Consider the following 115343-nt stretch of genomic DNA (forward strand, 5'->3'; position numbering starts at 1 on the left):
GCCTCGTCCTCCTACCCGGCGCTCCCGGCCCGCCGCCGAGCCACCGCCGTCCACACCCCGAGCACCGCCAGCAGCAAAGTCCCGCCCCCGAGCCCGGCCGCGGCGACCACGGTCATCACGGCGTCGTTCCCCGCGGCCCCGTCACCGCCCTCACCACCCCCGGCAGCTCCCCGCCCCCGTCCCGCACCCGCCTCGAAGGGCCCCGGAGGCACGAACCTCCCGTCATACCCGGGCCCCGCCTCGGCCGTGCCGTCCACCCGCACGCGCAGCGTCACCGCATACGGCCCGGAGCCGTACTCCTCGCCCATCCCCTCGGCGAGATGGAGGGCCAGGTAGTACGTGCCGGCGAACCGCGTGCCGCTCACCGAGTCGAGGGAGGCATAGCGGTTGGCGTAGTCGACGGGTGGCAGAGAGCCGAGGGAGGCCGATTTCTGGCTGCCGCTGTAGCCGAGGTTCACGTCGTCGACGGGACCACGTGCGGGGTTGTACAGCGCCAGGTTCAGGGCGCCGCCCACGTAACCGCCGCGACGCGTGCTGCCCAGTTCGGCGGTGGCACCGATCCGTTGCCCCCAGCCGACCGGTACGGCGTAGAAGAGGGTCTGCCCAGGGGAGATGTCGACGCTCCACACCCCCTGTTCCACCGCCGCGGCGGCACCGAAGCCCGAACCTCCGGAGCGGGGAACGGCGGGCCCTGCAAGAGGATCGAGGGAACCGGAATCAGAACTCCCCGAATTCCCCGAGCTTCCCGAACTCCCCGAGCCTCCCGGGCTCTCCGGCGCCGTGGTCCCGACCGCCTTCTCCAGGCGCGGCTCCAGGAACGGCGCAAGCTCCAGGTCCCAGTCGTCCGGCGTCGAGCCCGTCCCGGCGATGCGGTGGACGACCACGTAGTAGGGGCCCTCGCCCTGACACGACGTGCCTCGTGCCGCGGTCTCGCGCGACCCCCACGCCACCACCGGTCGCGGGCTGCGGCCCGGCCCGACGTAGGCACTCTCGACGGAGCAGCTACGGCTGTGGCCGTCCCGCACGGTCACCCTGATCCCGTCGGTCGCGGTCACCGTCGTACCCGCGCGCGGGACGGCGGTGACGGAGACGTACGCGTTCGAGGTCGCGTCGAGGTCGAGGCGGTAGGAGACGTCGCCGTCCGCCGGTAGGGAGCTCTTGTAGGTCCTACCGGGGACCAGGAGCTCGGCGTCGGCGGTACTCGACGCGCCGGTGACCGGTTGGTCGTCGGAGGAGAAGCCATAGCCACCTGACGTTCCGTCCGCCAGCGCGGGCTGCCCCGTCAGGGTGACGACCGCCACGACCACCCCGACGAGTGCCGGGCGCACAACGGTCCACGGCCGAGAACGCCACCGCACCGTACGCCGCCCCACCGCCACCCGCCACCCCACCTCGTCGCCGGACCGTGGCCCATCCTGCCCAGCCGCGACGAGGCTCATCCCCGTATCCCGCACGCCGTGTCCTGAAGGCAACGCAAAACCCCGACCGCAACGGCGGCCGGGGTCTGTTCAGAACCGGAAGTCTCAGACCGAACGTCTCAGAACCGGATGTCAGATACTCACGAACCCGTGGGCACGGAGTCAGTCGCCTCCGTCCACAGATCCTGCTCGGCGCGATCCGCCTGGATCTGGCGGTACACGAGGAGCCCGCCGATGGCGGCCAGTGCGACCAGGAGAAGCTTCTTCACCGTGCGACCTCGTCTTTCTTTGACGTAGGGGACCTCTGGCGCCCGACTATACACACCGACCGATACCGATCGGTGACCTGCGTCAGCCCCTCAACTTCCGCCCTCCACAGCGCAGTAGAAGCGGATGACACCGCTCCGATCGGAGGGTGATCACACCTCCACACACGGTGACTTTTGACCTCCCTCCTCCTCTCTTCTCCGGTTTTCTGGCACCTTGCGCCCATCCGGGTGGTGTTCATCTGAACATCGACGCGCCATGGGCGTCGGTCCGTGCTTTCGCGGCCCTCATACACATCATGAGGAAAGTACGCAAATCGCCCAACCCGAAAGTAGAGGGCCATGGACCGCAACAAGGCCATGAAGCTGTGGACCGCCATCGTCACCGCCTTCCTGGCGCTGTGCACGACGCTCGGACTCGTCACCACGACCGCCGCCGCGGCCGTACCCCAGACCGACACGACCCGCAGCAGCAGCGAGCGGCAGAGCACGGTCGAGGAGCCGGCGCCGTGGGCCTGGTCCCTGGCCCATGCCAGGTCCCTGCCTCCCACGATGAAGCAGCGCATCCGCGCCGAGGCCCACGGCAAGACGCCGAGCTGCCGCCACCGCGAACCGTCGGACACGGAGTCGACCGACGAGGCGACCGCCTGCGAAGAGTCGGCCCCCACCCCCTGACATAGCAGGTAGCAGGTAGCAGCTGGCAAGTGGCAAGTGGCAAGTGGCAAGTGGCAGAACGTACGACCGCCCCGAGGACCAGGAATCTCCGGTCGTTAGGGTGAAGCCGTGAACCGGCGCATCGTCATCGTCACCGCTGTGCACACCCCCTCTGCCCCCTTCCTGCCCGAGGCATACCGCTCGCTGTGCGAGCAGGAGTTGCCCGACGGCTGGGAATGGCACTGGGTGATCCAGGAGGACGGCAGAACAGACGCCGTCGCCCCCTACATACCCCGAGACAACCGTGTCACCTTCCGGCAGGGACGCCCCGGCGGCCCTGGTGTCACCCGTACGATCGCGCTCGCGCACGCCGAGGGCGAGTACGTGAAGGTCCTGGACGCCGACGACCTGCTGCCACCGGGCGCACTCGCCCGTGACCTGGCCGCACTCGAGGCCGACCCCGCCATCGGGTGGGCGACCTCACGTGTCCTCGACCTCTTCCCGGACGGCTCGACGACCGGCTTCCCCGGCGATCCGGCCCACGGCCCGATCCCGCACGGAGCGATCCTCGACCACTGGAAGGCCAACGACTTCCGCGCCCCGGTCCACCCCGCCACCCTCTGCGTACGCCGCGAGCTGTTGCTGTCGCTCGGCGGCTGGATGGCACTGCCCGCCTCCGAGGACACGGGCCTGCTGCTCGCGCTCAACTCCGTGAGCCGCGGCTGGTTCTCCCGGGAGACCGGCCTCCTGTACCGCAAGTGGGACGGCCAGATGACGGGTCAGCCCCCGCACGTGGACCCGGTCGAGCGCGAAGCCCGTATGGCCGTCATAGAGGAACGAGCGCGCGCACTCGCCGCCTTCCGATGGCGTGCGACCGCGAAAGCCCCGAGCGCCGACGAGGTCATCCACTCACGCTGATCGCCTGCGAGGGGCATCCTTCGGCCGCCGCACGCACGCGTGCCTCGTCGCCGGCCTCCGCGGCCTCCTCCCGCCCCGGTATGACGGCCCCGTACCCGCCCACCACGGTGAAGACGGACGGCAGACGGTACACACAGTCGCCGGAGCCGTAGCACCGCTCGGGGTCGACCGAGATCCTCATGCACTCTCCCTCCCAGGAGGGTCAGTGCCCTCCCTCAGGACCGGCGAACCATCGGGCCACCGTGCGCAGGGTCGTCTCGTCGAGCCGGTCGACCAGGGTCTGTACGGCGTCCAGGTCGTCCGGCGTGAGGTCGTACCGTCCCGCTTTGCTCAGCCCCGCCATCAGGACCTGATGCCGACGGTCCTGCATGCGCTCGGCGAGCCTGTCCGGCGCCCTGCCCACGGCAGCGGCAGGTTCCTCAGAAGTCTCCGAAGCGTCGGGCACATCGGGTGAAGCGGGCGAGGCGGACGCAACGGAAGCCTCGGCAGCGGCGGCGGACTGCCAGCCGCCGCCCTTCCCAGGCCCCCAGACCTCGACCGTCACCTCTTCCCCCCGCGCCCGCATCGTCTGGCTCATCTCGCCCACGGCGTACAGCACGGGGGCGCGGTAAGGCGACTCGGCGGCCATCCACCAGCCGCCCGTGGAGGGCCGGTGGAACATCGCCACCCAACGCGGTTCCCCCGCCGGCTGCGGACTGAGCGGACGTGTCCCCACTGCACTCACCCCTTCCTCAACCCCTGCTCGACCCCTGCTCGACCCTTGTTCGCCCCCGGGGGAGCGGTACGGGACGGGACCATAACTGACGCTCCGTCAGATATCCAGACCCGCCGCCCCTGACGCCCCTGCCCCCACGCTTCTGTTCTCTTCACGGCCCCCATGGCACACTGCCCGCGCCCGGCACCCGCCGACGAGGAGGGGCACATGCCAGAACTCCGCGACGAGCCGCAGGCCTCCACGGCACCCCTGACGGAGACCCTCAGAAGAAGCCACGCCGACCGCGCCCGCAGCGCCTACGCCCGTGCCGAGGCCGCCTGCCGGCACGCGGGCATCGGCCCGGACGCCGTCGAGCTCGTACCGAAGAGCCCGGCGGGCCGCGCCGCCCACTCCCTGCGCCTGTCCGCCCAGTCACTGAGCGCCCTCGCCGCCTCCACCACCGCCCCCGACCCGGCCGCGGACGCCCGCTGCGCCCGCAACGTCGCCGCCGCGGCGGCCCTGGCGGCACAAGCGGCACAGACCCACGACGACGAGAACGACAACGGCTCGGAAGCGGCCTCCCACGCGGCCACCGGCGCAGCCTCCAAAGCCGCCTCCAAACCCGCCTCCAAAGCCGCCTTCAACGCGGCCTTCCATACGGCGGTGAAGGCGTCCCAAGCCGCAGCCGCGGCCGCGGGCGGCAGCGCGGCGGGACGTGACCCCGTCCTGAACGCGGCGGCGGAACAGGCCGAGAAGGACGCCGTGGAGGCGGCGCGAGCGGCGGGCTGGATTCAGCCCCGTCCGAGTTAGCCGCGAACCCCATCGTCCGGCACCGGTCCCTCCCCTCGTGGGGACCGGTGCCGAACTGTGGGGCGGAGCGTCGGCCCACGCCAGGGCGGCGTGCGCCGGGCATGGGCCGGAACATGGCAGTCCGGATGCGGCCGGTGATTACTCCGGCGGAAGCTCAGGCAACGCACAGTCAACCGCGTTGTCGTGGCCTGATCCTGCCCCTTGGTGCCGTCGCCGGGGAGGTTCCGGACCTGAGGGATCGACTTTTCCGCAGGTCAGCCCTATAGAGTGAGTTTTCCGGTCCGGATGTCCAGCAGCGAGGGAAGTAAGGGGTGGGGGCCTTGAGTTCCGACTCAGGGGCACGCACGGCCTTCGCGGAACGCCTCGCGCTGCTGTACCGGGAGGCCGGCAACCCACCGCTCAAGAGCGTGTCCGAGGCGGTCGTACGCCTCCAGCGGGTCGACGAGCGGGGGCGTCCCGTACGCGTCTCCGCGCAGCGGATCAGCGACTGGCGCCGGGCCAGGAACGTCCCCGCACAGTTCACCGCCCTCGCGGCCGTCCTGCACATCCTCATACCCCAGGCGCGCCGCGCCCAGCCCACCCCCGCCTCCACCGGTCTCTACGACCTCACCCACTGGCAGCGCCTGTGGGAGCAGGCGCTCACCGGCTCCGGCGACGAGGAGCGCCCGCCGGCCGAGACTCCGCCCCCGCCCACGGCCGGTGTCTGCCCCTACCGGGGCCTCGCCTCGTACCGCCGTGAGGACGCCCGCTGGTTCTTCGGCCGGGAACGCAGCACCGACGCCCTCCTCACCCAGCTCCTCGCAGCCGAGCGGACCGGGGGGCTGGTCATGCTCGTGGGCGCCTCGGGAGCCGGGAAGTCCTCCCTGCTCAACGCCGGTCTGGTGCCGGCGCTGACCGAGGCGGGCCGAGAGGTGGTCCAACTCGTGCCGGGCTCCGACCCGCTCGCGGAGCTGACCCGTCGTGTCCCCGCGCTCACGGCCGTACCGGACCCCGCGGAACCCGGCTTCGCCCGGGCCGTACGGGACTCCGTGCGCGCGTGGGCCGACGGCGACGGCGGGTCCGGCGACACCCGGCCGGTCCTGATCGTCGACCAGTTCGAAGAGACGTTCACCCTCTGCGCCGACGAGACGGACCGCCGCACGTTCGTCCAGCTGCTGCACGCCGCGTCCGCACCCGGCGACGGCCCGGACCATCCGGCTCGTCCGGAAGATCCCGACGATCCGGCTCCGGTACTGGTCGTCCTCGGGATCCGCGCCGACTTCTACGAGCAGTGCCTCGCCTATCCCGAACTGGCCGACGCTCTCCAGCACCGGCACATGGTGCTCGGGCCGCTGACCAGCACGGAGCTGCGCGAGGCGGTCACCGCCCCGGCGAAGGCCGTGGGGCTTGAGCTGGAGTCGGGGCTCGCGGAGCTGATCGTGCGGGAGGTGAGCGCCGACGGGCCGCGCGGGGCGCATGACGCGGGGGTGCTGCCGCTGCTCTCCCACGCGCTGCTGGCGACCTGGCAGCGCCGCAAGTCGGGTCGGCTGACGCTGGCCGGGTATCGCGCCGCGGGCGGTATCCAGGGCGCGGTGGCGGCGACGGCGGAGCGCGCCTGGTCGGGCCTGGACCCGGCGGCCCGTACCGCCGCGCGGCTGCTTCTGCTACGGCTGGTCCGGCTCAGCGAGGACACCCAGGCCACCCGTCGGCGTGGCACGCGGCGCCAGTTGGCGGCGGAGTCGACGGATCCGGACAAGACCGAGGAGTCTCTGGAAGCGCTGGTCCGGGCCCGGCTGGTGACGCTGGACGCGGAGACCGTGGAGATCACCCACGAGGCGCTCCTGCACGCCTGGCCGCGGCTGCGCGACTGGATCGACGAGGACCGCAACGGCAATCTGCTGCGCCAGCGCCTGGAGGAGGACGGCAGGTCCTGGGAGGGCTCCGAGCGGGACTCCGCGCTCCTCTACCGCGGCTCACGCCTCGAACAGGCCCACACCTGGGCGAAGTCGGCCGGCGACACCTTCCTGACCCGCAGCGCGGTGGAGTTCCTGGCGGCCTCGGTACGGCTGCGCCGGCGCACGGTGTGGATCAGCCGGGCGGCGATCTCGGCGCTGCTGGCGCTGACCCTGGTGGCCGTGTGCGCGGCGGTGATCGCGTGGAAGCAGCGGGACGACGCCGTCTTCGAGCAGGTGGTCGCCGAGGCGGACCGCTTCGAGGACACCGACCCCTCGCTCTCCGCCCAGCTCGCCCTGGTGGCGCACCGGCTGCGCGGCGGCGACGAGGGCGCCCGCAGCCGCCTGCTGTCCACGGCGAACGCCCCGCTGGCCACCCCCCTGCTCGGCCACACCGGCGCCGTCTACCTCACCTCGTTCAGCCCGGACGGCCGCACCCTGGCCACCGCCAGCTACGACCGCACCGTCCGCCTGTGGGACGTCTCCGACCCGGCCCGCCCCAAGCCGCTCGGCCGGCCCCTGACCGGACACACGAGCTGGGTCAGCAGCGCGGTCTTCAGCCCGGACGGCCACACCCTGGCCAGCGCCTCGGACGACGGAACGATCCGTCTGTGGGACGTACGGCGGCCGAGCCACCCGCGTTCCCTGGGCACGCCCCTGACCGGCCACGACGGCACGATCTACCTGGTGACCTTCAGTCCCGACGGCCGCACGCTGGCGTCCGCCGGCGACGATCACACCGTCCGCCTGTGGGACATGACGGACCCGGCCCGTCCCACACCGCTCGGCAAGCCGCTGACCGGCTCCACCGCGGCCGTGCGTTCCGTGGCGTTCAGCCCCGACGGGCGAACCCTGGCGGCCGGGGGCGACGACGACACGATCCGGCTGTGGAACGTGACCGACCGGCGCCGTCCCGAGGCCCTCGCCGACCCGCTGACCGGGCACAACGGCCTCATCCACTCCGTGGCGTTCAGCCCGGACGGCCGCACCCTCGCCAGCGGCAGCACGGACGACACCGTACGACTGTGGGACGTGGCCGACCCGCGTCGCCCCGGTCCGCTGGGCACTCCGCTGACCGGGCACACCGGCCCCGTCTGGTCGGTGGCGTTCAGCCCCGACGGCAAGCGCCTCGCCGCCGCCAGCGCGGACAGCACGGCGAGCCTGTGGAACGTCGCCAACCCCGCCTCCCCCTCCCAGATAGGGGAGGCGCTGTCCGGCGCGAGCGGGGAGATGTACGCCCTCGGCTTCAGCCCCGACGGCCGCACCCTCGCCACCGGCAACGGCGACAACAAGGTCCGTCTGTGGTCGATCCCCACCTCGGACATGACCGGCAGGCTCGGCGCGTTCCGCCCCGACGGCCGCGTCCTCGCCACCGCGGCCCGCGACGAGAACATCCGCCTGTGGAACGTCGCCGACCCCGACCGGCCCGCGCTGCTGTCCCGGCCCTTCCGGCCGGGGGAGGGCGACGTCCGGGCGCTGGCCTTCGCCCCCGGCGGCCGCACCCTGGCGGTCCTGACGGGCAGTCACGCGGTGCAGCTGTGGAACGTCTCCGACCCCGGCCGCCCGGTCCCCTACGGCAGCCCGGTGCTCCTCCAGACCCGTTTCCCGGGCCCGGAGGCACTGGCCTTCAGCCCGGACGGCCGTCTCCTGGCGACCGCCCACGACGACCGCACGATCCAGCTGTGGGACGTCGCCGACCCCGCCCACCTCACCCGCCTCGGCGCCCCGCTCACCGGGCACAAGGGGTACGTCAACTCCCTTCTCTTCAGCCCCGACGGCCGTACGCTGGCCAGCGGCAGCGCCGACGACACCGTCCGCCTGTGGAACGTCACCGACCCGGGGCGCCCCACCCCGCTCGGCAAACCGCTCACCGGCCACTCCGGCCCCATCGACGCCCTCGCCTACAGCCCCGACGGCCGTACGCTGGCCAGCGCCGGCGACGACGACACGGTCCGCCTGTGGAACATCACCGACCCCGGCGACGCGGCCCCGCTCGGCGAACCGCTCACCGGTCACACCGAGGCGATCGTGTCCCTGACCTTCAGCCCGGACGGCGACACCCTGGCGAGCGGCGGCAACGACAACACGATCCGCGCCTGGGACGTCACCGACCCCGCCCTCACCACCCCCATCGGCCAGGCGATGAGCCCCAACGGCCGGACCGGCAGCTTCCTCGCCTTCAGCCCGCGCGGTGACATGCTCGGCGTCTCCAGCGGCGTCGACACCGTCCGCCTGTGGAACCTCGACACCGACTCGGCGGTCCATCACATCTGCGCGGCCACCCACGGCGTCCTGACCCCCGGCAAATGGCACGAGTACCTGCCTCGTCTGCCGTATGAGCCCCCATGCGACGCCTGACGTTGTTAGCCTTGGCCATAGCCCGGTCGCTGGTGCATCCCCCGTCGCCAGCGACCGGGTTCTTTCGTACCCGGATTCAGGCACACGAAAGAACCCCAGTCGTATCGACTGGGGTTCTTCGATCTGTGGGGCTAACAGGATTTGAACCTGTGGCCTCATCCTTATCAGGGATGCGCTCTAACCAACTGAGCTATAGCCCCGCCGCGCTCTGCGGTGTGTGTCCCGCGCGCTGACTCCTGAAGATTAGCGCACGACCGGGGCAGTCCCAAAATCGATAGTCGGGGCCGGTCACTCGTCCTCGGCGAGCGTCAGCTCGACGCCGCCGACGAAGCCCGCGGAGAGGTTGTAGATGAAGGCGCCGAGCGTCGCGAGGGCCGTCGCGAGGACGACGTCGATGACCGCGATGATCGACGTGAACAGCAGGACGTTCGGCAGCGACAGGAACGACTGCAGGTCGAAGCCGTTGGACTCGTTCGAGCCGGTCGCCTCGGAGATCGTGCCGCCGACGGTCGAGAAGACGCCCATCGCGTCCATGACCATCCACAGCACGGCGGCCGCGACGATCGTGCAGATGCCGAGCGCGATGGAGAGCAGGAAGCTGACCTTCATCACCGACCACGGGTCGGCCTTCGCCACCCGCAGCCGCGCCTTGCGGGTGCGCGGCGTGGTGCGCGCCCCGGTGCGCGGCCGGCGTACGGCGCCGGTGGCGGCGGCCTGCGCCGGGTAGGCCTGCGGCGGGTGATAGGGCCCCGCGGCCTGCTCCGGCCGGCGTTCACCCGGCAGCGGCGACGGCGCCTGCTGCTGGGCCGACGGCTGGGGCTGACCGCCCGGAGCGGCCGCGCCCCCGCCGGCCGCGTACTGCTGGGTCTGCGGACCGCGGTCCGTCACAGTTCCCCCCTGGGATCCATGCGAGTCGAGCGAGGGAGAGTCCTTCGCGGGCGACTTGATCGCTTTGAGCTGGGTCGTGTGCGAATCTGTCGCCCGCCCGTCCGTGGTGCGCGCGTCGGTCGTACGCGCGGCGGAGCCACGACCGCCGTCGTCCGTGTCCGTACCGGAAGGGGTACTGGACGGGCCGGCGCCCGTGGCTCCGCTCACGTGACTCACTCCTCGTGCTACTCGGCCGAGGGCGCCTCGCCCTCGTCCGTGCCGGTGGTCGCGGCACCCTCGGCGGTCTCGTCGACGGCGTCCTCGCCGTCGACCTCCTCCGCCTCGCGTCCCGCCTCGGCGTTACGTGCGATACCGACGACGGCATCGCGCTTGCCCAGGTTGATCAGTTGGACGCCCATGGTGTCACGGCCCGTCTCCCTGACCTCGTTGACTCGCGTACGAATCACACCGCCGCCCAGTGTGATGGCGAGGATCTCGTCGGTCTCCTCGACCACCAGCGCGCCGACGAGGGAACCCCGGTCCTCCACGATCTTGGCGGCCTTGATGCCGAGGCCGCCGCGACCCTGGACGCGGTACTCGTCGACGGCGGTCCGCTTCGCGTACCCACCGTCTGTGGCAGTGAACACGAACGTACCGGGTCGAACAACATTCATCGAGAGCAGCTCGTCTCCCTCACGGAAACTCATGCCCTTGACACCCGAGGTGGCGCGGCCCATGGGACGGAGTGCTTCGTCCGTGGCCGTGAACCTGATCGACTGCGCCTTCTTGCTGATCAGAAGCAGATCGTCCTCGGCCGAAACGAGCTCGGCGCCGATCAGTTCGTCGTCCGAACCGTCGTCCGTTTCCCTGAGGTTGATCGCGATGACACCTCCGGAACGCGGCGAATCGTAATCCTTCAGAGCCGTCTTCTTCACCAGACCACCCTTGGTGGCCAGGATCAGATACGGCGCAACCTCGTAGTTGCGGATGGCGAGGATCTCGGCGATCGCCTCGTCCGGCTGGAAGGCCAGCAAATTCGCGACGTGCTGTCCACGCGCGTCACGGCCGGCGTCCGGCAGCTCGTACGCCTTCGCCCGGTAGACGCGGCCCTTGTTGGTGAAGAACAGCAGCCAGTGGTGGGTCGTGGACACGAAGAAGTGGTCGACGATGTCGTCTTCCTTGAGCTTCGTGCCGCGCACGCCCTTGCCGCCGCGCTTCTGGGCGCGGTAGTCGACGGTCTTGGTGCGCTTGACGTAACCGCCGCGCGAGACCGTGACGACGATGTCCTCTTCCGCGATCAGGTCCTCGATGGACATGTCGCCGTCGTAGGGCACCAGCATGGTCTTGCGGTCGTCGCCGAACTTCTCGACGATCGCGGCGAGTTCCGCGCTGACGATGCCGCGCTGGCGGACCGGCGAGGCCAGGATCTCGTTGTACTCGGCGATCTTCGCCTGGAGTTCGTCGTGCTCCTGGATGATCTTCTGGCGCTCCAGGGCGGCCAGTCGGCGCAGCTGCATCTCCAGGATGGCGTTGGCCTGGATCTCGTCGATCTCCAGGAGCTGCATCAGGCCCGTGCGCGCGATGTCGACCGTGTCGCTCGCCCGGATCAGCGCGATGACCTCGTCGATCGCGTCCAGGGCCTTGAGCAGACCGCGCAGGATGTGCGCCCGCTCCTCGGCCTTGCGCAGCCGGAACTTCGTCCGGCGGACGATGACCTCGATCTGGTGCGTCACCCAGTGGCGGATGAACGCGTCCAGCGAGAGGGTGCGCGGCACACCGTCGACCAGGGCCAGCATGTTGGCGCTGAAGTTCGACTGAAGGTCCGTGTGCTTGTACAGGTTGTTCAGTACGACCTTCGCGACCCCGTCCCGCTTCAGGACGATGACCAGACGCTGGCCGGTACGCGAGCTGGACTCGTCGCGGACGTCCGCGATACCGCCGACCTTGCCGTCCTTCACCAGGTCGGCGATCTTCTGCGCGAGGTTGTCGGGGTTGGTCTGGTACGGCAGCTGCGTGACCACCAGGCACTGGCGGTTCTGGATCTCCTCGACCTCGACGACCGCCCGCATGGTGATCGAGCCACGGCCCGTGCGGTACGCCTCCTCGATGCCCTTGCGGCCGACGACGAGCGCGCCGGTCGGGAAGTCCGGGCCCTTGATGCGCTCGATGAGGGCGTCCAGGAGCTCCTCGTGCGAGGCCTCCGGGTTCTCCAGGTACCACTGGGCACCGGCCGCGACCTCGCGCAGGTTGTGCGGCGGGATGTTGGTCGCCATACCGACCGCGATACCGGCCGAGCCGTTGATCAGCAGGTTCGGGAAGCGGGCCGGCAGGACGGTCGGCTCCTGGGAGCGGCCGTCGTAGTTGTCCGTGAAGTCGACGGTCTCCTCGTCGATGTCACGGACCATCTCCATCGACAGCGGCGCCATCTTGCACTCGGTGTAGCGCATGGCCGCCGCCGGGTCGTTGCCCGGAGAGCCGAAGTTGCCGTTGGAGTCCACGAGCGGCATCCGCATCGACCACGGCTGGGCGAGGCGGACCAGGGCGTCGTAGATGGAGGAGTCGCCGTGGGGGTGGTAGTTGCCCATGACGTCGCCGACCACGCGCGCGCACTTGTAGAAGCCGCGCTCGGGCCGGTAGCCGCCGTCGTACATCGCGTACAGGACGCGCCGGTGGACGGGCTTGAGACCGTCCCGGACGTCCGGCAGCGCGCGGGCCACGATGACGGACATCGCGTAGTCGAGGTACGAGCGCTGCATCTCGGTCTCGAGCCCGACGGGCTCGATCCGCATGACGACGTCGCCGCCCTCTTCAGGGGTGACAGGAGTGTTCTCGTCGGCCATTGCTGGTGAAGATCCTTCCTGGTGCGGTCAGCTGAGACCGACTCAGATGTCGAGGAAGCGGACGTCCTTGGCGTTGCGCTGGATGAACGCGCGGCGGGCCTCGACGTCCTCGCCCATGAGGACCGAGAACAGGTCGTCGGCCTGGGCGGCGTCGTCGAGGGTGACCTGACCGAGGACGCGGTGCTCGACGTCCATGGTCGTCACGCGCAGCTCCTCGGCGTTCATCTCGCCGAGACCCTTGAAGCGCTGGATCGAGTCCTCACGGACCCGCTTGCCGCGCTGGCGCCCCATCTCCAGGAGCGCGTCCCGCTCGCGGTCCGAGTAGGCGTACTCGATGTCGTCCCGGCCCCACTTGATCTTGTAGAGCGGCGGACGGGAGAGGTACACGTGCCCGGCCTCGACCAGCGGCCGCATGAAGCGGAACAGGAACGTCAGCAGCAGGGTGGAGATGTGCTGACCGTCGACGTCGGCGTCCGCCATCAAGATGATCTTGTGATAGCGGAGCTTCTCGATGTCGAAGTCCTCGTGCACACCCGTGCCGAAGGCCGAGATCAGCGCCTGGATCTCCTGGTTCTGCAGGATCTTGTCGATCCGCGCCTTCTCGACGTTGAGGATCTTGCCTCGGATCGGGAGGATCGCCTGGTACTGCGGGTTGCGGCCGGACTTGGCCGAGCCGCCGGCGGAGTCACCCTCGACGATGAAGATCTCGCACTTGGTGGGGTCGTTGGACTGGCAGTCGCTCAGCTTGCCCGGCAGCGACGCCGACTCCAGCAGGCCCTTACGACGCGTCAGGTCACGGGCCTTGCGGGCCGCCACGCGCGCGGTGGCCGCCTGGATGCCCTTGCGGATGATGTCCGCGGCCTCGACCGGGTTGCGGTCCAGCCAGTCGTTGAGGTGCTCGTAGACGGCCTTCTGCACGAAGGTCTTCGCCTCCGTGTTGCCCAGCTTGGTCTTCGTCTGGCCCTCGAACTGCGGCTCGCTCAGCTTGATCGAGATGATCGCCGTCAGACCCTCGCGGATGTCGTCACCCGTGAGGTTGTCGTCCTTCTCGCGGAGCAGCTTCTTGTCGCGCGCGTACTTGTTGATCAGGTTCGTCAGCGCCGCGCGGAAGCCCTCTTCGTGCGTACCGCCCTCATGCGTGTGGATGATGTTGGCGAACGAGTACACGCCCTCGGTGTAGCCGCTGTTCCACTGCATCGCGACCTCGAGCGAGAGGTTGCGCTCCTTGTCCTCGGCCTCGAGGTCGATGATGGAGGGGTGGACCGGCTCTCCCTTGCGGGAGTTGAGGTACTTCACGAAGTCGACGATGCCGCCCTCGTAGTGGTACGAGACGGTCTTGACCTCGTGCTTCTCGTCCTCGCCCGCCTCGTCCGCACCGGCGGTGGCCTTCGCCGACTCACGCTCGTCGGTGAGGTTGATGCGCAGGCCCTTGTTGAGGAACGCCATCTCCTGGAAACGCCGCGACAGCGTCTCGAAGGAGTACACCGTGGTCTCGAAGATGTCCGGGTCGGCCCAGAAGGTGACCGTGGTACCGGTCTCCTTCGTCGCTTCGTGCTGCTCCAGGGGCGCGGTCGGGGCGCCGCCCTTGTAGTCCTGCGTCCACCGGTAGCCGTCGGTCTTGATGTCGACCGAGAGCTTGGTGGAAAGCGCGTTCACGACGGACACGCCGACGCCGTGCAGACCACCGGAGACGGCGTACCCGCCGCCGCCGAACTTGCCGCCCGCGTGCAGCACGGTGAGCACGACCTCGACGGCCGGCTTCTTCTCCACCGGGTGGATGCCCACCGGGATGCCACGGCCGTTGTCGACGACCCGCACACCGCCGTCGGCCAGGATCGTCACGTCGATGGTGTCCGCGTGACCGGCCAGCGCCTCGTCGACCGAGTTGTCGACGACCTCCTGCACCAGGTGGTGCAGGCCGCGCTCGCCCGTCGAGCCGATATACATACCGGGTCGCTTGCGAACCGCGTCCAGACCCTCGAGGACGGTGATGGCGCTGGCGTCGTACGAGGCGGTGACCTCGCCGTGCGCGCCTGCGGCGGTGGACGGGATGTTCTCGTTGGGGTTGCCGGAATCGGCCACGAAGCGCCCTTTCTGGCACAGCACGAGCCAAGCTCTTCGGCGGGTTGCCGGAGCGGCTGCGGCATGTTGCGTTGGTAAGCCTTGATCAGCGTTGCTCAGCTTGTCCCGGACGGTCCCCACGAGTGGGGCGGGATTGGCTTCCAGTCTACCGGTAGCGCCGACAGTGATGGGGGTTTGCCGGTACCTGAGTCCTCATGTGCCGCCCTGAATCCTCCTCTCCCGGGTCCCCATATACGGAGCAGGGCTCCAAGAGGCTCACAGAGGCTCCCAGCGCTTCGGACTGTCAACCCTTGGCTACTTGGGAGTCAGGTCGCAATTCGCAACCGCGTGCGGCCGTACGACACGACGGCCGCCGAGGGTCCCGGAGGACCGCCGACGGCCGTCGATGTGATGTCTGTCACCCACAGGTTTGCGGGGTCATCCGTAGGTGTCACCAGGGCCTGTGCTGCCCGGGGCACGCAGCGGACCGTAGCGCCGCGGGGGACCACCAGGGTTGAGCACTTTGATCATCCGCACACTGCCCTGACCCAGGTCCTCGTTGAGGCGGGCGACCAGAGCGGGCGCGAGGTGACGCAGCTGGGTCGCCCACGCCGTGGAGTCGCACTGCACGACCAGCACCCGCTCGTCCTCGTCGTACTTCTGCGGCACACAGTGCTTGGCGAGGTTCTCCCCGACGATCTCCGGCCAGCGCCCCATCACCCCGCCGACCGCCGCCGGCGCCTCCCAGCCCCGATCGCTGATCAGCCGGTTGATCGCCGACCCCAGCGCCATCGGGTCGCGCCCGTCGGCGCGCGCGCCGGAGCGCAGCCCGCCCCGCCGCGCCTGCTTCTTCTGCTGCGCCGCGTCCCCCCGCGCGCGTGCCTGCTCCTTGGCCGCTCTGAGCGCCACGCGCGCGAGGTCGATGCCGGAGGGCTCGGGTGTCTTCTGAGGCTCTTCAGTGCTCACGCGCGCTCCACCACCCCACCCGCCACCGAGTACCGCGCCCCGGCCAGCAGATGCGGTACGTCGTCGTCCACCGCCGCCGTCACCAGTACCTGCTCCCCGGGCGCCACCAGCTCCGCCAGCCGCTCCCGGCGCCGGGTGTCCAGCTCGGCGAACACGTCGTCGAGGATCAGCACCGGCTCATTGCCCTCCGCACGGAGCAGGTCGTACGACGCGAGCCGCAACGCCAGCGCGTACGACCAGGACTCCCCGTGCGAGGCGTACCCCTTCGCGGGCAGCTGACCGAGTTTGAGCAGCAGATCGTCTCTATGGGGACCGACCAGGGTCACACCCCGCTCGATCTCCTGCTTACGGGCCTCCGCGAGCGCCGCCATCAGCTGCTCATGGAGATCCTCGCGCGTGTGCGCCTCACCGGGCGCCGACGGCTTGTACTCCAGGGCGATCGGCCCACCGCCGGGCGCCAGCTGCTCGTACGCCTTGTCGGCCAGCGGCTGGATCGCGGCGATCAGATCGAGCCGCTGGGCGAGCAGCTCGGCACCCACGCGCGCGAGGTGCTGGTCCCACACGTCGAGGGTGGACAGATCCATGGACCGGCCACCGTGCCGACGCGCGAGCGCGGCCGACTTCAGCAGCGTGTTGCGCTGCTTGAGCACCCGTTCGTAGTCGGAACGCACACCCGCCATGCGCGGGGAGCGGGCGGTGATCAGCTCGTCGAGGAAGCGACGCCGCTCCCCGGGGTCACCCTTGACCAGGGCGAGGTCCTCGGGAGCGAAGAGGACGGTCCTGACGATCCCGAGCACATCACGCGGCCTGACCTGCGAGGACCTGTTGATACGGGCCCGGTTCGCCTTGCCCGGGTTCAGCTCCAGCTCGACCAGCTGCTGCCGCTCGCCCTGCCGCACCTGCGCCCGGACGATCGCGCGGTCGGCGCCCATACGGACCAGGGGCGCGTCGGAGGAGACGCGGTGGCTGCCGAGGGTGGCGAGATAGCCGACCGCCTCGACCAGGTTCGTCTTGCCCTGCCCGTTGGGGCCGACGAAGGCCGTGACGCCCGGGTCGAGCGGAACCTCGACCCGGGCGTACGAGCGGAAGTCGGCCAGCGACAGATGCGTGACGTGCATGGTCGGGCGCCGACCTCCCCCGGCTTGTGGGCTGTTCTCAACAGCCCTGTGGATTACTTCTTCTCGACCGCGTGGCCGCCGAACTGGTTGCGCAGCGCCGCGATCATCTTCATCTGCGGCGAGTCGTCCTGACGGGACGCGAACCGCGCGAACAGGGACGCGGTGATCGCCGGCAGCGGCACCGCGTTGTCGATGGCCGCCTCCACGGTCCACCGGCCCTCGCCGGAGTCCTGTGCGTAACCGCGCAGTTTGTCCAGGTGCTCGTCCTCGTCAAGGGCGTTGACGGCCAGGTCGAGCAGCCAGGAACGGATGACCGTGCCCTCCTGCCAGGAGCGGAAGACCTCGCGCACGTCGGTGACGGAGTCGACCTTCTCCAAGAGCTCCCAGCCCTCGGCGTAGGCCTGCATCATCGCGTACTCGATGCCGTTGTGGACCATCTTCGCGAAGTGCCCGGCACCCACCTTGCCGGCGTGCACCGCGCCAAAGTCACCCTCGGGCTTGAGGGCGTCGAAGACCGGCTGCACCTTGGCGACGTTCTCCGCGTCGCCGCCGTACATCAGCGCATAGCCGTTCTCCAGACCCCACACGCCGCCGGAGACACCGCAGTCGACGAAGCCGATGCCCTTGGCCGCCAGCTCCTCGGCGTGCTTCTCGTCGTCGGTCCAGCGGGAGTTGCCGCCGTCCACGACCACGTCACCCGGCTCCAGGAGCTCGGCCAGCTCGTCGACCGTCGACTGGGTGGCCGCACCGGCCGGGACCATCACCCACACGACCCGCGGGCCCTTCAACTTGCCCACAAGCTCTTCCAGGCTGTGGACATCGGCGAGGTCCGGGTTGCGGTCGTATCCGATGACGGTGTGGCCTGCGCGGCGGATCCGCTCGCGCATGTTGCCGCCCATCTTGCCGAGGCCGACGAGACCGAGCTCCATCAGTTGTTCCTTAGGTTGCTGTGGCGTGTGTGGCACCTTCGTACCTACGTCCGAGCCTAAACCCGGACGCTCACGCACACCTGTGGGCATACGCGCTCATACGTACGCCCCCCACCTGCGGATTTCCCCAGACCCCGAGCTCGTCGTCCACGGCCTGGGGATAACTCCGGCCGCTCGGCGGCTCAGCCGCTGAGTCGCACCGGCATGATCAGGTACTTGTAGGCCTCGTCCGCCTCCGCGTCCAGCGCCGGCTTGCCGCTGAGCAGCGCGGGCTTCGTCGACGTCGTGAAGGACAGCTGGGCGACCGGGGAGTCGATGGCGCTCAGGCCGTCGAGCAGGAAGGTCGGGTTGAAGGCGATCGAGATGTCGTCGCCCTCCAGGTTGGCGTCGACACGCTCCACAGCCTGTGCGTCGTCACTGGAACCGGCCTCCAGGATCAGCACGCCCTGCTCGAAGCTCAGCCGCACCGGGGTGTTGCGCTCGGCAACCAGGGCCACACGCTTGACGGCCTCCACGAAGGGGGCGGTCTCGATCACGGCGACGGAGTTGAACTCGGTCGGGAACAGCGTGCGGTACTTCGGCAGGTCCCCTTCGAGGAGACGCGTCGTCGTACGCCGCCCGGCGCCCTCGAAACCGATCAGGCCCTCGCCCGCGCCCGAGCCGGAGAGCGCCAGGATGACGCTGTCGCCGCTCGTGAGCGCCTTGGCGGTGTCCAGGAGCGTCTTGGCGGGCACCAGGGCCACCGCGGACGCCTCGGGGTTCTCCGGCTTCCACAGGAACTCACGGACCGCGAAACGGTAGCGGTCGGTGGAGGCCAGTGTGACGGTGTCGCCCTCGATCTCGATGCGCACACCGGTCAGCACGGGCAGCGTGTCGTCACGGCCGGCCGCGATGGCGACCTGGGAGGCCGCGGAGGCGAAGACCTCACCGGGGACGGTGCCGGTCGCGGTGGGCATCTGCGGCAGCGCCGGGTACTCCTCCACAGGCAGGGTGTGGAGGGTGAAGCGGGACGAGCCGCAGACCACGGTCGCCCGTACACCGTCTGTGGAGATCTCGACCGGGCGGTTGGGCAGGGCGCGGCAGATGTCGGCGAGCAGCCGGCCGGAGACCAGGACCGTGCCTTCCTCCTCGACCTCGGCCTCGACGCTGACCCGCGCGGAGACCTCGTAGTCGAAGCTGGACAGGCTCAGCTGGCCGTCCTCGGCCTTCAGCAGCAGGCCGGCGAGGACAGGCGCCGGCGGACGGGCCGGGAGGCTGCGTGCCGCCCAGGCCACTGCCTCCGCGAGTACGTCGCGTTCCACCCGGATCTTCACTGTTGCCGCCTCCTGCTGTTGCCGGCGCTTCGCTCTGCCTGGCCTCGTCGTCTGTCTCGGTGTCGTCGGCCCCAGTGCGGGGAAGGACACCGGGGAACAGTCTGACGCACCCCACTGACAGTAGGTGCCTCTCGGGGTCAAGTCGTGACGAGGGGCGGTCGGGGGCCGGACAGCGAGTTGTGCACAGGACCCCCTTCGAAACGGATTCCCAGCTCTCTCTAGTTGGGAGTAGTAGTAGGGGCTGTGGATACAGTGGATAACTCCGTTTTCCCAGGTCAGACAGGAAATTTTGTCCACTGACCCTGTGGGCGGAGACGGTGGACAACTCGGGGTCTCTGTGGAGAACAGAAAGTTCTGCACACTCCGTGCACAGCCTGAGGTGAGTTCTCCCCAGCTGCGTCCCCAGCTTTCCCCACGTTTCCCACACCCCGCCCCGGCACCTTCGTGTGACGGCTTTCACTCGACCCGGTGAGCTGCCGCGTCGCGTTGCCGAACAGTGGACAGGCATGTGGAGAAGCTGGGGATCGCTGGGGACAACCTGGCTCAGCCTGTGGGTTGCCGGTGGACAACTTGATGCACAGCCTGTGGATCTTTTCTTCGTCCACAGTCTGTGGAGATCGCTCGTCCACGAATCCACAACCACTTGACCTGGCCTGATGGACTTTCAACAAGCGTCCTGTGGACGGCGATCTGGACAACTTGGCAGTCCCCAGGATGTGGACGGCAGAAAGTCACCGAATCTGTGGAGAGAGGCCGTAACCCGGCAGCTAATCGAACAGTGGGCTACGAGTGCATGACGGCGGACAGGGCGGCGGACTGAGGACGGAACGGCGGCCGGCATGACGAAGGGCGCCCCGGGACCGTGTCCCCGGGCGCCCTGGACGCCGTGCGTACGGCTGTGTCAGCCGTTCTTGATGCGGTTGGTCAGCTCGGTGACCTGGTTGTAGATGGAGCGCCGCTCGGCCATCAGATTGCGGATCTTGCGGTCCGCGTGCATGACGGTCGTGTGGTCGCGGCCGCCGAACAGGGCACCGATCTTCGGCAGGGAGAGATCGGTCAGCTCGCGGCACAGGTACATGGCGATCTGCCGGGCGGTCACCAGCGCGCGCCCGCGCGAGGTGCCGCACAGGTCCTCGACGGTCAGGCCGAAGTAGTCCGCCGTCGCGCCCATGATCGCCGTCGAGGTGATCTCGGGAGCCGAGTCCTCACCGCCGGGGATCAGGTCCTTGAGGACGATCTCCGTCAGGCCCAGGTCCACCGGCTGCCGGTTGAGCGACGCGAACGCTGTCACCCGGATCAGCGCGCCCTCCAGCTCACGGATGTTCCGTGAGATCCGGGAGGCGATGAACTCCAGTACCTCCGGCGGGGCGTTGAGCTGCTCTTGGACCGCCTTCTTGCGCAGGATCGCGATCCGGGTCTCCAGCTCGGGCGGCTGGACGTCGGTGATCAGACCCCACTCGAAACGGTTCCGCAGCCGGTCCTCCAGCGTCACCAGCTGCTTGGGCGGCCGGTCGCTGGAGAGCACGATCTGCTTGTTCGCGTTGTGGAGCGTGTTGAAGGTGTGGAAGAACTCCTCCTGCGTCGACTCCTTGTCCGCGAGGAACTGGATGTCGTCGACGAGCAGGATGTCCATCTCGCGGTACCGCTTGCGGAAGCTGTCGCCCTTGCCGTCGCGGATGGAGTTGATGAACTCGTTGGTGAACTCCTCCGAGCTCACGTACCGCACGCGCGTGCCGGGGTAGAGGCTGCGCGCGTAGTGCCCGATCGCGTGCAGCAGGTGCGTCTTGCCGAGCCCCGACTCCCCGTAGATGAACAGGGGGTTGTACGCCTTCGCGGGCGCCTCGGCGACGGCCACCGCGGCCGCGTGCGCGAAGCGGTTGGAGGCGCCGATGACGAAGGTGTCGAAGAGGTACTTCGGGTTCAGGCGTGCGGTGGGCTCACCGGGGCCGCTCGCCGGCGCGGGCTTCGCGGCGAGCGGGCCGGGAGCGCCACCGGCCGAGGGCAGTGCGGAGCCACCGTGTCCCCCGCGGTGCGCGTGCCCGCCGCCGGAGGGCGACTCGGGCAGCTCGCGGCGCGGACCGGGCTGGTCGTAGTCGTCGCGCCGGGGGCCGGGCTGGTCGTAGTCGTCACGGCGCGGGCTCGGCTTGTCGTAGTCGTCGCGCCGGGGCTGGTCGTAGTCCGCGCGCTGCTGGTCGTAGGACGGGCGGTCCATCGGCTGCGGGCGGTAGTCCTGGGACGGCGAGGCGTACGCGTCCTTGGGGTACGGCTCCTGGGAGTACGGCTCCTGCGCGGACGGCGTGGCGTACGGGTCGCGCTCGGGGAAGCCGAGGCGCGGCTGCTGCCAGCTGTACTCGTCCTGCTGGGGACGGGGCCAGGCGCCGGGCTCGGGACGCTGGTACTCGCCCGGGTAGGCGGGGCGGGCCGTGGGGAGCTGGTCGCCGGGGCCGCCGGGGAGTTGCTCGGCGCGGCCCGGCTGGCGGTCGTCGGCGCGGTGGCGGCCGTAGCCCTCGTACGGATGGTCGTACTGGTTGCCGTCGTACTTGTTTCCCTGGCCGCCCTGGTTGTCGTACTGGCCGCCCTGGTTGTCGTACGGACCGTTCTGGTTGTCGTACTGGCCGGCGGGGAGCTCGGGCTCGTCGTAGCGCTGCTGGGGGCGGGGCGGCTGGGGTGCCGGTGGGGCCGGGGGTTCGCCGGCGGAGTCGTCGACGGTGATCGCGATGCGGATCGGGCGGCCGCACTCGCGGCTCAGGGTGTCGCTGACGATCGGGGCGAGGCGGCCTTCGAGCACGCCCTTCGCAAACTCGTTCGGTACCGCGAGCAGGGCGGTGTCCGCGACCAGCGCGAGGGGCTGGCAGCGGCGGATCCAGTGCTCGTCCTTGACCTCCACGCCCTGCCCGCGGCCCTCGCCGAGGAGCTGCTCCAGTACTCGTGGCCACACTGCGGCAAGATCGGCAGGTACGTCAGCCACAGGGCACGCTCTCTCACAGGTCCCACGAACGTGTGATGGTGGGACGGGTCGGGATCTACACCGCGGGGCGCGGGGGACAAAGGAACGAATCGGAGTTCAGCCACGGTAGTCAGGGCGACGGGTGCGGTTCAAGTTGTTGTCCCCAGCCTGTGGATAGTGTCTCCCGGTGACCGCTGGTTTGACCGGATGGCGTAGCCGCGCGTACCGTAACCAGGTCGAGTTGTCGATGGCTGCTGCCGCCTGCCTCCGATGGGCACAGATCGCGTCAGGTGATCGGGAAGCGGTGCACTCGGGCGTAAGCGAGAGCTACTCGTGGGCGCACGGTGACAGCCAGGACGGCACCCGCCACCACCGATTTGATTTCTGGAGCCCCCGAGTGAGCAAGCGCACCTTCCAGCCGAACAACCGTCGTCGCGCCAAGACCCACGGCTTCCGCCTGCGGATGCGTACCCGTGCCGGTCGCGCGATTCTCGCGAACCGCCGTGCCAAGGGTCGCGCCAGCCTGTCCGCCTGATTCCGGTCAGGTCATGCCGTCGTGCTGCCCACCGAGAACCGGCTGAGGCGGCGCGAGGACTTCGCGACCGCGGTACGACGAGGGCGCCGGGCAAGCCGCCCGTCCCTCGTAGTCCATCTTCGTAGCGGTGCAACGGACCCGCACGCGCCTGGGGAGAGCGCTCCCCCGACGCGTGCGGGTTTCGTCGTGAGCAAGGCCGTGGGCGGCGCGGTGGTGCGCAACAAGGTGAAGCGCAGGCTTCGCCATCTGATGCGCGACCGGGTCGACCTGCTGCCCCCCGGTAGCCTGGTAGTCGTACGAGCGCTGCCCGGTGCGGGTGACGCCGACCATGCACAGCTGGCCCGAGACCTGGATGCCGCCATCGAACGGCTACTGGGAGGGGGCGCGCGATGAAGTACCCGCTGCTGGCTCTGATCAAGCTGTACCAGTGGACGATCAGTCCACTGCTGGGGCCTGTGTGCAAGTACTACCCGTCGTGCTCCCATTACGGCTTCACGGCCATCGACCGGCACGGTGCGATCAAGGGCACGGCGCTCACCGCCTGGCGCATCCTGCGCTGCAATCCGTGGTCGCTGGGAGGCGTGGACCATGTCCCGCCCCGCAAGCGTCCGCGGTGGCACGAAATGCTGCGTGACGCCTGGCGTGCACGCAGGGGCGGGCACTCCGCCGCCGAAACGGCCACCGAGGAGAACCCCTCTTCGACCCCCGAAGAGAACCCTCCTTCGAGCCCGGCCGCAGAGACTCCGTCCCATGCCCAAGGAGCATGATTAGTGGACACGATTGCCAGCCTGTTCAGCTTCATCACGACACCCGTCTCCTGGGTCATCGTCCAGTTCCACAAGGTGTACGGCGCCATCTTCGGCCCTGACACCGGCTGGGCCTGGGGCCTGTCGATCGTGTCTCTGGTGATCCTGATCCGTATCTGCCTGATCCCGCTCTTCGTGAAGCAGATCAAGTCGACGCGGGCCATGCAGACGCTCCAGCCTGAGATGAAGAAGATCCAGGAGCGCTACAAGAACGACAAGCAGCGTCAGTCCGAAGAGATGATGAAGCTGTACAAGGAGACGGGTACCAACCCGCTCTCCTCGTGCCTTCCCATCCTGGCGCAGTCGCCCTTCTTCTTTGCCCTGTACCACGTGCTCAACGGGATCGCGACGGGCGACCAGATCGGCGTCATCAACGAGTCGCTGCTCGCCAGTGCCCGTAAGGCGCACATCTTCGGTGCCCCGCTCGCCGCGAAGTTCACCGACAGCCAGTCGACGGTGGAGGCGCTCGGCGCCACCCTCATGGATGTCCGGGTCGTCACCGCGATCATGATCGTCATGATGTCGGCGTCGCAGTTCTTCACGCAGCGCCAGCTGATGACCAAGAACGTCGACACCACGGTGAAGACGCCGTTCATGCAGCAGCAGAAGATGCTGATGTACGTCTTCCCGGTCATGTTCGCCGTCTTCGGCATCAACTTCCCGGTCGGTGTCCTCGTCTACTGGCTGACCACCAACGTGTGGACCATGGGCCAGCAGATGTACGTCATCCGCAACAACCCGACCCCGGGTTCCAAGGCTCAGGCCGCCTACCTGGAGCGTCTGACCAAGCACGTGACGCACCACGGCAAGGTCCGTCGGCGCAGCGAGAAGACCATCGTCAAGGCGATCGTCGCCAAGGGCCGCGACCGCAACGAGTTCGAGCGCAAGTTCATCAACGCCCTGAGCAAGGCGGGTCTCGCCGCCCAGGCCGACGGCGTCGTGATCAAGAGCGAGAGCCAGGCCGTCGCCCAGGCCGAGGACGGTACGCCGACCACGGGTGGCACCGGTACGCCGAAGCGCCAGCAGCCCAAGCGGCAGAGCAAGTCCCAGCGGCAGTCGGGTGGCGCGACCACCTCCGCTGCGGCGAAGTCGGCTGAGGAGCATGTCTCGCTCAGCAAGTCCGACGACGAGCCCGAAGACGCCAAGCCCGCCGCCCCCGCCAAGAAGGCCGCGCAGAAGCAGCAGCCCGGCGCCGGTACCCGCAGCAAGGCCCAGTCCGGACAGCGCAAGGGCCCGCAGCGGCCCAAGTCCCCGTCCAAGAAGTAAGAAGGAGTCCAACCCGTGACGGAAGGCACCACCTCCGCCGCTGCCGAGGGTGCAGACACCCTGACCCGCCTGGAGCAGGAGGGCGAGATCGCGGCGGACTACCTCGAGGGTCTGCTGGACATCGCCGACCTCGACGGCGACATCGACATGGACGTCGAGGCCGACCGCGCCGCTGTCTCGATCATCAGCGACGCGAGCAGCCGCGATCTGCAGAAGCTGGTCGGCCGTGAGGGCGAGGTGCTCGAGGCTCTTCAGGAGCTCACGCGCCTGGCCGTGCACCGGGAGACCGGGGACCGCAGCCGTCTGATGCTGGACATCGCCGGCTACCGCGCCAAGAAGCGTGCCGAGCTCTCCGAGCTGGGTGCCAAGGCCGCCGCCGAGGTCAAGAGCAGCGGTGAGCCCGTGAAGCTCAAGCCGATGACGCCGTTCGAGCGCAAGGTCGTCCACGACGCCGTGAAGGCGGCCGGCCTGCGCAGCGAGTCCGAGGGCGAGGAGCCGCAGCGCTTCGTCGTCGTGCTGCCCGCCTGATCGGTCCGTACGTTCCTCCGGCCCCGTCTGCCCGGCAGGCGGGGCCGAACTTTGTCAGCCTGTTAGTTCTGGTGGTTGTGGTGATCGGCGCCGGGTGCGCCCATCGCGGTACGGAAGGACGGTCCCCGTGACGGAGGCAGCGGAGCTTCCCCCTGCGCCCGAACAGGCGCGCACGGTGTTTGGTGATCGCTACGCGGATGCGGTCCGGTACGCGGAGCTGCTCGCTGAGGCGGGCGTGCAGCGCGGCCTGATCGGCCCGCGTGAGGTGCCCCGGCTGTGGGAACGGCACCTGTTGAACTGTGCGGTGCTCTCGGAGGTCGTCCCCGAGGGAGTGACCGTGTGCGACGTCGGCTCGGGTGCCGGCCTGCCGGGCATTCCCCTGGCGCTGGTGCGGCCCGACCTGAAGATCACGCTCCTGGAGCCCCTGCTGCGGCGTACGACCTTCCTGACCGAGGTGGTGGAACTGCTCGGCCTGGACCATGTGACGGTCATGCGGGGCCGTGCCGAGGAGGTCATGGGCAAGCTGCCGCCGGTGCATGTGGTGACGGCACGGGCCGTGGCCCCGCTGGACCGCCTGGCCACCTGGGGCATCCCGCTGCTGCGTCCGTACGGCGAGATGCTGGCCCTCAAGGGCGACACCGCCGAGGAGGAGCTCAAGGCATCGTCCACGGCACTCAGCAAGCTCGGTGCGGTGGGGACGTCTGTCCTCCAGGTGGGTGAGGGAGTCGTGGATCCTCTGTCCACGGTCGTCCGGGTCGAGGTCGGGGAGAGCCCCGGTGGAGTGCGCTTCGCGGCCAAGCGGGCGAAGGCGGCCCGCACGGGGCGTGCGCGTCGGCGTCGCGGATAGGCGAGGCGTCGCCTCCGCTGATCCGTCCTGACGACGAGACGTACTCCACACAAGCTGCCAAACCTATGCATGCCGGAGTGTCGCGGCAGTTCGGCTCCGACTGCTGTGCATCGTGTTTCACGTGAAACGTCGCTCACTGCTGCACGGCATCATCAGCCGTGGCCGCGCCGCGGCCGAACCTCGCGAACGCAAGCCTCTGGGTTCTCTTGGAGAAGGCCGCTCGGATGACACTCCGTCCCCATCAAGGGGCACGGAGTTGTCCACAGAGGTGGATTTCTCCACAGAACACCAGGCCTCACTGGTTCACGACCCCGAAGACATGGGAGGCTCTGTTCATTGCGAGCCTGAAGTCGAGGAGAGTGAATCCTTGCGGTCCGACGCCAACATCGCGGGACCGATGACCGATCCGGTCCCCGGTCCCCGAACCGAGTCGATGGGGGACGATGTTTCACGTGAAACACCGCCCCCGATGGACGACACTCCCATCGGTCGTGCTGCCCAACAGGCGGTAGAGGCACTGGGGCGCGCCGGTGAGGGCCTGCCACGGCCCGAGCAGACCCGCGTCATCGTCGTCGCCAACCAGAAGGGTGGCGTGGGCAAGACGACGACAACGGTCAACCTCGCCGCTTCGTTGGCTGTGCACGGAGGCCGGGTCCTGGTGATCGACCTCGACCCACAGGGCAACGCGTCCACTGCCCTGGGGATCGACCACCACGCCGAAGTGCCCTCCATCTATGACGTGTTGATCGACAGCAGGCCACTGGCCGAAGTCGTTCAGCCGGTCCCGGATGTCGAGGGACTCTTCTGTGCTCCCGCCACGATCGATCTCGCCGGTGCGGAGATCGAGCTGGTGTCCCTGGTGGCACGTGAGAGCCGGCTGCAGCGCGCGATCGAGGCGTACGAGCACCCGCTGGACTACATCCTCATCGACTGCCCGCCCTCGCTCGGCCTGCTGACGGTCAACGCCCTGGTGGCCGGCGCCGAGGTCCTCATTCCGATCCAGTGCGAGTACTACGCGCTGGAGGGGCTGGGCCAGCTGCTCCGCAACGTCGACCTGGTACGGGGGCACCTCAACCCCAACCTGCATGTCTCGACGATCCTGCTCACCATGTACGACGGCCGGACGCGGCTCGCGTCCCAGGTCGCGGACGAGGTGCGCACCCACTTCGGCGACGAGGTGCTGCGGACGAGCATTCCCCGCTCGGTCCGTATCTCCGAGGCGCCGAGCTATGGGCAGACGGTGCTGACCTACGATCCAGGATCGAGTGGTGCCCTCTCCTATCTTGAGGCGGCACGAGAAATCGCGCTGAAGGGCGTGGGCGTCGCCTACGACCCGACGCAGGTCCATATCGGCACTCAGAGCAACCCGAGCATGGTGGAGGGCATTCAGTGAGCGAGCGACGGAGGGGTTTGGGCCGTGGGCTCGGCGCACTGATCCCTGCTGCCCCGACGGAGAAGACGCCGACTCCGGCCGCGATGGGAGGCGCCGGTTCGGCGTCCCCGTCGGCCGTGCCGGTACTGACGAGCGACCGTGGGGTGGCCGCGGCGAAGGTGGCCACACTGCCGCCTGTTTCACATGAAACGGAGGAGCCGTCGCTGAACGGCGCCGTGGAGACCTTCCCGTCTCCCGTCGGTGCCCACTTCGCCGAGCTCCCCCTCGACTCCATCACGCCGAACCCGCGCCAGCCGCGCGAGGTCTTCGACGAGGACGCCCTGCAGGAACTGGTCACCTCCATCCAGGAGGTCGGCCTCCTCCAGCCGGTCGTCGTACGGCAGGTGGGCCCCGCGCGCTACGAGCTCATCATGGGCGAGCGGCGCTGGCGGGCCAGCCGTGAGGCCGGCTTGGAGGCGATCCCTGCGATCGTCCGGGCCACGGACGACGACAAGCTTCTGCTGGACGCCCTCCTGGAGAACCTGCACCGGGCACAGCTGAACCCGCTGGAAGAGGCCGCCGCCTACGACCAGTTGCTGAAGGACTTCAACTGCACCCACGACCAGCTGGCGGACCGCATCGGCCGGTCCCGCCCGCAGGTCTCCAACACTCTGCGTCTGCTGAAGCTCTCCCCGGCCGTTCAGCGCCGGGTGGCCGCCGGGGTCCTCTCCGCCGGGCACGCACGGGCGCTGCTCTCGGTGGAGGACTCCGAGGAGCAGGACCGCCTCGCTCACCGGATCGTGGCCGAGGGACTCTCGGTGCGTGCTGTCGAGGAGATCGTGACCCTGATGGGCTCGCGTCCGCAGACGGCTCAGCGCGCGAAGGGCCCGCGGGCCGGCACTCGGGTCTCCCCGGCACTGAGCGATCTGGCAGGCCGTCTCTCGGACCGCTTCGAGACGCGTGTGAAGGTCGACCTGGGCCAGAAGAAGGGCAAGATCACGGTCGAGTTCGCCTCGATGGAGGACCTTGAGCGGATCCTCGGCTCCCTCGCCCCGGGCGAGGGACCGGTCCTTCAGAAGAGCCTTCTGGACGGGGACTCCGAGGACACGGAGGACTGATCGTCCGGCTCGCGGTGCGGGCTGTGTCCGGTCTCCTCCGGACACAGCCCGCTCTTTGCTTTCATGCGGTGTCGATGCCCTCACATCGTGGATACGATGCGTTTGGTACGGCGCATCCACCCGGCAGCACCTCTCAGGGGAGGAAGGTGTCATGCGAACGGTGAGCCGCAGCGGACTGGTGAGCGCGGGTCTGGGACTGGGCGCGGTCGGCGGCTTCGTCGGCAGTCTGCTCCGCGAACGGAGCGCACTGACAGCCGCCCGCGATGCTGCGGGCGAGGGAAGCGAGGAACAGCCTTCATGGGGCGACGGCTCGTACCGCTCACGCTGGACAACCTTCAGGACATTCCCCAGCGCTGTCGCTCGTGTGTCTTCTGGGAGTTGGACCCCGTCAGCGGTGAGGCCGCGGTAAGAGCGGGAACGGCCGCCCTGGAGAAGGAGTCCTGGATCTCCGCGGTCCTGCTGGACTGGGGCTCGTGCGGCCGGGTCGTCTACGTCGACGAGGTACCGGTGGGCTATGTGCTCTACGCGCCTCCGGCCTACGTCCCCCGCTCGACGGCGTTTCCCACGAGCCCTGTCTCACCGGACGCGGTGCAGTTGATGACAGCGTTCATCATGCCTGGGTACCAGGGGCAGGGGCTGGGCCGGGTGATGGTCCAGACGGTGGCCAAGGATCTGCTCCGTCGGGGCTTCAAGGCCATCGAGGCCTTCGGGGACGCCCGTTGGAAGGAACCGGCCTGTGTGCTGCCCGCCGACCATCTCCTGGCGGTGGGCTTCAAGACGGTCCGTCCCCACCCGCTGCATCCGCGTCTGCGGCTGGAGTTGCGCACCACGCTCTCCTGGAAGGAAGACGTGGAGATGGCGTTGGACCGGCTTCTGGGCGCGGTACAGAAGGAACCCGCCCTGCGCCCCCTCTGACGGGCGCCTCCACTCAACAACAACGGGCCAGCCCTTTTCGGGCTGGCCCATCGGTGTTTCACGTGAAACATGCGCCAACGGCGTGACGGCTCAATGCGTCACTCAGCGATGAAGTCCTCGAGGTCACGCACGATCGCGGCCTTCGGCTTCGCGCCGACGATGGTCTTGGCGACCTCGCCACCTTGGTAGACGTTCAGGGTCGGGATGGACATGACGCCGTACTTGGCGGCCGTACCCGGGTTCTCGTCGATGTTGAGCTTCACGATCTCGATCTTGTCGCCGTACTCGGCGGCGATCGCCTCGAGGGACGGAGCGATCTGGCGGCACGGGCCGCACCAGGCAGCCCAGAAGTCCACCAGGACGGGCTTGTCGCTCTTGAGGACGTCCTGCTCGAAGGAGTCGTCGGTCACGTTCTTCAGGGTGCCGGCCACGGCGGGCTCCTTAACTCTTTATGCGTGGGGTGGTGGGTGGGTGGAGAGGGGGTCAGACAGAGGTCTTCTCGGGCTCGGCCTGCTCCTCGTCCGCGAGGGCGGCGAGGAAACGCTCGGCGTCGAGAGCGGAGGAGCAGCCGGTGCCGGCCGCGGTGATCGCCTGGCGGTAGGTGTGGTCGACCACGTCACCAGCGGCGAAGACGCCGGTGATGTTCGTCCGTGTCGAGGGCGCGGCGACCTTCAGGTAGCCCTCCTCGTCGAGGTCGAGCTGGCCCTTGAAGAGCTCGGTGCGCGGGTCGTGGCCGATCGCGATGAACAGGCCGGTCACCGCCAGGTCGGAGAGCTCGCCGGTCTTGAGGTTGCGCAGCTTGAGCCCGGAGAGCTTCTGGTCGCCCTGGACCTCGGCGACCTCGCTGTCCCACACGAACTTGATCTTCGGGTCGGCGAAGGCGCGCTCCTGCATGGCCTTGGAGGCGCGCAGGGTGTCGCGACGGTGGACGATCGTCACCGACTTGGCGAAGCGCGAGAGGAAGGTGGCCTCCTCCATGGCGGTGTCACCGCCACCGATCACGGCGATGTCCTGGTCCTTGAAGAAGAAGCCGTCACAGGTGGCGCACCACGAGACACCGCGACCGGAGAGGGCGTCCTCGTTCGGCAGGCCGAGCTTGCGGTGCTGCGAGCCGGTGGTGACGATGACGGCCTTCGCCTTGTGGACCGTGCCCGCCGTGTCGGTGACGGTCTTGATCTCACCCGTGAGGTCGACGCTGACGATGTCGTCCGGGATGAGCTCGGCGCCGAAACGCTCGGCCTGGCCGCGCATGTTGTCCATGAGCTCGGGGCCCATGATGCCGTCCTGGAAGCCCGGGAAGTTCTCCACCTCGGTGGTGTTCATCAGCGCACCACCCGCGGTGACGGCGCCCTCGAACACCAGCGGCTTCAGCGACGCGCGCGCGGTGTAGAGCGCCGCCGTGTAGCCGGCAGGCCCGGAGCCGATGATGATCACGTTTCGGACGTCGCTCACGGCTTGTTTCCTCGTCTCTGGACTGCGTCAGTACGACCGGTGGGAGCCCCTCTCAGAACTCTCACCCCACCCAACGGATCCTACGGGGCGCGCATTCCCGGTGTGTCCGGGCACACGGAGAGGCGGCACCGTACGGGATCCACGCAGAAGAGAGACGAAGCGTGTGCCTAACGCGCGTAGGAGTGCGTCAGGAGAACCTTCGCGGAGGAGGACGGATCCTTCTCACAGCCGGCGTCGACGACATAGGCGTCGACTCGGCTGCTGTCCTTCGCGTTGAGCATCAACACCAGGTAGGCAGCATCGCCGTCGTAGGTGCCCTTCTTCGCTGCCAGCGCTTCGTCGTCACGACCGATGCCTCGCAGCACACAGGAGGGGACCTGGGGCAGGGGCTGGTTCTTGAGGTGGTTCTCGGGAACGGTGTTCGCACCCAGGCTGCGCGGAGCACGGGATCCCTCGCCGGAACCCTGTGCCAACAGTTCGGAGACCTGGGTCCCCACTTTCTTGCCGGAGAAGGCGTCGGCCTGTGTGGTCGGGGCGGAGGGCTTTCCGTCGTTGAAGGACGACAGCAATACCGAGCCGAGCCCGAGGGCTGCGACGGTGAAGACGGTTCCCAGGACGGCGATCCTGCGACGCCCGCCACGGGAACGGCTCTTGCGACCCGGGCCCGTGGTGGCCGCACGGGCGTGGCCGGCAGGACGATCCGCAGACACCGATGTTTCACGTGAAACATGCGCATCGCCGAGTGTGGGGGCTTCGACGGGCTCGGGTGCTGTCGCGTTGAGAAGAGCCTCCGCGGCGAGAGCGGCGTCGATACGGCCCGCGATCTCGTCCGGCATACGCGGCGGCCCCGGCAGCGAGCCGAGCAGCCCCCTGATCTCCTCCAGAGAAGCGTGGACGTCCGCGCAGAGCTCGCACTCGTCCAGATGCCGACGCACATCCGCGCTGCGGGTGGGTGTGAGCAGACCTTCGGTGAGGTCGGAGATCTCCGCGACGTCCGGGTGCCCGGTCGTGTCTGTCGTGGATGTCACGCTCGCCCACCTCCGCCCTTCACAGCAGCTGAATCGCCTGGACCTGTCTCACGGGGACCTGGGTCAGGGGATCCCGCTGCCGGTGGGACGGATGTCCCGTGCACCCGGTTCCGTCCTCCGCCCGGTTCTCTGCGGTCACCGGTGTTTTCCGGCCGCAGATGGGTGAGAAGGGGGAGGAGTCTGGCCCGGCCGCGGGCGCAGCGGCTCTTCACCGTGCCGGTCGGCACGTCGAGCATGCGGGCGGCTTCGGCGACCGGATATCCCTGCATGTCCACCAGGACGAGAGCGGCCCGCTGATCGGGCGGCAGCGTGCCGAGAGCCTCCAGGAGCTGGCGGTGCAGATCGTTGCGCTCCGCCGGTGCCGAAGCTTCCTCGTGGGGCTCCAGGAGCTGTTCCAGGCGCTCGGTGTCGTCGACCGGCGACGTCTTGCGGGAGGCCGCCTTGCGGGCCCGGTCGAGGCAGGCGTTCACCGTGATGCGGTGCAGCCAGGTCGTGACGGCCGACTGGCCACGGAAGGTGTGGGCGGCACGGTAGGCGGAGACCAGGGCGTCCTGGACGGCGTCAGCGGCCTCCTCGCGGTCTCCGAGGGTGCGCAGGGCCACGGCCCAGAGCCGGTCGCGATGGCGCCGCACGAGCTCGCCGAAAGCGTCGGGATCGCCGTCCACATGACGGGCGAGGAGGTCCTGATCGCTTGCGTCGCCGTATGCGGTGCCATCTGCCATCGGACCCCCTCCCCTGGGATGTGGTGCGCTCAGCCCTTGAACGTCACGTCGGTGACCGCCTGCTTGTAGCCCGAGCCGCTGTAGCCGTCCGTCGGCGCGTACGGCACGGCCGTGATCCACAGCAGCACGTACCGCGTCTTGACCGCCTTCGACGCCTTCACCGTAAGAGACTTGCCGCTCGTGGTGGCGGTTCCGATCTCCGTCATTCCGTCGACGCCGGAGGAGGGGGAGAGGGAGTCGGTGGCGTAGAGCTTCACGGTCGTGTCATTGCCGTCGTACCGGAGCCCTATTGAGGAGGCCGAGACCTTCTGCGCCGAGCCGAGGTCGTACACGATGCCCACACCCGGCTTGTACGGGGCGAGCGTCGGGCCGTCGTTGTAGCGCTTGGTGCGCCAGTACGTGGAGCTGTCGCCGTCGTACGTCAGCTTCACGTCGCCCGGGGCCTGTGCGTCACCGCTTGCGACGTACTCCCGGGCACCGGCGATGCTGAGCGTCTTGACCGGCTTGGTCTTGTCGCCGCTCTTGTCGTTGTCGTCCGTGGTCTGCGTCTGGTTGGTGTCCTCGGACTTGTTGTGCTGCTCCATGAGGGCGTCCGCCAACTGCCAGCTGCCCAGGCCAAGAGCGGCGATGAGGAGCGCCGACACGGCCCACTTGAGGGCCTTGCCGGTGCGGCTCTGCAACGGAGGCGGAGGAGACGGCAGCGGTTGGGTGACGCCGGGATGCGGCGCTGGACGGCCGTACGTGCCCTGCTGGTACGTCGTGCGCTGGTACTCGGGCGGCGCCGTGAACGCCGGCTCGGGCGGGCGGATGCGGGGCATCTCGCCGATCGCCTTCACCAACTCCTCAGGCGTGATGCACGCCGACTCGTGGCGGGAAGCGGTCGCGCCGTCGTTGGCGAGCGCGCGCATCGACAGCTCGGACAGCCCGCGGTGGACACCCGCCCGCACCTGGTCGGGCGGGATCAACCCGATGTCCTTGGGCAGCCCGGACAGACCGTAGGCGTCGTCCTCGTACGGCCAGCGCTGGGTCAGGCCCGCGTACAGCAGCGCGCCGATGGCCTCGGTGTCCGTACGCTGCGGGGTCTCGGAAGTGATGCCACGCAGCGCGGCGTTCACAGCGAGGCCGCGGATGCGCCACTGGCCGCTGGAGGTCCGCAGGACCGCGTTCGGGTTCAGGCGCAGATGCGCGAGGCCCTCACGGTGGGCGGCGGCCATGGCGGAGGCGACCTGACTGACCATCTGGTACGCGTCGTGCGGCTCCAGCGGCCCGGGGGCCAGGAGCGCGGTCAGCTCGGTGGCGTCGGGCAGCCATTCGTGGACGACGTAGACGAGGTCGTTCTCCTCGACGGCGTCCAGGACCTGGACGAAACGCGGGTCACCGAGCAGCGCGGAGGAACGGGCCGCTGCCAGGACGGAACGGGCCCGTGAGTGGTCGGCCGGCAGGATGTGGACACCGACGGCACGACGAAGTTTCTCGTCGACCGCCCGCCAACTGCTGAAGCCGTCCAGCCGAGTGACACATTCCTCGAGCCGGTAGCGTCTGGCGAGCTTGTGGCCGCTGTGCAGCTCGGGCGGTGAGGCCTTCCCGGGACCCTCGGTCCCGCCACTCCCCTGTGCCTCTTCGTTGTCCGTGTCCCGCTCCCGGTTTGTGGCCACCCCGTCGGCCGTGGACTGGTCCGCCTGTGCGGTCAGCGGCTCGTCGCCGCTGTTGTCTGCCACGTCGACGGCAGCCGTGCTCCGTTCCGCCACCGTCGTTCCTGCCTCCCCATTCCTTGCGCGCCGACCGACATCCGTGCGCGCCGTCCGACGCCGAGACCAATTGTGCCCACAGTCCGCCGCTATGCACGACACACGGTGGCGGACGATGGTTGTGCGCGTACCCCCTTATCAGCGCCCCAGCCGTCCGCGCACCATGCCGACCAGGGAGTTCAGCTCCTCGATACGCATCTTGCGGGCTGCCACGAAGAAGATCCCGAGCAGGACCGCGCCGCCGACGATCAGGGCGGCGAAGGAGCCGATGACGCCTTGGCCGAGGGCCTGTGCGATGCCGTAGCAGGCCGCGCCGCTGAGGATCGCGGCTGGCACCGAGGCGATGCAGAGCCTGGCGTAGGTCCGCATGACACGGACACCGTCCAGGTCGCCGCCCAGCCTCTTGCGCAGCCGGCTCCAGGCGACACCGACGCCGATGGCGTAGGCCAGACCGTACGAGGCGGCCATGCCGACGACCGCCCAGCGCGCCGGGAGGACGAAGTAGCAGGCGGCTGACGCGGCGGCGTTGACGGCCGCCACGATGACCGTGTTGTAGAAGGGGGTGCGGGTGTCCTCGTAGGCGTAGAACGCGCGCAGGACGACGTACTGCACCGAGTACGGGATCAGGCCGAGGCCGAAGGCCATCAGCATGTAGCCCATGTTCGTGGCGGCGCCGGTGCCGGACGAGCCGAAGATCAGGGTGCACATCGGGATGCCGAGTGCGACGAAACCGAACGCCAGGGGCACGATCGCGACCGCGGTCGTGCGCAGCCCCTGGGAGATGTCGTCACGGACCGCGCCGGCGTCGTCCTCCGCCGCGGAACGCGAGATACGGGGAAGCAGCGCGGCCATGAGGGACACGGTGATGATCGCCTGCGGCAGACCCCAGATCAGCTGGGCGTTGGCGTAGGCGCTGAACCCGGTACCGGCGATCTTGGTGTCGGCGACCGCCGCGGTGGCCAGCTGGGTGACGACGAGGGCGCCCGCCTGGTTGGCGAGGACGAACAGGATCGTCCACTTGGCGAGCATGGCCGCCTTGCCGAGGCCGTGGCCCTTCCAGTCGAAACGCAGCCGCAGCTTGAAGCCGGTCTCGCGCAGGTACGGGATCATCGCCAAGGCCTGGACGACCAGGCCGAGCAGGATGCCGATGCCGAGAAGGCGCTGGCCCTCCGGTGGGATGGTGGCGACGTCCATGCCGGAGTGCTTGGCGGTGCCGTACACCCAGAGGAACATCCCCAACGTCACGATGATGACGACGTTGTTGAGGACCGGGGTCCACATCATCGCGCCGAACTTGCCGCGGGCGTTGAGGACCTGCCCCATCACCACGTGGATACCCATGAAGAAGATCGAGGGCAGGAAGTAGCGGCTGAAGGTGATGGCGACGTCGTTCGCGGCAGGGTTGGTCGCGACGGGGTTCGACAGAGCACGCACCAGCAGCGGCGCCGCGAACATCGCAATGGCCGTGAGCGCGGCGAGCGCGACCATGACGAGCGTCAGCAGCCGGTTGGCGAACGCCTCACCGCCGTCGTCGTCCTCCTTCATGGCGCGCACGAGCTGGGGGACGAAGACGGAGTTGAGACCGCCACCGACGGTGAGGATGTAGATCATGGTCGGCAGCTGGTACGCCACCTGGAAGGCGTCGCCCAGAAAAGCCGTGCCCAGCGCTGCCACGATCAACGCCGACCGGATGAACCCCGTGAGCCGCGACACCATCGTGCCGGCCGCCATCACCGCACTGGACTTCAGCAGTCCGCCTGCCTTTCCGCCCTTCTTCGCGGCAGCGGCCGGAGCCGGTGAGGACGGAGGCGGGACGGGAGCGGTGCCCAGATTCATGGTCCGGTCCGCGGACGGCGGCATCGGGGGCTCGGCACCCGGTACGGGGCTCGGGGCCGGGGACGGAGCCGGTACCGACGGCGGCTGGTACGGCTGCTGACCGCCCTGCTGCTGGTCGCGGAAGAGGTGGGCGAAGGCGTCCGGCTCGTGGCGCTCCTCGGCGGAGTGGGTGACGAGGTCGTCCACACCCACGTACTGCGTGCTGCGCGGGTCGTCGCCGTAGGGCAGGTACTGGGTCGCCCCGTCCGGCTCGGGCGCCGGAGTCTGCGCCCACACATGCGGGTCGGGGGCGTACGGGGACTGCTGGGGCTGGGCGTACAGCGGCTGCTGAGGCTGGTACGTGCCCGGAGGCGGCGGAGGGTGCGCGGCGCGGTCGTAGAGCGCCTCGGCGACCGGGTCCTGGGCGGAGAGGTCCTGCGCCCGGTAGGGGTCCTGGTCGTAGGCGTCCTGGAGGTACATGTCCGCGGGGGGCTGCGGCGGTACCTGGCCGTGCTCGGGCGGCGGGCCCTCGGGGTGGCCCGAGCCGCCCGCGGCCTGGCCGCGGTCACCGTCGTACGGCGCGTTCATGGTTACCCCACCTCATCGTCCCGGGCCCACCGGCCACGACATCCTCAACGGTCCACTCTCTCACCCGTGCCGGACGGGTCGGTGCTTTCCGCTGCGGTGTCCGGTGTCAGGTCACTCGGCTGCTGCGGGTCGTCTGCCCCGGCCCGGGTGCCGGACTCCTCCGGGAGACGGTCATCAGGGCCTTCCGGGTTCTCCGGGCCGTCCGTCGGCTCGTCGGCCGCGTCATGATCCCCGGATCCGCCTTCGTCGGCCTCCCGCTCGGCGGCGCGCTTGCGCTGCTTGTACATCCGGAAACCGGCCAGGACGAGGAGGAGGAAGCCGCCGCCGATGACCAGCATCACGGTGGCCGTGAACTCGGTGACCCTCACCTTGAACCGGACCGGGTCGCCGTACGCCTGGCCGTCCTCGGTGAACAGCTGGGCGACGACCTCCGCCTGGCCGTTGGCCTGGGCCGAGGTGGTGAACTTCACCGTCTGGCTGTGTCCGCCGTTGACGGTGACCTGCTGTTCCTCGTAGTCGTCGTCGCCGATCTTCAGACGGGTCGGGCTCGTGGAGGTGAGCCGCAGGACGAGGTGGTCGACGCCCTGCACCAGGTTGTTCTGCACGGTCACGGGGATCGTGGCGCTGCGCCCGGAGAGCTTGACCTCGGACTTGTCGATCAGCTTGACCTGGTTGGTCAGGTTGTCGAGGTAGTTCCGCACACCGTCGCGGTAGCTCTGCGCCTCGGCGGCACGGCCGCGCCACGACGTCGACATCTCACGGTTCATGGCCCGCCCGAAGGGGGTCACCACACGGGACTGGTCGGTGAGGATCACCTTGAACCGGTCGAGCTTGTCCTGCACGGCCGCGATCTGCTCGAAGGCGGGCTTGGACAGCTCCTGCTTGCGCAGCTTGGCGGGGTAGGCGGAGGCCGACGGGACCTTGGTGGTGGCGCTCGCGTCCGGCTTCGAGGCGGCCGCCGACGTCAGGTCCTGGGTCTGCGTCCAGTTGCCGCCCTGGAGGGCGGCCACAGCGGCGGCCATGGCCTGCGCCTGGCTCGTCGTCGGCGTGCGCTGCGGGGCGACGACGATGCTGCGCTGCTTGTCCACCTGCTGGTTCAGCGCCAGGCTCGAGGCGAGGAACTTCTGCACGGCGAGAGTGGAGGCGGAGGCCGAGGTGAGGTCACCCTGGAACGCCGTGGACAGCCGGGCGTCGGCCACCACCGCGGTCGTGCCGCCACCGATGGGGCGGGCCGCGGAGGGCGTGTACGGCAGGCCGGCGGTCTCCTCCAGGCTGTCGCTGCGCGCGATCACCTTGTCGGCACCCGCGGAGGTGGCGACCTTGACGATCGACGGGTCGACGGCGCCGTTCACGGGCCAGGCGAAGTCGGTGTCCGGTGTCACATGGAGCACGGTCTGCACCGTGGTGGCCGCGACGTCGGTGGCTTCCTTGAGGTGGCTCAGGGAGCCGGTGACGGTCGTGCCGTTGTGGGCGAGGGAGGCGAGGTCGGGGTCGGCGAAGGGAAGCGCGACGACCTCCTTGTCCGCCACCGCGTCCTGAAGCTCGGCCAGCCACTGCTTGGCGACCGCCTGGTGCGTGCCCGCCACGGTGGTGTTGCCCGACTCGACGCGATACGTGCCGGTCATGGCGTCGACGGAGGCCAGCAGGTCCGGATCGATCACCCAGGTGACGTCCAGGGACTTGCCCAGCGAGAGCATCTGCTCCAGCCGGCCGCCCGCCGAGATCTCCTTGGCCAGGTCGTCGCTGAGGAAGACCGGCGTCTGCTCTTCGTTCGACCCGGTCTCCGCCGTCATGTGGGCGGTGGAGATCAGCGGCCACAGGACCGCCGTCTTCGTCCTGGTGTCGGCGTCCTCGGGCTGCCAGGGCAGATACGTCCGCTGGATGCCGAGCACCTGCTGCCACTGCTGTGCGGAGGTCTCACCGGTCAGGGAGACCCCGAGCTGGTAGACGCCGTCCGAGCCGAGGTCCAGTTCGTCGACCGGGACGGAGATGCTGAAGGTCTGGGCGACGCCGGGTGCCAGCTTGGAGAACTTCTCGACGTACTTGCCGCCGACGATGGTGCCGTCGAGGCCTGGCTGGAAGTCGGTGCGCTGGGCGACGCCGTCGACGTCCGAGCGGGTGCTGAGCTCGGGGCCGACGCGGAGGTCCACCTGGGCGTCCGTGACTGTCTGCTTGCCGTCGTTGGTCACGGTGCCGGACACGGTCACCGTGTCCCCGTCCGTGGGGACGCTGGGGGTGAGCGTGTTGATGTCCACGGACACGGTGCTGGAGCCCGACGCGGCGTTCGCGGGCCCGGCGGCGGGCAGCTGTAGCAGTCCGGCCAGCAGAGGCGCTCCGGCGAGCAGTGCTCCCGTGCGCCGCAGCCACCGGCGGGCAGGTGAGGGACTCATCCCCTGGAAGTCTGCCGCCTCGGCCACGCGCTCGCCCGTCCCTCGTCGTCAGTGGTCGTCAGTGGTCGTCGCAATGTGCGTCCACGCATGGTAACGATGCGCGCTGAGGGGAAGTGCCGCGGACTGCTCCACAAGATCGGCGGACAGGGCCGGACCGTCCTGTATGTGTGCGTATAAAGAGGAGCGAATCCGTACGACCGGCAGGCGGCCCTTGCTCGCGGCCCGGCGGATCGGCCTGTGCAGATTTAATGGAGGCGCTCACGGTCGCCGGGGCCACGTACCCTTTTCTGTTGTGCCGAACGCCAACGAAGACAAGCCCAGCGCCCTGAGCCAGGTGCAGCATCTCGCGGTCAGTGAACTGCTGCGGGTCGCCCCTGTCGCCGACGACCTTGCCCGCCGTTTCCAGGAGGCCGGGTTCTCCCTCGCCCTGGTCGGCGGCTCGGTCCGGGACGCGCTGCTGGGCCGGCTCGGCAACGACCTGGACTTCACGACCGACGCTCGCCCTCAGGACGTACTGAAGATCGTGCGCCCGTGGGCGGACGCGGTATGGGAGGTCGGGATCGCCTTCGGCACGGTGGGCGCGCAGAAGGATGGCTATCAGATCGAGGTGACGACCTATCGGTCGGAGGCGTACGACCGGACCTCGCGCAAGCCTGAGGTGTCGTACGGCGACTCCATCGAGGAGGACCTCGTCCGGCGTGACTTCACCGTGAACGCGATGGCCGTCGCGCTCCCGGAGAAGGAGTTCATCGACCCGCACGGAGGCCGCGAAGATCTCGCGAAGCGGGTGCTGCGTACTCCTGGCACGCCCGAGGAGTCCTTCTCCGACGATCCGCTGCGGATGATGCGGGCAGCGCGGTTCGCCGCGCAGCTCGACTTCGAGGTGGCACCGGAGGTCGTCACCGCGATGAAGGAGATGTCCGAGCGGATCGAGATCGTCTCCGCCGAGCGCGTCCGGGACGAGCTGAACAAGCTGATCCTGTCCGCGAACCCGCGTAAGGGGCTGACCCTGCTGGTCGACACGGGCCTCGCGGACCACGTCCTGCCCGAGCTTCCGGCTCTGCGCCTGGAGAGCGACGAGCACCACCGCCACAAGGACGTGTACGACCACACCCTGATCGTCCTGGAGCAGGCGATGGCCCTGGAGGAGTGCGGTCCCGACCTGGTCCTCCGCCTCTCCGCCCTCCTGCACGACATCGGAAAGCCCCGCACGCGCCGCTTCGAGAAGGACGGCCGGGTCTCGTTCCACCACCACGAGGTGGTCGGCGCGAAGATGACCAAGAAGCGCATGACGGCGTTGAAGTACTCCAACGACCTGGTGAAGGACGTCTCACGCCTGGTCGAACTCCACCTGCGCTTCCACGGCTACGGCACGGGCGAGTGGACGGACTCCGCGGTCCGCCGCTACGTCCGCGACGCAGGCCCGCTCCTCGACCGCCTCCACAAGCTGACCCGCTCCGACTGCACGACCCGCAACAAGCGCAAGGCGACGGCGCTCTCCCGTGCGTACGACGGCCTGGAGGAGCGCATCGCCCAACTCCAGGAGCAGGAGGAGCTGGACGCCATCCGCCCCGACCTGGACGGCAACCAGATCATGGCGATCCTCGGCATCACGCCGGGCCCGGCCATCGGCCGCGCATACAAGCACCTCCTGGAACTGCGCCTGGAGAATGGGCCGATGGGCGAGGAGGCTGCGGCCGAGGCGCTCAAGGAGTGGTGGGCGGAGCAGAGCTGAGAGCGTGAAACGGGGTCATGTTTCACGTGAAACATGACCCCTGGAAAGCATCGAGGGGCGACGTTTCACGTGAAACGTCGCCCCTCGCCCTGTCTGCGGTACCGCAGGAGTTACTACTTGTCCTTGAGGCAGAGCAGGAAGTCGGTGCCGTCACCGGACTCGGTGTAGGTGTACTGGAAGTCCTTGGCCTCGGCCGTGCACTTGGTCTCGGCAAGGGTGCCGCTGAACGTGCCCTCGATCTTGGCCAGCACCGTGTACTGGGCCTTCGAGGAGCTGCAGTCGACGACCTCGAGGTCCGGGTCGTTGTCGTTGGTGCTGCCGCGGTGCATGCAGTCGCCGACCGCCGCGGTGTTGGCGTCGTCACGGCTGGAGATGTAGCCGCCGATGGCGATACCGGCGACGGCCACGACGATGACTATGTTCTTGATCGTCTTGAAGCTGAGCTTGCGCTTGGGCTGCTCCGGCGGGACCGGCGCGTAGGGAACGCCGCCCTGCTGCGGGAAGCCCGGCTGCTGGCCCTGGGCGTAGGGGTTGCCGTCCTGGGGCGGGTACGGGGCCTGGGCCTGGGGCTGGCCGTAGGGCTGCTGGCCCTGGGCGAACGGGTTCTGGCCCTGGGGCGGCGGAGTAGACACTTGGGGGTCCCCCTAGAACATGGGTGAGTGATGCGCAATGCGGCGCGAGTAAGACGCACGTAAGTTACCGGCACCCACTGACAGCCTTGTAGTCGAGGGGGACTCTGTGGCATTGATGTGACACTTACTGGCGCTCAAAGCGGGCCATAGCCACCGCAACTGCCCCGTAGATAACGGCCACTGTTATCACCAACACCACAGAGCGGCCGTCCGGCGGCAACATCAGTGCGGCGACGCCGGCAGCTCCCACGAAGGCGATGTTGAACAGCACGTCGTAGACGGAGAAGATCCGGCCCCGGAAGCCGTCGTCGACCGAGGACTGGACGAGCGTGTCCGTCGAGATCTTCGCGCCCTGCGTGGTCAGGCCCAGGACGAAGGACGCCACGAGCATCGGCGTGACGGAGAAAGGGAGGCCCAGCGCAGGCTCCAGGACCGCTGCGGCTGCCGCGCACACGACGATCCAGCGGCCGGGACCGAGACGCCCCGCCGCCCAGGGCGTCACCACGGCCGCCACGAAGAAGCCCGCGCCCGAGATGCCCAACGCCAGCCCCAGCAGGGCGAGTCCGTCGTCGGTGGTGGAGGAGAACTCGTACCGGCACAGCATCAGCAGCATGACCAGCAGGGCGCCGTAGCAGAAGCGCATCAGCGTCATGGCGGCGAGTGCCCAGGCGGCCTCCCGGCGGGGCGCGCCGGTGAGATGGCGGACGCCCGCCGCAAGGTCACGGGCGGTGCCGGAGAGGGCCGCCGTGAGGCCGGGGTGCGCCACCGCGCGGTCGGGACCGAGCAGTTCCTTGGAAATGCGCAATGACGCCAGCGCGGCGCACAGGTACAGAAGCGCCCCCAGGAGCACCACGGCCGCGTCGGAGTCCGCCACCAACAGCCGTACGACGAAGGCGAGGCCGCCGCCCGCGGTCGCCGCGAGCGTGCCGGCCGTCGGGGAGAGGGAGTTGGCGACGACCAGGCGTTCGTCGTCGACCACGCGGGGCAGCGCGGCGGAGAGCCCGGACAGGACGAAGCGGTTGACGGCGGTGACACACAGGGCGGAGGCGTAGAAGAGCCAGTCCGGGGCGTGGCTGACCATGAGGACGGCGGTCGCCGAGGCCATCGCCGCGCGCACCAGGTTGCCGTAGAGGAAGACCTGGCGGCGGCGCCAGCGGTCCAGCAGGACGCCGGCGAAGGGGCCCACCAGGGAGTAGGGGAGCAGGAGTACGGCCATCGCGGAGGCGATGGCGGCGGCCGAGGTCTGTTTCTCCGGGGAGAAGACGACGTACGCGGCGAGCGCGACCTGGAAGACGCCGTCGGCGCCCTGGGAGAGCAGGCGTACGGAGAGCAGACGTCTGAAGCCCTGGAAGCGCAGCAGGACGCGCAGGTCACGGACGACGGCCATGGGGCACAGCCTCACATACGGGAAGGGTCCCCGGGCGGTACAACCCGGGGACCCTCGACACAGCCCTGGCAGGAGCGTTTTGACTGAGCCTCGGCGCGTGAGCGCCGGATCGAGCTAGCGCTCGACTTCACCCTTGATGAACTTCTCGACGTTGGCGAAGGCCTCGTCGTCGAAGTACTGGACCGGCGGGGACTTCATGAAGTACGAGGACGCCGACAGGATCGGGCCGCCGATGCCGCGGTCCTTGGCGATCTTCGCGGCGCGCAGGGCGTCGATGATGACACCCGCGGAGTTCGGGGAGTCCCAGACCTCGAGCTTGTACTCCAGGTTCAGCGGGACGTCACCGAAGGCACGGCCCTCGAGGCGGACGTAGGCCCACTTGCGGTCGTCGAGCCAGGCCACGTAATCCGAGGGACCGATGTGGACGTTCTTCTCGCCCAGGTCGCGGTCGGGGATCTGCGAGGTGACGGCCTGCGTCTTCGAGATCTTCTTGGACTCCAGGCGGTCGCGCTCCAGCATGTTCTTGAAGTCCATGTTGCCGCCGACGTTGAGCTGCATGGTGCGCTCAAGACGGACACCGCGGTCCTCGAACAGCTTCGCCATCACACGGTGCGTGATGGTGGCGCCGACCTGCGACTTGATGTCGTCACCGACGATCGGGACGCCCGCCTCGGTGAACTTGTCCGCCCACTCCTTGGTGCCGGCGATGAAGACCGGGAGGGCGTTGACGAAGGCGACCTTGGCGTCGATGGCGCACTGGGCGTAGAACTTCGCCGCGTCCTCGGAGCCGACGGGCAGGTAGCAGACGAGAACGTCGACCTGCTTGTCCTTGAGGATCTGGACGACGTCGACCGGCTCCTCGGCGGACTCCTCGATGGTCAGGCGGTAGTACTTGCCGAGACCGTCGAGCGTGTGACCGCGCTGGACCGTGACGCCCTTGTTCGGGACGTCGCAGATCTTGATGGTGTTGTTCTCGCTGGCACCGATGGCGTCCGAGAGGTCGAGGCCGACCTTCTTCGCGTCGACGTCGAAGGCGGCGACGAACTCGACGTCACCGACGTGGTAGTCGCCGAACTGGACGTGCATCAGACCGGGCACCTTGGACGCCGGGTCGGCGTCCTTGTAGTACTCGACTCCCTGAACCAGCGACGCGGCGCAGTTGCCCACACCGACGATGGCTACGCGAACCGAACCCATTCCGGTTGCTCCCTGTGTGTATGAGTGAGGCCCTGACTGGGCGCTCACGTGGCGGTGTCGTCGGGCAGATCGGTCCGGGGGGTGTCCCCGGGCCGTGGCAGGTTGCCCGTCGCTCCAGTGGTGTTGTTCTGCTGAGAGGACTGAGCGGGCCCCCCGGTGGAACCACGAAGGTCCCGTCCGGCCCGCTCGCTCTCGATGAGCTCGTTCAGCCAGCGCACTTCGCGCTCCACGGACTCCATTCCGTGGCGCTGGAGCTCAAGCGTGTAGTCGTCGAGGCGCTCCCGGGTGCGCGCGAACGACACGCGCATCTTGTCCAGGCGCTCCTCCAGCCGGCTGCGGCGGCCCTCCAGCACACGCACGCGCACATCGCGCGACGTCTGCCCGAAGAAGGCGAAACGCGCGGCGAAGTGCTCGTCCTCGTACGCGTCGGGGCCGGTCTGGGAGAGCAGTTCCTCGAAGTGCTCCTTACCTTCCGCCGTCAACCGATAGACGATCTTGGCGCGACGCCCCGCGAGTGATGCGGCGAGGGCGTCCTCAGGAGCGTTCCCCGGCTCCTCGATCAACCAGCCGTTGGCGACCAGCGTCTTGAGGCAGGGGTAGAGCGTGCCGTAGCTGAACGCACGGAACACACCCAGTGACGTATTGAGTCGTTTGCGCAGCTCGTAGCCGTGCATCGGGGACTCGCGCAGCAGACCGAGTACGGCGAACTCAAGGATCCCGGAACGCCGGCTCATGGTCGCCTCCTCTCGGTCTTCGGCTCGCTTATGTCGCTCTGATGTATCGACTCGATACATCACGACGATAGAACGGCCTTCCGCATGCGACAAGTGCAGAGATGGTGAACGGGATCACATCACTGATTCGTTGCAGGCAAGTTGCCTGATTTGGGGTGAACTTCGGGGCTAGGCGGGTTTTGACGGTGCGTAGTCTGTGCGGCATGCACACCACCGGGAACCGAGTGACGCCTGGGGGCGTCGTCGTCCTCGGTGCAGTACGGGTGAATGCGAAAGCGACCACATCCGTACTTCGGGGGGACCGGAAACCAGCAGCCGCCGTTTCCAGGCGCGCAAAGGTGCGCCTGCCCGAGGAGTAGTCGTTCGATGAGCGAGCACCGTCGCAAACCGCCGCAGCCGCAGGGAGGCGGACGTGCCGCGGCCCGACGCGGCCAGTCCGGCTCGTCCTCCGGCCGCCGTGCGGCACCGCGTGGCGCCACCGGATCTCCTTCCGACGCGTACGGGTCGGGTTCACACGAGTCGGAGGCAGAGGAGCGGCCGTACGGCGGCCGCGCCGACGCCCGCCGTGCGGCACAGAGAAACGGGGGCAGTCGGCGCAGAGCCCCCGAACCCACGGGCCGCGGCGCGCGCCGCGGCTCCACCGGCCCTGGACGCGGCCGAGCCACCGCCTCCACCAAGAACCGGTTCATCGACTACCCGCGCGCCGGCAAGTACGGCTGGCAGCGCTGGGTGCCCTCCTGGAGACTCGTCTCCGGGCTCAGCCTCGCCTTCTTCGGCAGCCTGGTCGCCATCGCGGGCATCGGCTACGCCATGGTGAGCATCCCCAGTGAGAACGCTGCGGCGAAGTCCGAGAACAACGTCTATTACTGGGAAGACGGCAGCCAGATGGTTGCCACGGGCAGCGGCGCCAACCGGCAGAACGTCGACATCTCCAAGATCCCCAAGGCCATGCAGTGGGCCGTGATCTCGGCTGAGAACAAGAGCTTCTACACCGACTCCGGCGTCGACCCCATGGGTATCGCGCGGGCGCTCGCCAACATGGCGCGCGGTGGTGACACACAGGGTGGTTCGACCATCACCCAGCAGTACGTGAAGAACACCTACCTGAGCCAGGAACAGACGGTCTCCCGGAAGTTCAAGGAGATGTTCATCTCCATAAAGGTGGGGACGAAGCTCACGAAGGACGAGATCCTCCAGGGCTACTTGAACACCTCGTACTACGGTCGCGGCGCCTACGGCATCCAGGCAGCCGCGCAGACCTACTACGGAGAGGACGCCGAGGACCTCACCGATTCCCAGTGCGCCTTCCTCGCCGCGCTGCTCAAGGGCCCGACGTACTACGACCCCATCGACAACACGAGCATCGACCCCTCGGCGACCAAGGACGCCAACCTCAAGCGCTCCCAGGAACGCTGGGGCTGGATCCTGGAGCAGATGCACGACGACAAGCATCTGACGGACGCCAAGTACCAGACGGCCATCAAGAAGTACCCCACGCCCCAGGGCCTCAAGGCGACCAAGGGCATGACCGGCCAGATCAGCTACCTCGTCGACACGGCCAAGAAGTACGTGCTGTCCCACTCGAAGATCTCGCGGGCCGACTTCGACAAGGGCGGGTACCAGATCTACACGACGTTCGAGAAGAGCAAGGTCAACGCGCTCTCGGCGGCCGTCAAGAAGATCGAGAAGGAGAACATCGACCCGGACAAGCGTGAGAAAGACAAGCACGTCCAGTTCGGCGCGGCGTCGGTGCGGCCCAAGGACGGTGCGATCGTCGCGCTGTACGGCGGTGCGGGCTACGAGAACGACCACTTCAACAACAACGCGGACACCTCGGGTGTGCCCGTCGGTTCGACGTGGAAGCCGTTCGTCCTCGCGGCGGCCATGGAGTACGGGACGTACAAGGATCCGGACGTCGGAGTCTCGCCGCTGAGCAAGTACAACGGCAACGACCATCTGAAGGTCCGGAAGCCGGACGGCTCCTACTACCTGCGCAAGGACAACTCGACGTTCTACCAGGAGAACGAGAGCGACTATCCCTGGGGCTACATCAGTCTGCGCAAGGCGATGGAGCAGTCCATCAACACGCCGTTCGTGCAGCTCGGTGTGGATGTGGGGCTGAGCAACGTCGCGAGCGTGGCTGAGAAGTCCGGCATCCTGAAGAGCACCTTCGCCGACATCAACCCCTCCTTCGCCCTCGGTACGTCCACCCCCAGCGCCATCCGCATGGCGGATGCCTACGCGACGTTCGCCGCCTCCGGTAAGCACGCCGACCCGTATTCGGTGACCGGCGTCAAGCAGAACGGCCAGGACGTCCCAGGCTTCAGCAAGCCCAAGGTCACCCTGGCGATGCCCGAGAACGTGGCGAACAACGTCACGGACACCCTCGAGAACGTCATCAAGAACGGTACGGGTAAGAACGCGCTGGCCCTGGGCCGTACGGCGGCCGGCAAGACCGGTACCACCGACAGCAACAAGTCGGCCTGGTTCGTCGGTTACACCCAGCAGCTCTCGACGTCGGTCGCGATGTTCCGAGAGGACCCGAAGAAGGGCAAGCTGCTGTCCATGAACGGCACGGCGGGTGTGGAGTCCATCCACGGTGGTGACATCCCGACGTCGATCTGGACCGAGTACATGAAGGCCGCTCTCAAGAACGACAGCGACACCCCCTTCCCGGACGCCGAGAAGATCGGTGAGATCCAGGACGAGGTGGGGGCACCGTCTCCGACGCCGTCCGTCACCGCGACGCCGAGCGAGACGGCCAGCCCGACGCCGAGCCCCACGCCTACGCCGACCCTGACCTCCCCCTCGCCCTCGCCGAGCGAGTCCTGCAAGTTCAGCTGGCAGTGCTCGGAGACGGGCGGTACGGACACCGGCGGCACGGACGGAGGCGTGACCTCCACACCTACAGCCACTGAGACAGACACCACCAGAGGCAACGGCAATGGAGGCATCTTCGGCGGATCGTCCGGTTAGCCGCACTATCGCCCGCCGAGGGTGTTTCACGTGAAACATGGGCCGTCGTACCTACCAGGTGCGGCGGCCCTCGGCGTATTCCTAGGCAGGTACGGCAGGATGTGCCCCATGCCCAGTGCAGAATCCACGCAAGCGAGCGTGCACGAGCAGGACCCGGTGCAGCCGACCAGGGACGACGAGATCGCCGCGAGTGGCAGTGAGCTGATCGGTGGTCCCATCGGGCGGCGTGCCCTGCTCGGGACGTCCTGGTGGACTCCCGTGCGCGTCATCGCGCTGGTGGCGATCGGTATGTTCGCCCTCGGTCTGATCCAGAAGGCGCCCTGCTACAACGGCGGCTGGTTCTTCGGCGCCAGCTCGCAGTACACGCACGCCTGTTACTCGGACATCCCGCACCTCTACGCGGGGCGCGGCTTCGCCGACGGGCTCGTGCCGTACTTCGACAAGCTCAACGGCGACATGGAGTACCTCGAATACCCGGTGCTGACCGGTGTGTTCATGGAAGTGGCGGCCTGGCTCACACCGGGCAGCGGCAGCATCCAGGACCAGGAACAGTGGTACTGGATGGTCAACGCGGGGATGCTGATGGCCTGCGCGGCCGTCATCGCCGTCTGCGTGACCCGTACGCACGCCCGGCGCCCCTGGGACGGTCTGCTGGTCGCCCTGGCCCCCGCGTTCGCGCTGACGGCCACCATCAACTGGGACCTCCTGGCGGTCTCCCTGACGGCCGCCGCGATGCTGATGTGGTCCCGGGGCCGTTCGCTCGCGTTCGGCGTCCTGCTGGGCCTCGCCACGGCCGCCAAGCTCTATCCCGTCTTCCTGCTCGGCCCGCTGTTCGTGCTGTGCTGGCGCGCCGGCAAGTGGCGGGACTTCGGGAAGGCGTTGGGCGGCGCAGCGGTCTCCTGGCTCGTCGTGAACCTGCCCGTGATGCTGCTCGCCTGGGACGGCTGGGCGAAGTTCTACGAGTTCAGCCAGGAACGAGGCGTCGACTTCGGTTCCTTCTGGCTGATCCTGGCGCAGAACTCGTCCGACCCGCTGAGCACCGACACGGTCAACACACTCGCCACCCTGCTGGTCCTGCTGAGCTGCGTCGGCATCGCCGCGCTCACCCTGACCGCCCCGCGCCGGCCGCGCTTCGCCCAGCTGGCCTTCCTGATCGTCGCGGCGTTCATCCTCACCAACAAGGTCTACTCACCGCAGTACGTCCTGTGGCTGGTCCCGCTGGCCGTGCTGGCTCGGCCCAAGTGGCGGGACTTCCTCATCTGGCAGGCGTGCGAGGTGGCGTACTTCCTGGGCATCTGGATGTACCTCGCCTACACGACCAGCGCGGAGGCCCACAAAGGCCTGCCCCAGGAGGGCTACCACTGGGCCATCGGCCTGCATCTGCTCGGGACGCTGTACCTGTGTGCCGTGGTCGTCCGTGACATCTGGATGCCGGAGCGGGACGTGGTCCGTCGGGCCGGCGACGACGATCCCTCGGGAGGCGTGCTCGACGGCGCGGAGGACGTGTTCGTCCTGGGCCCTGCGGCCCATCCCCCGCGCCACGCCGCCCACTTCGGCGGGCCGCAGGTGGAGTGGGGCGACCCGGCCGCTCCCTCGGACCGTTGGGGCGATTCATCCGCCCCTTCGGACCGTTCGCTCTGAGCGAACAAGGCGGAGGCAGTCACGCGAAAGGCCGTACACGGGAGGCCCGTGTACGGCCTTTCGGCTGTCTGTGTACGGCTCTTCAGCCGGTCCGGACGACCTTCAGCGGTCGACGATCCGGTCGAACTGCGTGGTGGTGTGCCGGAGATGGGCCACCAGCTCCTCGCCGACCTTCGGCTCGGGGGCGTCGGAGGGCACGAACAGGATCGACACCTGCATGTGCGGCGGCTCCGCGAACCAGCGCTGCTTGCCGCCCCAGACGAACGGAGAAAGGTTCCGGTTCACCGTGGCGAGGCCCGCGCGGGCTACGCCCTTGGCGCGCGGCATGACGCCGTGCAGCGCCTTGGGGGCCTCCAGGCCCACCCCGTGCGACGTACCGCCCGCCACGACGACCAGGAAGCCGTCCGAGGCCGCCTTCTGCTGCCGGTAGCCGAAGCGGTCGCCCTTGGCCACACGAGTGACGTCCAGGACGGCCCCGCGGTACTCGGTGGCCTCATGGTCCCCCAGCCACAGCCGCGTGCCGATCCGCGCGCGGAAACGGGTCTGCGGGAACTGCTGCTGGAGCCGGGCCAGATCCTCGGCCTTGAGGTGGCTGACGAACATCGTGTGCAGCGGCAGGCGCGCCGCGCGCAGCCGGTCCATCCAGCCGATGACCTCCTCGACGGCGTCCGAGCCGTCGGTGCGGTCGAGCGGCAGATGGATGGCGAAGCCCTCCAGGCGGACGTTCTCTATGGCGGCGTGCAGCTGCGGCAGATCCTGCTCGCTGATGCCGTGCCGCTTCATCGAGGACATCACCTCGATGACCACCCGGGCGCCCACGAGGCCGTAGACCCCGTCGATCGACGACACCGAGCGGATGACGCGGTCGGGCAGCGGCACGGGCTCCTCACCGCGCCGGTACGGCGTCAGCACCAGCAGGTCGCCGCCGAACCAGTCCTTGATGCGCGCGGCCTCGTACGTCGTGCCGACGGCGAGGACGTCCGAGCCGAGCCGGGTGGCCTCCTCGGCCAGCCGCTCGTGCCCGAACCCGTAGCCGTTGCCCTTGCAGACCGGGACGAGCCCTGGGAACTGGTCCTGCACGTGCTTGTGGTGCGCACGCCAGCGCGCGGTGTCGACGTAGAGCGTGAGCGCCATGGCCGGACCTGGAACCTTTCTCGTGGCTGCGGTGTATCAGAGGTGTGAAAGCAAATTGTGGTGTCTCAGCGGCGCGACATGTAGATGTCGAGCGCCTTGTGGAGCAGCTTGTTGAGCGGGAAGTCCCACTCGCCGAGGTACTCGGCGGCCTGACCGCCGGTGCCGACCTTGAACTGGATCAGGCCGAAGAGGTGGTCGGTCTCGTCCAGCGAGTCGGAGATGCCACGCAGGTCGTAGACGGTCGCGCCGAGGGCGTAGGCGTCGCGCAGCATGCGCCACTGCATCGCGTTCGAGGGCCGGACCTCACGGCCGATGTTGTCGGAGGCTCCGTAGGAGTACCAGACATGCCCACCGACGATCAGCATCGTCGCCGCCGACAGGTTCACGCCGTTGTGGCGGGCGAAGTACAGCCGCATGCGGTTGGGGTCCTCGGTGTTGAGGGCCGTCCACATGCGCTGGAAGTACGAGAGCGGGCGGGGCCGGAAGTGGTCGCGCACGGCCGTGATCTCGTACAGCCGCTGCCACTCCTCAAGGTCGTGGTAGCCGCCCTGGACGACCTCGACACCGGCCTTCTCGGCCTTCTTGATGTTGCGGCGCCACAGCTGGTTGAAGTTCTTGTGGACCTCTTCCAGGGAGCGGTTCGCCAGCGGCACCTGGTAGACGTAACGCGGCTGGACGTCACCGAAGCCCGCGCCTCCGTCCTCGCCCTGCTGCCAGCCCATACGACGGAGCTTGTCGGCGACCTCGAAGGCACGCGGCTCGATGAAGTCGGCCTCGATGTCCCGCAGTCGCTTCACGTCGGGGTTCTGGATGCCCGCCTTGATGGAGGTGGCCTCCCAGCGCCGGATGATCACCGGCGGGCCCATCTTCACGGAGAAGGCGCCCTGGTGCTTGAGGTGGGCGAGCATCGGTTCCAGCCAGTCGGTCAGATTCGGCGCGAACCAGTTGATGACCGGGCCCTCGGGCAGATAGGCCAGGTAGCGCTTGATCTTGGGCAGCTGACGGTAGAGGACCAAGCCCGCGCCGACCATGTCGCCGGTCTTGTCGTCGAACCAGCCGAGGCTCTCCGAGCGCCACTCCGCCTTGACGTCTGCCCAGGCCGGAACCTGCATGTGGCTAGCCGCCGGCAGGCTCTGGATGTATGCCAGATGCTGCTCGCGGCTGATCGTCCTCAGGGTCAGGCTCATTCGGGGCGCTCCTCGGGCTGGTGTGTCCCCATGGGTACAGGGGCTCCGGCTCTCGCGCCGAAGCCTACTGCGCCCAGCGAGCGCCCCGACTGGGCGTACGGAACCTGCGCCCCGGCGCGAGGGCCGCCGAGGTGTTCCGCGGTGCTTGTGGGTGATGTGAAGAGGACGGTGTCCCTGGCGTCAGCTGATCCAGCCGCCGAAGAGGCCGCCGTGGGCCATGCCGAGGAAGAAGCCGACTGCCGAGGCGCCGAGACCGAGGATCAGTCCGAAGCGCTCACGGGTCGTCTCCGAGATCCACTGGCCGTACGCGCCGGTGCAGATCCCTACCAGGCCGGCCCAGGAGCTGAGCAGGTGGAGGTTGTGGAACATCGCCGTGACGAAAGCCAAGACCCCCAGCACCAGGGTCACCGCGAGCAGCGAGTCCTGGAGAGGGTGGGGTTTTCCGTCCGTGGCGAAAAGGCCTCCGACGGCGGTGTTGGGTCGCATTGCCTGTGCCATAGGGCACCTCCTGCGGAAGGCGGCGCATCGTAGCGCCATACACACCCGATGTGTACAGATTGTCGGTCCTGGCGGCCGGATTTCAACCGGAAGCCGGTGTGCGGGTAGTCTGTACCGTCTGCACTGGTGTCTGCCCATGTCACGACCGGGACTACCGCGAGGAAGCCCCGATTGTCAGTGGCGGCCGATACCGTTGCGTACGCATCACGACCCTCCTGCCACGGAACGACCGTGGCCGCTGAGTCCAAAGGAGGTGGGTTCCACATGCGTCACTACGAGGTGATGGTCATCCTCGACCCCGATCTGGAGGAGCGCGCTGTCGCCCCCCTGATCGAGAACTTCCTCTCCGTCGTCCGTGAGGGCAACGGAAAGGTCGAGAAGGTCGACACCTGGGGCCGTCGTCGTCTCTCGTACGAGATCAAGAAGAAGCCCGAGGGCATCTACTCGGTCATCGACCTGCAGGCCGAGCCTGCGGTCGTCAAGGAGCTCGACCGCCAGCTGAACCTGAACGAGTCGGTCCTCCGGACCAAGGTCCTCCGCCCCGAGACCCACTGAGCTCTCCCGCTCAGCTGATCTCGGGATTCGAGTAGCAGCAACCAAGCAGCCAGAGCAGCAAACCCGCCGAGAGGTACCCCCATGGCAGGCGAGACCGTCATCACGGTCGTCGGCAATCTTGTCGACGACCCCGAGCTGCGCTTCACCCCCTCCGGTGCGGCGGTCGCGAAGTTCCGTGTCGCGTCCACCCCCCGCACCTTCGACCGTCAGACGAACGAGTGGAAGGACGGCGAGAGCCTGTTCCTGACCTGCTCGGTCTGGCGTCAGGCGGCGGAGAACGTCGCGGAGTCGCTCCAGCGAGGCATGCGCGTCATCGTGCAGGGCCGGCTGAAGCAGCGGTCCTACGAGGACCGTGAGGGCGTCAAGCGCACGGTCTACGAGCTGGACGTCGAGGAAGTCGGCGCCAGCCTGAAGAACGCCACGGCCAAGGTCACCAAGACCGCCGGCGGTGCCGGCCGAGGTGGCCAGGGTGGTTACGGCGGCGGTGGCGGCCAGGGTGGCGGCGGCTGGGGTGGAAACTCCGGCGGCGGCCAGCAGGGCGGCGGCGGTGCTCCCGCCGACGACCCGTGGGCTACCGGCGCTCCCGCCGGTGGTAACCAGGGCGGCGGCGGTGGCGGCGGCTGGGGTGGAAACTCCGGCGGCGGCCAGCAGGGCGGCGGCTACTCGGACGAGCCCCCCTTCTAAGGGCTCGTATCCCCACTTCTTGATCACACAGGAGAAACACCATGGCGAAGCCGCCTGTGCGCAAGCCTAAGAAAAAGGTCTGCGCTTTCTGCAAGGACAAGGTCACGTACGTGGACTACAAGGACACGAACATGCTGCGGAAGTTCATTTCCGACCGCGGCAAGATCCGTGCCCGCCGCGTGACCGGCAACTGCACGCAGCACCAGCGTGACGTCGCCACGGCCGTCAAGAACAGCCGTGAGATGGCGCTGCTGCCCTACACGTCCACCGCGCGATAAGGGAAGGGTGACCGACTCATGAAGATCATCCTCACCCACGAGGTCTCTGGCCTCGGTGCCGCTGGCGACGTCGTCGACGTCAAGGACGGTTACGCTCGCAACTACCTGATCCCGCGGAAGTTCGCTATCCGCTGGACCAAGGGTGGCGAGAAGGACGTCGAGCAGATCCGTCGTGCTCGCAAGATCCACGAGATCCAGACCATCGAGCAGGCCAACCAGGTCAAGGGCCAGCTCGAGGCCGTCAAGGTCCGTCTGGCCGTGCGCTCCGGCGACGCCGGTCGTCTCTTCGGTTCCGTCACCCCGGCCGACATCGCCTCGGCGATCAAGGCGTCCGGTGGCCCCGAGGTCGACAAGCGCCGCATCGAGCTCGGTTCGCCGATCAAGACCCTGGGCGCCCACGAGACGTCCGTGCGTCTGCACCCCGAGGTTGCCGCCAAGGTCAGCATCGAGGTCGTCGCGGCCTGACCGCTGCGCTCGGCTTGAGCAGTTGTGAGAGGGGCCGTACCCACTGGGGTACGGCCCCTCTTGCTTGCCCGAGTCGAGCGGCTTGGCGTCTCTCGGTGTTTCACGTGAAACGTCCCGGACCGGCATGCTTCATGTGAAGCGGAACATCGCGGGCTGACATCGCGGGGTGGCGTGTTTCACGTGAAACGAGCCAACATCGAGCGACGTTTCATGGGAAACATCAGCGGGTCGCGCCCGTGACGATCCAGCGTCCCGACCGAGCGCGCAGCCACAGGGTCAGCATGCGAACCGCCATCATCAGCGTCATGGCTCCCCAGAGGGCTGTCAGGCCGCCACCGAGCACCGGTACCAGCAGAGCCACGGGCGTGAAGACCGCCAGCGTGAGCACCATCGCCCATGCCAGGTACGGCCCGTCTCCCGCACCCATCAGTACGCCGTCCAGGACGAACACGATTCCGCAGATCGGCTGGGAGAGTGCCACGACGAGCAACGCGGGCAGCGCGGCATCCTTCACCACGGGGTCACTGGTGAACAGGGGCAGGAACGCGGGCCGGGACACGACCACCAGCAGGCCGAGTATCACGCCGACCGCGATCCCCCACTGCACCATGCGGCGGCATGCCTCGCGTGCGCCCTGGGCGTCGCCCGCACCGAGATAGCGGCCGATGATGGCCTGCCCCGCGATGGCGATGGCGTCCAGGGCGAAGGCGAGGAGGCTCCACAGGGACAGGATGATCTGATGCGCCGCGATGTCCGCGTCGCCGAGTCGGGCCGCGACCGCGGTGGCGATCATCAGGATGGCCCGGAGCGAGAGCGTACGGACGAGCAGGGGGACGCCGGCCTGGGCCGAGGCTCGGATGCCCGCCGCGTCGGGACGCAGAGAGGCACCGTGGGCTCGGGCTCCGCGGACGACCACCGCGAGGTAGACGGTCGCCATGCCGCACTGGGCGATGACGGTGCCCCAGGCGGAGCCGGCGATACCGAGGTCGGCGCCGTAGACGAGGACCACGTTCAGGACCGCGTTGGCGACGAAGCCACCGATGGCCACGTAGAGGGGGGTCTTCGTGTCCTGCAGGCCCCGGAGGACTCCGGTCGCGGCGAGAACGATGAGCATGGCCGGGATGCCAAGGGAGGAGATCCGAAGATACGTGGTCGCGTAGGGAGCGGCCGTGTCCGAGGCGCCGAAGAGCTCCACCAGGGCGGGCGCCATGGGCAGGACTACGGCGACGACCGCGGCGCCGATCAGGAGTGCCAGCCAGATACCGTCCATGCCCTGCCGGATGGCGGACTGGAGGTCACCGGCGCCGACCCGCCGGGCGACGGCCGCTGTGGTGGCGTAGGCGAGGAAGACGAAGACGCTGACGGCGGTCACGAGGAGGGCCGAGGCGACGCCCAGACCCGCGAGTTGTGCGGTGCCGAGATGGCCCACGATCGCGCTGTCCGCCAGGACGAAGAGGGGCTCGGCGACGAGCGCGCCGAAGGCCGGGACGGCCAGTGCGACGATCTCTCGGTCGTGCTGGCGCCGGGCGGCGCGCGAGGTCGCGGGAGCGTGTGTCATGAGCACCAATCTAATCGTCCACAGGTAATGGATGCAATTGATTAGTGACCCTTACTTGGTGTCTGGTGTGGCACGCTTGCGCGGCTCGTTCGATCTGATCTTGGTCCGGACGGGAAAGTTTTTCTTCTGCACAGCCGGTGGATGGGAAGTATGCAGGTCAGCGCGGGTCTCTCGGAAGAAGGGCGAGCTTGTTCACAGGGCTGTCCACCGGGTCGTGCACAGGTTTTGCGGAGTTCTCCACAGCATCCGGCCCGTCGTCCACATGGCCTGTGGATAACCAGATTGGCTGACGGTGCCGACGGGCCTACGGTGGTCCGGCGCCCGCTCCGTCCGTCGGCTGGGAAACCATCACAAAACCGACGCGCCACAAACGGAGTTGGGCCTCCTATTTGTCAGTGCCGTGCCGTAGAAAGAGAGGCACGGCGAGGTCCGCTCGGCGGACGGGAGGAGGTGGCTCGGTGAGTATTTCCGAGCCCTTGGACGATCCGTGGGCCGACAGCGGTCCCAGTGATCGTCTGCCTGCCTCGCGCCGACGCGGCGACGGGGGCAGGGGCCGCGACGAACAGCACGACCGCGGCCGGGAGAACGGCGAATGGGACGGCGGAGGCACCTCGTTCGAGCGGGTGCCGCCGCAGGACCTCGACGCGGAGCAGTCCGTGCTCGGCGGCATGCTGCTGTCCAAGGACGCCATCGCCGACGTCGTCGAGGTCATCAAGGGCCATGACTTCTACAAGCCGGCCCACGAGACGATCTTCCAGGCCATCCTCGACGTCTACGCCAAGGGTGAGCCGGCCGACCCCATCACGATCGCCGCCGAACTGACCAAGCGCGGCGAGATCAACAAGGTCGGCGGCGCATCGTATCTGCACACCCTCGTCCAGACGGTTCCGACGGCGGCGAACGCCGAGTACTACGCGGAGATCGTCCACGAGCGGGCCGTGCTGCGGCGGCTGGTCGAAGCCGGCACCCGCATCACGCAGATGGGATACGCGGCCGACGACGACGTCGACGAGATCGTCAACCGCGCCCAGGCCGAGATCTACGCGGTGACCGAACAGCGCACCAGCGAGGACTACCTCCCGCTCGGCGACATCATGGAGGGCGCGCTCGACGAGATCGAGGCGATCGGCTCCCGCACCGGCGAGATGACCGGTGTACCCACCGGCTTCACCGACCTCGACTCGCTCACCAACGGTCTGCACCCGGGCCAGATGATCGTCATCGCGGCCCGACCCGCCATGGGTAAGTCCACGCTGGCGCTGGACTTCGCGCGGGCTGCGTCGATCAAGAACAACCTGCCGAGCGTCATCTTCTCCCTCGAAATGGGGCGCAACGAGATCGCGATGCGTCTGCTGTCGGCCGAGGCGCGCGTGGCCCTGCACCACATGCGGTCCGGCACCATGACGGACGAGGACTGGACCCGCCTGGCCCGTCGGATGCCGGAGGTCTCGGCCGCTCCGCTCTACATCGACGACTCCCCGAACCTGTCGATGATGGAGATCCGCGCGAAGTGCCGTCGGCTCAAGCAGCGCAACGACATCAAGCTCGTGATCATCGACTATCTCCAGCTGATGCAGTCCGGCAAGCGGTCCGAGAGCCGTCAGCAGGAGGTCTCGGACATGTCCCGTAACCTCAAGCTCCTCGCCAAGGAGCTCGAAGTCCCGGTGATCGCGCTGTCGCAGCTCAACCGTGGCCCCGAGCAGCGCACGGACAAGAAGCCTCAGGTGTCCGACCTGCGTGAGTCCGGCTCGATCGAGCAGGATGCCGACATGGTGATCCTGCTCCACCGCGAGGACGCCTACGAGAAGGAGTCACCGCGCGCCGGCGAGGCGGACATCATCGTCGGCAAGCACCGTAACGGCCCGACAGCGACGATCACGGTCGCCTTCCAGGGCCACTACTCCCGTTTCGTGGACATGGCCCAGACCTGAGCCGTCCCTCCCGCACCAAATCAGCTCGACGCCCCGGCACTCGCCGGGGTGGACTGGGTTCATGACGACATCCCAGGAAGAGCTGCTCCCCGGCACGCGCCGTGCACTGCTGCACCGCATCGCCGTGGCCCAGGCCGAAGGGCGGACACCGTCGCTGGTCGCGACGGTCGTGCGGGGCGGTCGGGCAGTCTGGCACGGCTCACGGACCTCGGTGGACGGACACGGCCCGGACGAGAACGTGCAGTACCGGATCGGCTCGATCACCAAGACCTTCACCGCCGTTCTCGTACTGCGGCTGCGCGACGAGGGCGTGCTGGACCTCGGTGACCCGCTGGAGAAGCACGTGCCGGGGACCGGCGCGGGGGAGGCGACCATCGCCGAACTGCTCGCGCACACAGCCGGGTTGGCGGCCGAGTCACCGGGGCCGTGGTGGGAGCGGACCCCGGGCGCCCTGCGCCCGGAGCTGTCGGACGTCCTGGGCGAGCGGCCCTTCCTCCATCCGGTCGGCCGCCGCCATCACTATTCGAACCCCGGTTACACCCTGCTGGGCGCCGTGGTGGAGAAGCTGCGCGGGGCACCGTGGGAAGAGGTGCTACGGCGTGAGGTGCTCGAACCCCTGGGTCTGGACCGTACGAGCGCTCAGCCCCGGGCGCCGCACGCGGGCGGCTGGGCCGTGCACCCCTGGGCCGACGTGATGTTGCCGGAGCCCACCGAGGACCTGGGGAGGATGGCTGCGGCGGGCCAACTCTGGTCCACGACCGGCGACTTGGCGAAGTTCGCGGCTTTCCTGGCGAACGGGGACGATCGGGTGCTGAGCGCGGAGACGGTAAGGGAGATGCGCACGCCTGCCGCACCGGCCGAGGTCGCCGATGTGGTGGACGGCGCCTCCTACGGCCTCGGGTTGCAGATCCAGCACCGGGACGGCCGACTGCTGGTGGGGCACTCCGGTTCCCTGCCGGGGTTCCTGGCCAACCTCACGATCAGCGTGGCGGACGATGTCGCGGCAGTGGTGCTGGCCAACTGCACCTCCGGACCGATGCTGTCCTCCGTGGGCGCCGACCTCGTCCGGATCGTCGCCGAGGCCGAGCCGCGCATTCCCGACCCGTGGCGCCCGCTGCCCGAAGTCGACGCCGGTGTAATGGAGTTGGCGGGGCAGTGGTACTGGGGCACGCACGCCTTCGCCCTGCGACTCACCTCCGAGGGAGGAGTCTCCATGGGGCCGTTGTCCGGCGGTGGCCGTCGCTCACGCTTCCATGCCAACGGTGACGGCACCTGGACGGGGCTGGAGGGCTACTACGCCGGAGAGCTTCTACGGGCCGTACGGCGGCCGGACGGCAGCGTGAGCCACCTGGACCTGGGGTCGTTCGTGTTCACGCGTGAGCCGTACGACGAGGGGGCTCCTGTGCCGGGTGGGGTGGACCCGGAGGGGTGGCGCGGCATCGGTTGAGCGATGCGGGGGCTTGTTTCACGTGAAACAAGCCCCCGCGATGCACGGAACATCAGAGCGGCAGTTTGAAGCCCACGTGCGAGGCCTCGAAGCCGAGCCGTTCGTAGAAGCGGTGGGCGTCGGTGCGGGTGACGTCGGAGGTCAGCTGGACCAACTGGCAGTTCTGGCGCCGGGATTCGTCGATCGCCCACTCGATGAGCTGGGTGCCCAGACCGCTGCCGCGCTCGTCGGCGTGCACACGGACGCCTTCGATGATCGATCTGGTGGAGCCGCGCCGGGACAGGCCGGGGATGACCGTGAGCTGGAGGGTGCCGACGACGCGGCCCTGGCGCACGGCGACCATCAGGTGCTGGTTGGGGTCGGAGCTGAGCCGCTCCAGTGCCGTCAGATATGGGGCGAGGTCGTCGGGTGACTCGCGCTGGGCGCCCAGCGGATCGTCGGCGAGCATCGCGACGATCGCGGTGACGTCGTCGGAGCCGGCGGCACGTATTTCAAGATCTCCCATGCCCTCAGCCTATGCGGGCACCTTCAGCGACTCGACGACCTTGACCAGGGGCGCCAGCTCGGGGTTCCTGGCCGCTTCGTCCAGCGCCTCGCGCAGCGCGGAGTCGTTGGTCGGCCGTGCCTCCTCCAGCAGGGCAAGGCCTGCCGGCGTGACGTTGGTGTAGATGCCGCGGCGGTCAGTGGGGCACAGGTAGCGGGTCAGCAGGCCGCGGTCCTCCAGTCGCGTGACGAGTCGCGTGGTGGCGCTCTGGCTCAGGACGACCGCGTCGGCGACCTGCTTCATCTGGAGGTGACCGCCGTCGCCGTCGTGCTGGCGGCTGAGGACGTCGAGCAGGGAGTACTCGCGCACGCTGAGGTCGTGCCTGGCCTGGAGGGCCCGCTCGATATGGGCCTCGATCCTCCCGTGCAGCAGGGAGAGGGCGCACCAGCCCTGGGCGAGGGCGGTGAGTGCGGGGTCCGTCGCTGTCATTGGCGCTTCCTTCGTCCCGGAACGACTGAAACCAGGATAGGGCAGACCCGCAATAGCCTGCGCTTGCAATTAACAAGCGTCTGCAAGTATTGTCATCAACCGTAAAGCGCTCATGCAATCAACTGGGAAGGTGCAGACCTCCATGCCTCTCGCGCTTCTTGCCCTCGCGATCGGGGCCTTCGGCATTGGAACCACCGAGTTCGTGATCATGGGCTTGCTGCCCGAGGTCGCGGGGGACTTCGGTGTCTCCATCCCCACGGCCGGCTTCCTGGTGACGGGCTACGCGCTCGGCGTCATGTTCGGCGCCCCGCTCATGACCGTGCTCGGCACCAAGGTCCCCCGCAAGCGCATGCTGATGGCGCTCATGGGCCTGTTCATCGTCGGCAACCTGCTCTCCGCCCTCGCCCCCGCGTTCGGCGTCATGCTGATCGGCCGGATCGTCGCCTCGCTCGCCCACGGTGCCTTCTTCGGCATCGGATCCGTCGTCGCGGCCGAACTGGTCGCCCCGGACAAGAAGGCCGGCGCCATCGCGATGATGTTCACCGGCCTGACGGTCGCCAACGTCGTCGGCGTGCCGCTCGGCACCCTCGTCGGACAGACCGCCGGCTGGCGGGTCACCTTCGCCGTCGTCGCCGCGCTCGGCGTCGTCGGCCTGATCGGCATCGCCAAGCTGGTACCCGACCTGCCCAAGCCCGAAGGCGTGCACCTGCGCCACGAACTGGCCGCCTTCAAGAACACCCAGGTCCTGCTTGCCATGGCGATGACCGTGCTCGGCTTCGGCGGTGTCTTCGCTGCGATCACCTACATCGCGCCGATGATGACCCATGTCACCGGCTTCGCCGATGGCTCCGTCACCTGGCTGCTCGTCCTCTTCGGCCTCGGCATGGTGGGCGGCAACCTGGTCGGCGGCAAGTACGCGGACCGCGCCCTGATGCCCATGCTGTACGTCTCCCTGGGCGCCCTCGCGATCGTCCTCGCGCTCTTCACGTTCACCGCCCACAACAAGGTGCTCGCTGCCGTCACGATCGCGCTCATCGGCGCCCTCGGCTTCGCCACCGTCCCGCCGCTCCAGAAGCGCGTCCTCGACCAGGCGCACGGCGCCCCGACGCTCGCCTCGGCCGTGAACATCGGCGCCTTCAACCTCGGCAACGCACTCTCCGCCTGGCTCGGCGGCCTCGTGATCAGCGCCGGCCTCGGCTACACCGCCCCCAACTGGGTGGGCGCGGCCCTCGCCGCGGGCGCCCTGGGACTCGCCGTCCTGTCGGCGGCTCTGGAACGCCGGGACAGCGGGCCCAGCGTGATAGTCGCCGGAGCCGGAGCCGCTGCCGTTTCCCCCGAGCAGCGGTCCGTCGCCCATCACTGAGGCTGAGCCGACCGCCGACCGCCGACCGGCGGTGCGGACACCGCGCCGGTCCCCGTAACTCCTCGGGGACCGGCGCAGCCGTATGTCGGCGCTCCTCAGTTCGTCGTGGCGGTCGCGGTCACCCCGCCGCCACCGTCACCGGCGCGAACCGACGGCTCCAGTCGCCCGGCAGTTCCGGGATGCCGTACGTCATGACCGCGTTGAAGGAGACGGACGCCAGGCCGTGCTCCTTCGCCCAGGCCAGCAGTTCTTCGTGCCGTACGTCGATGTCGGTGCGCAGCGGGCGGTCCGTGTGGGCGGCGAGGGAAGCGATGAGCGCCTTGGCCGTCTCCGTGTCCCGGGCCACGAGCGGGCCCACGACATGGGTGTCCATGTTGGGCCACGCGGCCGCGTATCCGATGATCCGGCCGTTCTCCTCGGCGACCCGCAGCTGGTCGGCGAAGGCGGGCAGGCGCGTGACGATGTGTGTGCGGTCGGCGCCGAACACCGTCTCGTCGAGCCGAAGGATGGCGGAGAGATCCCCACCCGTGGCCGCCCGTGTCGTGACGGTGGCCCGGTAGCCGTCGGCATTGAAGTGGCCTCGCACCATCTCCGCCCGGCCGGTGGCCTTGAAGCCCAGTTCCTCGTAGAGGGGGCGGCCGTTCGGTGTCGCGTGCAGGGTGAGCGGTGTGGTGCCCATCGTCGCGAGCACATGGCGCATCAAGCGGCGGCCAATGCCCTTCCGGGCGTGCCGTTCGGCGACCAGGACCATACCGATGGCTCCCAGCTCCGGGCGCTCCTGTGGCCCGTACGTGGTGACGACGCAGGCACTGACGAGTCCGCCCTCGGGATCGTCGATGCCGTATCCCGTTCCGGAGGCGAGGAGGTAGCCCCACTTGTGCTCCTCGCGCGGCCACCCCCGGTCCTCGGACAAGTCGGCGCAGGCGACGAGATCGCGGTGCGTCAGACGGCGGATGGGCAGAGAAGCGGGGGAAGGTGTCGACACGCAGGTCAGGCTGTCTGAAGGGCACCCCTGGCGTCCACCTGTTTCCGCGGAGAAGTACGAGCTTTTGGCCATGCCGTAGCCGTCCGCACAGCCCGACGACAGCTGGTTGTTGTTTCACGTGAAACATGGGCGAGCCGTAGGAATCCGGCATCCGCGTCGATCCACCGAAAGCCGGCCCGGCTAGCCTCGGGCTCCATGGCCAGACTTCATCTCTTCGATCTCGACGGCACGTTGTTGCACGGAACCTCCGCGCCCGTCGAGATATCCCGGCAACTCGGCCTGGAAGCCGAGGCCGTGGCCCTCGACCAGGCGATCTCGTCGGGTCTCATCGAGCCGCCCGAGTATGCGACGCGGGTGCACACCCTGTGGGCGGATCTCACGGACGCCCATGTGACGGCCGCATTCGAGGGGGCGCCTTGGTTGGCCCGTATTCGTGAGGTCTGGGGGGAGATCCGAAGCAACGGCGACTACTGCGCCGTGGTGTCGCTCTCGCCGTCCTTCTTCGTGGAGAGACTCATCGACTGGGGTGCGCATGCGGCGCACGGGTCGCGCTTTCCCGCCGTGCCGTTCACCGAGCCCGTGGATCCGGCCGGGGCGCTCAATGCGGCGGCCAAGGTCGTGATTGCCGATCGGTTGTGCAAGGAGTTCGGGGTCACTCGGGCCGATTGTGTCGCTTACGGAGACTCGTCGTCCGACAGGGACCTCTTCGGTGTGGTTCCGGTCTCCGTGGCGGTCAATGCCGACAGTCATCTGGCCGGTCTCGCGACCCACTCCTATGCGGGGAAGGATCTGTGGGGAGCCTATGAATTGGCGTGTCGCTCCTGGTAATTGAGCGAATTCGTGGTGCCCGTCCTTGGCTCATTCATGGCGGACCGAGGGGGGACTTGTGTGCGGAGCGGTGCCCGGTAGGGTCGACTCCGGTTCTCGTCCGGCGAGGAGCGTGTTCTGTGAGCACCTCCTCGTGTCGGGCCGCGAACGAGGCAACGCAGCCTAATGGGACGGAGAGATCGAAGACCCGCATTTTCGGTTATGCGGCCGGGTATCCGTGCGCGATGGGATGCTGCGGTGAGAGCGCTGCGGCCAATGTCGCACTGTCTCCTTACTTGTCCGTATGGGGCGTTAATACGGGTCGAATAAGGCCGCATCGGCCGTGGCCATCGACGGAGAAAGCAAGCCGTCTGCGGGGGCAGCAGGCACATTCCGACCGGGGAAGTGCGCAGACCGACCGAAAGATGTTCGAGGCGAGGCACACCATGGACGCTCCGACCACTACGTCGGCCGACAACGGCACTTCCGGCGGCGGGGGCGGCTGGTTCACGCCGCACCAGCAGCCGGTGACGGCGCCGGGCGGTGAGCAGGAAGCCGCCGAGGGCAACCGACTGGCGGCACTGCGCCCGGTCGGCAGGACCACGACCGAACACGACGAGCACACGGCGGCACCAGAGACGGGGCAGCGCCACCAGCCCGCCCCACCTGTCCCACAGCAGCCGATACCCCCCGTCCCGCAGTCACTCGCCCCTCATCAGCCCGCGCCATCCGTCCGGCAGTCACTCGCCCCCCACCAGCCCGCACCCCCCACCCCGCCGTCACCCGTACCGACCCCACCGGCGCCCCCGATATCGGCCCATGCGGCACCCGCGGCACCCCCTCCCGCCGAACAGCGTGTGCCGCCTCAGCGGGCCGCCCCCGCGAGGGCTCAGCAAGCCTCCCCGGACGCGGTTCTCATCCGCCGGACCATGTCGGAGGTCGGCCCCGTGGCCGACAAGGTCACCTCGTACTTCTACGCCCTGCTCTTCGTCCGCCACCCCGAATTGCGCTCGCTCTTCCCCGCGGCGATGGACACCCAGCGGGACCGGCTGCTCAAGGCGCTGCTCACCGCCGCGGAACACATCGACAACACCCCCGTCCTAGTGGACTACCTCCAGAACCTCGGCCGCGGTCACCGCAAGTACGGCACCCGTCCCGAGCACTATCCGGCCGTCGGCGAGTGCCTCATCGGCGCGCTGAGCAAGTACGCCGAGCACGTCTGGGGGCCGGAGTTCGAGGCGGCGTGGGTGCGGGCGTACACGACGATCTCGCAGGTGATGATCGACGCGGCGGCCGCGGACGAACTGCGGGCGCCCGCCTGGTGGCACGCGGAGGTCGTCGCGCACGACCTGAGGACGCGGGACGTCGCCGTCGTGACCGTCCGCCCGGACCAGCCCTATCCCTTCCTCGCCGGGCAGTACACGAGCCTGGAGACGCCCTGGTGGCCGCGGATCTGGCGGCACTACTCCTTCGCTTCGGCACCCCGTTCCGACGGCCTGCTGTCGTTCCATGTGAAGGCCGTTCCCGCGGGCTGGGTCTCAGGCGCCCTGGTGCATCGCGCCCGGCCCGGCGACATCCTCCGCCTCGGCCCGCCGGCCGGCTCGATGACCGTGGACCACACCACCGACAGCGGCCTGCTCTGCCTGGGTGGCGGTACCGGCATAGCGCCCATCAAGGCACTGGTCGAGGACGTGGCCGAACGCGGCGAGCGCCGCCCGGTCGAGGTCTTCTACGGCGCCCGCACCGACATCGACCTGTACGACATCGACACGATGCTCCGTCTCCAGCAGTCCCATCCCTGGCTCTCGGTCCGCGCGGTCATCGACCAGCAGGCGCGTCTCCAGCTCCCCGACGCGATCCGCAGGTACGGCCCCTGGAACGAGTACGACGCCTATGTCTCGGGCCCACCCGGGATGATCCGCAGGGGCGTGGACGCGCTGAGGGACAGCGGCATCCCTTCCGAGCGCATCCGCCACGACTCGGTGGAGGAGCTCGTCGTCATCGGCGACTGAGCACCCAGCTCCGCCTCATCCCAGGTCGGGCGCGTGCATGGCACGTACGCCCTCGATGTTGCCGTCCAGGTAGTGGCGCAGCGACAGCGGTACGAGGTGGACGGAGGCGATCCCGACCCGGGTGAACGGCACCCGCACGATCTCGTACTCGCCGATGGGCTCGTCCACCTCGGGCCCGTGCCGCAGGGAGGCGTCCATGGACTCCAGGCGGCAGACGAAGAAGTGCTGGACCTTCACCCCGGTCGCGCCGCCGTCCTCGCCGATGTGCTCGACGGTGTCGACGAAGCAGGGCACCACGTCGGTGATCTTGGCGCCGAGCTCCTCGTACACCTCGCGGTGCAGGGCGTCGACGACGGTCGTGTCACTCGGCTCGACCCCGCCACCGGGGGTGAGCCAGTAGGGATCCACACCAGGCTTGGTGCGCTTGATCAGGATCAGATCGTCGCCGTCCAGGAGAACGGCACGTGCGGTGCGCTTGACCACGGGTCGGACGGTCATGGGTGAAATGTGGCCCGCTTGGTTCCACGTGAAACATCGCCTGCGGTCATTGCCCGAGAACATCGGGCGCCTGGTCGAGAATCGCAGGTCAGCCCCAGTCGTCTGCCGCCCGCAGCAGCCACTCGTGCGCCCGTGCCACATGCGGCATCGCCAGCGTGCCGGTGCGGACCACCAGGAAGTACGTCCGCAACGGCGGCACCGCGGGATGGTGCAGCGCGACCACGTCCCCTCGCTCCAGCGCCTCGGCGCACAGATAGCGGGGCAGGACCGCCAGCCCGGCTCCCGCCGCGGCGCAGGCCAGTACGGCGCGCAGGTCGGGGACGATGACGGTACCCGGAGCGGCTGGTCGGGAGTCGAAGACGGAAGCCCAGTAACGGGAGACGAACGGCAGCGACTCGTGCACCTCGACCACCGGAACGTTCTCCAGGGCGTGCGCGCCCTTGTGGCGCAGTGTTCCCGCACCGATCTGCTCGGCCCGGAGCGGGGAGGCGACCAGGACGTGGACTTCGTCGCAGAGCGGAGTCGCGGTGAGCAGGGCACCGCGCGGACGGGCCGTGCAGATGGCCAGATCATGATGTCCGGCGGCCAGCCCCTCCAGGGTCTCCTCGGCGTTCCCGAAGGAGGCGCGCAGCGCGAAGCCCTGGCCGTCCTCGCCGGTCAGCTCGGTGAGCGCGGGCAGGGCCCGTTCGGCGGTGAACTCGGGTGGCCCGGCGAGGTGCAGGGTGCGTAAGGACGACTCGTCGTCGAGCCCCGTCTCGGCTATTTCCACGAGGGCGTCAAGATGCGGCGCCGCCTTGTGGGCGAGTTCGTCGCCGATGGTCGTCGGGGTCACGCCACGCGCCTGCCGTAGGAACAGGGGGCGGCCCAACTGCCGCTCCAGAGTGCGGATCTGCGAGGTCACGGCGGGCTGCGAGAGGCCCAACAGCGCGGCGGCGCGGGTGAAGGAGCCGGCCCGGTGCACGGTCACGAAGGTCCGCAACAAGGCCAGATCCATGCTGCGCCCTCCCCTTCCGTGCCTGTTCCAGCCCCCGGCCGGGCCCCAACTATAAATATGTCGATAGGTCTCTGTCGCTACTGTGATTGGACACTGACACAGAGTCAACTAGCCTTGTTCGCGCGGTTCTTCGCGCGCGGAACCGAGGACGGTCCGAGCCACGAGGGGGGAGGCTCGGACCGTCCGTTGTGCGTAGCCCGACACCGACCGATGGGTACGTGTAGCGGTCATTCGACCGACTCCCGCAGCGCACGCAGCACATCCGTCACCAGGTCCTCGGTGTCCTCGGCGCCGGCCGAGAAGCGGATGAAGCCTTCCGGCACCGCGTCCCCGCCCCAGCGCCCTCGCCGCTCGGCCGTCGAGCGCACCCCGCCGAAGCTGGTGGCGTCGTCCACGAGCCGCAGCGCCTGAAGGAAACGCTCGGCACGCGCGCGCGTGGGCAACGAGAAGGAGACCACGCACCCGAAGCGGCGCATCTGCCGCGAGGCGATCTCGTACGACGGGTCGTCCGGCAGCCCCGGATAGCGCACCCCGAGCTCCTCCGGCCCGTCCCGCAGCGCCTCGGCGACCGCCAGCGCGTTGGCGCTCTGCCGCTCGACACGCAACTGGAGCGTGGCGATCGACCGGTGAGCGAGCCAGGTCTCCATGGGGCCGGGGATCGCTCCGACGAGCTTGCGCCAGCGTCGTACCGCCGTCATCGCCTCGGCGTCGTGGGCGCTGACGTAGCCCAGGAGGACGTCTCCGTGCCCCGTGAGCTGCTTGGTGCCGCTCGCCACCGAGAAGTCGGCGCCGAGCTCCAGGGGGCGCTGTCCGAGCGGTGTGGCGAGCGTGTTGTCGACCGCGACGAGGGCACCACGCGCGTGGGCCGCGTCCACGAGCCGCCGGATGTCGCAGACGTCGAGGCCGGGGTTGGACGGCGTCTCGAGCCACAGCAGCCGCGCGCCCTCCAGCACGGCCAGCTGGGCGTCCGCGCCGGTCGGAGCGGTGCGGACCTGGATGCCGTACGCCCGCAGCTGTTCGTGGACCAGGGGCAGCGCCTGATAGCCGTCGTCAGGCATGACGACCGTGTCCCCGGCGCGCAGTTGGGAGAAGAGCACCGCTGAAATGGCGGCCATCCCGGAGGCGAACACGAGCGTCTGGACGTCGTCCCGCCCGGGTGCCTCCAGCTCACCGACGGCCCGCTCCAGCAGGGTCCAGGTGGGGTTCTCGTCGCGGCCGTAGGTGTACGGCCCCTCGACGTCGCCCGGCAGATGGAAGTGGGCGGCGAAGACCGGGCCGGGAAGGGTGGGCTCGTTCTTGACGGGCTCGGGGAGCCCGGCCCGCACCGCGCGCGTGCCCTCCCCGGTGCCCCCGGTCGATTCGCTCATGCGGCCTGTCCCTCCACGTGTTCACGGACGGCGGCGAGCAGCCCCTCGCTCGCCGCCTCCACCATCTCCAGACACTCCTCGAAGCCGTCCATGCCGCCGTAGTACGGGTCCGGTACGTCGAGATCGTCGCCCGCCGACCTGTCGTACGAGCGCAGCAGACGTACCTTCGCCGCGTCCTCCGGGGTGGGCGCGAGGCGGCGCAGGGCCTTGAGGTGGCCGTGGTCGAGGGCGATCACGAGGTCGAGGCGGGCGAACCACGACGGCCGGAACTGACGGGCCGTGTGGGCGCTGTCGTACCCGTGTTCCTCGAGGACGGACACGGTGCGCGGATCGGCGCCGTCGCCCTCGTGCCAGCCGCCCGTGCCGGCGCTGTCGACCTCGACCCGGTCGTCGAGCCCGGCCTCCGCAGTGCGGGTGCGGAAGACGGACTCGGCCATCGGCGAGCGGCAGATGTTGCCGGTGCAGACGAAGCAGACGCGGTAGGTCATCCCCGGGCTCAGTCCCCGTCGGGGAGGATGACGTTGAGCGCCCAGGACACGATCGAGATGATCAGGCCACCGAGGACGGCGGTCCAGAAGCCGTCGACGTGGAAGCTCAGGTCGAGCTTGTCCGCCAGCCACGACGTCAGCAGCAGCATCAGCGCGTTGACGACCAGGGTGAACAGGCCGAGCGTCAGGATCAGCAGCGGGAGGCTGAGCAGCTTCACGATCGGCTTGACCAGGAAGTTGACCACGCCGAAGATCAGCGCGACGAGGATCAGGGTCCCGATCTTCTTACCAGTGCTGTCACCGGTCAGGGTGATCTTGTCGAGCAGCCACACGGCGACCGCCAGGGCGCCCGCGTTGGCGATCGTCTTGACTACAAAATTCTTCATGTGTCTGATCGTGGCAGAAGAGATCGGTTACCAGCAGTGGGACAGGGGCGGACAACGGCGATGAAGGCATTCCGGCTGGACGAACTGGAGGCGGAGCGCGCCGCCAACGACGGCGCCTACCTGCAGTTTCTGCGGGAACGGAACATGTCGGCGGGCCTGTACGCCCTGGACGCCGGTGAGCATGATCCACAGAAGCCGCACAACCAGGACGAGGTCTACTTCGTTGTGAGCGGCCGTGCCGCGATCACGGTGGGGATGGAGACGACCCAGGTGGCCCGCGGCAGCGTGGTGTACGTGCCGGCCGGTGTCGCCCACAAGTTCCACCACATCAGCGAGGACCTGAGGGTCCTGGTGGTGTTCTCTCCGCCGGAAAGCTGAGCCGCGACCTCGGGGTTCCCTAGGGGTTCGATCAGGGGAGGACGGGGGGTGCGAAGCCCCCGCCCGGGCCCTTGCCCGTCCTAGCATCGAAGCAGGACATCGGAGTGATCCGGCGACAAGAGAAGCCGGGACGAGAGAGGGTAAGGGCGATGCGTGAGATCTTCGCGGGACTGCCGTGGTGGGTGAAGTGGATCGCGGTGCCCGTCATCGCCCTGGTCGTGTTCGGCGGGCTGATAGCCAGTGTGCTGCACTTCGTCGTCTGGCTGCTGTTCAAGGCACTGGTCTTCGTGGCCCTGGTCGGCGGGCTCATCTATGTCGTACGGAAGTTCACGTCGAGCTCCTCGTCGCGCAGCGACTGGTGAGGAGCGCGTGGGGCGCCGGTGATCGGTAACAGGAATCACTGGTTCCCTCGGGCGAGGGAAGTTTCCGGCACAGGCCGTCTGTGAGCGGTGGCAGGCGGTTAAAGTCCGGAATTCGACGCGGGGACGATCCCCCGCGAGCGGCGTACACCCCCTCCCGTGTCCCCCCGCACGGGCAGCCCCCTCGTGCTTCGGGAGTGACCCTTGGCCACGGTTGACACCGCCCCCGCAGAACTTCACGTACCCCTACAGACGGCGCCCCCGGCACGACCGGAGAGTTCCGTACGACGGGACGGGACGACGACCCCGGACCAGCCGGATCCGCCCGAGCAAGCACCCTCCGGAACCCTCATCGGCTCCGTGCAGCGTGCGATGCGCCTGCTGGAGTCCGTCGCCGGACATGAGCACGGCGCCCCGGCCAAGCAACTGGCCCGGGAGACCGGCCTGGCCCTGCCGACGGCTTACCATCTGCTGCGCACGCTCGTCCACGAGGGCTATCTGCGCCGCGACAAGGGCCTGTTCTTCCTCGGCGCGGCGGCCGAGCGACTGAGCAGCAGCGGAGCCCAGGAGAAACGTCGCAGCACCGTCGTCGAGGCCCTCGCGCACTGGCGGGACGTGATCGGCGTACCCGTGTACTACGCCATGTACCGCGACGGCGAGATCGAGGTCATGTGCGTCTCCGACACCCCGGGCAATCCCGCGGTCGAGGAGTGGGCCGACTTCCGTGAGACCGGACACGCGCACGCCATCGGTCAGTGCCTGCTCTCCCAACTCGACGAGAGCGCCCGCCGCGACCACCTCGAGCGCTACCCCGTACAGGCCATCACCCCCTACACCGTGCGCGACAGCCATGTGCTGCTCCGGCGGCTGGACCGGATGGGGCGGATGGACCCGGTCTTCGAAGAGCAGGAGTACGCGCTCGGGACGGTGTGCGCGGCGATTCCGATCACCATCGGGCCGACCGCCGCGACGATGGCCATTTCTCTCCCTTCCCACCAGGCCGATCGACTGCTAGTCGCCACCCGTCGGCTACAGAGCGAGATCGGACAGCTCCTGGGGTCGCTCGCGATCTCTATCAGTATCTGAAAACTCACTCCTTGTGATCTCCCGTATACGTTCAGCAAGATTCCTACAGTGTCAAAGGGATCATTCCCGGCCAGTCAACGCAGATGACGGGGTAGGCGATGGACGAGTCCGTGCAGGCAGAGGTCATGATGAGCTTTCTCGTCTCCGAGGAGCTGTCTTTCCGTATCCCGGTGGAGCTGCGCTACGAGACCTGTGATCCCTATGCCGTGCGACTGACCTTCCATCTGCCCGGGGACGCGCCGGTGACCTGGGCCTTCGGGCGTGAGTTGCTGATCGACGGCGTGGGACGGCCGAGCGGTGACGGAGATGTGCGGATCGCGCCGGCCGAGGCGGACACGCTCGGTGAGGTTCTGATCCGGCTTCAGGTCGGTGCCGACCAGGCGCTGTTCCGTTCGTCGACGGCGCCGCTCATCGCCTTCCTCGATCGCACCGACAAGCTGGTGCCGCTGGGACAGGAAGGGGCGCTCGCGGACTTCGACGCCCATCTCGACGAGGCCCTGGACCGCATCCTGGCGGAGGAGCAGAGCGCGGGCTGAAGCGCCCGGCCGGGAGAGAGGCGGAACGCTTCAGCGGATGGCTTGGAGCTGTGCAGGAACGCTTCTTCTGAAGGTCTCCGCTGGCCAGATCCTCTGTGGAGGCGGGTCCCTGGGTGCCGCGGTTCCCACAGACCTCGGGCTTCGGCGGCGCACCGCCGGACCGGCGTCAGCGCTTGCGCCGGCGGCCACGGCCGCCCCGTGCCGCGGCAGCCTGCGGAACTTGGGTGCCCTGCGGACCGTACGCTCCCGCCTGGACCCTCGCGCCCGCCCCGGCCGGAGTCGGCTCGCCGCCCGTGAGAACCGTCGCGGAGCCCGGCCGGTCGGCCGCGACGACCAGCGCCGCGAGAGCGGTGGTGACCGGTACGGACGCCACCAGACCGATCGAGCCGACCAGCGTGCGCACGATCTCCTCCGCGACCAACTCGCTGTTGGCGACCGTTCCCACGCTGCTCTGCGCGATCGAGAAGAGCAGCAGCAGGGGGAGCGCGGCGCCCGCGTAGGCCAGGACGAGGGTGTTGACGACCGAGGCGATGTGGTCGCGGCCGATGCGGATGCCCGCGCGGTACAGCCCGCGCCAGCCCATCGAGGGGTTGGCCTCGTGCAGCTCCCAGACCGCCGAGGTCTGTGTCACGGTCACGTCGTCGAGGACACCGAGCGAGCCGATGATGACGCCGGCGAGCAGCAGACCGCTCATGTCGATCGACGGAAAAAGCCCGTGAATAAGACCGGTGTTGTCGTCCGTGTTGCCGGTCAGCGCCGCCCAGCCGATGAACAGCGAGCCGAGAACGCCGATCAGCACCAGCGAGATCAGCGTGCCGAGCACCGCCACGGAGGTTCTCGCCGACAGCCCGTGACACAGATACAGCGCGATCAGCATGATGGCACTCGCCCCGACCACGGCCACGACCAGCGGGTTCGAGCCTTGCAGGATCGCGGGCAGGATGAAGAAGTTGAGGATCAGGAAGCTGATGGCCAGCGCGACCAGCGCCATGACGCCCCGCAGCCGTCCGACGACCACGACGGCGAGCGCGAAGATCCCGGCGAGCAGCGCCATGGGGAGCCTGCGGTTGACGTCGGTGACCGAGTACTGAAGATCCTTGGGGGCGGAGGGCTCGTAAGCGACCACGACCTTCTCGCCCTCGTCCAGCTGACGTGACTGGTCCGGTTGCACGATCTCGGTGAACGTACGGCCCTTGTCCTTGCCGGTGTCGACCCGGATCGTGGCCTTCTTGCAGGTGCCGTCGGCCTCCTGCTGGGCGGAGGAGCCCTCGGCGGTGGAGGTGTCGCCGGTCGGGGTCCCGCCCGAGGCGTTCACGGACTTGCAGCTCACCTTGTCGACCTTGGTGACCGTGGCCTGCTGGGTCTGCCGGTCGAATCCGACGCCGGTGCGCTCGTGCGCGGGCGCGCCCCCGGGCCACAGCACGGCGAGACCGACCAGGACGGCGGCGCCGAACGGGATGAGGATCGCCGCGATGACCTTGCGCAGGTGCTGGGAGACGGGGGCAGCCGGGCCGTGGCTGTGACTGTGGCCGTGCGAGTGTCCGTTCCCGCCGTTCCCGGCGTTCCCTCCGGCGCTCCCACCTCCACCCCCACCGTCACCGCCGCCGGGGCCTGGGGCTGGGCCGGTGCCGTGCCGGTGTACGACATCGCCGTCGTGGCCGTGATCGCGGTCGTGAGCGTGCTGCTGGCCGTGCTGGCCGTGCTGGCCGTGCTGGCCGTGAGAGTCGTGAGGGTCGTCGTGGCCGCCGCCAGGCCCAGGTCCGAGGTGACCCGGGCCACCGATGCCGGGACCACGCTGCCCCGGGCCACCGACCCTGGGACCGCGCTGATCCGGGCCACCGACGCCGGGAGCGCCTCCGACCGGGCCGCCCGTGCCGGGACCCTGCCTGCTCCAGTCACCCGGTCCAGGCGTGTTCCAGCTGCCCGTTGCGGGCCCGCTCCAGTCGTCCGGCCCGCGACGGGGGCCGTGCCCGGAACCGTGCCCAGCACCCTGCCCGGAACCGTGCCCAGCACCCTGCCCGGCCCTGGTGCCAGGGGCTTCGCCTCTGCTGCCGGGGCCACGGGGCGGCTCGGGCGGGTACGGGGGCTGAGGTGTCGTGGTCACCGACCGATCATCGCAAGAACGGCAGGGGCCCTCTGTTCACCGCGCCCGAATTGACGCTAGCGTGGAGGCACCTTTGTACACGCGGGAGCTCGGAGCACCGGGCTGAGAGGGCGCTGACCTCCGTCCCAGCGATGTTTCACGTGGAACGTCGTCACCAGAGAGTGACGTTCCCCACGAAACGTCGGCGGACGGAAGCCGCTGCGTCGACCGCCGAACCTGTTACCGGGTAATGCCGGCGTAGGGAGTAGGTCTCATGACCATCAAGGACGCACGCACGCCTGCCTCCAGCCAGGACGAACAGCCCATTCAGGGCGAAGAGTCCACGGAGAGCGGGAAGTCCATCGGCTGGCACAAGGCGTACGTCGAGGGTTCGCGCCCCGACCTGCGGGTGCCGGTCCGACAGGTGCACCTCACCAACGGGCAGTCGGTCACGCTGTACGACACCTCGGGCCCGTACACCGATCCAGCGGCCGAGACCGATGTCCGCCGCGGCCTGGCCCCGCTGCGAGAGAACTGGATCATCGGCCGCGGTGACACCGAGGAGTACGCGGGCCGCCCCGTCCGTCCCGAGGACGACGGCATCAAGCACACCTCGCCGCGCGGCGGCAATCTGCGCAACCTCGACGCCGTCTTCCCGGGGCGCCCCCGACTGCCGCGCCGGAGCCGTGACGGCCAGGCGGTGACGCAGCTGGCGTATGCGCGCCGTGGCGAGATCACGCCCGAGATGGAGTACGTGGCCATCCGGGAGAACGTGGCGCCCGAGATCGTGCGCGAGGAGATCGCTGCGGGGCGCGCGGTGCTCCCGGCCAACGTCAACCACCCGGAGATCGAGCCGATGATCATCGGCAAGCGGTTCCTGGTGAAGGTCAACGCCAACATCGGCAACTCGGCGGTCACCTCCTCCATCGAGGAGGAGGTGGAGAAGATGACCTGGGCGACCCGCTGGGGAGCCGACACGGTCATGGACCTGTCCACCGGCCGCAACATCCACACCACGCGCGAGTGGGTGCTGCGCAACTCCCCCGTCCCCATCGGCACGGTGCCGCTCTATCAGGCGCTGGAGAAGGTCGACGGCCGTGCCGAGGAGCTGACCTGGGAGATCTACAAGGACACGGTCATCGAGCAGGCCGAGCAGGGCGTGGACTACATGACGGTCCACGCGGGTGTGCGGCTGCCCTACGTCCCGCTGACCGCCAACCGCAAGACGGGCATCGTCTCGCGTGGCGGCTCGATCATGGCGGCGTGGTGCCTGGCCCACCACAAGGAGAGCTTCCTCTACGAGAACTTCGAGGAACTGTGCGAGATCCTCGCCGCGTACGACGTGACGTACTCGCTCGGTGACGGCCTGCGGCCCGGTTCGATCGCGGACGCCAACGACGAGGCGCAGTTCGCGGAGTTGAGGACGCTCGGGGAACTCAACACGATCGCCAAGCGTTTCAACGTTCAGACCATGATCGAGGGCCCGGGACATGTCCCGATGCACAAGATCAAGGAGAACATCGACCTTCAGCAGGAGATCTGCGAGGAGGCTCCGTTCTATACGCTCGGCCCGCTGACCACGGACGTCGCCCCGGCGTACGACCACATCACCTCGGGCATAGGCGCCGCGATGATCGCGTGGTGGGGCACTGCGATGCTCTGCTACGTCACGCCCAAGGAGCACTTGGGCCTGCCCAACCGTGATGACGTGAAGACCGGCGTCATCACCTACAAGATCGCGGCCCATGCGGCGGACCTCGCCAAGGGCCACCCTGGCGCACAGGAGTGGGACGACGCGTTGTCGGACGCCCGCTTCGAGTTCCGCTGGGAGGACCAGTTCAACCTGGCCCTCGACCCCGACACGGCCCGGGAGTTCCACGACGAGACCCTCCCGGCGGAGCCGGCCAAGACGGCCCACTTCTGCTCGATGTGCGGCCCGAAGTTCTGCTCGATGAAGATCAGCCAGAGCATCACCGAGCGGTTCGGTGGAGCGGCGGCCGAGGGGGCGTCGCAGGAGGAGATCGCTGAGGGGATGTTGCAGAAGTCGAAGGAGTTCGCGGCGAGCGGGAGCCGGGTGTACCTGCCGCTGGCGGACTGACGTCCGTTCATCGGCGCTGCTCCGGAGGGGGCTCGGTGTCTTCGGGGCAGCGCCGTCGTGCGTTCAGGGATGAGGGGTGGGTGGAGTCTTGATCGTTCTCAAGGTGACGGAAGAGGCGCAGTCGCTGGTGTGGGACGGCGATGATCTGGTCGATTTGGTGGGTGGGGGCCGCCGATGGGGTCCTGACGGCGTGGAGCAGCCTGCCTCGTTCATCCTTGGGTTTCCCTTCGACCGGAGCGTCGTCTCCCCGTCCGGTCGCTACTCCGTCGTCTATGTCGAGCGTGGGACCAAGGCACTGCTGTTCGATGGCGATCAGCTCGTCCGTGAGCTGAACCGGAGCTACTACCAGGCCGATGTCTTCGACTATCCGGTGGCGCTCGGCGCGTTGCAGGACGGCCGCGAGGTTCTGGTCCACTGCCCGGATGAATACAACGTTCTGGAGATCGAGGACGCGGAGTCGGGAGAATGGCTCACCGATGGCGAACGTCATCCCAAGGACGTCTTCCACTCGCGGCTGGCGGTGAGCCCGGGAGGGACTCATCTGCTGTCGGCGGGCTGGGTGTGGCATCCGTGCGGCGTGGTCGAAGTCTTCGATCTGACCAGAGCGTTGACCGACCCCGCACTGCTCGACGGCCGGGGTGTGCTGCCCGTGGAACCGGGCATCGCTGCGGAGGTCGCCTCGGCCTGCTGGCTTGACGATGATCGCCTGGCTGTGGCGACCGGAGGGGAGCCTCGCGACGGTGAGGAGACCCCTGACCTGGGCCCAGGGGAGTTGGGCGTGTGGTCGCTCTCCGCAGGGGGGTGGATCCATCGCAGCAAGGTCGATTTCTGCATCGGCACCCTGATCGCGCGGGGCGACACGGTCGTCTCGCTGTACGGCCACCCGCGGCTGATCGATGTCACGTCCGGGGCGGTGGTGGCGGAATGGCCCACCGTGAAGGTGCCCCAGAGAGACGGCAGCTACGGGGTCACCCACATTCCGACGCCCGTCGCTGCCCTGCATCCGGACGGCACCCGCCTGGCCGTGGCCCAGCCGGACACCATCGCCGTCATCACCCTTCCGGAGTTCACGGCGGCCGGAAAGCGGGTGTGTCCGCCGATGGCGGAGTGATCGTCGGGCGGCGAGGACAGGCGTGTCCCCTACTCCTGTCCATGCCGCCGGCCGGGCATCCGACCTGCGCTCCCCCGTAGGCGGCTCGCCGCGGCGAGGGGCGCAGGCCGGGGTCACTCCGGCTGGTGTTCCGGGCCGCCGAAGTCCGGGCTGGTGTAGTCCGGGCTGGTGAAGCTGGGGCGGGAGCCCGTGGAGCCGTCGTCCGGGCTGCTGAAGCCCGGGCGGCCGTAGCCGAGGTTCGGCATCCGGCTGGGTGCCGGCGGTGTCGTGCGGTGCAGGGCGGCCGCGGTGCCGGGGTCGGCCAGGGCGTCCCGCAGGAAGGGCAGCACGCCCCGCTCCAGCAGGGCGTCGTGCCAGGCCTCCCTGGCACGGGCGACCTCCCCGGTCAGCTCGGCGTACGGCCCGGTGTCGACGAGCGAGGGGCGGTTGCGCAGGGCGGTGATAAGAAGCCCCACCGCGGCGACCAGGATGGCCACCGCGGTCATCGCGCCGAAGACCCAGCCCGTCGTCAGCATCGTTCTGGCGAACGCCTGTTCGGGATTGAGCATCTTCAGGATGTAGCCGACGAGCAGGAATATCGCCGCGGCGGTCCCGGCGAGAACGGGAGCGAGCACCGCGACGACGGCGACGGCACCCGCGCCTGCCGTCTCGGCGACCTCTCCCATGGTGGCGGCGAGCCCCGCCGCGCCCGAGCCGGACTCCGCGGAGCCGGTCTCGCGCACGGACGTCGGGGTGGACGGCGCCGGCTGGCGCAGTTCCTCGCGGACCTTCACATAGTGCTGGTACTCGGTCGCCGCGGCCGCCGTGATGATCGCGGTGGCGTTCAGCGCCATGGTGCGCAGCTGTTCGGGATTCAGCCGCTGCCCCACAGCGGCCAGTTCCGGGCGGTGTGGGGCGGAGCGCAGCGCCTCATCGAGGATCCGCTCGTATTCCTGGCGGTCCTCGCTCAGCAGGTGCTGCGGAACGCTGTTCATGTGCATCCCCCGATGCTCCGTAGGGCTTGGGGCTCGCATGACTGTGAGCCGTCGGGCAGAAACGGAGGGGAGCCTGCTACGGATAAGCCGATGGTAGAGCGGTGACGGCACAGGGTGACAGGGGGTTTCCAGAAATTGGGCCCTGGCCTGCGCCGTCTCGGCTCAGTCCGTCATGGGGGATCGTCTGCCCTGTGAACGTTCAGATATCCAGCGGAAGTTGCTGGACCAGCAGCTTTCCGGCCATGGTCACTCCGCCGTCCATCGCGATGGCCAGCCCGTCGGCGTAGACGTGCGGTCCCTCGACCACCGGGCCGCCCCCGTCCTCGCCGTCCTCGGAGCCGACCTCGCCCAGCAGATAGGGAATCGGGCTGTGACCGTGAACGATGCGGGTGCCGCCGTACGTATCCAGCAGCGAACGGACGGCGTCTGCACCTCCCTCGTCGCGGAAGGAGAAGCGCTTGGTGAACTTGCGGAACAGGTCCCACACCTCGTCCGCGTCGTTGCGCGTGAGGGTCTCACGGACGGTGTCGTTGACCGCCTCGATCGAGTCGCCGTAGTCGAGATAGGCGGTGGTGTCCGAGTGGACCAGCAGATGACCGTCGACGGACTCCATGGCGTCGAGGCGGGCCATCCACTGCAGATGGTGGTCCTGGAGACGGTCCATGTCGGTCTTCTGGCCGCCGTTGAGCAGCCAGGCCGCCTGGAAGGTGGCGGTACCCGCCCCGGAGTTGACCGGGGTGTCGGCGAACCGCTTCGCGCCGAGCAGCAGTAGCTCGTGGTTGCCCATGAGGGCCTTGCAGTAGCCGCCGGCCGCGGCGGCCTCGGCGGACAGCCGCATCACGAGGTCGATGACGCCGATGCCGTCCGGGCCGCGGTCGGTGAAGTCACCGAGGAACCAGAGCCGGGCGGTGCCGGCGCACCAGTTGCCCGCGGAGTCCAGGAGGCCCTTCTCCTGGAGGGCGGCCACCAGCTCGTCGAGATAGCCGTGGACATCGCCCACGACGTACAGCGCGCCCGACCCGTCCACGGGCTGCGGGAGCACGGCCGGGTCGACGGTCACCTGGAGGGTGTCACCGCGGTTGACGACCGGCAGGTTCCGCTCGGTCGGGGTGTACCCCTCCGGGTAGCCCTCGGGATACGCCTCCTCGTGGGGCGGCGCGACATCGCCGGGGTGTGTGCTCTGGCCGTACGGACCGGTCTCGTGGACGTACGCGGGCACCCGGAAGTCGCGCAACGTCGCCGTCCGCTCCGCTTCGGGTCCCTGACCGGCCCCCTGAGTCATCAGACCCCTCCACCATCACGCCGCATCTGCACCGCTTCGGACTGCCTGGTCGCAGCGGCCCGCGGTGTCGTGGGCCCATCATAGGAATGCGGATCGCGCCATGTGATGACCCAGGGGTGGTGAATCGGCGCAAGAGTCCAGTTCACCGCGGCTTTCGCCCCGATTGGGCAGGGCTTCGGCCACCTGCTGACGGCACTCCCGTCGCCCCTTTCCGTGGACCCGGCGCCCCCTTCCGTTCGGAGGAGCCTCCGTGCGTCGCCCCGCAGCCGCTTCCCGGACGGACGCCTCTCGGTGCGCCGCTCCCGTCACCCCTCCCGCGCCGACCGCTCCCGGTCCGCCGCCTCTCCCGGCCGGGTTCTGTCACTCCCGGCCGGGCTTCGGCTGCTCGTGGCCGGAGTGCTACTTCTCCTCCGGCGACCGGGGCGGGCTGACGGTCGTCCGGGGCGGGCGCCGCTGGGACGAGGTGCGCACGATCAGTTCGGTCGGTATCACCTGCTCGACCGGCTGGTCCGACTCCACCCCCTCGATGGCGTCGATGAGGAGCTGGACGACCGCTGTGCCGATCCGTCGGGGCTTCAGCGAGAGCGTCGTGATGGGCGGTTCGGTGCTGGCGTACACGGTCGACTCGCTGCAGCAGACCAGAAGCAGGTCCTCCGGTACGCGCAGTCCGTAGCGGCGGGCGGCGGCCAGCAGGTCGGTGCCGTTCGGGTCGAACAGCCCGTAGACGGCGTCGGGCCGGTCGGGCCGGGCCAGCAGCCGGTCGGCGGCCACGGCGCCCGCACAGGGGTCGTGGGCCGGGTAGGCCTCGTACACCGGGTCCTGGCCGACGCGTTCGCACCAGCGCAGGTACGCCGTCGTCGACAGATGGGTGTACGTGTCCGTCGTCGTCCCGGTCAGCAGGCCGATGCGGCGGGCGCCGGCGTCGGCCAGATGGTCGAGGATGCCGAGGACGGCGGCCTCGTGGTCGTTGTCGACCCACGCGGTCACCGGCAGCTCGCCGGCCGGGCGGCCGTCGGAGACGACCGGGAGGCCTTGCCGGACGAGTTCGCTGACGACGGGGTCCTGGTCGGAGGGGTCGATGACGACCGTGCCGTCCAGGGCGACGTTCGACCACACGTCGTGACGTGAGGTCGCCGGGAGGATGACGAGCGCGTAGCCACGGGCGAGCGCGGCCGAGGTGGCGGCCCGGGCCATCTCGGCGAAGTACGCGAACTCGGTGAAGGTGAAAGGTTCATCCCCGTACGTCGTCACGGTCAGGCCGATGAGTCCGGACTTGCCGGTACGGAGGGTTCGGGCCGCTGCCGACGGGCGATAGCCCAGCCGGTCGGCGACTTCACGGACATGGCGTCGGGTGGCGTCCGGGAGCCGGCCCTTGCCGTTGAGGGCATCGGAGACGGTCGTGATGGAGACTCCGGCGGCGGCGGCCACGTCTCTGATGCCCGCCCGGCCCGGTCGGCTGCCTCGACGTGAGGTTTCCGCGCGGCTCACCTGGTGCTTCCCTGCTGCTGTCATGGCGAGCCGATAGTAGGGCTCATGCGGTGGGGTAGTGCGGACGCATATGCACGCGTTGACAGGCACGTTTCTGCATGGTCATAACCCATCAATTCCCTTCGAATGAAAGGGAGTTGAACGATCCAATGGCACTACGTGACTTGTCGGCACGCATGAGCCTGCCAAGTCCTCGATGTTTCGAAGAGGTCTCAACTCACCTTCACGAGGGATGCGCGCCACGGCGCGCACTACCGGCGCATAGATATATGTGAGAGCGCCCTGTGATTCGTCTGCCTTAGGCCGGTGATGCCCCTGATGCCTGTGGGGCTGATGGGGTTCGCGGTCTCCTACGTCTCACCTGTACGCACCGAGGCCGAATCCTCATAAGGTGTGGAGTATTGGAAGCCGGCGGCGTGGACGGGCCGCCGGTGGTCGCGAGGAGGACTGCGGTGAGCGAGACGAGCCCCAAGCTGCGCGCCGAGCTGGAGGGTATCCCCACCTACAAGCCGGGCAAGCCCGCCGCGGCCGACGGCCCGGTCGCCTACAAGCTGTCCTCCAACGAGAACCCCTATCCGCCGCTGCCCGGTGTGATGGAGAGCGTCACGGCCGCGGCCTCGTCCTTCAACCGCTACCCCGACATGGCCTGCACAGGGCTGATGAACGAGCTGTCGGAGCGCTTCGGCGTCCCGCTCGCCCACCTGGCCACCGGCACCGGTTCCGTCGGCGTGGCCCAGCAGCTCATCCAGGCGACCTCGGGCCCGGGCGACGAGGTCATGTACGCCTGGCGGTCCTTCGAGGCGTACCCGATCATCACGCAGATCAGCGGGGCGACCTCGGTGAAGGTGCCGCTGACGCCGGGTGATGTGCACGACCTGGACGCGATGGCCGGCGCCATCACCGAGCGGACGCGGCTGATCTTCGTCTGCAACCCCAACAACCCGACCGGCACGGTGGTGAAGCGGGCCGAGCTGGAGCGGTTCCTCGACCGGGTGCCGAGCGATGTCCTCGTCGTCCTCGACGAGGCGTACCGCGAGTTCATCCGCGACCCGGAGGTGCCCGACGGCGTGGAGCTGTACCGCGACCGGCCCAACGTGTGCGTCCTGCGGACCTTCTCCAAGGCGTACGGCCTCGCCGGCCTCCGCATCGGATTCGCCATCGCCCATGAGCCGGTGGCGGCGGCGCTGCGCAAGACCGCGGTGCCCTTCGGCGTCAGTCAGCTCGCGCAGGACGCGGCGATCGCCTCGCTGCGTGCGGAGGACGAACTGCTCGGCCGGGTGGGCTCGCTGGTGTGTGAGCGCAACCGTGTCGTCGAGGGGCTGCGCGCTCAGGGCTGGACGGTGCCCGAGACCCAGGCCAACTTCGTGTGGCTGCGGCTGGGGGAGCGCACGGTCGACTTCGCGGCGGCGTGCGACCGGCATGGTGTGGTGGTCCGGCCGTTCCCCGGCGAGGGTGTGCGGGTGACGGTCGGAGAGGCCGAGGCGAACGACATCTTCCTGAAGGTGGCGGAAGGGTTCCGTAAGGAGCTCTAGTCGTCGGCCAGTTCCAGGCGGACCGGGTCTCCGTCCCGCACGGAGGCCAGCAGGCCCGGGTCGCCGTTCAGGCAGCCCAGGACGTTGCACGGACTCGCGAAGCGGCACTCGTCGCCCCGCGAGATCGGCGTGGGCCCGTAGGGGAGAGCGAGGGCGTCGCCGTCGGTCCAGAAGGCCACGGTGCCCGGTTCCACGACCTCTCGGGCGTTGGTTTCACGTGGAACCGAGACGCCGGTGTCGAAGTAGACCTCCTGTCCCCAGGTGTGGGCGGTGGAGGTGAGCGGCAGTGCCTGGGTGAGGGCCTGTGCCGTCGGGGTGTCGTCGAGGGATGCGGTGAGGTGGCCCGAGGGCCACGAGAGTCGTATCTGCACGACATGGAATTCAACAAGATGTTGAAGTTGCTGCCAAGAGGTCGGGGTGTGGCGGCCGGGGGTGACGCAGGAGACACGACCCCCCTGCCGTCCGTCGAAATTCAGTACGTCATACTGGGCTTGTGAATGTGAACGCGTTCACAAGCGTGTCCCGGTTGCTCCCTTGATGTGTGTTGCATAAGGGGCAAACTGCCGCTTTACCACGGCACGTAAGGAGACTGACGACGTGGACCTGGCTCTGGCGCCGGAGACACTGGCGCGATGGCAGTTCGGCATCACCACCGTCTACCACTTCCTCTTCGTCCCCCTGACGATCTCGCTCGCCGCCCTCACGGCGGGTCTGCAGACGGCCTGGGTGCGCACGGAGAAGGAGAAGTACCTCAGGGCCACGAAGTTCTGGGGCAAGCTCTTCCTGATCAACATCGCGATGGGCGTCGTCACCGGCATCGTGCAGGAGTTCCAGTTCGGCATGAACTGGTCCGACTACTCGCGCTTCGTCGGTGACATCTTCGGTGCCCCGCTCGCTTTCGAGGCTCTGATCGCCTTCTTCTTCGAGTCGACGTTCATCGGTCTGTGGATCTTCGGCTGGGACAAGCTGCCGAAGAAGATCCACCTGGCCTGCATCTGGATGGTCTCGATCGGCACCATCCTGTCGGCGTACTTCATCCTCGCGGCCAACTCGTGGATGCAGCACCCGGTCGGCTACAAGATCAACGAAGCGAAGGGGAGGGCCGAGCTCACCGACTTCTGGTTGGTGCTGACCCAGAACACCGCTCTCGCCCAGGCCTTCCACACCCTGTCCGCCGCGTTCCTGACCGGTGGCGCGTTCATGGTCGGCATCTCCGCCTTCCATCTGCTGCGCAAGAAGCACATCAGCGACATGAAGACCTCGCTGCGGCTCGGCCTGGTCACCGTCATCATCGGCGGCATGCTCACCGCGATCAGCGGTGACACCCTCGGCAAGATCATGTACGAGCAGCAGCCGATGAAGATGGCCGCGGCCGAGGCGCTGTGGGACGGCGAGAAGCCGGCTCCCTTCTCGATCTTCGCCGTCGGCGACGTCGACAAGGGTCACAACAGGGTCGCCATAGAGGTCCCGGGCCTGCTGTCCTTCCTGGCCAAGGACGACTTCACCTCGTACGTCCCCGGCATCAACGACATCAACAAGGCCGAACAGGAGAAGTACGGGCCCGGCGACTACCGGCCCAACATCCCCGTCGCCTACTGGGGCTTCCGCTGGATGATCGGCTTCGGCATGACGTCCTTCGCGATCGGTCTGCTCGGACTCTGGCTGACCCGCAAGAAGTTCATGCTGCCGCAGCACCTGCGGGTGGCCGACGACGAGGTGCCGCATCTCGTAGTGCTGCCCCGAGGCAAGAAGGCCCTCGGCCCGAAGCTCACCCGGTGGTACTGGCGCATCGCCGTGCTCACCATGGGCTTCCCGCTGATCGCCAACTCGTGGGGTTGGATCTTCACCGAGATGGGCCGTCAGCCGTGGGTCGTCTACGGCGTCCTGCAGACCCGCGACGCGGTCTCCCCCGGTGTCTCCCAGGGCGAGATCCTCACCTCGATGATCGTCTTCACCACGCTGTACGCCATCCTCGCCGTCGTCGAGGTCAAGCTGCTCGTGAAGTACGTCAAGGCCGGTCCCCCCGAGCTCACCGAGGCCGACCTCAACCCGCCCACGAAGATCGGCGGCGACACCCGTGACGCCGACAAGCCGATGGCCTTCTCGTACTAGGCCCAGGGAGATCGAGTCATGGAACTTCACGACGTCTGGTTCGTACTCATCGCCGTCCTGTGGACCGGCTACTTCTTCCTGGAGGGCTTCGACTTCGGGGTCGGCATCCTCACCAGGCTGCTGGCCCGCGACCGGCCCGAGAAGCGGGTGCTGATCAACACCATCGGCCCTGTCTGGGACGGCAACGAGGTCTGGCTGCTCTCGGCGGGCGGCGCGACCTTCGCCGCCTTCCCCGAGTGGTACGCCACGCTCTTCTCCGGCTTCTATCTGCCGCTGCTGGTCATCCTGGTCTGCCTGATCGTCCGCGGTGTCGCCTTCGAGTACCGGGCGAAGCGGCCCGAGGAGAACTGGCAGCGCAACTGGGAGACCGCGATCTTCTGGACCTCGCTCCTCCCCGCGTTCCTGTGGGGCGTCGCCTTCGGCAACATCGTGCGGGGCGTGAAGATCGACAAGAACTTCGAGTACGTCGGCACCCTCTGGGACCTGCTCAACCCGTACGCCCTCCTCGGCGGACTGGTGACGCTCACGCTCTTCACCTTCCACGGGGCGGTGTTCACGGCGCTCAAGACCGTCGGCGACATCCGGGAGCGGGCACGGAAGCTGGCGCTCCAAGTCGGCCTCGTCACGGCCGTGTGCGCGCTGATCTTCCTGGTGTGGACGCAGGTCGACGGCGGTGACGGCAAGAGCCTGGTCGCTCTCGTGGTCGCGGTGGCCGCGCTGGTCGCGGCGTTGGTGGCGAATCAGGCGGGGCGTGAGGGCTGGTCGTTCGCCCTCTCCGGGGTGACGATCGTGGCCGCCGTGGCCATGCTCTTCCTGACGCTCTTCCCGAACGTCATGCCCTCCAGCCTCAATGGGGAGTGGAGCCTGACGGTCACCAACGCATCGTCGAGCCCGTACACCCTGAAGATCATGACCTGGTGTGCCGGTATCGCCACGCCGATCGTCCTGCTCTACCAGAGTTGGACCTACTGGGTGTTCCGCAAGCGCATCGGAACGCAGCACATCGCCGAAGCCACGCACTGAGGTGTGTTTCACGTGAAACCAATCGATCCGCGTCTGCTCCGCTACGCCCGTGCCACGCGCCTGTTCATGGTGGCGGTCGTCGGGCTGGGCATGGTCGGAGCAGCGCTGGTCATCGCGCAGGCGATGCTCATCGCCGAAGTGGTGGTCGGCGCGTTCCAGCATGGCCTCACGGCCGGCGAACTCCGCACTCCCCTGCTGCTCTTGGTGGCCGTCGCTTGCGGGCGTTCCCTGGTCTCCTGGCTCACCGAACTCGCCGCCCACCGGGCGAGCGCGGCGGTGAAGTCCGAGCTTCGGGGGCGGTTGCTGGAGCGGGCCGCGGCGCTCGGTCCGGGGTGGCTGAGCGGACAACGGACGGGATCGCTGGTCGCGCTCGCCACGCGGGGAATCGACGCCCTGGACGACTACTTCTCGCGCTATCTCCCGCAGTTGGGGCTGGCGGTGGTCGTGCCGGTGGCGGTGCTGGCGCGGGTCGTCACCGAGGACTGGGTCTCGGCCGCCATCATCGTGGGCACCCTCCCCCTCATCCCGATCTTCATGATGCTGATCGGCTGGGCCACGCAGTCCCGGATGGACCGTCAGTGGCAGCTGCTGTCCCGGCTGTCGGGGCACTTCCTCGACGTCGTCGCCGGGCTGCCCACCCTGAAGGTGTTCGGCCGGGCCAAGGCGCAGGCCGAGTCGATCAAGCGCATCACCGGCGAGTACCGGCAGGCGACCATGCGGACGCTGCGGATCGCCTTCATCTCCTCCTTCGCCCTGGAACTGCTCGCCACCCTGTCGGTGGCCCTGGTCGCCGTGACGATCGGCATGCGGCTCGTGCACGGCGAGATGGACCTGTACGTCGGCCTGGTCATCCTGGTGCTGGCGCCCGAGGCGTATCTGCCGTTGCGGCAGGTGGGGGCGCAGTACCACGCGGCGGCGGAGGGGCTGGCCGCCGCCGAGGAGATCTTCGAGGTGCTGGAGACGCCGGTGCCGGGGGCGGGTACGGCCGCGGTGCGGGTCGGCGCATCGGCTGGTGCCCTGGCCTTCGAGGGCGTCACCGTTCGCTACCCGGGGCGTTCCGGCGACGCCGTCCATGACGTGTCGTTCGCCGTAGAGCCCGGGGAGGCGGTCGCGCTCGTCGGGCCGAGCGGGGCGGGCAAGTCGACGCTGCTGAACGTCCTGCTGGGATTCGTGGCGCCCGCCGAGGGACGGGCGCTGGTCGGGGGCGTCGATCTCGCCGAGGCGGATCTCGGCCGATGGCGGTCGCAGGTGGCGTGGGTGCCGCAGCGGCCGCACCTGTTCGCCGGGACGATCGCGGAGAACGTCCGGCTGGCGCGGTCCGAGGCCGACGACGCCGCCGTACGGCAGGCGATGGCGGACGCGGGAGCCCTGGAGTTCGTCGACGCCCTGCCGCAGGGCGCCGGCACCGTGCTCGGCGAGGACGGCGCCGGTCTGTCCGCCGGCCAGCGGCAGCGGCTGGCGCTCGCCCGGGCGTTCCTCGCGGACCGGCCCGTGCTCCTGCTGGACGAGCCGACGGCCGCGCTCGACGGGGCCACCGAGGCCGAGGTCGTGGCGGCGGTGCGCAGGCTCGCGGTGGGGCGGACGGTGCTGCTCGTCGTGCACCGGCCGGCCCTGTTGGGAGTGGCGGACCGGGTGGTGCGGCTGGAGGAGCCCGCGGTGTCCACGTCCGCGGCGCCCGAGTCCTCTGTCCTCGCCGCGGCCGGAACGGTGCAGGACCCTCGCCGGGCGGGGAGCCGTCAGGTCGAGGCGGAAGCCTCTCCGGCTGGCGACTCCCCGGCCGACTCCCCGGCCGACACCGTGGCCTGCGAGGCGGCACCGGCAGCGGGAAACCGCGGTCTCCTCGCCCGCGTCCGTGCCATGTCCGGCCCCAGGCGCGGTCGGCTGGCGCTCGCCCTGCTGCTCGGCAGCCTCGCGCTCGGCAGTGCCGTCGGGCTCATGGCGACCTCCGGGTGGCTGATCTCGCGGGCCTCGCAGCAGCCGCCCGTGCTCTATCTGATGGTGGCCGTGACGGCGACCCGGGCCTTCGGGATCGGACGGGCCGTCTTCCGGTACGCCGAACGCCTCGTGTCGCACGACGCCGTGCTGCGGATGCTGGCCGACACCCGGGTCGCCGTGTACCGGCGCCTGGAGCGGCTGGCGCCCGCCGGGCTGCGCCGGACCCGCCGAGGTGACCTCCTCTCACGGCTCGTCGCCGACGTCGACACCCTCCAGGACTACTGGCTGCGCTGGCTGCTGCCCGCGGGCGCGGCGCTCACGGTGTCCGCCGCGACCGTCGGCTTCACCGCCTGGCTGCTGCCCGAGGCCGCCGCGGTGCTCGCCGTGGGTCTGCTGGCGGCCGGGGCCGGGGTGCCGCTGGTCACCGGCGCGGTGGCCCGGCGGGCGGAGCGGCGGCTGGCACCGGCGCGCGGTGTACTGGCGACGCGGGTGACCGACCTGCTGACCGGGACCGCCGAACTGGCCGTCGCCGGCGCCCTGCCGGCCCGTACCGCCGAGGCCCGGGAGGCCGACGGAGTGCTCGCGCGGATCACCTCGCGCGCCGCCACGGCCACCGCTCTCGGTGACGGGCTCACCGCGCTCTTCTCCGGCCTCACCGTCGCCGCCACGGCCCTCGTGGGCGCCCGGGCGGTCGCCGACGGGCGGCTGAGCGGGGTGGCCATGGCCGTCGTCGTGCTCACCCCGCTGGCCGCCTTCGAGGCCGTCCTAGGCCTCCCGCTCGCCGTCCAGTACCGCCAGCGGGTGCGCAAGAGCGCGGAGCGGGTGTACGAGGTACTGGACGCCCCGGAACCCGTACGGGAGCCGGAGCAGCCGGGCGAGGCGCCCGACTCCCCGTTCCCGGTCGTCCTGAAGGGTCTGTCCGCACGGTACGCCGGACAGGACCGGGACGCCCTCGCCGCGCTCGACCTCACCGTCACGGAAGGCCGCCGGATCGCCGTCGTGGGCCCGTCCGGGTCCGGCAAGACGACCCTCGCGCAGGTGCTGCTGCGGTTCCTGGACGCGGGGAACGGCTCGTACACGCTGGGTGGGGTGGACGCGTACGCGCTGGACGGGGACGACGTTCGGCGCCTCGTCGGGCTGTGCGCGCAGGACGCGCACCTCTTCGACAGCTCGCTGCGCGAGAACCTGCTGCTCGCCAGGAAGGACGCCACTGAGGCCGAACTGCGCGACGCCCTGCGGCGGGCCCGGCTGCTCGACTGGGCCGACGGGCTGCCCGACGGGGTGGACACGCTGGTCGGCGAGCACGGGGCGCGGCTGTCCGGGGGCCAGCGGCAGCGGCTGGCGCTGGCCCGCGCGCTGCTCGCCGACTTCCCGGTCCTCGTCCTCGACGAGCCGGCCGAACACCTCGACCTGCCCACCGCCGACGCGCTCACGGCCGATCTGCTGGCCGCCACCGAGGGCCGTACGACGCTGCTGATCACCCACCGGCTGGCCGGGCTGGACGCGGTGGACGAGATCGTCGTCCTGGACGAGGGACGGGTCGTGCAGCGAGGTACCTACGCAGAGTTGGCCGCCGTCGAGGGGCCGCTGCGGCGGATGGTGGAGCGGGAGGCGGAGTCGGAGGCGCTGGCGCTCACGGCATGAACCGTCGCCGAGGCACCCGCGACGGCGTGAGCCGTTGTCCAGCCATCGGCCCCCAAGATGTCGACTTTCCGTATCAAATGGGCCTCATTACGCTCGGCTCATGTCCGACACCACGCGTCCACGCACCGGCCCGCTGCCGTCCACGCTGTCGGCCGAGCTGACCGCGCGAGTGCCGCAATTGCTGGAGGCCATGCGGTCCGTCGGCAGTGGACTCGAACTGCACTCCACGCTGGACCGGATCTGCGAGACCGCGGCCGAGCTGACGGACGCCCGCTATGCGGCCATCGGCGTCGTCGACGAGGACGGGCGCGGTTTGGCCGACTTCGTCCACCACGGCGTCGACGAGGCGGCCGCCCGCCGTATCGGACGCCAGCCGGACGGGCACCGGGGCCTGCTCGGCGCACTCATCCGGGACCCGGAGCCGGTACGCCTGGCGGATCTCACGACCGACCCGCGCTCCTGCGGGTTTCCGGAGCACCACCCGCCGATGCGTGGCTTCCTGGGCCTGCCGATCCGGGTGCAGGGGGAGATCTTCGGGAACCTGTATCTGACGGAGAAGCGCGGCGGCGAGCCGTTCAACGACCACGACCTCGACATGGTCCGGGTGCTGGCCACGGAGGCCGGGATCGCCATCGGCAACGCCCGGCTGTACGAGGCGGCCAAGCAGCGCGAGCGCTGGATCGACGGGTCGGTCGCCGTCACCACCGCCCTGTTGTCGGGCGGCGACACCGACGACGCCCTCCAGGTCGTCGCCGAGCAGGCCCGTGGGCTGTCGGGGGCGACGGCCGGGATCGTGCTGCTGCCCGCGGACGAGGGCGGCCTGGAGATCGCCGCCGTGGCCGGGGACGAGCCGTCGGCGATGCTGGGCACCGTCGTCCCGCCGGAGAGCGGCATCGTCGCCGAACTTCTCGACGGACAGGCGGTGTTTCTGGAGGACGCGGCCGGTGACCCCCGCGTGATCACCACGCTGGCGCACGGCTACGGGCCCACCATGATGGTGCCCCTGCACAGCGACGGCCGGATCCTGGGCGCCCTCGTCACACCCCGGGCGCGGGGGGAGCGGCCGTTCACGGAGACCGAGCGCACCCTGGCGGTCCAGTTCGCCGCGCAGGCCGCGCTCGCGCTGATGATGGCGGATGCGCAGCGCGACCGGGAACGGCTCGCGGTCTACGAGGACCGCGACCGCATCGCCCGTGACCTGCACGATCTCGTCATCCAACGGCTGTTCGCCACCGGGATGATGCTGGAGGGCGCGCAGCGCGGAGCGGTCGAGCCCGAGGTGCGCGACGGCGTCGGCAACGCCGTCGACGAACTCGACGTCACCATCCAGGAGATCCGTACCGCGATCTTCGCGCTCCAGCAGGGGCCCGCCGAAGCGCCCGCGGGACTGCGCACGCGGGTGCTACGAGAGATCAACACGGCCACCGTGCCGCTCGGCTTCAAGCCCACGCACCGCTTCGTCGGTCCGGTCGACGCCCGGGTCGGCGACCTCATCGGCAAGAACCTCATCGCGGCCCTGCGCGAGACCCTCTCCAACGCCTTCCGGCACGCCCACGCGGCACGCATCGATGTCGTCGTCGACGCCACCGTGACCCTGCCGGACGGGCGCGAGGGCGTCCGCCTGACCGTCGCGGACGACGGTGTCGGCATCCCGGAGGGCGGCCGGCGCAGCGGCCTGAAGAACCTCAGGCGGCGTGCGGAGTCCCTCGGCGGCGCCAGCCGGCACGGGCCGGGCATCGGGGAGGACGGGGGCGGCACGACGGTGGTGTGGGAGGCCCCGCTGGAGCAGTGAGAGCAGTGGGACGGCATGACGTCCCGTCTTCCCGCATCCCCACGGCGTCCGTTCAGTCGTACGACCGACCCGTCCGAGCTCCACTGTCCCCCGGCCGTACGACTTCAACAGGACCGCCCGCGCGGGGCCGGGTCAGGATCGCTGGCATGCGACCGTCCCGCCGTCATCCCCTGCTCGTTCCGGCGCTGCTGTGCGCGCTCGCCGTGCTGGCAGCCCGTCCGACCGACGCCACGGAGAAGAAGGCGAGCGACGGCGGCGGCGCGGACCCGGGGCTCAACGCGCAGGTGGTGCGGCTGTACGAGGACGCGGCGCGGGCGACCCAGCAGTACGAGGCGGGGCGGCTGGAGGCGGAGACGCAGCGGGCGACGGCACAGCGGTTGGAGGGGCTGCTCGACCGGGAACGCAGGGACATCTCGGTCCTGCACGAGGACCTGGGCCGGATCGCGCGCGCCCAGTACCGCAACGGCGGCGACCTCCCGCTCACCGCGCAGATCATCCTCGCCCGCAGTCCCGATCAGCTGATGCGCGGTCAGCAGGTGTTCTCCCAGACGAACCTGGCCGTGAACAACGCCATCGAGAAGAGCCGGCGGGCCGAGGCGAAGCTCGCGGGGGACGAGGCGAAGGCCGCGGCGGCGTGGCGGACGCTGGAGAAGCGGAACGTCGAACTCGCCGGGCTGAAGCGGGGCATCGAGCAGCAGCTCGAAGAGGCGCGCGGGCAGTTGCAGGGCCAGGCGGACGCGTCGGTCGCGGCGGGTGCGTGTCGGGGTGCCGTCCGGCTGGACCAGCCGGCGGTGCAGGTCACGGGCGCGTGGGTCGCGCCGGTGGAGACGTACGAGCTGTCCGCGGGCTTCGGCAGCGGCGGTTCGCGGTGGGCCAACCGGCACACCGGGCAGGACTTCGCGGTGCCGATCGGCACGCCCGTGCGGGCGGTCGGCGCGGGGCGCGTGGTGCAGGTGTCCTGCGGGGGAGCCTTCGGCATCGAGATCGTGATCGAGCACGCGGGCGGCTACTACACGCAGTACGCCCATCTCGCCGCCGTCACCGTCGACCAGGGCGACCGGGTGACGCCGGGGCAGTGGATCGGCCAGTCCGGCACCACCGGCAACTCCACCGGCCCGCACCTGCACTTCGAGGTGCGGGTCACCCCGGAACTGGGCTCGGGCGTGGACCCGGTGCCGTGGCTGGCGGCACGCGGCGTGCTCCTCGGCTAGGAGAGGCTCTCGCGCTGGGCCACCAGCTGCTCGATGACGACCGCCACGCCGTCCTCGTTGTTGTCGACCGTCCGACCGGAGGCCGCGGCGAGCACGTCGGGGTGCGCGTTGCCCATCGCGTACGACCGGCCCGCCCAGGTCAGCATCTCGACGTCGTTGGGCATGTCACCGAAGGCGACGACCTCCTCGTGCGAGATGCCGCGCTCGGCACAGCACAGGGCGAGGGTGCTGGCCTTGGAGACGCCCGGTCCGCTGATCTCCAGCAGGGCGCTGGGGCTGGAGCGGGTGACGTTGGCGATGTCACCGATAGCGAGACGGGCCAGGGTGAGGAAGGCGTCCGGGTCGAGCGTGGGATGGAACGCGAGGATCTTCAGGACCGGCTCACCGGCGCCGGGCCCGCCCGCCGCCAGCAGCTTCTCGGCCGGCTGGAGCTCGTCCGGGATCTCCATGTGCAGCTTCGGATAGTCCGGCTCCTGGTGGAAGCCGTACGTCTGCTCCACCGCGTACACCGTGCCGGGCGCCGCGTCCCGCAGCAGGCGTACGGCGTCCAGCGCGTTCTCCCTGGCCAGCTCGCGCACCTTCACGAACCGGTGGGCGTCGGTGCCACCGTGCAGATCGACGACCGCGGCGCCGTTTCCGCAGATGGCGAGGCCGTGGCCGTGGACGTGGTCGCTGACGACGTTCATCCAGCGGGCGGGCCGACCGGTGACGAAGAAGACCTCGATGCCCGCCTCCTCGGCGGCGGCGAGGGCCGCGACCGTTCGCGGGGAGACGGACTTGTCGTCGCGCAGCAGGGTGCCGTCGAGGTCGGTGGCTATCAGGCGCGGCGGGACGGCGGCGGCCGGGGTCTCGGGCTGTCGAGTCGCTGAAGTCACCCGGCCATTCTCCCGCATATGCCCGCACGGTCGTGCAGGAGCCCGCACAGGTGAGTGATTACAGCCTCCCACCTGCCCCCTCACCCACCGTGGTCTCAGCGCAGCTGCGCCGGGGCCTCCATGGCGATCTGCTCGAAGACCTTCTCGTCGGCGGCGAAGTCCGAGTCGGGGATGGGCCAGTGGATCACGATCTCGGTGAAGCCCAGCTCCCGGTGGCGTCCCGCGAAGTCCACGAACGCGTCGAGCGACTCCAGCGGACGGGCGCGGTCCGGGGTGAACCCGGTGAGCAGGATCTTGTCGAGTTCCTTCGTGTCCCGCCCGATTTCGGCGCACGCGTCGGCCAGCTTCTCGACCTGTCCGCGAATGGCTTGAATCGACTGTTCAGGAGTGCCGTTCTCGTACAGCTTGGGGTCGCCGGTGGTCACCCACGCCTGTCCGTGGCGGGCGGCGAGGCGGAGCCCGCGCGGGCCGGTGGCGGCCACCGCGAAGGGCAGCCGGGGCCGCTGGACGCACCCCGGGATGTTGCGGGCCTCGTGCGCCGCGTAGAAGTCGCCCTCGTACGACACCGAGTCCTCGGTCAGCAGGCGGCCCAGCAGCGGCACGAACTCCGCGAACCGGTCGGCGCGCTCCCGCGGCGTCCACAGTTCCTGGCCGAGCGCGGTGGCGTCGAAGCCGGTGCCGCCCGCACCGATGCCGAGCGTGATCCGACCGTCGGAGATGTCGTCCAGGGAGATGAGCTCCTTGGCGAGGGTCACCGGATGCCGGAAGTTCGGCGAGGTCACCAGCGTGCCCAGACGCAGCCGGTCGGTGACGGCCGCGGCGGCGGTCAGCGTCGGCACGGCACCGAACCACGGGCCGTCGCGGAAGGTCCGCCAGGACAGGTGGTCGTAGGTGTACCCGGTGTGGAAGCCGAGCTGCTCCGCCCGCTGCCATGCCCCACGGCCCCCTTCCGACCAGCGGCGGTACGGGAGGATCACGGTGCTCAGACGCAGACTCATGTTTCGAGCGTATGCGGCCGGACGGGTTTCACGTGAAACAGTGACCCACGGTCACGGTCTCACCGGCTCCCGGTCAGCGTGCGCGGCCGCTCAGCCACGGGCTCAGGCCGACCAGGATGAACTCCTTGTGCACCCGGTCGCCCGGCAGCGGCACCATCAGGAAGTTCCCCGGCGGGAAGCGGCGCGTCTTGACCCAGGCGTGGCCCTCGTAGACGGAACGCAGGAAGGCGGGGACGTCGTCGCGGGCGACGTCGGGACATTCGACGCCGTCGACGGTGATCAGCGCGTCGTCGTCCGCGTAGAGCCGCACATCCACCCGGGGCCGGCCGCCGAGCTCGACGTAGGCCTCGTGGGGCAGGGAGCCGTCGGGGTCCGCGGTGACGCCGACGCCCGCGGCTGTGCGGCGCGAGGTCTGGTCGGCGCCGATGTCATGGGTCACCTCGATCGCGAGGGCGTACTCGGCGGCGAGTGCGCGAAGGGCGGTGACGGCGGCCTCGGTGGTGGGGAGGTGGTCCATGGCGCCGATCATGCCGTTCCTGCCTTCGGGGCGTGGTGGAAGGGGGCGGCATGAGCTCACGGGCTCAGTGCGACCAGAGGGGGTCAGTGCGACTCGGGGAAGCGCAGATACCGCGGCGGTACGGCCTCGGTCAGCCAGACGCCGTTCGCGCTGACGTGGAAGACATGGCCGTCGCGGTCCATGGCGCCGGCGTCCACCGAGAGGACGACGGGGCGGCCACGGCGGGCGCCCACCCGGGTCGCGGTCTCGCGGTCCGCCGAGAGGTGCACGGCATGCCGGTTCATGGGCCGCAGGCCCTCGGCGCGGATCGCGTCCAGGCTGCGGGCCACGGTGCCGTGGTAGAGGTACGGCGGTGGCGTCGCGGGAGGCAGGCCGAGGTCCACGTCGACGCTGTGGCCCTGGCTGGCGCGGATGCGGGTGCCTTCGACGGCGAAGCGCTTCTTGTCGTTGGCGGCGACCACGTGGTCCATCTCTTCCCGGGTGAAGCGGAACCCGTGCGCCGCCGCCGCGGCGATCAGCGTGTCGATCTCGACCCAGCCGGCCTCGTCGAGCGTGAGCCCGATGCGCTCCGGCTGATGGCGCAGGTGCTTCGAGAGGTACTTCGACACCTTCACGGTGCGTCGTTCGTCCATGTCCCTCAGCGTGACGGGCGAGACGTGAATCACGCGAATGATTTTGCCTCGGATGTTTGGTCCACAACCAAGTCTAGTTATCCACAGGCTAGTTGGCGGTTCTGTGGACAACTCCCGGTGATGTCAGCCCTCTTCGTCAAGATCACTTGGGGGCCCGCCCCTTGACGTGAGCGCGTCCAACGCTCGCGCGCGCACCTCCCGTTCAGCCGCCAGCGCCACGAACTCCGCGACTCGCTCCACGCCAACCAGCCCCTCCACAGCCCGCATTGTCTCCTCGGGCAGCGACACGGAGCGTGCCGCGGACGGCTGCGCAGGACGCTCTCCCGCACCGAGGTGCTGCCGCAGATGGCGCACCGCCAACAGCCGCATCGCCCGTGCGAGTTCGGCGTCCACCGTCTGCTGCGCGAGCGGTCTGAGCCGGCGTACGAGCGTGGCCGCCTCGGCCGCTTCCGCGTCCGTCGGGCGGTGCGGCCCGTCGAGGTAGCGCGCGAAGACGTGCTCGGTGGTGAACTCCAGGAAACGGGCGGCGATGTGCTCGACCTGGCCCCTCAACTCCCTTAGATGAGCAGAGATCGCGGACAGCGGAACCCCCGCGGCATACAACTCGACGGCGACCGCCAGCTCTTGAGGGCTCGGCACGAGGAAGGAGTCCTCGTCGCCGGGCACCGGCTCCAGCACGCCGAGTTCCACGGCCTCGGCGACCGCCGCGGCGTCCGGGCTGCCGCCGAACCGCTCGTCCAGCTCGGCGCGCGAGATCCGTACCGCCTCCTCGTCGCTCCACGGCCCGTCGACCTCGGCGACCAGCCCGAGCACCCCGCCGAGCCCGCGTCCGGCGTCCCAGGCCTCCAGCAGCTCCTTGATGGAGGCCAGGGTGTAGCCGCGGTCGAGGAGCCCGGCGATCTGGTGGAGACGGGCGAGATGGGCGTCGGAGTAGAGGTTGGCGCGGCCGTGCCGCTCGGGGCGGGGGAGCAGGCCGCGGTCCTGGTAGGCGCGGATGGTGCGGACGGTGGCGCCGCTGAGGTGGGCGAGGTCCTCGATGCGGTACGCGGGACCGGCACTCACCGGACCGCCCCTGCCGTCCGTGCCCACCGCGGAACCGCGTTCGGTCTGCCGGGTGGCCGACGTGCAGGCGCGGTCGGCCAGGTGGCGAATCTCCTGGGAGAGCCAACTACCGGGCTCACAGCGGTGGTTCCAGTCGCGCGATCGCCCGCAGGGCGCGCGGCGTGAAGCGGGACATGAGGTGGGCGCCGCGTGCCTCCGGTGTCACCGGCACGACCGCCTCGTTGCGCACGACCGCCCGCAGGATCGCGTCGGCGACCTTCTCCGGCGGGTAGTTCCGCAGCCCGTACAGCCGCGCCGTCCTCTTCTGGCGCCGCTTCTCCTCCGCGCCGTCGACGCCGGCGAACCGGGCGGTCGAGGTGATGTTGGTGTTCACGAAACCGGGGCAGATCGCGCTGACGCCGATGTCCTGACCGGCCAGTTCGGCGCGCAGGCACTCGCTGAGCATCAGCACCGCCGCCTTGGAGGTGCTGTAGGCGGGCAGCGCCTTGGAGGGCTGGTACGCCGCCGCCGACGCGGTGTTGACGATGTGGCCGCCCTGTCCGCGCTCGGCCATCTGCTTCCCGAACAGCCGGCAGCCGTGGATGACGCCCCAGAGGTTCACGTCGAGGACCTTCTTCCAGTCCTCCGGGGTGGTGTCGAAGAAGGAGCCCGACAGACCGATCCCGGCGTTGTTGACCAAGACGTCCACCACCCCGTACTCGGCGGCGACCCTGTCGGCGAGCTTCTCCATGGCCTGTTCGTCGGAGACGTCGACGGTCTCGGCCCAGGCTTCGGGCGCCCCCAGCAGGCGGGACATCTCGGCGGTACGGGCCGCGCCCTCCGTGTCCCGGTCGACGGCGATCACGCGCGCGCCGGACTCGGCGAACGCGTACGCCGTCGCCCGACCGATGCCGCTGCCCGCTCCGGTGACCAGCACCAGCCGGCCGCCGAACCGGTCGGCGTACTTGCCGTTCGGCGCGGTGACGGTCCTGCCGCCCTCGTTGACGGTCACGAACTCTCCGATCCAGGCTGCCAGTTGGTCGGGCCGGGACCGGGGTATCCAGTGCCGGGCCGGGAGGGTGCGCCGCGTCAACTGCGGAACCCACTGCTCCAGTTCGTCGTAGAGCCGCTCGGACAGGAACGCGTCGCCGAGTGGCGTGATGAGCTGCACGGGCGCGTGCGCGTAGGCGTCGGCGCGGGGGTGGCGCAGCCGGGCCCGTACGTTGTCCCGGTACAGCCAGGCTCCGTGCGCCGCGTCCGTGGGGAGGGACGAGGTGGGGTAGCCGTCCCCGGGGACCCGTTCGAACCGCTCCAGGAGGCGTGGCCACACCTTGCCGAGCGGGCCGCGCCAGGCCAGTTCCGGCAGTGCGGGTGTGTGCAGCGCGTACACGTACCAGGACTTGGCGCCCTGGCCGAGGAGCTGGCCGACGCGGCGCGGGGTGGGGCGCCTGAGGCGGGTGTTGATCCAGTGTCCGAAGTGGTCGAGGGACGGGCCGGACATCGAGGTGAAGGACGCGATCCGGCCCTCGGTGCGCGCGACCGTGGCGAACTCCCAGGACTGCACCGAGCCCCAGTCGTGCCCGACCAGATGCACCGGCCGGTCCGGGCTGACCGCGTCGGCCACGGCGAGGAAGTCGTCCGTGAGCTTCTCCAGGGTGAAGCCGCCCCGCAGCGGCCGCGGAGCGCTGGAGCGGCCATGGCCCCGGACGTCGTAGAGCACGACGTGGAAGCGGTCGGCGAGACGGGCGGCGACCTGGGCCCACACCTCCTTGCTGTCCGGGTAGCCGTGCACGAGGACCACGGTCGGTTGCCCGGGCTCGCCGAGCTCGGCGACGCACAGTTCGACGCCGCCGGTCCGCACCCGGCGCTCACGCGCGTTCTCCAACATGCTCACTTCGCCTCCGCCCAGCGCCGCACATGCGGCAGGTCGTCGTCCAGCCAGAAGGCGCTCTCCACGGGATCCTTGGAGTCGGTGACCACCAGGATCTCCTCGAACTTCGCGCCCGTGCCCCGGAATCCGAGATGGGGTTCGACCGCCCACAGGCCCGGCTGCGGCGGGTGGTCGGAGAAGCGGTACGGCGACCACAGCGGGGACCAGCCCTCGCGGTGGCCGTGCAGCGCGTCGGCCGCGAGGCCTTTCAGCGACTGGGTTCCGAACCCGAAGAGCTTCGGTGACCAGCGGCGCTCCTTCACCCGGTCCACCTTGTGGGCGATCACGCCGAAGGGGTAGGCGCGGTGCCGGTTCGCGTAGCCCTGGCGGACCATGAGTCGGTCCACGTCCTCGTAGATCGCGCGCAGCGGGCGCCGCTCGCGCACCTCGCGCAGGATCAGCTCGCGGTGTGCCTCCAGGTCGTCCATCAGCTTGTCCTGCACGGGGTTCAGACCGAGCGAGCCCGAGTAGCCGATGTCCGCGGTGAAGCCGTCGTGGACCGGGGCCATGTCGAGGATGAACGGCATCCCGGGCTCCAGGCGCCGGTCGGTGGGGAAGAACTGGAGCGGGAGACGGAAGTTCACGAACGCCGTGCGGTCCCCGAACCAGGCGAAGGGGAGATGGAACCAGTCCCGCACCCCGCGCTCGCGCAGCCACTCGCGCTGCATCCGCGCCGCCTCGCGCTCGGTCACCCCGGGCTCCAGCCGCGCCGCCACGGCCTCGGCGCACTCGTACGCCAGCCGCTGCACCCTTCTGAATCCGCGCAGTTCCGCGGCCCGTTCGCCTGCCACTGCCGTCGTCATGCCACCCCGTCCCACCCAGTCCACGCCGACTGCGCTACGTGCTCGTAACTTGACACCGCCGAATGTGACAGTTGTTAGAGGCTGCGTCAATAGGAGGGTCGGGCCTGTGGAAAACACCGACGCCACCCGTCGGCCCGGACCCTTCCGTAACTCTCAGGCATGGCATCCCCTACGGGCCCGTACATCTGGAGGCTGACCCGAAGACAGCTCTGCGGTGTGACGACCGAAGTGGCGCGGGTCACTACTGTCGAAGACGTGACTGTGATCGCGACCGAAAGCCTGAGCAAGCGGTTCCCCCGGGTGACCGCGCTTGACCGGCTCTCCGTGGACGTCGGACCGGGTGTGACCGGACTCGTCGGAGCCAACGGAGCCGGCAAGTCCACACTGATCAAGATCCTGCTGGGTCTGTCCCCCGCCACCGAGGGCCGCGCCGAAGTGCTCGGCCTCGACGTCGCCACCAAGGGCGGCGCCATCCGCGAGCGCGTGGGCTACATGCCGGAGCACGACTGTCTGCCGCCCGACGTCTCGGCCACCGAGTTCGTCGTCCACATGGCGCGCATGTCCGGCCTGCCCCCGACCGCCGCCCGCGAGCGCACCGCCGACACCCTGCGCCACGTCGGGCTGTACGAGGAGCGCTACCGCCCCATCGGCGGCTACTCGACCGGCATGAAGCAGCGCGTGAAGCTCGCCCAGGCCCTCGTCCACGACCCGCAACTGGTCTTCCTGGACGAGCCGACCAACGGCCTCGACCCGGTCGGCCGCGACGACATGCTCGCCCTCATCCGGCGCATCCACACCGACTTCGGCATCTCGGTCCTGGTCACCTCGCACCTCCTGGGCGAACTGGAACGCACCTGCGACCACGTGGTCGTCATCGACGGCGGCAAGCTCCTGCGCTCCAGCTCCACCACCGACTTCACCCAGACCACCACCACCCTCGCGATCGAGGTCACCGACACCGACGAGCACCCGGACGGCACCCGCGCGGTGCGCGAGGCGCTCCACGCGCGCGGGGTGAGCGTAGAGGCCGGCAGCGGCCTGCCCGGCGCCGGCCACATCCTGCTGCTCACCGCACAGGGCGAGGAGACCTACGACGTCGTACGGGACGTCGTCGCCGACCTCGGCCTCGGCCTGGTCCGCATGGAGCAGCGCCGCCACCACATCTCGGAGGTCTTCCAGGACGACCAGGAGACCGAGGAACAGCAGCGGAAGGAGGCCGTCGGCCATGGCAGCTGAACACCCGGTCACCGCCCCCGCGGGCGACCAGACCCGCATCCACAACATCGGCTACCGCGCCTACGACGGCCCCCGGCTCGGCCGCTCCTACGCGACCCGCTCGCTCTATTCGCAGTCCCTGCGCGGCGCCTACGGCCTCGGCCGCTCGGTCAAGTCCAAGGTGCTGCCGATGCTGCTGTTCGCCGTGATGTGCGTGCCCGCGGCCATCATGGTGGCCGTCGCGGTCGCCACCAAGGCCAACGACCTGCCCGTCGACTACACGCGCTACGCGATCATCATGCAGTCCGTGATCTGCCTGTACGTCGCCTCGCAGGCACCCCAGTCCGTCTCCCGCGACCTGCGCTTCAAGACCGTTCCGCTGTACTTCTCGCGGCCCATCGAGACCGCCGACTACGTCCGCGCGAAGTACGCGGCCCTGGCCTCGGCCATGTTCATCCTGACCGCGGCTCCCCTGCTCGTCCTGTACGTGGGCGCGCTGCTGGCCAAGCTGGACTTCACCGACCAGACCAAGGGATTCGCGCAGGGACTCGTCTCCGTGGCACTGCTGTCGCTGCTGTTCGCCGGCATCGGCCTGGTCATCGCCGCGGTCACCCCACGACGCGGCTTCGGCATCGCGGCCGTCATCGCCGTCTTCACCATCTCCTACGGCGCCGTCACCACCCTCCAGGCCATCGCCGACGCCCAGGGGAGCACCTCCGCCATCCCGTGGATGGGCCTCTTCTCGCCGGTCACCCTCATCGACGGCGTCCAGACCGCCTTCCTCGGCGCGACCGCCTCGCTGCCGGGCGGCCACGGCCCCTCGAACGGCCAGGGCGTGGTCTACGTCCTCGTCACCCTCGGTCTGATCGCCGCGAGCTACGGCCTGATGATGCGCCGCTACAAGAAGGTGGGACTGTGACCACGCTCTCCATCGACCACGTCTCACGCTGGTTCGGCAACGTGGTCGCCGTCAACGACGTCACCATGACGATCGGCCCCGGCGTCACCGGCCTCCTCGGCCCGAACGGCGCAGGGAAGTCCACCCTGATCAACATGATGGGCGGCTTCCTCGCCCCCTCCACCGGCACCGTCACCCTCGACGGCGAGCAGGTGTGGCGCAACGAAGCGATCTACCAGCACATCGGCATCGTCCCCGAGCGCGAGGCGATGTACGACTTCCTCACCGGCCGCGAATTCGTCGTCGCCAACGCCGAGTTGCACGGCCTGGGCGCCAAGGCCGCCCAGAAGGCGCTCGCGACGGTCGAGATGGAGTACGCGCAGGACCGCAAGATCCAGACGTACTCCAAGGGCATGCGCCAGCGCGTGAAGATGGCGTCCGCCCTGGTCCACGACCCCTCGCTGCTCCTCCTCGACGAGCCCTTCAACGGCATGGACCCGCGCCAGCGCATGCAGCTCATGGACCTGCTGCGCCGCATGGGCGACGAGGGACGCACGGTTCTGTTCTCCTCTCACATCCTCGAAGAGGTCGAGCAACTCGCCTGGCACATCGAGGTCGTGGTCGCGGGGAGGCACGCGGCCAGCGGCGACTTCCGCAAGATCCGCCGCCTGATGACCGACCGCCCGCACCGCTACCTGGTGCGCTCCAGCGACGACCGCGCCCTCGCGGCCGCCCTGATCGCCGACCCGTCCACGTCCGGCATCGAAGTCGACCTGGCGGAAGGCGCGTTGCGCATCCAGGCCGTCGACTTCGGCCGTTTCACCGGCCTGTTGCCGAAGGTCGCCCGCGACCACGGCATCCGGCTGCTGACGGTCTCGCCGTCCGACGAGTCCCTCGAGTCCGTGTTCTCTTACCTGGTCGCGGCGTAGGAGGCCGAAGATGTACGACCCCACAGTCGCCCGACTCACCTACCGGGCCCTGCTCGGCCGCCGCCGGGCCCTCATCCTGGGCGCCCTGCCCCTGCTGCTGATCGTGATCTCCGTGATCGTGCGCGCCCTGGTCGGCGCCGACGACCAGACCGCGTCCGACCTGCTCGGCGGTCTCGCACTGGCCACGATGGTGCCGATCATCGGCGTCATCGCCGGCACCGGCGCGATCGGCCCGGAGATCGACGACGGCTCGGTGGTGTACCTGCTGTCCAAGCCGATCAAGCGGCCCACGATCATCTTCACCAAGCTCATCGTCGCGATCGCGGTCACCATGGTCTTCTCGGCCCTGCCGACCCTGATCGCGGGCCTCGTCCTCAACGGCAACGGCCAGCAGATCGCCGTGGCCTACACCGTCGCCGCGCTGGTCTCCTCCATCGCCTACGCCGCGCTCTTCCTGCTCCTGGGCACGGTCTCCCGGCACGCGGTCGTCTTCGGCCTCGTCTACGCCCTCGTCTGGGAGGCCCTGTTCGGCTCCCTGGTCTCCGGGGCGCGCACCCTCAGCGTCCAGCAGTGGTCGCTCGCCGTCGCCCACAAGGTCGCCGGCGGGGATCTGGTCACCTCGGACGTGAGCCTGCCGACGGCGACGGTGCTGCTGGTCGTGGTGACGGTGGCGGCGACCTGGTACGCCGGGCAGAAGCTGCGCACGTTGAAGCTGGCGGGCGAGGAGTAGACGCCGCGCCTATTGACGGGGGCTTCACGTCTGCCCAGGCAAACTGGGCAGACGGGGATGTACGACTAGGAGGAACGGGGATGGCGGACGCGTACGACGACCGACAGGCACGCTCCGGGGACGACACCTGGAACGACCTCGTCCTGGACGAGGACTTCATACGCTCCGCGGAGACCTCCGAGCCGTCCGCCCGGGCCCGTATGCTCGCCGCCCGCTGGCGCGACGAGGCTCCGGAACCGCAGCCCTGGCGCTCCGACGAACCGCCGGCGGGGTGGTTCTTCAGCAGGGCCCGTCGCAGGTGGTGGCGCAAGTAGCCGAACACCCGGCCGTTTTATTCGGTGGCGCCCAACTCGGCGTACAGGCACGATGGTTGTGTCCACGCGGCCGGGACCGACCGGCGCCACTGACCGGGGAGGTGTTCGACGATGTCCATGCACGGCAGTCCGTCGAGCACCCTTCAGGGCAGTCCGCGGAGGACTCCGGTGTAGTTACCCCACCGTCGAGTCCACCGCACCGGAACTGCCCGGGGCGGCCGCTTCGAGCACGCGATGTCGCTCTCGCGTGGGCCGCCCACCCGGAGGATTGGCCGAGAGGCAAGGCACCGGCTTGCTAAGCCGAGGTCGGGGGAAACTCCGCGCACGTTCGATCCGTGCATCCTCCGCAAGACACGATTAGGTTCAGACGCCATGGCAGACACAGCAGGCATGGCGGACATTCCGGATGTTGTGGAACCCATCCACTACATCGACCGCTCGGACATCCGAGAGGGCAGACTCGCCGAGGTCAGGGCCGGCATGCGGGACTTGGCCGACTTCATCGAGGCCCGCGAACCGCAGCTCGCATGAACTCCATCGACGTCTACGGCCGACCGGGCCCGGCGGCAGCGGAACAGCTCCGCCGCAAGGCCGAGATGCTGGGCGGCGGCACCGTCACCATCCACACCTTGCAGGCAGGGTTCAGCCGCTTCACCGACGCGTCCTAGAGCCCTCAGCCGAGCAACCGCTCCAGCACCACGGCGATCCCGTCCTCCTCGTGGGAGGACGTCACCTCGTCGGCCACCGCCTTGAGCTCCTCATGGGCGTTGGCCATGGCCACGCCCCGAGCCGCCCAGCCGAACATCGGGATGTCGTTGGGCATGTCACCGAAGGCGATCGTGTCCGCGGCCTTCAGACCCAGCCGGCGTGCCGCCAACGACAGACCCGTCGCCTTCGACAGCCCCAGCGGCAGCAGCTCCACGATGCCCGCGCCCGCCATGGCGACGTTCACGAACCCGCCCGCCGCCTGCCGCGAGGCCTCCGCCAGCTCGTCGTCCGACAGCTCCGGATGCTGTATGTAGATCTTGTTCAGCGGCGCGGTCCACAGATCGGCCGAGTCCGTGAAGGGAGTGGCGGGCAGATCGCCGGTGAGCGCGTAGCCCTGCCCCACCAGCACCTCCCCGTCCAGCCCGTCCCGGCTGGCGGCCAGATACAGCGGACCGACCTCCGCCTCGATCTTCGCGAGGGCGACCCCGGCCAGCTGCCGGTCCAGCGTCACGGACGTCAGCAGCCGGTGCGCGCCCGCGTCGTACACCTGCGCGCCCTGCCCGCACACCGCGAGGCCCTCGTAGCCGAGGTCGTCGAGGATGTGCCGGGTCCACGGGACCGCGCGGCCGGTCACCACGATGTGCGCGGCACCGGCCGCCGTGGCCGCGGCGAGCGCGGCACGGGTGCGGTCCGAGACCGACTCGTCGGAGCGCAGGAGCGTCCCGTCGAGGTCGGTCGCGATCAGCCGGTAAGGGAATCCCCCGGCCGCGGTCGAAGGCGCGTCGCTCACTTGGAGATCGGCTCCAGGACCTCACGGCCGCCCAGGTACGGGCGCAGCACCGCGGGGACGTGGACGGAGCCGTCGGCCTGCTGGTGGTTCTCCAGGATCGCCACGATCGTGCGCGGTACGGCGCACAGCGTGCCGTTGAGAGTCGCCAGCGGCTGCACCTTCTTGCCGTCGCGCATGCGGACGGAGAGACGGCGGGCCTGGAAGCTGTCGCAGTTGGACGCCGAGGTCAGCTCGCGGTACTTGCCCTGGGTCGGGATCCACGCCTCGCAGTCGTACTTGCGGGAGGCGGAGGCGCCCAGGTCGCCCGAGGCGACGTCGATGACCTGGAACGGCAGCTCCAGACCGGTCAGCCACTGCTTCTCCCAGTCCAGGAGCCGCTTGTGCTCGTTCTCGGCGTCCTCGGGGGCGACGTACGAGAACATCTCGACCTTGTCGAACTGGTGCACGCGGAAGATGCCCCGGGTGTCCTTGCCGTACGTGCCGGCCTCGCGGCGGAAGCACGGCGAGAAGCCGGCGTAGCGCATGGGCAGCTGGTCGGCCTCCAGGATCTCGTCCATGTGGTACGCGGCGAGCGGGACCTCGGAGGTGCCGACCAGGTAGTAGTCGTCCTTCTCCAGGTGGTACACGTTCTCCGCGGCCTGGCCGAGGAAGCCGGTGCCCTCCATGGCGCGCGGGCGGACCAGCGCGGGGGTGAGCATCGGGACGAAGCCGGCCTCGGTGGCCTGGGCGATCGCCGCGTTGACGAGCGCGAGCTCCAGGAGGGCGCCGACGCCGGTCAGGTAGTAGAAGCGCGAGCCGGAGACCTTCGCGCCGCGCTCGACGTCGATGGCGCCCAGCGCCTCGCCGAGCTCCAGGTGGTCCTTGGGCTCGAAGCCCTCGGCGCCGAAGTCGCGGATGGTGCCGTGCGTCTCCAGGACGACGAAGTCCTCCTCGCCGCCGACGGGCACGTCGGGGTGGACGAGGTTGCCGAGCTGGAGGGCGAGGCGCTTGGTCTCCTCGTCGGCCTCGTGCTGCTCGGCGTCGGCCGCCTTGACGTCGGCGGCCAGCTGGCCCGTCTTCTTCAGCAGCTCGGCCTTCTCGTCCCCGGAGGCCTTGGGAATGAGCTTGCCGAGCGACTTCTGCTCGGAACGCAGCTCGTCGAAGCGGACGCCGGACGACCTGCGCCGCTCGTCGGCGGACAGGAGAGCGTCGACGAGCGCGACGTCCTCTCCACGGGCGCGCTGGGACGCGCGCACTCGGTCGGGGTCCTCACGAAGCAGGCGAAGGTCAATCACGCGCTCAAGGCTACCGGTGCCGGATGTGAGCCCACGACTCACTATTCCGAACTACGCCTTACATACCGTTATGGGTGAATTGCCCTCTGTGTTCGCCCGTGTCAATAAAAGGTGTCTCACTCCCTGGAACGAAGCAGGTCCAGGTTCCTGGTTGACTGGATTTCCTTGTGGAGAACGGGATTTGAGGGCGGCTCTGTCCACAGGAATCCACACCCCGAACGAGTTATCCACAGGCTGTGCGAAAGATCTGTGGACTTCGGAATTGATCATTCCGATCCAGGGATGCCGGGCGAGGAATTCCCGTTCCAAACCGTCTTCACGCCCACTTTCGAGTGGAAATGGGTCGCCCCAAAGGATTGATCGATGGAAACGGGTGGACGAAGGGTGACCTGTGGGGCTGTGGACGAAGTTGGGTGCTGTAGGCCGATTTGTCGACTAGGTAGTGGTTCCGTGTCGACTTGTCCCCAGGTCGAGAAGGCAGCCTGTGGATAACTCCTGTGGATAACGAAAATATGCAGGTAAGAGCGGCCGGAAACCTGCGGGAAACCTGCGGGTCGCCTGCGGGACGTCGTTCAGAAACGCCCGTCCTGGCAGCGCGCCACCCAGTCCGACGCCGCCACGAACTCGTCGTCCGAGGTTCCGCGCAGCGGTCGGCGCACCTCGCCCTCGGAGGCGTCCGCACGCGGGTACGAACCGAGGAACCGGACCTCCAGGCAGATCCGCTTGAGCCCCATGAGGGCCTCGGCGACCCTGCGGTCCGAGATGTGGCCCTCGGCGTCGATGCAGAAGCAGTAGTTGCCGATGCCGGCGCCGGTGGGCCGGGACTGGAGCAGCATCAGGTTGATGCCGCGGGTGGCGAACTCGCCGAGCAGGTCGCGCAGGCCGCCGGGGTGGTCGTCGCGCTGCCACAGCACGACGGAGGTCTTGTCGGCGCCGGTCGGTGCGGCGGGCCGGGCGGGCCGGCCGACCAGTACGAAGCGGGTCTGGGCGTTCTCGGCGTCGTGGATGCCGGTCTCCAGGGCCTCCAGACCGTACAGGGCCGCGGCGAACTCACCGGCGAAGGCGGCGTCGTACTGGCCTTCCTGGACGAGCCGGGCGGCGTCCGCGTTGGAGGCGGCGGACTCCCAGCGGGCGTCCGGGAGGTTCTTCTTCAGCCAGTTGCGGACCTGCGGCTGGGCCGCGGGGTGCGCGGAGACGGTCTTGATCTCCGAGAGCGTGGTGCCGGGACGCACCAGCAGCGCGAAGGTGATCGACAGCAGCACCTCGCGGTAGATCATCAGGGGTGCGCCCGCGACCAGTTCGTCGAGGGTGGTGGTGATGCCGCCCTCGACGGAGTTCTCGATCGGCACGAACGCGGCCTCGGCCTCCCCGGCCCGCACCGCGTCCAGCGCGGACTGCACGGACACGTACGGGATCAGCTCCCGTGTGGCCGCCTCCGGAAGCCTGCGCAGAGCGGCTTCGGTGAAGGTGCCCTCGGGACCGAGATACGCATAGCTCGCTGGCATGACCTCACCCTAGCCTCAGAGCCGCGGAGCCCCTCATCCCTCCAGCAGCCCCTGTCCCACGTACTCCCCCTCCGCCGCCCCGCCCGGCACCGCGAAGAGGCCGCTGGACTCGTGGCGGATGTACTGGGACAGCGCGTCACCGCGATCGAGCTTGCGCTGGACGGGGACGAAGCCGCGCAGCGGGTCGGCCTGCCAGCAGACGAAGAGCAGGCCCGCGTCCGGGACACCGTCCGTGCCGATGCCGTCGTGGAAGGACCAGGGGCGGCGGAGCATTGCCGCGCCCCCGTTCTGGTCGGGCCGGGTGATCCGGGAGTGGGCGTTGAGGGGGACCACCAGGTCGCCCTTGGCGTCGGTCTTCTCCAGGTCCATCGCGGTCGTCTCGGAGCCCCCGGTCAGGGGCGCCCCGTTCGCCTTGCGCCGCCCGATGACCTGCTCCTGCGCCGTCACCGTGAGCTGCTCCCAGTCGTCGAGGAGCATGCGGATACGGCGTACGACGGCGTAGGAGCCGTTCGCCATCCACGCGGGGTCTGCTGACGCGGGGACGAAGATCCGGCGGTCGAAGTCCGGTTCCGCCGGCTTCGGGTTGCGGGTGCCGTCGATCTGGCCCATCAGGTTGCGTGCCGTCATGGGCTGGGCGGTGGCGCCCGGTGAGCGGTTGAAGCCGTTCATCTGCCAGCGGACCTTCGCGGCGGCGCCCGCGTCCTTCTGGATCGCGCGCAGGGCGTGGAAGGCGACCAGGGCGTCGTCGGCGCCGATCTGCACCCACAGGTCGCCGTTGCTGCGCGCCTGGTCGAGTTGGTCGGAGGAGAAGGCGGGCAGTGGGTCGAGGGCGACCGGCCGCTGTTTCTCCAGTCCGGTCCGGGTGAAGAAGCTGTGGCCGAAGCCGAAGGTGATCGTCAGCGCGGACGGGCCGGCGTCACGGGCGACATCCGTGTCGCCGGACGCCGTCGCCTCGCCCGCCATCAGCCGCCGGGCCGTCTGCGACCAGCGGCGCAGCAGTGCTGCCGCGCCCTTGCGGCCGGCTCCGGCCGCCAGGTCGAAGGCGACGAGGTGGCCGCGGGCCTGGAGGCCCTGGAGGATGCCGGGCTGATGTTTCCCGTGAAACATCGCCTCCTCGGCGCCGAGCGAGGTGAGCGGTGTGGCCTCGGCGGGCCGGGCGGTGTACCCCACGGCTCCGCCGGCGGCGCCGAGCACGAGCCCGGTGGCACCGGCGGTGCCCAGCAGTCGGCGTCGCGAAAGGCCCTCCTTGGGGAGGGCGCTTTCCGCAGCGCCGTCATTAACTGCCCTCTCGGCGGTCCGGGCCTCCGGGATGGACTGGTCAGCCATGGTGGGTCAGCCGATCTGCGCGTTCTTGGAGACGGTGGTCTGGTCGATGTCGGAGGTCCGCACGGTGACGGCGACCTTCCAGTCGCCCGCCATGGGGAGCTGTACCCCGCTGGCGGTCCAGTGGCCGGTGGTGATGCGGTCGGGGGTGACGGGCAGCGGTCCGATGTTCTTGGCCTCGAGGGTGAAGGACACCTTCACCTCGGGCACGTCGAAGGCGCGGCCGTTGGGGCGTTCCACATAGACGTGCATCTCGTTGGCGCCGACCCGCGCGGGGTTGAGGTCGACCCGGGCGATGCCCTTGCCGTCCTCGCCGCCGGTGTCGAAGGGGATGTCCAGGGTGACCGCCGAGGATGTGTCCGCGGACGACGACGAGGAGGAAGCGGACGAGGACGTGGCGGCCTTGGCCTCCTCCTCGGTGCGTCCGGGTTCGGTCTGGGTCAGCACGGTGGTGACGGCGAGCAGGACGACGGCGACGCCCGCCTCGGCGAGTACCGAGCGGCGCAGTCCGAACCGGTCGGGGTCGGCGTCCCGCTGCCGCTTGCGCCGGGCGGTGTCGACGGCGGCCTGCTGCCGGGCGAGCTGGGCGGCCCGCCCGGAGTCGGCGCCGGCCGCTCCGGCGCTGACGTGCGCCTTCTCCCGTACGACCGTCTCGTCCGCGTCGCCCGCCTCCGGGGCCTCCGTTTCCGACTCTTCGATGACGGCCTGCGCGGCTGCCGTGTCTCCCAGTCGTGCCGTCCAGCGTCGTGAGATCCACGCGATGCCGACGAGCAGGGCCACGAGCCCGATCTTGACGAGCAGCAGCTGTCCGTAGGTGGTCTCGGTGAAGGCGGACCAGGAGCCGAGTTGTCTCCACGACTGGTAGACGCCGGTCGCGACGAGGGTGACGACGGAGGTGAAGGCGAGGGTGGAGAAGCGGCGTACGGCGGAGCGCTCGATGGGGGTGTCCGCGCGGTACAGCGCCACGAGGAGGGCGCACAGGCCGCCCAGCCAGGCGGCGACGGCGAGCAGGTGGAGCACGTCGACGGGCATCGCGATGCCCGTCTGGAGGCCGGTGGAGGCGTGCTCGGCCATGGCCCAGCTCGCGGCGAGTCCGGCGGCGACCACGGTGCCGCCGATCGCGAGCCCGAAGGTCAGGTCGCGCTTCTCCTCGTCCTCGCGTTTGTCGTAGGCCCCGAAGAGCACGGCGATGAACAGTGCGGCCGCGCTGAGCAGCAGCAGTCGGGAGACCAGCGCGGCGCCGGTCTTGGTCTGCAGGACCTGGCCGAGCAGGCTCAGGTCGAAGACGTCGCCGAAGGTGCCGGAGCCGGTGTAGGAGCCGCGCAGGAGCAGCAGCAGAAGGGTGGCGGCGGCGAGCGCGAGCCATCCGGAGACGACGAGCCGCTGTACGGCCCGTACTCCGGAGCCGCGCTGCCAGCAGGCGAGGACGAAGGCGGCGCCGCCGACCATGACGATGAAGCCGGCGTAGGAGACGTAGCGGCCGAAGCCGTAGAGCCAGCCGACGGCTCCGCCTCCGGCGGTCTGGTCGGAGACCGAGACGCTGGTTCGGGAGGGGGCGCCGATGGAGAAGGTGTAGGCGCCGGCGACGGGGTGGCTGTCCTCGGAGACGACCTGGTAGGTGACGGTGTACGTGCCGTCGGGCAGGCCGCTGTGCAGGGAGACGGCGTAGGTGGTGCCGCTGACGTTGGCCGGCTTGCCCTCGTCGACGCGCTTGCCCTTGGGGTCGAGGACCCGCAGCGAGCCGTCGGACATCGCGACCTTCTCGGAGAAGGTGAGCGAGACCTGGTCGGGGGCCTTGGCGACCACCGTCCCCTGTTGGGGGTCGCTGCCGGTCAGCGCGGCGTGCGCGGAGGCCGGCCCGGCGCCGGCGAGGAGCAGTCCGGTGGCCGCGAGGAGCAGCAGTACGAGGACCCGCACGCGGGGGGCGATGGTCTGCGTCAAGGTGGTCCCTCCCTCAGTGCCCGGTCTTGGGGGTGTACGTCGCGGACTTCACCGGCATCTCGACGGTGACCGGGTCGGAGTCGGCGAAGTGCAGTTCGACGGAGACGGTCTGGCCCTGCTTGGGCTGGTGCTTCAGCTTCTCGAACATGAGATGGGTGCCGCCGCTCTTGAACACGAGTTGACCGTGGGCGGGTACGTCGAGGCGGTCGGCCTGCTGCATGGCGGAGTCGACCGTCTCGTGCATGGTGACCTCGCCGAGGTCACTGGTCACGGACGTCAGTTCGGCCTTCGTACCGCCCTTGTTGGTGACGGTGAGGAAGCCGGCGGCCATCGTGTCGGAGACCGGCTGCGGCATGTAGGCGCCGGCGACGGACAGTTCGGCCTCGCCGCCGTCGGAGGAACCGCAGCCGGTCAGCAGCAGGATCCCGGTCAGGCCGGCGCCGAGGAGGGCGGTGCGCCTCACGGGGTCTGTCCCTTGACGAGCTTGGGGAGGTCCTTGATGTAGTCGTCGACGGTGGCGTCCTCGGTGTAGAGGACGTACCCGCCGTCGGTCTTCGGGGAGAAGGCGACGACCTGGGTGCCGTGGGTCGAGACGATCTTGCCGTTCTTGTCCTTGTGCGGTGCCTCGATGGTGATGCCGAGGGTGCGGGCGCCGGCCTGGATGGTGGCGAAGTCGCCGGTGAGGCCGACGACCTGGGAGTCGATGCCCCCCAGCCACTTGCCGAGGGCCTTCGGGGTGTCCCGGTCGGGGTCGGTGGTGACGAAGACGATCCGCAGGGCGTCCTGCTGGGCCTTGGGCAGCTTGCTCTTGGCGACGGCGATGTTGCTCATGGTCGTGGGGCAGACGTCGGGGCAGTTGGTGTAGCCGAAGTAGATCAGCGTGGGGCGGCCCTCGGTCTGCTCGCGGAGGTCGTACTTCTTGCCGTTCGTGTCCGTGAGGACGAGGTCCGGCTTCTCGAAGGGCTTGTCGAGGACGATGGCGGCCTTGGTGTTGGCCGAGTCCTCGGAGACCACGGAGACGGGTGAGCCGGTGTCGTCACCGCTGCCGCAGGCGGTCAGGGTCAGGGAGGCGGCGGCGAGCAGCGCGGCCGCGGTGAACGTCTTCTTGCGCATAGAGAAATGTCCCAGATGTGAGGGCTCCGGCGTGCACCGGGGGCGGTACGGGCGGCCGTGCCACCCCCGGTGCGACGCGCGGACGGTCGGACTCAGGCGTCGGTGCCCGGGCTGGTGCGGCGGCGGCCGGCGAGCACGCCGTAGGCGACGCCCAGGGCGCCGACGACGATGCCGACGACGCCGAGGACGCGGGCGGTGGTGTCACTGCTGTCGGCGGGGGCGGCGGTCTCGGCGGCGGTGTTCTCGGCCGACTTGGAGTCGTCGGAGGTCTTCTCGGCGTCCGTCGAGCCGTGTGCGTGGCCGTCCTCGGTGGCTTCGGAGAGCGTCAGCACGGGCGCCGGGTTCTCCGGCTCCTCCTGGCCGTCCTGCTGGACCTCGATCCAGCGGACGACCTCCTTGTTGGAGTACGTCTGGATCGCCTTGAAGGTGAGTTCGTCCGCGTCCTCGGGGAGGGCGCCGACGGAGACCGGGAACTTCTGGAAGAAGCCGGGCTGGATGCCCTTGCCGGTGGCGGTCCAGGTGATCTTGGAGACGGCCTGGTCGATCTTCTCGCCGTGCATCTCGATGGGCTTGTCGAGCGTGGCCTTGGTGACCTTGACGTCCCAGCCGTCGATCGGCTCCGGCATCGCGGAGGCGAGCGGGTGGTCGGTCGGGAAGGTGACCTCGAGCTTGGTGGTCGAGGCCTTGTCGCGCTCGTTCGGCACCTTGAAGTCGACGACCGCGTAGCCGCCCTTGGCCGCGGCGCCCTCGGGCTGCACGCTGACGTGGGCGAACGCGGGGGAGGACAGGACGACGACGGCCGAGGCGGTGAGGGCGCCGACGGCGGCGACACGAGAGGTCTTCATGAAAAGGGGCACTCCACTTCGAGAGGTGATTCCGGTGATGAAGAGGGGTACGCGCGCGTGGAGGTGCCGACGGATGTCGGACACGGGCACGCGTACGTGGGCCGCACGACGGCGGCCTCCCCTTCCCGGGAAGTGGCGCGCGTCGTGTCAGGCGGCGAGGACGAGAGCGTCGGTGGCCGGGGGGCCGCGCCTGATCACCGTGTGCTGGAGTGCGGTGGTACGGGGTGTGGGTGGCGCGAGCAGCGCGGTGCGCGGCAGCGCCGGGCCGGTCAGCGGTGCGCCGGGCAGGCCGGCCCGCAGGGCGCGCACGAGGGCGAGCGCCCCGCGCAGGGACCGTACGAGTGCCCCCTCGGCGACCCCGTGCGCCGACAGTTCGGCCAGCCGCAGCAGGGCCAGGTCGCCGTGGCGCAGCAGCCAGCCGGCGGCCAGGGCCGCGAGAACGTGCCCGAGCAGCATCGGCAGGGACGGCAGCAGCGAGACGGAGGAACCGTCCGAGGCGGTGCCCCCGGACATGTCCATGTGTGCGTGCGTGCCCGGGTAGAGACGCGCCTCGGTCAGGATCCGGGCCGCCTGGGCGGGGCTGATCGCCGCCACGGTGGTCCCGCAGACCAGCCGCGCGGCCTGCTCCACGAGTGAGGCGTCGGACATGGAGGACATGGCGGACGCGGGGGCCGTGGTGGTGTGCTGGCCGAGTCCGAACAGCGTGTGCAGCACGACCTGTCCGGTCGTGAGCAGTGCGGCGATGCCCGGCAGCGACCGCACGCGTCCGGCGAGCGGTGCCACGACCGCGACCACCCCGAGGAAGCCCGCGCCCAGGGTCCACAGTGGAACCGTGGCGCAGGAGGCGAGCGTGTGCCCGCCCGCGGCCAGCACGACGCAGACCGCGGCGAACACCGCGGCCCGCAGGACCCGGAGTCCGGTTCCGGTGCGCGCCGTAGGGGGGTGGGGGGCAGTCATGGCGGGCTCATCATCGCACTGGCCTTACCGCGGCCATACGGCAGGTCCACAAGATGACGTACGAGGCCTACGACCGGAAGATCACGTTCTGTGGCGAACCAGCCCCACATACCCCATTCAACGCCCCCTACGCATCCCCCATATGGGCGGCGTCACGTCAACAGTGTGCTTACACCCGGGCACGGGCGGCAATAGGTAACGGTATGTCGAGCCGCGGCCGGGAGGCTGGAGCATGAGCATCTGGTGGTCACTCCATCTGCGGCGCGAGGCTGCGAGCGTTCCGCTCGCCCGGCGGCTGCTGCTCGGCACCATGGAGACCGCGGGCGTCGACCCCGACATCTCCTACGACCTCTCCGTCGCCCTCAGCGAGGCCTGTGCGAACGCCGTCGAGCACGGCGGGGACACCGGGCACGGCGCCACCTCGGAGGCGTACCGCGTCACGGCCTATCTGGACGGCGAGAAGTGCCGGATCGAGGTCGCCGACTCCGGCCCCGGCTTCACCCGGTCCTCCCCGGCGGTGCGCCGCGCGCCCAGCGAGGCGGAGAACGGCCGAGGACTGTGTCTGATCCAGGAGCTCGCCGACCACGTCCACATCGGCAACAAGCCGGGGCGGGGCGGCGCGGTGGTGAGCTTCGACAAGATCCTCAAGTGGAAGAAGGACGCTCCGCTCATGGCGGTCTAGGGCCGTCCGCCAGCGGTGTCCACACGCTTCAACTGCCGTTGTCAGTGCCCCTGGTTAGGGTCGCGGCATGGAGATCGAGCCCGAGGTGCTCCCCGGTGGTGTGGTCATGCGGCTCGCCGCGCCCGGCGACGCCGCCGCGCTGTGCGCCGCCTACGTCGACAACCGCAAGCACCTCCAGCCGTGGGAACCGCGCCGCCCGGAGGACTTCTTCACGGTCGGCGACCAGCGGATACGTCTGGAGGACCGGCTCCGGGAGTTCGCGGAGGGCCGGCTCGTGCCGTGGCACCTGGAGGCCGACGGGCGGATCGTGGGGGCGATCACGCTGACCGGGATCGTCCTGGGCCCCTTCCGCAGCGCCTGTCTCGGCTACTGGATCGCCGCCGACCAGCAGGGCAGGGGGCTGGCGACGGCCGCGGTGGAGCGGGTGTGCGGGGTCGCTCGGGAGACGGTCGGACTGCACCGGATCGAGGCCACCACCCTTGTGGACAACGCGGGTTCGCAGCGGGTGCTGGCGAAGTGCGGCTTCGAGCGGATCGGCCTGGCGCCGCGCTATCTGGCCATCAACGGCGAGTGGCGGGACCACCGGATGTTCCAGAGGATCCTGCACGACGACGATCCCCAGATATGACATAAGCCGTGTAGGCGCCGGTGAACGCAGGGAACTTCAGCTTCCTCAGCATTCACAGGCAGCTCTCAGCGTCCTCCGATCCCGCTGACGGACACCGTCCCTAACTTCCTGATCATGACGGGAAACCACAAGGACAAGACGATCACCCGGCGGCGCGCCATCGCCGTGACGGGCGGCACGGTCGCCGCGGGCGGCCTCGCCATCGCCGGCTACCAGTCGGCCTTCGCCGACACCGAGACCACCGCCGACGCGACCGCCACCGCGTCGGCCACCAGCAGCGCGTGCATGACGCTCATGACGAGCGTCACCGAAGGCCCGTACTACCTCGACGGCGCCCTGGTGAGGAAGGACATCACCGAGGGCAAGAGCGGCGTCCCGCTCACCCTGCGCCTGACCGTGGTCGACGCCACCGACGGCTGCACCCCGGTCCCCGGCGCGGCCGTGGAGATCTGGCACTGCGACGCCTGGGGCTACTACTCCGGCTACACCACGGCCAACCCCGGTGGCTCGGCCCCCGCCGAGAGCGAGGACGGCTCGACCGCCAACGACGCCACCTACCTGCGCGGTTACCAGATCGCCAACGGCAACGGGGTGGTCAAGTTCGAGACGATCTTCCCGGGCTGGTACACCCCGCGCACCTGCCACATCCACGTCAAGGTCCACACCGGCGGCGAGAAGGAGGACGGCACCTACGAGGGCGGCAAGGTCAACTACACCGGCCAGTTCTTCTTCGACGACGACATCGCCCAGGAGATCTTCACCCTGGAGCCCTACTCGAAGCACTCCGGCAGCTACACCACCCTCGACAACGACATGGTGTACGACGGCGGTGGCGCCTCCAGCGGCCTGCTCACCCTGAAGGCCGTGCACAAGAAGGACCCGTCCAAGGGCTACAAGGGCTTCCTCACCCTCGGCATCG

The 115343-nt window shown here is 69.3% G+C and carries 103 protein-coding genes, 2 tRNA genes and 1 riboswitch (1 of these 106 cut by a window edge); of the genes, 48 read left to right on the forward strand and 57 right to left on the reverse strand.

The window, feature by feature from the left end; translation table 11 throughout:
• Nucleotides 1–11: 11 nt before the first annotated feature.
• Together ACIHIX_RS11615 and ACIHIX_RS11620 are read right to left on the reverse strand one after the other, a co-directional pair.
• On the reverse strand, nt 12–1328 hold the full coding sequence (locus ACIHIX_RS11615; protein ID WP_399953286.1) for a hypothetical protein: 1317 nt from the start codon (nt 1326–1328) through the stop codon (nt 12–14).
• 230 nt (nt 1329–1558) lie between these two features.
• Nucleotides 1559–1687 carry a DLW-39 family protein gene (locus ACIHIX_RS11620; RefSeq protein WP_003999697.1) on the reverse strand — a complete coding sequence of 43 codons (129 nt, stop codon included), beginning with the start codon at nt 1685–1687 and terminating at the stop codon, nt 1559–1561.
• Nucleotides 1688–2026: 339 nt separating this feature from the next.
• Between ACIHIX_RS11620 and ACIHIX_RS11625 the strand changes: the two genes are divergently transcribed.
• Together ACIHIX_RS11625 and ACIHIX_RS11630 are read left to right on the forward strand one after the other, a co-directional pair.
• The gene (locus ACIHIX_RS11625) at nt 2027–2359 is read left to right on the forward strand and encodes a DUF6344 domain-containing protein (RefSeq protein WP_399953289.1); all 333 of its coding nucleotides are present in this window, start codon (nt 2027–2029) and stop codon (nt 2357–2359) included.
• Nucleotides 2360–2467: 108 nt separating this feature from the next.
• Complete coding sequence (locus ACIHIX_RS11630) at nt 2468–3256, forward strand: glycosyltransferase family 2 protein (protein ID WP_399953292.1); 789 nt, start codon at nt 2468–2470, stop codon at nt 3254–3256.
• On the opposite strand, the gene ACIHIX_RS11635 is transcribed toward ACIHIX_RS11630, so the two are convergent.
• Entirely contained in the window at nt 3240–3437 is a 198-nt protein-coding gene (locus ACIHIX_RS11635; protein WP_399953295.1) for a ferredoxin, read from the reverse strand. The genes ACIHIX_RS11630 and ACIHIX_RS11635 overlap by 17 nt on opposite strands.
• 21 nt (nt 3438–3458) lie before the next feature.
• On the reverse strand, nt 3459–3917 hold the full coding sequence (locus ACIHIX_RS11640; protein WP_399953790.1) for a hypothetical protein: 459 nt from the start codon (nt 3915–3917) through the stop codon (nt 3459–3461).
• A gap of 261 nt (nt 3918–4178) precedes the next feature.
• Between ACIHIX_RS11640 and ACIHIX_RS11645 the strand changes: the two genes are divergently transcribed.
• Both ACIHIX_RS11645 and ACIHIX_RS11650 read left to right on the forward strand, forming a co-directional pair.
• Nucleotides 4179–4760, forward strand: a complete 582-nt coding sequence (locus tag ACIHIX_RS11645; protein WP_399953297.1) for a hypothetical protein — start codon at nt 4179–4181, stop codon at nt 4758–4760.
• A 311-nt stretch (nt 4761–5071) separates the two neighbouring features.
• Nucleotides 5072–9049: a hypothetical protein gene (locus tag ACIHIX_RS11650; protein ID WP_399953300.1), complete on the forward strand. Its 3978-nt coding sequence runs from the start codon at nt 5072–5074 to the stop codon at nt 9047–9049.
• Nucleotides 9050–9175: 126 nt separating this feature from the next.
• On the opposite strand, the gene ACIHIX_RS11655 is transcribed toward ACIHIX_RS11650, so the two are convergent.
• The 9 genes from ACIHIX_RS11655 to dnaA all read right to left on the reverse strand — a co-directional run bounded on the left by ACIHIX_RS11655 (nt 9176) and on the right by dnaA (nt 22111).
• A tRNA-Ile gene (locus ACIHIX_RS11655) sits at nt 9176–9249 on the reverse strand.
• A gap of 88 nt (nt 9250–9337) precedes the next feature.
• On the reverse strand, nt 9338–10144 hold the full coding sequence (locus ACIHIX_RS11660) for a DUF3566 domain-containing protein (protein WP_399953303.1): 807 nt from the start codon (nt 10142–10144) through the stop codon (nt 9338–9340).
• A gap of 17 nt (nt 10145–10161) precedes the next feature.
• Nucleotides 10162–12756 carry a DNA gyrase subunit A gene (gene gyrA, locus ACIHIX_RS11665; protein WP_399953306.1) on the reverse strand — a complete coding sequence of 865 codons (2595 nt, stop codon included), beginning with the start codon at nt 12754–12756 and terminating at the stop codon, nt 10162–10164.
• Nucleotides 12757–12798: 42 nt separating this feature from the next.
• Nucleotides 12799–14862 carry a DNA topoisomerase (ATP-hydrolyzing) subunit B gene (gene gyrB / locus ACIHIX_RS11670; protein WP_399953308.1) on the reverse strand — a complete coding sequence of 688 codons (2064 nt, stop codon included), beginning with the start codon at nt 14860–14862 and terminating at the stop codon, nt 12799–12801.
• A gap of 393 nt (nt 14863–15255) precedes the next feature.
• Complete coding sequence (locus tag ACIHIX_RS11675) at nt 15256–15783, reverse strand: DUF721 domain-containing protein (RefSeq protein WP_399953311.1); 528 nt, start codon at nt 15781–15783, stop codon at nt 15256–15258.
• Entirely contained in the window at nt 15780–16901 is a 1122-nt protein-coding gene (gene recF, locus ACIHIX_RS11680) for a DNA replication/repair protein RecF (protein ID WP_399953313.1), read from the reverse strand. Before recF ends, ACIHIX_RS11675 begins: the two co-directional genes overlap by 4 nt.
• A gap of 53 nt (nt 16902–16954) precedes the next feature.
• Nucleotides 16955–17830 carry a phosphogluconate dehydrogenase (NAD(+)-dependent, decarboxylating) gene (gene gnd, locus ACIHIX_RS11685; protein WP_399953316.1) on the reverse strand — a complete coding sequence of 292 codons (876 nt, stop codon included), beginning with the start codon at nt 17828–17830 and terminating at the stop codon, nt 16955–16957.
• Between the two features lie 182 nt (nt 17831–18012).
• On the reverse strand, nt 18013–19143 hold the full coding sequence (gene dnaN / locus ACIHIX_RS11690; RefSeq protein WP_399953319.1) for a DNA polymerase III subunit beta: 1131 nt from the start codon (nt 19141–19143) through the stop codon (nt 18013–18015).
• A 901-nt stretch (nt 19144–20044) separates the two neighbouring features.
• Nucleotides 20045–22111: a chromosomal replication initiator protein DnaA gene (gene dnaA, locus ACIHIX_RS11695; protein ID WP_399953322.1), complete on the reverse strand. Its 2067-nt coding sequence runs from the start codon at nt 22109–22111 to the stop codon at nt 20045–20047.
• Between the two features lie 376 nt (nt 22112–22487).
• Here dnaA and rpmH point away from each other — a divergent pair, with 376 nt between their 5' ends.
• The 9 genes from rpmH to ACIHIX_RS11740 all read left to right on the forward strand — a co-directional run bounded on the left by rpmH (nt 22488) and on the right by ACIHIX_RS11740 (nt 29477).
• On the forward strand, nt 22488–22625 hold the full coding sequence (gene rpmH / locus ACIHIX_RS11700) for a 50S ribosomal protein L34 (RefSeq protein WP_015659252.1): 138 nt from the start codon (nt 22488–22490) through the stop codon (nt 22623–22625).
• Nucleotides 22626–22646: 21 nt separating this feature from the next.
• Entirely contained in the window at nt 22647–23018 is a 372-nt protein-coding gene (rnpA, locus tag ACIHIX_RS11705) for a ribonuclease P protein component (protein ID WP_399953325.1), read from the forward strand.
• The gene (gene yidD, locus ACIHIX_RS11710; RefSeq protein ID WP_399953328.1) at nt 23015–23392 is read left to right on the forward strand and encodes a membrane protein insertion efficiency factor YidD; all 378 of its coding nucleotides are present in this window, start codon (nt 23015–23017) and stop codon (nt 23390–23392) included. Before rnpA ends, yidD begins: the two co-directional genes overlap by 4 nt.
• 3 nt (nt 23393–23395) lie before the next feature.
• Entirely contained in the window at nt 23396–24697 is a 1302-nt protein-coding gene (gene yidC / locus ACIHIX_RS11715; RefSeq protein WP_399953331.1) for a membrane protein insertase YidC, read from the forward strand.
• 15 nt (nt 24698–24712) lie between these two features.
• On the forward strand, nt 24713–25225 hold the full coding sequence (locus ACIHIX_RS11720) for a protein jag (protein ID WP_399953334.1): 513 nt from the start codon (nt 24713–24715) through the stop codon (nt 25223–25225).
• Between the two features lie 127 nt (nt 25226–25352).
• Nucleotides 25353–26072: a 16S rRNA (guanine(527)-N(7))-methyltransferase RsmG gene (gene rsmG / locus ACIHIX_RS11725; RefSeq protein WP_399953337.1), complete on the forward strand. Its 720-nt coding sequence runs from the start codon at nt 25353–25355 to the stop codon at nt 26070–26072.
• Between the two features lie 319 nt (nt 26073–26391).
• Nucleotides 26392–27465: an AAA family ATPase gene (locus ACIHIX_RS11730; protein ID WP_399953792.1), complete on the forward strand. Its 1074-nt coding sequence runs from the start codon at nt 26392–26394 to the stop codon at nt 27463–27465.
• Entirely contained in the window at nt 27462–28562 is a 1101-nt protein-coding gene (locus ACIHIX_RS11735; RefSeq protein ID WP_399953340.1) for a ParB/RepB/Spo0J family partition protein, read from the forward strand. Before ACIHIX_RS11730 ends, ACIHIX_RS11735 begins: the two co-directional genes overlap by 4 nt.
• A gap of 297 nt (nt 28563–28859) precedes the next feature.
• Nucleotides 28860–29477 carry a GNAT family N-acetyltransferase gene (locus ACIHIX_RS11740; RefSeq protein WP_329337097.1) on the forward strand — a complete coding sequence of 206 codons (618 nt, stop codon included), beginning with the start codon at nt 28860–28862 and terminating at the stop codon, nt 29475–29477.
• Nucleotides 29478–29575: 98 nt separating this feature from the next.
• Here ACIHIX_RS11740 and trxA read toward each other — a convergent pair whose 3' ends face one another.
• From trxA to ACIHIX_RS11775, 7 genes are all read right to left on the reverse strand, one after another.
• The gene (trxA, locus tag ACIHIX_RS11745; protein WP_007383275.1) at nt 29576–29908 is read right to left on the reverse strand and encodes a thioredoxin; all 333 of its coding nucleotides are present in this window, start codon (nt 29906–29908) and stop codon (nt 29576–29578) included.
• Nucleotides 29909–29960: 52 nt separating this feature from the next.
• Nucleotides 29961–30929, reverse strand: a complete 969-nt coding sequence (trxB, locus tag ACIHIX_RS11750; protein WP_329337101.1) for a thioredoxin-disulfide reductase — start codon at nt 30927–30929, stop codon at nt 29961–29963.
• 167 nt (nt 30930–31096) lie between these two features.
• Nucleotides 31097–31957 carry an anti-sigma factor family protein gene (locus ACIHIX_RS11755; RefSeq protein WP_399953345.1) on the reverse strand — a complete coding sequence of 287 codons (861 nt, stop codon included), beginning with the start codon at nt 31955–31957 and terminating at the stop codon, nt 31097–31099.
• Nucleotides 31954–32679 carry an RNA polymerase sigma factor SigM gene (sigM, locus tag ACIHIX_RS11760; protein WP_399953348.1) on the reverse strand — a complete coding sequence of 242 codons (726 nt, stop codon included), beginning with the start codon at nt 32677–32679 and terminating at the stop codon, nt 31954–31956. The genes ACIHIX_RS11755 and sigM overlap by 4 nt, the downstream gene beginning before the upstream one ends.
• Nucleotides 32680–32708: 29 nt before the next feature.
• On the reverse strand, nt 32709–34427 hold the full coding sequence (locus ACIHIX_RS11765) for a protein kinase family protein (protein ID WP_399953351.1): 1719 nt from the start codon (nt 34425–34427) through the stop codon (nt 32709–32711).
• Nucleotides 34428–34565: 138 nt separating this feature from the next.
• Nucleotides 34566–36830, reverse strand: a complete 2265-nt coding sequence (murJ, locus tag ACIHIX_RS11770) for a murein biosynthesis integral membrane protein MurJ (RefSeq protein WP_399953354.1) — start codon at nt 36828–36830, stop codon at nt 34566–34568.
• A gap of 44 nt (nt 36831–36874) precedes the next feature.
• On the reverse strand, nt 36875–39247 hold the full coding sequence (locus tag ACIHIX_RS11775) for a DUF6049 family protein (protein ID WP_399953356.1): 2373 nt from the start codon (nt 39245–39247) through the stop codon (nt 36875–36877).
• A gap of 265 nt (nt 39248–39512) precedes the next feature.
• Here ACIHIX_RS11775 and ACIHIX_RS11780 point away from each other — a divergent pair, with 265 nt between their 5' ends.
• Nucleotides 39513–40955, forward strand: a complete 1443-nt coding sequence (locus tag ACIHIX_RS11780) for a CCA tRNA nucleotidyltransferase (RefSeq protein ID WP_399953359.1) — start codon at nt 39513–39515, stop codon at nt 40953–40955.
• Nucleotides 40956–41068: 113 nt separating this feature from the next.
• On the opposite strand, the gene ACIHIX_RS11785 is transcribed toward ACIHIX_RS11780, so the two are convergent.
• The 4 genes from ACIHIX_RS11785 to ACIHIX_RS11800 all read right to left on the reverse strand — a co-directional run bounded on the left by ACIHIX_RS11785 (nt 41069) and on the right by ACIHIX_RS11800 (nt 44905).
• On the reverse strand, nt 41069–41587 hold the full coding sequence (locus ACIHIX_RS11785) for a hypothetical protein (RefSeq protein WP_399953361.1): 519 nt from the start codon (nt 41585–41587) through the stop codon (nt 41069–41071).
• Nucleotides 41588–41711: 124 nt separating this feature from the next.
• Nucleotides 41712–42974 (reverse strand): MFS transporter, encoded by a 1263-nt coding sequence (locus ACIHIX_RS11790; RefSeq protein ID WP_399953363.1) that lies wholly within the window; start codon nt 42972–42974, stop codon nt 41712–41714.
• A 114-nt stretch (nt 42975–43088) separates the two neighbouring features.
• Nucleotides 43089–44171, reverse strand: coding sequence for an inositol-3-phosphate synthase (locus ACIHIX_RS11795; RefSeq protein WP_399953366.1), 1083 nt, complete (start codon nt 44169–44171; stop codon nt 43089–43091).
• 44 nt (nt 44172–44215) lie between these two features.
• On the reverse strand, nt 44216–44905 hold the full coding sequence (locus ACIHIX_RS11800; protein ID WP_059194380.1) for a PadR family transcriptional regulator: 690 nt from the start codon (nt 44903–44905) through the stop codon (nt 44216–44218).
• A 366-nt stretch (nt 44906–45271) separates the two neighbouring features.
• On the opposite strand from ACIHIX_RS11800, the gene ACIHIX_RS11805 reads away from it, so the two are divergent.
• Together ACIHIX_RS11805 and ACIHIX_RS11810 are read left to right on the forward strand one after the other, a co-directional pair.
• Complete coding sequence (locus ACIHIX_RS11805; protein ID WP_399953370.1) at nt 45272–47881, forward strand: transglycosylase domain-containing protein; 2610 nt, start codon at nt 45272–45274, stop codon at nt 47879–47881.
• Between the two features lie 108 nt (nt 47882–47989).
• Entirely contained in the window at nt 47990–49522 is a 1533-nt protein-coding gene (locus tag ACIHIX_RS11810; RefSeq protein WP_399953373.1) for a glycosyltransferase family 87 protein, read from the forward strand.
• A gap of 102 nt (nt 49523–49624) precedes the next feature.
• On the opposite strand, the gene ACIHIX_RS11815 is transcribed toward ACIHIX_RS11810, so the two are convergent.
• The 3 genes from ACIHIX_RS11815 to ACIHIX_RS11825 all read right to left on the reverse strand — a co-directional run bounded on the left by ACIHIX_RS11815 (nt 49625) and on the right by ACIHIX_RS11825 (nt 52341).
• Entirely contained in the window at nt 49625–50656 is a 1032-nt protein-coding gene (locus ACIHIX_RS11815; protein ID WP_126273066.1) for an alanine racemase, read from the reverse strand.
• A gap of 65 nt (nt 50657–50721) precedes the next feature.
• On the reverse strand, nt 50722–51843 hold the full coding sequence (gene femX, locus ACIHIX_RS11820; protein WP_329337129.1) for a peptidoglycan bridge formation glycyltransferase FemX: 1122 nt from the start codon (nt 51841–51843) through the stop codon (nt 50722–50724).
• 180 nt (nt 51844–52023) lie between these two features.
• A complete protein-coding gene (locus tag ACIHIX_RS11825) occupies nt 52024–52341 on the reverse strand; it encodes a hypothetical protein (protein ID WP_399953377.1) in 318 nt (105 codons plus the stop codon).
• A gap of 264 nt (nt 52342–52605) precedes the next feature.
• Between ACIHIX_RS11825 and rpsF the strand changes: the two genes are divergently transcribed.
• The 4 genes from rpsF (at nt 52606) to rplI (ending at nt 54323) form a co-directional block, all read left to right on the forward strand.
• Nucleotides 52606–52896, forward strand: a complete 291-nt coding sequence (rpsF, locus tag ACIHIX_RS11830; protein ID WP_007383258.1) for a 30S ribosomal protein S6 — start codon at nt 52606–52608, stop codon at nt 52894–52896.
• 81 nt (nt 52897–52977) lie between these two features.
• Nucleotides 52978–53580, forward strand: coding sequence for a single-stranded DNA-binding protein (locus ACIHIX_RS11835; RefSeq protein WP_399953380.1), 603 nt, complete (start codon nt 52978–52980; stop codon nt 53578–53580).
• 41 nt (nt 53581–53621) lie between these two features.
• Nucleotides 53622–53858, forward strand: a complete 237-nt coding sequence (rpsR, locus tag ACIHIX_RS11840) for a 30S ribosomal protein S18 (RefSeq protein ID WP_003949403.1) — start codon at nt 53622–53624, stop codon at nt 53856–53858.
• Between the two features lie 18 nt (nt 53859–53876).
• Entirely contained in the window at nt 53877–54323 is a 447-nt protein-coding gene (rplI, locus tag ACIHIX_RS11845; RefSeq protein WP_329337132.1) for a 50S ribosomal protein L9, read from the forward strand.
• A 220-nt stretch (nt 54324–54543) separates the two neighbouring features.
• Here the strand turns inward: rplI and ACIHIX_RS11850 are convergent, their stop codons facing one another.
• Nucleotides 54544–55881 (reverse strand): MATE family efflux transporter, encoded by a 1338-nt coding sequence (locus tag ACIHIX_RS11850; RefSeq protein ID WP_399953383.1) that lies wholly within the window; start codon nt 55879–55881, stop codon nt 54544–54546.
• Between the two features lie 458 nt (nt 55882–56339).
• On the opposite strand from ACIHIX_RS11850, the gene dnaB reads away from it, so the two are divergent.
• Nucleotides 56340–57812 carry a replicative DNA helicase gene (gene dnaB, locus ACIHIX_RS11855; protein WP_399953386.1) on the forward strand — a complete coding sequence of 491 codons (1473 nt, stop codon included), beginning with the start codon at nt 56340–56342 and terminating at the stop codon, nt 57810–57812.
• Between the two features lie 61 nt (nt 57813–57873).
• Nucleotides 57874–59259, forward strand: coding sequence for a serine hydrolase domain-containing protein (locus tag ACIHIX_RS11860; protein ID WP_399953388.1), 1386 nt, complete (start codon nt 57874–57876; stop codon nt 59257–59259).
• A gap of 52 nt (nt 59260–59311) precedes the next feature.
• Here ACIHIX_RS11860 and ACIHIX_RS11865 read toward each other — a convergent pair whose 3' ends face one another.
• The gene (locus tag ACIHIX_RS11865; RefSeq protein ID WP_399953391.1) at nt 59312–59764 is read right to left on the reverse strand and encodes a GNAT family N-acetyltransferase; all 453 of its coding nucleotides are present in this window, start codon (nt 59762–59764) and stop codon (nt 59312–59314) included.
• 9 nt (nt 59765–59773) lie between these two features.
• Nucleotides 59774–60232, reverse strand: a complete 459-nt coding sequence (locus ACIHIX_RS11870) for a MarR family transcriptional regulator (protein WP_329337141.1) — start codon at nt 60230–60232, stop codon at nt 59774–59776.
• A gap of 142 nt (nt 60233–60374) precedes the next feature.
• On the opposite strand from ACIHIX_RS11870, the gene ACIHIX_RS11875 reads away from it, so the two are divergent.
• Entirely contained in the window at nt 60375–61595 is a 1221-nt protein-coding gene (locus ACIHIX_RS11875) for an MFS transporter (RefSeq protein WP_399953394.1), read from the forward strand.
• Nucleotides 61596–61713: 118 nt separating this feature from the next.
• On the opposite strand, the gene ACIHIX_RS11880 is transcribed toward ACIHIX_RS11875, so the two are convergent.
• Nucleotides 61714–62580 carry a GNAT family N-acetyltransferase gene (locus ACIHIX_RS11880; RefSeq protein WP_399953397.1) on the reverse strand — a complete coding sequence of 289 codons (867 nt, stop codon included), beginning with the start codon at nt 62578–62580 and terminating at the stop codon, nt 61714–61716.
• A gap of 195 nt (nt 62581–62775) precedes the next feature.
• Between ACIHIX_RS11880 and ACIHIX_RS11885 the strand changes: the two genes are divergently transcribed.
• Both ACIHIX_RS11885 and ACIHIX_RS11890 read left to right on the forward strand, forming a co-directional pair.
• Nucleotides 62776–63408, forward strand: a complete 633-nt coding sequence (locus tag ACIHIX_RS11885) for an HAD family hydrolase (RefSeq protein ID WP_399953400.1) — start codon at nt 62776–62778, stop codon at nt 63406–63408.
• Nucleotides 63409–63812: 404 nt separating this feature from the next.
• Entirely contained in the window at nt 63813–65399 is a 1587-nt protein-coding gene (locus tag ACIHIX_RS11890; RefSeq protein ID WP_399953403.1) for a globin domain-containing protein, read from the forward strand.
• 15 nt (nt 65400–65414) lie between these two features.
• Here the strand turns inward: ACIHIX_RS11890 and ACIHIX_RS11895 are convergent, their stop codons facing one another.
• The 5 genes from ACIHIX_RS11895 to ACIHIX_RS11915 all read right to left on the reverse strand — a co-directional run bounded on the left by ACIHIX_RS11895 (nt 65415) and on the right by ACIHIX_RS11915 (nt 69132).
• On the reverse strand, nt 65415–65897 hold the full coding sequence (locus ACIHIX_RS11895) for an NUDIX domain-containing protein (RefSeq protein WP_399953405.1): 483 nt from the start codon (nt 65895–65897) through the stop codon (nt 65415–65417).
• An 88-nt stretch (nt 65898–65985) separates the two neighbouring features.
• Entirely contained in the window at nt 65986–66891 is a 906-nt protein-coding gene (locus tag ACIHIX_RS11900; protein ID WP_399953408.1) for a LysR family transcriptional regulator, read from the reverse strand.
• Nucleotides 66892–67118: 227 nt separating this feature from the next.
• Nucleotides 67119–68258 carry a cystathionine gamma-lyase gene (locus ACIHIX_RS11905; protein WP_399953411.1) on the reverse strand — a complete coding sequence of 380 codons (1140 nt, stop codon included), beginning with the start codon at nt 68256–68258 and terminating at the stop codon, nt 67119–67121.
• Nucleotides 68255–68746 (reverse strand): low molecular weight protein-tyrosine-phosphatase, encoded by a 492-nt coding sequence (locus tag ACIHIX_RS11910; RefSeq protein WP_399953413.1) that lies wholly within the window; start codon nt 68744–68746, stop codon nt 68255–68257. Before ACIHIX_RS11910 ends, ACIHIX_RS11905 begins: the two co-directional genes overlap by 4 nt.
• 8 nt (nt 68747–68754) lie before the next feature.
• On the reverse strand, nt 68755–69132 hold the full coding sequence (locus tag ACIHIX_RS11915; protein WP_097266196.1) for a phage holin family protein: 378 nt from the start codon (nt 69130–69132) through the stop codon (nt 68755–68757).
• A 60-nt stretch (nt 69133–69192) separates the two neighbouring features.
• Between ACIHIX_RS11915 and ACIHIX_RS11920 the strand changes: the two genes are divergently transcribed.
• The 4 genes from ACIHIX_RS11920 (at nt 69193) to ACIHIX_RS11935 (ending at nt 71491) form a co-directional block, all read left to right on the forward strand.
• Nucleotides 69193–69510 carry a cupin domain-containing protein gene (locus ACIHIX_RS11920; RefSeq protein WP_329337155.1) on the forward strand — a complete coding sequence of 106 codons (318 nt, stop codon included), beginning with the start codon at nt 69193–69195 and terminating at the stop codon, nt 69508–69510.
• A 149-nt stretch (nt 69511–69659) separates the two neighbouring features.
• On the forward strand, nt 69660–69872 hold the full coding sequence (locus ACIHIX_RS11925; protein WP_329337157.1) for a DUF5326 family protein: 213 nt from the start codon (nt 69660–69662) through the stop codon (nt 69870–69872).
• A gap of 357 nt (nt 69873–70229) precedes the next feature.
• Complete coding sequence (locus ACIHIX_RS11930; protein WP_399953418.1) at nt 70230–70955, forward strand: IclR family transcriptional regulator; 726 nt, start codon at nt 70230–70232, stop codon at nt 70953–70955.
• A gap of 98 nt (nt 70956–71053) precedes the next feature.
• On the forward strand, nt 71054–71491 hold the full coding sequence (locus ACIHIX_RS11935; RefSeq protein ID WP_399953421.1) for an SsgA family sporulation/cell division regulator: 438 nt from the start codon (nt 71054–71056) through the stop codon (nt 71489–71491).
• A 166-nt stretch (nt 71492–71657) separates the two neighbouring features.
• Here ACIHIX_RS11935 and ACIHIX_RS11940 read toward each other — a convergent pair whose 3' ends face one another.
• Nucleotides 71658–73274, reverse strand: a complete 1617-nt coding sequence (locus tag ACIHIX_RS11940) for a YibE/F family protein (protein WP_399953795.1) — start codon at nt 73272–73274, stop codon at nt 71658–71660.
• A 392-nt stretch (nt 73275–73666) separates the two neighbouring features.
• Nucleotides 73667–73856: riboswitch (TPP riboswitch) on the forward strand.
• Between ACIHIX_RS11940 and thiC the strand changes: the two genes are divergently transcribed.
• On the forward strand, nt 73849–75672 hold the full coding sequence (thiC, locus tag ACIHIX_RS11945; RefSeq protein WP_399953424.1) for a phosphomethylpyrimidine synthase ThiC: 1824 nt from the start codon (nt 73849–73851) through the stop codon (nt 75670–75672). (Overlaps the previous riboswitch by 8 nt.)
• Before the next feature lie 88 nt (nt 75673–75760).
• A complete protein-coding gene (locus ACIHIX_RS11950) occupies nt 75761–76783 on the forward strand; it encodes a hypothetical protein (protein WP_399953427.1) in 1023 nt (340 codons plus the stop codon).
• Between the two features lie 113 nt (nt 76784–76896).
• Here the strand turns inward: ACIHIX_RS11950 and ACIHIX_RS11955 are convergent, their stop codons facing one another.
• From ACIHIX_RS11955 to ACIHIX_RS11965, 3 genes are all read right to left on the reverse strand, one after another.
• Nucleotides 76897–77763 (reverse strand): hypothetical protein, encoded by an 867-nt coding sequence (locus ACIHIX_RS11955; protein ID WP_399953430.1) that lies wholly within the window; start codon nt 77761–77763, stop codon nt 76897–76899.
• A 193-nt stretch (nt 77764–77956) separates the two neighbouring features.
• A complete protein-coding gene (locus ACIHIX_RS11960; RefSeq protein ID WP_399953433.1) occupies nt 77957–79039 on the reverse strand; it encodes a metallophosphoesterase in 1083 nt (360 codons plus the stop codon).
• Nucleotides 79040–79438: 399 nt separating this feature from the next.
• A complete protein-coding gene (locus tag ACIHIX_RS11965; protein WP_329337166.1) occupies nt 79439–80551 on the reverse strand; it encodes a LacI family DNA-binding transcriptional regulator in 1113 nt (370 codons plus the stop codon).
• Between the two features lie 428 nt (nt 80552–80979).
• On the opposite strand from ACIHIX_RS11965, the gene hisC reads away from it, so the two are divergent.
• Nucleotides 80980–82059, forward strand: coding sequence for a histidinol-phosphate transaminase (gene hisC / locus ACIHIX_RS11970; RefSeq protein ID WP_399953436.1), 1080 nt, complete (start codon nt 80980–80982; stop codon nt 82057–82059).
• Here hisC and ACIHIX_RS11975 read toward each other — a convergent pair.
• Complete coding sequence (locus ACIHIX_RS11975; protein WP_399953439.1) at nt 82056–82430, reverse strand: cyclophilin-like fold protein; 375 nt, start codon at nt 82428–82430, stop codon at nt 82056–82058. The genes hisC and ACIHIX_RS11975 overlap by 4 nt on opposite strands.
• Before the next feature lie 226 nt (nt 82431–82656).
• On the opposite strand from ACIHIX_RS11975, the gene ACIHIX_RS11980 reads away from it, so the two are divergent.
• The 5 genes from ACIHIX_RS11980 (at nt 82657) to ACIHIX_RS12000 (ending at nt 91776) form a co-directional block, all read left to right on the forward strand.
• The gene (locus tag ACIHIX_RS11980; protein WP_399953442.1) at nt 82657–84171 is read left to right on the forward strand and encodes a cytochrome ubiquinol oxidase subunit I; all 1515 of its coding nucleotides are present in this window, start codon (nt 82657–82659) and stop codon (nt 84169–84171) included.
• 18 nt (nt 84172–84189) lie between these two features.
• Nucleotides 84190–85194, forward strand: coding sequence for a cytochrome d ubiquinol oxidase subunit II (gene cydB, locus ACIHIX_RS11985; protein ID WP_399953445.1), 1005 nt, complete (start codon nt 84190–84192; stop codon nt 85192–85194).
• Nucleotides 85195–85206: 12 nt separating this feature from the next.
• Complete coding sequence (gene cydD / locus ACIHIX_RS11990) at nt 85207–88773, forward strand: thiol reductant ABC exporter subunit CydD (protein ID WP_399953448.1); 3567 nt, start codon at nt 85207–85209, stop codon at nt 88771–88773.
• A gap of 100 nt (nt 88774–88873) precedes the next feature.
• Nucleotides 88874–90565 carry a GAF domain-containing sensor histidine kinase gene (locus ACIHIX_RS11995; RefSeq protein ID WP_399953451.1) on the forward strand — a complete coding sequence of 564 codons (1692 nt, stop codon included), beginning with the start codon at nt 88874–88876 and terminating at the stop codon, nt 90563–90565.
• 146 nt (nt 90566–90711) lie between these two features.
• Nucleotides 90712–91776: a M23 family metallopeptidase gene (locus ACIHIX_RS12000; protein ID WP_399953453.1), complete on the forward strand. Its 1065-nt coding sequence runs from the start codon at nt 90712–90714 to the stop codon at nt 91774–91776.
• Here the strand turns inward: ACIHIX_RS12000 and ACIHIX_RS12005 are convergent.
• The 7 genes from ACIHIX_RS12005 to ACIHIX_RS12035 all read right to left on the reverse strand — a co-directional run bounded on the left by ACIHIX_RS12005 (nt 91773) and on the right by ACIHIX_RS12035 (nt 98572).
• On the reverse strand, nt 91773–92669 hold the full coding sequence (locus ACIHIX_RS12005) for a Cof-type HAD-IIB family hydrolase (RefSeq protein WP_399953456.1): 897 nt from the start codon (nt 92667–92669) through the stop codon (nt 91773–91775). The genes ACIHIX_RS12000 and ACIHIX_RS12005 overlap by 4 nt on opposite strands.
• 77 nt (nt 92670–92746) lie before the next feature.
• Nucleotides 92747–93649, reverse strand: a complete 903-nt coding sequence (locus tag ACIHIX_RS12010; RefSeq protein ID WP_399953459.1) for an LLM class flavin-dependent oxidoreductase — start codon at nt 93647–93649, stop codon at nt 92747–92749.
• A gap of 73 nt (nt 93650–93722) precedes the next feature.
• The gene (locus ACIHIX_RS12015) at nt 93723–94166 is read right to left on the reverse strand and encodes a hypothetical protein (protein ID WP_399953462.1); all 444 of its coding nucleotides are present in this window, start codon (nt 94164–94166) and stop codon (nt 93723–93725) included.
• 83 nt (nt 94167–94249) lie between these two features.
• The gene (locus ACIHIX_RS12020) at nt 94250–94798 is read right to left on the reverse strand and encodes an RNA 2'-phosphotransferase (protein WP_399953464.1); all 549 of its coding nucleotides are present in this window, start codon (nt 94796–94798) and stop codon (nt 94250–94252) included.
• A 123-nt stretch (nt 94799–94921) separates the two neighbouring features.
• The gene (locus ACIHIX_RS12025; RefSeq protein ID WP_399953466.1) at nt 94922–95860 is read right to left on the reverse strand and encodes a MerR family transcriptional regulator; all 939 of its coding nucleotides are present in this window, start codon (nt 95858–95860) and stop codon (nt 94922–94924) included.
• Between the two features lie 115 nt (nt 95861–95975).
• Nucleotides 95976–97727, reverse strand: a complete 1752-nt coding sequence (locus ACIHIX_RS12030) for an SDR family oxidoreductase (protein ID WP_399953798.1) — start codon at nt 97725–97727, stop codon at nt 95976–95978.
• Between the two features lie 2 nt (nt 97728–97729).
• Entirely contained in the window at nt 97730–98572 is an 843-nt protein-coding gene (locus ACIHIX_RS12035) for a M24 family metallopeptidase (protein WP_399953469.1), read from the reverse strand.
• Nucleotides 98573–98833: 261 nt separating this feature from the next.
• Between ACIHIX_RS12035 and ACIHIX_RS12040 the strand changes: the two genes are divergently transcribed.
• The 8 genes from ACIHIX_RS12040 (at nt 98834) to ACIHIX_RS12075 (ending at nt 103326) form a co-directional block, all read left to right on the forward strand.
• Entirely contained in the window at nt 98834–99808 is a 975-nt protein-coding gene (locus ACIHIX_RS12040) for an ABC transporter ATP-binding protein (protein ID WP_399953801.1), read from the forward strand.
• Entirely contained in the window at nt 99798–100706 is a 909-nt protein-coding gene (locus tag ACIHIX_RS12045) for an ABC transporter permease subunit (protein WP_399953472.1), read from the forward strand. Before ACIHIX_RS12040 ends, ACIHIX_RS12045 begins: the two co-directional genes overlap by 11 nt.
• Nucleotides 100703–101614, forward strand: a complete 912-nt coding sequence (locus ACIHIX_RS12050; RefSeq protein WP_399953474.1) for an ABC transporter ATP-binding protein — start codon at nt 100703–100705, stop codon at nt 101612–101614. Before ACIHIX_RS12045 ends, ACIHIX_RS12050 begins: the two co-directional genes overlap by 4 nt.
• 10 nt (nt 101615–101624) lie before the next feature.
• On the forward strand, nt 101625–102344 hold the full coding sequence (locus ACIHIX_RS12055) for an ABC transporter permease subunit (RefSeq protein WP_399953477.1): 720 nt from the start codon (nt 101625–101627) through the stop codon (nt 102342–102344).
• Between the two features lie 80 nt (nt 102345–102424).
• Nucleotides 102425–102658: a hypothetical protein gene (locus tag ACIHIX_RS12060; protein WP_399953480.1), complete on the forward strand. Its 234-nt coding sequence runs from the start codon at nt 102425–102427 to the stop codon at nt 102656–102658.
• Nucleotides 102659–102920: 262 nt separating this feature from the next.
• A tRNA-Ser gene (locus tag ACIHIX_RS12065) sits at nt 102921–103005 on the forward strand.
• 25 nt (nt 103006–103030) lie between these two features.
• Complete coding sequence (locus ACIHIX_RS12070; RefSeq protein WP_399953482.1) at nt 103031–103189, forward strand: hypothetical protein; 159 nt, start codon at nt 103031–103033, stop codon at nt 103187–103189.
• Entirely contained in the window at nt 103186–103326 is a 141-nt protein-coding gene (locus ACIHIX_RS12075; RefSeq protein WP_399953485.1) for a hypothetical protein, read from the forward strand. The genes ACIHIX_RS12070 and ACIHIX_RS12075 overlap by 4 nt, the downstream gene beginning before the upstream one ends.
• Before the next feature lie 5 nt (nt 103327–103331).
• On the opposite strand, the gene ACIHIX_RS12080 is transcribed toward ACIHIX_RS12075, so the two are convergent.
• From ACIHIX_RS12080 to ACIHIX_RS12120, 9 genes are all read right to left on the reverse strand, one after another.
• Nucleotides 103332–104156: an HAD family hydrolase gene (locus ACIHIX_RS12080; protein WP_399953488.1), complete on the reverse strand. Its 825-nt coding sequence runs from the start codon at nt 104154–104156 to the stop codon at nt 103332–103334.
• Nucleotides 104153–105430: a serine--tRNA ligase gene (gene serS, locus ACIHIX_RS12085; RefSeq protein WP_399953491.1), complete on the reverse strand. Its 1278-nt coding sequence runs from the start codon at nt 105428–105430 to the stop codon at nt 104153–104155. The genes ACIHIX_RS12080 and serS overlap by 4 nt, the downstream gene beginning before the upstream one ends.
• Before the next feature lie 572 nt (nt 105431–106002).
• Complete coding sequence (gene pheA / locus ACIHIX_RS12090) at nt 106003–106935, reverse strand: prephenate dehydratase (protein WP_399953494.1); 933 nt, start codon at nt 106933–106935, stop codon at nt 106003–106005.
• Between the two features lie 33 nt (nt 106936–106968).
• Nucleotides 106969–108261, reverse strand: coding sequence for an iron uptake transporter deferrochelatase/peroxidase subunit (gene efeB, locus ACIHIX_RS12095; RefSeq protein WP_399953497.1), 1293 nt, complete (start codon nt 108259–108261; stop codon nt 106969–106971).
• A 6-nt stretch (nt 108262–108267) separates the two neighbouring features.
• Nucleotides 108268–110199 carry a copper resistance CopC/CopD family protein gene (locus ACIHIX_RS12100; protein ID WP_399953499.1) on the reverse strand — a complete coding sequence of 644 codons (1932 nt, stop codon included), beginning with the start codon at nt 110197–110199 and terminating at the stop codon, nt 108268–108270.
• Nucleotides 110200–110212: 13 nt separating this feature from the next.
• Complete coding sequence (locus tag ACIHIX_RS12105) at nt 110213–110662, reverse strand: copper chaperone PCu(A)C (RefSeq protein WP_399953501.1); 450 nt, start codon at nt 110660–110662, stop codon at nt 110213–110215.
• On the reverse strand, nt 110659–111312 hold the full coding sequence (locus ACIHIX_RS12110; protein WP_399953504.1) for an SCO family protein: 654 nt from the start codon (nt 111310–111312) through the stop codon (nt 110659–110661). The genes ACIHIX_RS12105 and ACIHIX_RS12110 overlap by 4 nt, the downstream gene beginning before the upstream one ends.
• 92 nt (nt 111313–111404) lie before the next feature.
• Nucleotides 111405–112157 (reverse strand): YcnI family protein, encoded by a 753-nt coding sequence (locus tag ACIHIX_RS12115; RefSeq protein ID WP_399953507.1) that lies wholly within the window; start codon nt 112155–112157, stop codon nt 111405–111407.
• 147 nt (nt 112158–112304) lie between these two features.
• Nucleotides 112305–113114 (reverse strand): hypothetical protein, encoded by an 810-nt coding sequence (locus ACIHIX_RS12120; protein ID WP_399953509.1) that lies wholly within the window; start codon nt 113112–113114, stop codon nt 112305–112307.
• Between the two features lie 232 nt (nt 113115–113346).
• Here ACIHIX_RS12120 and ACIHIX_RS12125 point away from each other — a divergent pair, with 232 nt between their 5' ends.
• The 3 genes from ACIHIX_RS12125 to ACIHIX_RS12135 form a co-directional block, all read left to right on the forward strand.
• Nucleotides 113347–113796, forward strand: coding sequence for an ATP-binding protein (locus ACIHIX_RS12125; RefSeq protein WP_399953511.1), 450 nt, complete (start codon nt 113347–113349; stop codon nt 113794–113796).
• Nucleotides 113797–113863: 67 nt separating this feature from the next.
• Nucleotides 113864–114424, forward strand: coding sequence for a GNAT family N-acetyltransferase (locus ACIHIX_RS12130; RefSeq protein ID WP_399953513.1), 561 nt, complete (start codon nt 113864–113866; stop codon nt 114422–114424).
• A gap of 114 nt (nt 114425–114538) precedes the next feature.
• Nucleotides 114539–115343, forward strand: partial view of an intradiol ring-cleavage dioxygenase gene (locus ACIHIX_RS12135; RefSeq protein WP_399953515.1) — the 5' portion only. It continues 137 nt past the right edge of the window; 805 of the gene's 942 nt are visible here — the first part of the coding sequence; it begins with the start codon at nt 114539–114541; the stop codon falls past the right edge of the window.

Source organism: Streptomyces sp. NPDC051913 (assembly GCF_044593635.1).
Taxonomy (GTDB): domain Bacteria; phylum Actinomycetota; class Actinomycetes; order Streptomycetales; family Streptomycetaceae; genus Streptomyces.

Bases quoted from the DNA above. Each gene is read 5' to 3' on its own strand.
- ACIHIX_RS11995 (WP_399953451.1), top strand. From the start codon at position 88,874: ATGTCCGACACCACGCGTCCACGCACCGGCCCGCTGCCGTCCACGCTG.
- ACIHIX_RS11635 (WP_399953295.1), bottom strand. From the start codon at position 3,437: ATGAGGATCTCGGTCGACCCCGAGCGGTGCTACGGCTCCGGCGACTGT.
- ACIHIX_RS12015 (WP_399953462.1), bottom strand. From the start codon at position 94,166: ATGGACCACCTCCCCACCACCGAGGCCGCCGTCACCGCCCTTCGCGCA.
- recF (WP_399953313.1), bottom strand. From the start codon at position 16,901: ATGCACGTCACGCATCTGTCGCTGGCCGACTTCCGCTCGTACGCCCGG.
- ACIHIX_RS12030 (WP_399953798.1), bottom strand. From the start codon at position 97,727: ATGTTGGAGAACGCGCGTGAGCGCCGGGTGCGGACCGGCGGCGTCGAA.
- murJ (WP_399953354.1), bottom strand. From the start codon at position 36,830: ATGAACGCGCCGTACGACGGTGACCGCGGCCAGGCCGCGGGCGGCTCG.
- ACIHIX_RS11900 (WP_399953408.1), bottom strand. From the start codon at position 66,891: ATGGATCTGGCCTTGTTGCGGACCTTCGTGACCGTGCACCGGGCCGGC.
- rpsR (WP_003949403.1), top strand. From the start codon at position 53,622: ATGGCGAAGCCGCCTGTGCGCAAGCCTAAGAAAAAGGTCTGCGCTTTC.
- ACIHIX_RS11805 (WP_399953370.1), top strand. From the start codon at position 45,272: ATGAGCGAGCACCGTCGCAAACCGCCGCAGCCGCAGGGAGGCGGACGT.
- ACIHIX_RS11850 (WP_399953383.1), bottom strand. From the start codon at position 55,881: ATGACACACGCTCCCGCGACCTCGCGCGCCGCCCGGCGCCAGCACGAC.
- ACIHIX_RS12005 (WP_399953456.1), bottom strand. From the start codon at position 92,669: ATGCGGGAGAATGGCCGGGTGACTTCAGCGACTCGACAGCCCGAGACC.
- thiC (WP_399953424.1), top strand. From the start codon at position 73,849: ATGACCATCAAGGACGCACGCACGCCTGCCTCCAGCCAGGACGAACAG.
- ACIHIX_RS12070 (WP_399953482.1), top strand. From the start codon at position 103,031: ATGGCAGACACAGCAGGCATGGCGGACATTCCGGATGTTGTGGAACCC.
- ACIHIX_RS11790 (WP_399953363.1), bottom strand. From the start codon at position 42,974: ATGGCCGTCGTCCGTGACCTGCGCGTCCTGCTGCGCTTCCAGGGCTTC.
- ACIHIX_RS12055 (WP_399953477.1), top strand. From the start codon at position 101,625: ATGTACGACCCCACAGTCGCCCGACTCACCTACCGGGCCCTGCTCGGC.
- rpsF (WP_007383258.1), top strand. From the start codon at position 52,606: ATGCGTCACTACGAGGTGATGGTCATCCTCGACCCCGATCTGGAGGAG.
- ACIHIX_RS11875 (WP_399953394.1), top strand. From the start codon at position 60,375: ATGCCTCTCGCGCTTCTTGCCCTCGCGATCGGGGCCTTCGGCATTGGA.
- ACIHIX_RS11815 (WP_126273066.1), bottom strand. From the start codon at position 50,656: ATGGCGCTCACGCTCTACGTCGACACCGCGCGCTGGCGTGCGCACCAC.
- ACIHIX_RS12075 (WP_399953485.1), top strand. From the start codon at position 103,186: ATGAACTCCATCGACGTCTACGGCCGACCGGGCCCGGCGGCAGCGGAA.
- ACIHIX_RS11835 (WP_399953380.1), top strand. From the start codon at position 52,978: ATGGCAGGCGAGACCGTCATCACGGTCGTCGGCAATCTTGTCGACGAC.
- ACIHIX_RS11865 (WP_399953391.1), bottom strand. From the start codon at position 59,764: ATGGGAGATCTTGAAATACGTGCCGCCGGCTCCGACGACGTCACCGCG.
- rplI (WP_329337132.1), top strand. From the start codon at position 53,877: ATGAAGATCATCCTCACCCACGAGGTCTCTGGCCTCGGTGCCGCTGGC.
- ACIHIX_RS11730 (WP_399953792.1), top strand. From the start codon at position 26,392: ATGGGAGGCTCTGTTCATTGCGAGCCTGAAGTCGAGGAGAGTGAATCC.
- ACIHIX_RS12035 (WP_399953469.1), bottom strand. From the start codon at position 98,572: ATGACGACGGCAGTGGCAGGCGAACGGGCCGCGGAACTGCGCGGATTC.
- ACIHIX_RS11925 (WP_329337157.1), top strand. From the start codon at position 69,660: ATGCGTGAGATCTTCGCGGGACTGCCGTGGTGGGTGAAGTGGATCGCG.
- ACIHIX_RS11825 (WP_399953377.1), bottom strand. From the start codon at position 52,341: ATGGCACAGGCAATGCGACCCAACACCGCCGTCGGAGGCCTTTTCGCC.
- ACIHIX_RS11895 (WP_399953405.1), bottom strand. From the start codon at position 65,897: ATGACCGTCCGACCCGTGGTCAAGCGCACCGCACGTGCCGTTCTCCTG.
- ACIHIX_RS11860 (WP_399953388.1), top strand. From the start codon at position 57,874: ATGACGACATCCCAGGAAGAGCTGCTCCCCGGCACGCGCCGTGCACTG.
- ACIHIX_RS11800 (WP_059194380.1), bottom strand. From the start codon at position 44,905: ATGAGCCGGCGTTCCGGGATCCTTGAGTTCGCCGTACTCGGTCTGCTG.
- ACIHIX_RS11885 (WP_399953400.1), top strand. From the start codon at position 62,776: ATGGCCAGACTTCATCTCTTCGATCTCGACGGCACGTTGTTGCACGGA.
- ACIHIX_RS12060 (WP_399953480.1), top strand. From the start codon at position 102,425: ATGGCGGACGCGTACGACGACCGACAGGCACGCTCCGGGGACGACACC.
- ACIHIX_RS11920 (WP_329337155.1), top strand. From the start codon at position 69,193: ATGAAGGCATTCCGGCTGGACGAACTGGAGGCGGAGCGCGCCGCCAAC.
- yidD (WP_399953328.1), top strand. From the start codon at position 23,015: ATGAAGTACCCGCTGCTGGCTCTGATCAAGCTGTACCAGTGGACGATC.
- ACIHIX_RS12110 (WP_399953504.1), bottom strand. From the start codon at position 111,312: ATGCGCAAGAAGACGTTCACCGCGGCCGCGCTGCTCGCCGCCGCCTCC.
- ACIHIX_RS12120 (WP_399953509.1), bottom strand. From the start codon at position 113,114: ATGACTGCCCCCCACCCCCCTACGGCGCGCACCGGAACCGGACTCCGG.
- ACIHIX_RS12020 (WP_399953464.1), bottom strand. From the start codon at position 94,798: ATGGACGAACGACGCACCGTGAAGGTGTCGAAGTACCTCTCGAAGCAC.
- ACIHIX_RS11890 (WP_399953403.1), top strand. From the start codon at position 63,813: ATGTTCGAGGCGAGGCACACCATGGACGCTCCGACCACTACGTCGGCC.
- efeB (WP_399953497.1), bottom strand. From the start codon at position 108,261: ATGGCTGACCAGTCCATCCCGGAGGCCCGGACCGCCGAGAGGGCAGTT.
- ACIHIX_RS11910 (WP_399953413.1), bottom strand. From the start codon at position 68,746: ATGACCTACCGCGTCTGCTTCGTCTGCACCGGCAACATCTGCCGCTCG.
- ACIHIX_RS11955 (WP_399953430.1), bottom strand. From the start codon at position 77,763: ATGCACATGAACAGCGTTCCGCAGCACCTGCTGAGCGAGGACCGCCAG.
- ACIHIX_RS11625 (WP_399953289.1), top strand. From the start codon at position 2,027: ATGGACCGCAACAAGGCCATGAAGCTGTGGACCGCCATCGTCACCGCC.
- ACIHIX_RS12130 (WP_399953513.1), top strand. From the start codon at position 113,864: ATGGAGATCGAGCCCGAGGTGCTCCCCGGTGGTGTGGTCATGCGGCTC.
- ACIHIX_RS11810 (WP_399953373.1), top strand. From the start codon at position 47,990: ATGCCCAGTGCAGAATCCACGCAAGCGAGCGTGCACGAGCAGGACCCG.
- ACIHIX_RS12010 (WP_399953459.1), bottom strand. From the start codon at position 93,649: ATGAGTCTGCGTCTGAGCACCGTGATCCTCCCGTACCGCCGCTGGTCG.
- cydB (WP_399953445.1), top strand. From the start codon at position 84,190: ATGGAACTTCACGACGTCTGGTTCGTACTCATCGCCGTCCTGTGGACC.
- ACIHIX_RS11935 (WP_399953421.1), top strand. From the start codon at position 71,054: ATGGACGAGTCCGTGCAGGCAGAGGTCATGATGAGCTTTCTCGTCTCC.
- ACIHIX_RS12125 (WP_399953511.1), top strand. From the start codon at position 113,347: ATGAGCATCTGGTGGTCACTCCATCTGCGGCGCGAGGCTGCGAGCGTT.
- gyrA (WP_399953306.1), bottom strand. From the start codon at position 12,756: ATGGCCGACGAGAACACTCCTGTCACCCCTGAAGAGGGCGGCGACGTC.
- ACIHIX_RS11915 (WP_097266196.1), bottom strand. From the start codon at position 69,132: ATGAAGAATTTTGTAGTCAAGACGATCGCCAACGCGGGCGCCCTGGCG.
- gnd (WP_399953316.1), bottom strand. From the start codon at position 17,830: ATGGAGCTCGGTCTCGTCGGCCTCGGCAAGATGGGCGGCAACATGCGC.
- ACIHIX_RS11740 (WP_329337097.1), top strand. From the start codon at position 28,860: ATGGGGCGACGGCTCGTACCGCTCACGCTGGACAACCTTCAGGACATT.
- ACIHIX_RS11795 (WP_399953366.1), bottom strand. From the start codon at position 44,171: ATGGGTTCGGTTCGCGTAGCCATCGTCGGTGTGGGCAACTGCGCCGCG.
- pheA (WP_399953494.1), bottom strand. From the start codon at position 106,935: ATGCCAGCGAGCTATGCGTATCTCGGTCCCGAGGGCACCTTCACCGAA.
- sigM (WP_399953348.1), bottom strand. From the start codon at position 32,679: ATGGCAGATGGCACCGCATACGGCGACGCAAGCGATCAGGACCTCCTC.
- ACIHIX_RS11965 (WP_329337166.1), bottom strand. From the start codon at position 80,551: ATGACAGCAGCAGGGAAGCACCAGGTGAGCCGCGCGGAAACCTCACGT.
- ACIHIX_RS11640 (WP_399953790.1), bottom strand. From the start codon at position 3,917: ATGTTCCACCGGCCCTCCACGGGCGGCTGGTGGATGGCCGCCGAGTCG.
- ACIHIX_RS12000 (WP_399953453.1), top strand. From the start codon at position 90,712: ATGCGACCGTCCCGCCGTCATCCCCTGCTCGTTCCGGCGCTGCTGTGC.
- ACIHIX_RS11905 (WP_399953411.1), bottom strand. From the start codon at position 68,258: ATGAGCGAATCGACCGGGGGCACCGGGGAGGGCACGCGCGCGGTGCGG.
- ACIHIX_RS11645 (WP_399953297.1), top strand. From the start codon at position 4,179: ATGCCAGAACTCCGCGACGAGCCGCAGGCCTCCACGGCACCCCTGACG.
- femX (WP_329337129.1), bottom strand. From the start codon at position 51,843: ATGAGCCTGACCCTGAGGACGATCAGCCGCGAGCAGCATCTGGCATAC.
- ACIHIX_RS11960 (WP_399953433.1), bottom strand. From the start codon at position 79,039: ATGACTCAGGGGGCCGGTCAGGGACCCGAAGCGGAGCGGACGGCGACG.
- ACIHIX_RS12045 (WP_399953472.1), top strand. From the start codon at position 99,798: ATGGCAGCTGAACACCCGGTCACCGCCCCCGCGGGCGACCAGACCCGC.
- ACIHIX_RS12115 (WP_399953507.1), bottom strand. From the start codon at position 112,157: ATGAAGACCTCTCGTGTCGCCGCCGTCGGCGCCCTCACCGCCTCGGCC.
- ACIHIX_RS11870 (WP_329337141.1), bottom strand. From the start codon at position 60,232: ATGACAGCGACGGACCCCGCACTCACCGCCCTCGCCCAGGGCTGGTGC.